This window comes from Dactylosporangium sp. CA-139066 (genome assembly GCF_050936175.1).
Lineage (GTDB): Bacteria > Actinomycetota > Actinomycetes > Mycobacteriales > Micromonosporaceae > Dactylosporangium.
In genome coordinates this window covers 6,467,730-6,580,340 of the sequence record NZ_JBNJNH010000001.1, presented here as the reverse complement: position 1 = coordinate 6,580,340, position 112,611 = coordinate 6,467,730, and the positions used below count along the sequence as shown (strand labels likewise).

Below are 112,611 nucleotides of genomic sequence, written 5' to 3'. Positions count from 1 at the left end.
GCGCGGTCTTCACGGCGGCGCAGCGGCCGGCGGCGAGCCGGGCCGACGTGGACGAGAGCGTGGAGCTGTGCCGGCAGCTCGTGACCGTCGCGCCGGGCGAGGACCGCGCCGCGGCGCGGCAGGCGCTGGCCGCCGCGCTGCGCAACCGGCACGAGCGCGCGGGCGCGGTCGCCGACCTTCGCGAGGCGACCACCCTGGCGCGGGCCGCCGCCGACGAGTCGCCCCGGCCGGAGATGCTGTCCACCCTGGCCGGCTGCCTGTACTCCGAGTACCGGCTCTCCGGCACGGTGCGCGACCTCGACGCCGCGATGGTCGCCGCGCGCCGCGCGCTCGAGCACCCGGAGGTGACCGGCGTGTCCCGGCTCGCGCTCGTCAAGAACCTGGCCCTCCTGCGGCAGGCGACGGGCGCACCGCGCGAGATGCGGGCGGCGATGCGGTCGTGGCGGGAGATCGCCACGTCCCCGCTCGCGTCCGACACCGACCGCATCGAGGCGGCGATGGCCTGGGGCGACCTCGCCGAACGCCACGGCAGCCCGCGCCGCGCGAACGAGGCCTTCGCGACGGCGCTGGACCTGCTGCCCCGGGCCGCCTGGCGGGCCGGCGGCGACCGCGAACGGGTCCTGGCGGACCACTCGGCCGTCGCGAGCCTCGCCGCCGCGCACACCGCCGGGGACGGGCGGCCCGGCCGGGCCGTGGAGCAGCTCGAGCACGGCCGCGCCGTGATGTGGTCGCAGCGGCTCCAGCTGCGCCGCGACCTCATCGCGATCTGGCGGGTCCGCCCCGACCTGGCCGCGCGGATGGAGGAGGCGCAGGCCGGCCTCGCCGACGCCTGACCGGCGCTCCACCGGCGCCGATCGGCCATGAGGCGCGGTCGGCACGGTGGCGCCGCTCGTCCCCGGGCCGACCCGGCCGTTTGCCATGCGGCCGGCGCGTGGCCCGGTCAGACGGTGGTGAGAGTCATCGCCCGGGCACACAGCTCGCGGGCCCACGTGATGCGGGGGAGCGCGACCTCGGGGTGATTGCCGAACTCTTCAGCGGCGCGGGCGTAGCACTCGTTCGGGCCGAGCAGTTCGAGGGTGCGCGCGACGACGTCGCGAATGGTGCAGTTGTCCAGGTCGTACGTCTGAGGGGCGTCGGAGACGAACAGTGCCATGCACAGCACCGGGTCAACCGTGTAGGTCGTCATGGCGGTTCACCTCTTCGCAGGGGGCTGGGGCGGTGTCTCCACGCTCTCTCGTACCGATGAGGGATGGCCTCGCCGCCACCTGCATTCTCCGGCTGCCGGTTTCCGCACCCGCGGATACCTGCTAACCGCCATGCCCGCCCCACCCCGCCTCACCCTCTGCGGAGCAGGCCGGGACTTTCGGCACTGGGCGCTGCCGCGCGGAAAGGAGATCGTGGACTGAAGGAGGGCAGACCCATGCCGGACAGCATCGCGGCCGACCAAGGTGGTCGCTCCGAGCCGCCACTTTCGCGGCTGTGGGCCGCCCGGGGCGTCATCCTGTTCGCTGTCGTGGCCCTGCTGCTGCTCGCCGGGATTGCGGCCGCTGCCGCGGGCGCGGCGCCGTGGGCCTCGGCGGTGTGGGCCGGGGCGACGCTGGTCGGGTTGGCGTACTCGACGGTCACCATCGCGATGGCGCTGCGCCGCCGCCAGCCGTCGGTGGACGTCATCGCGTGGCTCGCGCTGGCCGGTGCGCTGCTGGTCGGCGAGCCGCTCGCGGGGGCCGTGATCGCGGTGATGCTGTTCACGGGCAGCGTCCTGGAGGCGCGCGCGTCGGCGCGGGCCCGCCGGGAGCTCAGCCGCCTGGCCGCCGGCGCGCCGAGGACCGCCCGCCGCGAAGGGCCGGACGGCGTGGACGAGATCCCCGTGGACCGTGTCGCGGTCGGTGACCGGCTGCTGGTCGGCGCCGGTGAGCTGGTGCCGGTCGACGGGAGACTGCTCGCCGGCGGCGTGTTCGACGAGTCGGCGCTGTCGGGTGAGCCGTTGCCGGTCGAGCGTCGCGCCGGCGACGACATCCGCAGCGGTGTCATCAACGCCGGCCCGGTGACGCGGATGCTGGCCACCGAGACCGCCGCCGCGTCGACGTACGCGGGCGTCGTGCGCCTGGTCGAGCAGGCCCAGGCGAGCAGCGCGCCGTTCGTCCGCATCGCCGACCGGTTCGCGGTTGCTTTCGTCCCCCTCACGCTGCTGGTGGCCGGGTTGACGTGGGCGGCGTCGGGCCAGGCCGTACGCGCGGTGGCCGTGCTCGTCGTGGCGACCCCGTGCCCGCTGCTGCTCGCGGCCCCGATCGCGATCATGTCGGGGCTGTCCCGGGCGGCCCGGCACGGCGTGATCCTCAAGGGCGGCGCCGCCCTCGAGCGGCTGGCCGCCGGGCGGGTCCTGCTGTTCGACAAGACCGGGACGCTCACCCGCGGGCGGCCGATGCTGACCGGGGTGATCGCGGCCGGCGAGGTGCCGGCCGACGAGGTGCTGCGGTTGTCCGCCTCGCTCGACCAGTCCTCGGCGCACGTGCTCGCGGCGCCCCTCGTCACGGCCGCCCGCGACCGCCGGCTGCCGCTCTCGCCGGCGTCCGAGGTGCGCGAACGGCACGGCTTCGGCATCGAAGGGACGGTGGACGGCCGGCCGGTACGCCTGGGCAAAGCCGCCTGGATCGTCGACGGCTCGGCGCCGGACTGGGTGCGCCGGGCGCGCCGCCGAGCCGCGCTGGACGGATCGCTGACCGTGTTCGCGGCGGTGGACGGCCGGCCCGCCGGGGTACTGCTGCTCGCCGATCCGCTCCGGCCGGACGCACCGCGGATGATGCGGACCCTGCGGGACGCGGGCATCGAACGCGCGATCCTGGTCACGGGTGACCGGGCCGACATCGCGGAGACCGTGGGGCGCATCGTGGGGCTCGACGCGGTGTACGCCGACCGCGACCCCGCCGACAAGCTCGCCATCGTCCGCGCCGAACAGGACACCGCACCGACGATCATGGTCGGCGACGGGGTCAACGACGCCCCCGCTCTCGCCGCCGCCGGTGTCGGCGTGGCCCTGGCCGCACGCGGCGCCACCGCTTCGGCCGAGGCCGCCGACGTCGTGCTCACGGCGGATCGCGTCGACGGCCTCGCCGATGCGATGCTCATCGCCCGGCGCAGCCACCGCATCGCCCGCCGCGCGGCCGGGCTCGGCATGGCCCTGTCGCTGGCGGCGATGGTCCCGGCCGCGGCCGGGCTGCTGACGCCGGTGGCCGGGGCGATCCTGCAGGAGGTGATCGATGTCGCGGCCATCGGCCTCGCCCTGACGGTCCTGCTGCCAGGCCGCATGCACACCGTCACCCTGCCGGCCGCCGACCTCGAAGCCGCCCGGCAGCTGTACGCGCAGCACGCCGCCATCCGGCCACTCGTGGAGCAGATCCGCGCCGTCGCCGACGACCTCTCCGTCACCGCGGCTGATCTCGGGCCCCTGCGCGAACTGCTGGACCGGCTCGAAGGCGACCTGCTCCCGCACGAGCGGGCCGAGGAGGCCCAGCTGCTGCCGATCGTCGCCCGCGCCCTCGGCGGCCCGGACCCGACCGGGGCGCTCAGCCGGACCCACGCCGAGATCGAGCATCAGGTCCGCCGGCTGCGGCGCGCCGTACGGGATGTCGGCGACGGGCCGCAGCCCGAGGAGGTCAGCGACCTGCGCGCCGGGCTCTACGGCTTGTACGCCATCATGCGCCTGCACAACGCCCAGGAGGAGGAGAACGCATTCAGTCTCATGCCGCCGGCGGCGGTCGAGACCTGATCCGTCTCGGTCGCCGGCCCGGTAGGGCGAATCCGCATGGCGCGGCCAGGAGGTGTGTGGTGCGCCAGCTCAGTGCGTTGGACGCGCAGTTTCTGTCGTTGGAGACCGATGCCGGTGTCGCCAACATCGGGGGCCTTTCGGTGCTTGACGGGGAGTGTTCCCGCAACGACCTGGTGGCGCTGGTGGGGGAGCGCAGCGCACTGGTCGCGCCGCTGCGGCAGCGGATCATGCCGGTGCCGTTCGGCCTGGATCGCCCGTACTGGGTGGAGGCGGAAGCGGTCGACCTGGGCTATCACGTCCGGGAGACGCGGCTGCCCCATCCCGGAAGCGATCGGCAGCTGGCCGCGCAGGTCGCCCGGCTGCACGGGCGCCGGCTGGACCGGCGCCGTCCGCTCTGGGAGATGTACCTCATCCACGGGCTGCGCGGCGGGCGTAGCGCGGTGTACGTGAAGCTGCACCACGCGACGGTCGATGGCGTCGGCGGGGCGCAGATCCTGGCCGCGGTCCTGGACCGGGAGCCTCGTCCCCCGCGCCGGGCGCCCGCGCCGCCGGCGGCGCCCGACTACGCCCCTGGATCGGCTGAGGTGCTGGTGCGTGCTGGGGCCCGGTTGGTCGCCGGTCCAGTGCGTCTGGTGCGATGCCTGCTCGAGACGGTGCCGTACCTCGACGAGATTCCGCTGGTGTCCCGGTTGCCCGGCGCGGCCCGGGTGTCCGGGACGATCCGGTCGGCGACCCGTTGCCTGGCCAAGGGTGAGCAGGTGCCCGTGCTGCCGCGGCTGACTGCGCCTCGGACGCCCTTCAACGGCCCGGTCTCCTCGCGCCGCAGCTTCGCCTTCACCACGCTGCGGCTGGACGAGGTGAAGTGGATCAAAAACGCGTTCGGGGTGACGGTCAACGACGTGGTGATGACGTTGACCGCGGCGGCCGTACGGCGGTGGCTGCTCGACCGTGGCGCGCTGCCGGAGGAGCCGTTGGTGACCGCCGTACCGTTCTCGCTGCGGGAGGCGGACGGGGCCGGGGCCGGCAATCAGGTCACGCTGATGATCACCTCCCTGCCCACCCAGATCGCCGATCCGCGCGAGCGGTTGCAGGCGGTGCACGCCGCGATGCGCAGGATCAAGGACCGACGCAAGTTGGCCCCCGCCCCATGGCTGCAAACGTGGAGCGAAGGCATGCCCACCGCGCTGACCGGCCTGGGCGATCGTGCGGCGTTCAGCCTGATCGCGCACACCTCGCCGGTGATCAATCTTGTCGTCTCCAACGTGCCCGGCCCGCAGCACCCGCTGTACCTGTGCGGCCGGCGAGTCCTCGCGATGTATCCGGTGTCGGCAGTCACGGACGCCAGTGGCGGCCTCGGCATCACCGCGTTGTCCTACGACGGCGGGATCGCCATCGGCATCATCGCCGACCCGACGATGGTCCCGAATATCTGGCACCTCGCCGGTTACCTGCGGGAAGCGTCCCAAGAGCTGAAGTCCTGCGCCAGGGCCGGACTTCGCAGAGCCCCGGTTTGAACGGGAACGGCCTGGGCAAGGAGCGCGCGGTGCTGAGCAGCCCGTTGCAGGCGAGTTGGGGTGCTCGTCGGGATGCGTCGCTGGGGGGGCAATGGCAACGGACGGCACGGCCGAACTCCAGGGTACCGGGTGCGGCATCGCGGTTCCCGGGCCGGCGAGGCGGGCGCGGTTCCCGTCCGCCATGGGGGCGGGCGGTCTGTCGTTCATGGTGGCTCTGGCCGTTGTGGGCGTCGGCAACCTGACGTTCCACGTCGTGGTCAGCCGTATGCTCGGCCCGGCCGCGTACGGTGCGTTCGGCTCGCTGCTGGTGCTGATCACGTTGATGACGGTGCCGGCCGGCGGGTTCCAGGCGCTGGTGACCGCCCGCACCGCGCGGCTCGTTCAGTCGGGTCGTCCGGTCGACGGACGGGTACTGCTCGGCCGCGCCCTCACGATCGGGGCGCTCTGCACGGGTGCGATGCTCCTGGCCGCGCCGCTCGTCCAGCGGCTGCTCCGGCTCACGTCGGTCTGGCCGGCCCTGTGCCTGGCGCTGTACTGCGTGCCGCTGGCCGCGATGGTGGTGCCGTGGGGCCTGCTGTGCGGGCAGGGCCGCTTCGGTACCGTCGGGGCCGTCGCGGTCGCCTCGACGGTGGTACGTGTCGGCGTCGCCGTGCTGTTCATCGAGGCCGGGCTCGGGGTGTCCGGGGCGGTCGCCGCGTCGGTCGTCGCCGACTCGCTCCAGGCGTCCGCGCTGTACCGCGCGAGCCGTCGGCGAGCGGGTGAACGGGCCGGCGCGGTATCGCTGCGGCTGGGCGCCAGAACGGCGGTCGGCGGCGTGGCGGCGTACTCGGGGCTGTGGCTGCTGACCGGCGTGGACACGATCGCCGCCCGCCAACTGCTCGATCCGGTGGTCGCCGGCCGGTACTCGGCGGCGGCGACCGCGCTGCACGCGGCCCTGTACGGGCCGCACGCGATCTCGATGGCGGTGCTGCCCGCGTTCGCCGCCGCGGATGTGGCACGTGCGCGCCGCCTGCTGGGCCGGACGCTGCTCGGTTCGGCGGCCGTCCTCGTCCCCGCGATGATCGTGCTGACCGTGCTGAGCCCGTGGCTGGTGCCGCTGGTATTCGGCAGCACCTTCCAGGTGCCGGTGCACGTGATCGCGGTGATGGCGGGCGCGACGTGCGGCATCGGCCTGCTGTGGGTCCTGGTGCAGTACAACATCGCCCGATCGGGCTCGGGCGCCGGTGTCGCCTGGCTCGGCGTTGCGGTGGCGGCGGTCGGTGTCGCGGTGTGGCACACCGGCCCGCTGGCGCTGGCGATCGTGATGCTTCCCGCGGCAGCGCTGCCGCTTGCCGGCGCGGTCTGGTCGGTCGTGCGACGCACTCCGTCGGCCACGCCGGATCGCGGGCGCCGGCGACTGGCCGAACCGGAGGCTCCGGTCGACCTGACCGTGGTGGTGCCGTACTACAACCCGGGCCCCGCGCTGCGCGCCAACCTGCGGCATCTGCGGGAGGAGCTGAGCGGGTGCGGGGTCAGTTTCGAGATCATCGCGGTCGATGACGGCTCCACGGACGGCAGCGCGGGCAGCATCAGCGACCTGGGGCCGGCCGTGCGGCGCTTGGCGCTGCCCGAACACCAGGGCAAGGGCGCCGCGTTGCGGTGCGGGCTGCTGGCCGGCAACGGCCGCTACCTCGGGTTCATCGACGCCGACGGCGACCTGGATCCGGTGCTGTGGCGATCGTTCGTGCGGCTGATCGAGCTGTACGAACCGGACGGCGTCGTCGGCGACAAGCGCCATCCGCTCACGATGATCGACGCCGATGCCTCGTGGACCCGCAACGTGTGCTCGGCCGGGTACCGGCTCCTGGTCCGGTTGTTGTTCCCGTCCCTGCCGGTCCGCGACACGCAGGTCGGTCTGAAGGTCTTCCGCCGCCAGCTGATCGCCGACATCCTGCCGTACTGCGAGGAGCGGCGGTTCGTGCTGGACGTCGAGATCCTGGCACTGGCCAACCGGCTCGGGTACCGGCGCATCCTCGCCGCGCCGATCAGCCTGTACCGGGTGGACCGCTCGACGGTGACGGCACGCGCGGTGCTGCGGATGTTCGGCGACACCCTCCGGCTCGGCTGGCGGCTGCGGGTGCGCGCCGAGTACCAGTTGCCGGCCGCCGGAACGGCCGACGCACCGGCCGCCGCCCGGCCGGACGTGGTGTACCGCCCCGTGCTGACCGAGGTGCCCTGAGATGCGGATCCTGGTCTGCAACTGGAAGGACCTGCGCCACCCGCAGGCCGGCGGCGCCGAGGTGTACACGCACGAGATCGCCCGGCGCTGGGTCGCCGCCGGACACATGGTGACCCAGTTCTGCGCGGCCGTCGACGGCGCGCCGGCGGTCGAGGACATCGACGGGGTACGCGTGGTGCGGCACGGCGGGCGGCTGGGCGTGTATCCGGCCGCCCGCGACTACTACCGCAGCGCCGGCCGCGGCCGGTTCGACCTGGTGATGGACGAGGTGAACACCCGCCCCTTCGGCTGTCCGCGGTGGGCGGGCGACACCCCGGTGGTCGCCCTGATCCATCAGGTCTGCCGCGAGATCTGGCACTACGAGATGCCGCCGCCGGTGGCCCTGCTCGGCCGGTACGTGCTGGAGCCGGCCTGGCTGCGGCGGTACCGCAAGGTCCGGGTGCTGACCGTGTCACCGTCCAGTCAGGACTCCCTACGGCAGTACGGGCTGCGCGACGTGACCGTGGTGCCGGCGGGGATCGCCCGCCGGCCCCGGCCGGACGTGCCCCGCGAGCCTCACCCGACCGTCGTCTTCGTGGGCCGGCTGGCCAGCAACAAGGGGCCGCTGGCGGCCCTCGCCGCGTACCACCTGCTGCGAGAGCGGGTGCCCACGGCCCAGATGTGGTTCGTCGGAGACGGACCACAGCGGGCCGCTCTCGCCGCTCGCGCGGGGTCCGGGGTGACCCTGTTCGGCCGGGTCAGCCGCGCGGAGCGGGACGAACTGCTGGCCCGGGCGCACGTCCTGGTGGTGACGTCGGTACGGGAAGGGTGGGGGCTGGTCGTGGACGAGGCGGCCGCCATGGGCACCCCGGCGGTCGGCTACGACCGGCCGGGACTGCGGGACTCGATACCGCCGGCCGGCGGCGTACTGGTCGAGCCGACGCCCGCCGCCCTGGCGGCCGCGCTGGCGCACGGGCTGCCGAAATGGACGGCGGCGCCCGCGGCCCGCGGCTGGCGGGGCGGCGCGGCGGACTGGGACACCGTGGCGGACACGGTGCTGACCGAAGCGACCACCCGCAGCCGTCCACAACCCGACAGGGAGCTTCGATGACAACCGGTCCGCTGATCTCCGTGGTCGTCCCGACACTGAACACGCAACGCACGCTGGCGCGCTGCCTGACCAGCATCCGCGCCCAGTCGTATCCCCACGTCGAGCTGGTCGTGGTGGACAACCGTTCCACCGACGCGACGACGGCGATCGCTCGCGACCACGCGGACGTGGTTGCCACCTGCGGACCCGAGCGCAGCGCGCAGCGCAACCACGGCTGGCGGATCAGCTCCGGCGAGTACGTCATCTTCATCGACGCCGACATGGTGCTGGCCGGCGACATCGTCGCCGAGGTGGTCGACGCATTCCGGGCCGGCCCGGACCTCGGCGCGCTGGTCATCCCGGAACTCGCGTTCGGAGACGGCTTCCTGGCCCGGTGCCGGGCGCTGGAGAAGCGGCTGTATCTGGGCGACAGCCGGGTGGAGGCGGCCCGGGCGTTCCCCCGGCAGGTCCTGGACAAGGTCGGCGGCTACGACGAGGACATCACCGGGTTCGAGGACTGGGAGCTGCCCGACCGGGTCCTGGCGGCCGGCTACCGGCTCGGGCGCGTGTCGTCGTTCATCATGCACGACGAGGGCCGGATCAGCCTGCGCAGGGCGTTCCACAAGAAGCGGTACTACGGACGCTGGCTGCCCCGGTACCGCAAGGCACAGCAGGCTGTGCCGCGCCCCCTCGGCCGGCCGGCGCTGCTGTCGCACCCCGGGCTGGTCCTGCGTGCCCCGCACCGGTTCGCCGGACTCCTGCTCCTCAAGACGACGGAGTGGAGCGGCCTGGCGCTCGGCGCGCACGAGGGCAAATGGGCCGCCCGGTTGTGACCAACCAGACGCTCCTGCCCGCCCGTGCGGGCGACCGGCCGCCGCCGCCCGAGAGCGGCAACCGCCCGCTCCTGCGCTGGGCAGCCTGGCGTTTCCCGCTCGTCGCCTACGCGGCCCCGGTCGCGATCACGGCCCTGGCCACCCTGACCTGGTTCTCTTCGGGCCGGTTCGCGGCCGGCGGCGACGTCCCGCCGTTCGTCCGGGACAGCCTCGGCGGCGAGGTGACCGGCTCGTGGAGCCACCAGGCCACCGGCGCGGGCTCCACGTCCACGGCAATCCTCCAGCTCATCGAGGTCCTCCTGATCCGGAGCCTCGGGCTGATCGGCCTGGGCGCACCGGTCGCCCAGTGGCTGCTGTACGTGCTGTGCTTCGGCTTGTGCACCTTCGGCGCCGGCTACCTCGCTGGCGCGTGGGTGCGCCGGCCGGTGGCGGTGGCCGCGGCCGGGCTGCTCGGCAGCTTCAACGTGTATCTCCTGGTGTGGCTGCCGAATCCGCTGCCGCCACTGGCGATCGGGCTGACCGGCCTGCTGGCCGGAATGGCCGCCCGGGCGGCGGCGGGGCGGCCGATCAAGCCGATCGCGTTCGGCGCGGCGACGCTGCCGGCGGCCTACGTCGCGCTCAATCCGCCGTGGCTGCTGATGACGATCCTGACCGTGCTGTTCATCCCGGTCGCGGCCGGGCTGGTGGGCGGCCGGCGGGCGCTGCACCGGGTCTCGCTCCTGCTGATCCGGGCCCTGCCCTGGGTGGTGCTACTCAACCTGTGGTGGGTCGTACCGTTCGCGCAGCACCTGCTGTCCCCGGCCGGCGTGGCGTTCTCGGCGGTGACCGACATCCGGGACTGGGCGTGGACGCACGCCCGCAACAGCGCGGCCAACGTCGTGACGCTGAACGCGAGCTGGGCGTGGAACGTGCCCGGCCTGTTTCCCTTCGCCGCGTCGCTCAGCAGTGGCCTGCGGGCCACGCTGCACTGGCTGTTTCCATTGCTGGCGCTCGCCGGCGTGGTGCTCGCGGGCGGCGGCCGGCGACGGCGGGCCGCGTGGCTGGTCGCGGGCGTCGGGCTGGTGCTGCTGTTCCTGTCGACCGGCATCCGATCGTCCAAAGTGGGCGGGGTCAACCTGTGGCTGTACGACCACGTGCCCGGCATGTGGCTGATCCGCGACCCGGCCAGCAAGCTGGGCGTACCCACGGTGCTGATCTACACATCGCTGGCCGCGCTCGCGATCGACCGTGCGGTCGAACTGGCGCCCCGCCTGGCGACGGCATCCTGGTTGCGTCGGCACCGGACGTTCGGCGGGCTGCCACCGCGCCTGGTGGGAATGGTGCCGCAGGCCGTCGCCGCCGGGGCGGTACTGGGCGCGCTGGCCTTCCCCTCGCCGATGTGGACCGGCTCGGCGCTCCCGGACCGGACGCACGGCGAGACTCCGAGCTCCCGGGTAGCCGTTCCGGCCGGCTGGCACCGGCTGGCCGACGAGGTCAACGCGACTCCCGGCGCGGGCAAGGTCCTCACCCTCCCGGTCAACCTGAACCACTACATGGTGGCCACCGACTGGGGGTACCGCGGTGTCGACGTGATCCCCGCGCAGCTGCTCAAGCGGCCGACGCTGCACCTGCTGCCGGGCGGGTACTACGACGACCTGCCCGCCGTGAAAGATCTGATCATCGAGGCGCAGGAGGCCCTGCTGGACGGCGATCAGCAGTCCTGGCGCGGCGCGCTGCGGGCACTCGGGGTGGACACCGTGATCGTCCGGCACGACCTCATGCCGGCGTCCTTCGACGGTCCCCTCAGCGCTGACCCGGACCGGCTGGACGCCGCGCTGGCCGGCATCGTCGGCGGCGGCCAGGCCGGCCGGTTCGGGGTCGCCACGCTCTATCGCCTGACCGGTCCCGGCCCGGTGTCGGCGCGCGGCCGGCTGACCGGCATCCAGGCGCCCGACCCGGACACGCTGGCCCGGGTGGCGGCCGCGCTGCCCGACGGCGAGGCCGGCAGCGCCGATCCGGGCCAACCGGTCGACGCGTTCACCGGGGTGACTGCCGGCTCCGGCGACCTGAGCTTCACGCTCGCCACGGCCGGACGGTACCGGCTCGAGCGGCCCGGTCCGGACGCCAGCTACCGGGCCGCCCTGAACGACGGCCGGTTGACCTTCACCGACACCGACAGCGTGGCCGTCGACGGACACCCGCTGCCGAGCCGGCCGCCGGTGAGCATGGAGCTGGCCGACCCGAACGTGGTCGGCCTCGAGGTGGCCGGGACCGTGCGGGCGATGCCGGCCGGCGGCGACGTGGTCGCGGCGGGACCCGGCACGACCGTGACGGCTTATGCGACCGCGCGCGGCACCGGGTTGACCGGGCCGTTCCGCAGCGCCGCCGACTGTACCGGTGTTCCCGGCACCCCGGCCGGCGGGAACCCGCTGCGCCTGGCCGTACGCTCGGGACGCGTCTGTGCGGAGGCTGCGGTCCAGCTCACCGACGCGGGCACGTACCGGATCCGGTTCCAGGTCCGCAGCGCGGGCGCCGCCACGCCGGGCCTGTGCCTGTGGCAGGACGGGCCGGCGCGGTGCGCGCCGCTACCCGCCCCGCCGGCCGCGGCCGGATGGTCGCAGTACACCGCCGTCACCCGGCTGCTTCCGGACGTGGTCGCCGCGCGGCTGTACGTCTATGCCGAATCGGGTACCGGATCGGGCGCCGCCGAGTACCGCGACCTCGAGGTGACGCCGCTGCGCGAGGTGGGATCGGCCACGCTGCCGACGGTACCGGCGCCGCCGTCGACGCTCGCCCTGTCGGCCGGCCGGCACACGATGACCGTGCGCCGCCAGGTGTCCACGACCGCCGCCGGCGCTGCCGCATACGGGAACTGCTTCGCTGCCGGCGGCCGTTCGGGCTGGAGCCCGGGCGGCCCGCTTGTCACGCTCCAGCCGGATCGCACCCTGCTGCTGGACGCGCCGAGTCTCGGCCGGTGCGCCCAGCTTGACCCGGTGGCCGCCGTGCCGGGCGCGACGTACCGGTTCGTCGTCGACTACCGCACCGGCTTCGGCCAGACACCCAGAGTCTGCCTGGCGCTGGCCCCGGCCGGGCGGTGCGCCGGCACCACCGGCCTCACCCGCAGCGGTAGCTGGCAGACGATGACCGCCCTGATCCGGGCGCCGGCCGGGACCACCAGCATCACGCCGCAGGTGTTCGCGGACGCGACGAACATGGTGCCGACCAGGATCGCGTACCGCAACGTCAGCCTGACCCGGACCGCACTGGTCACAGTCCGGGCCGTCCCGATCGACGTCACGGCCGCGCGCGTACCGCAGATACAAGCGACCACGGTGTCGCCATCGCGCTACCGGGCCGACGTCCACGGCGCGGCCGGCCGGTTCACCCTGGTCCTGCCCGAGTCGTACGCCCACGGCTGGCAGCTGACCGGCCTCCCGCCCGGCTGGACGGCCCGGCATCTGACCGTGTCCGGGTACGCCAACGCCTGGCAGGTCAGCGGCACCGGCGATGCTGATCTCGCCCTCGTCTACGCGCCCAGCCGGTGGAGCTCGGTCGCGTTGGCGAGCTCGATCCTGACCGCCCTGGCGATGCTCGCGCTCGTCGCCGGCGCGGCGGTGGCGCGCGTCCGGCGACCGGGGGTGCCGGCGTGGCGGGCCTAGGTCTGCGGCACAAGGCACCGATCGCGGTGATCAAGCTGGCCCGCGGCGCACTGGCGAACACGCCGGCGCAGCGGCTGCCACTGGTGGGATGGGCGTACCGCAAGACCGTCCGGGCGGTCTGGGGCGGCCGGGAGCGCACGGTGGACTTCCGGGGCCTGCGGCTGACGCCACCGGCCGACGACCACGTCTTCACAGCGGGCCTGATCGGCGGGTTCTACGAGTCGATCGAGCTGGACCTGTTCGAACGCCTCGCCGCCGCCAGCCGGGACGTCATCGACGTCGGTGCCAACATCGGCATCTACGCCTGCGTGGGCGCCGCGCATCTGCCGCCCGGCGGGCGGCTGACCGCCTTCGAACCGGTACCCGCGAACCTCGCCCTGCTCCAGCGCAATCTCGCGCAGAACGGCCGGTCCGACCGGGTCACGGTGGAGCCCTGCGCGGTGGGCGAGGCACCCGGAGCGACGATGATCCACCTCGCGTCCGGCTCCGGCAACCACTCGCTCGCCGCCGCGGTGACCGGCGGCGGCCGCGGCGCGCTGCCGGTGCGCGTCACCAGCCTGTCCGACCACCTCGGGGCCGGGTCGCCGGTCGATCTGCTGAAGGTCGACGTCGAAGGCTACGACGGTTACGTCCTGCGCGGGGCGGCCCGGCCACTGCACGAGTACCGGCCCACGCTGCTGGTGGAGTTCGTACCGAGGCACCTGCGCAACGCGGGCTTCCCGCCGGGCGAGCTCCTCGACATCGTCTTCGCCGGCTACCGGCACGTCTTCGCGATCGACGAGCCGCGCGGACGGCTGTGGCGCTGCACGCGGGACCAGCTCGCACGGCACGCCGGCCGGAGGGTCAACCTCAACCTGGTCGCGGCGGCGAACCCGGCGCACGTCGAGGTCATCGAGGACTACCGGCGATCCGCCTGACCGTGGCCGCGAGCGGGTGAGCAGGAGAATCACGCGCCGTCCGCACCCGGCCGATGGCTACGCTTCTCGCCATGCTCAAGAGCCGAGCGCCCTGGGTTGTCCTGGCCGGTGCCTATGCGCTGCTCGTCCAGGAGCTGGTGCGCATCTCGCTCACCGGCCACATGCACAGCATGGACAACCGGTTCGTGGTCGACGCGGTGCGCCGGCTGCTCGACGGCGGCTCGCCGTACGAGTCGAACCGGTTCCTGTACCCGCCGTCGAGCGTGCCGTTCGCGCTGGCCCTCACCCCGCTGTCCGACACCCAGCTGGAGCGGCTGTTCCCGTGGGGGCTGGCGGCACTGCTGCTGGTCGGCTGGTGGGCGGCGCTGCGGCTGTTCGACGTCGGCCTGCGCTCCTGGCTCGGGGTCGCCGGCGTCGCCGCGTTCGCGCTGTTCAACCCGACCGTCAGCGTCGTCGAGCTGGGCAACTGGACCGCGCCGGTGGCGGCCCTGATGTCGGTCGCGCTGCTGCTCATGGGGCGCGGGCGATGGCTCGCCGCGGGCGTGGTGATCGGCGTGTCGATCGCGGTCAAGCCGATGCTGGTGCCGATCGGGCTGGTGTTCCTGCTCGCCCGCAAGTGGCGGGGGCTGGCCGCGGCGGCCGGCATCCCGATCGCCGTCTGCGCGGTGGTGACGCCGCTGCTGCCCGAGCCGGGCCTGTTCTTCACCCGGACGCTGCCGTTCCTGCTCGGCGGCCAGGACGAGTTCGCCCGGCCGTACGACTCGTCCCTGCCGGCCATGCTGCCCCGGATCGGCATTGACGGTGCGCTCCTGGCGATCGTGCGGATGGCGGTGCTCGGCCTCACCGTCGCCGCCGCGCTGCTGCGCTGGCGCAACGGCGGCGACCAGCGCCTGCGCCTCGTCGACACGTCGGCGATCCTGATGATCGGCACGTTCCTGGTCAGCACCCCCGCGTTCGGCTACTACCCGCTGGTGGTGCTCCCGCCGCTGGTCGCCGGCGTGGTGGTCCGCGGCTCGACGGCCCGCTCCGTGTGGTTCTGGATCGCCTTGGTACCCCTGGTGCGCTCGCTGCAGTTCATCGGCGTGGACTTCCTCGACGGCGGCCACACCGACTACCGGCAGGCGGCCAAGCCCTTCGCCTGGATGGTCGTCGCGGGCACCCTGCTGCTGGTGCGCACCTTGCGCCGTGAGGCGGCCCCGTCGTGGCTGGAACTGCCGGCCCAGCCGGCCGCGCCCGAGCCGGAGCGCCTCGCGGCTACGTCGTCCTCCGGCTGAGCGGGGCCCCGGCGGCGGTCCAGGCGGTTGCTCGCGCCGGTTCACGGTGCGGTGGACGTCTGCGACGACGTTGCGGTGGACGTCTGCGACGACGTTGTCCCGGCGAGTTCGTGCTCGGCCGCCGCAGTGCTGACCGAGCTGTCCGCCGGCGCCGAGCTGCTGGTCGTCGGCTCACGCGGTCGCGGCGGTTTCACCGGCCTGCTGCTGGGCTCGGTGAGCCAGGCGGCCATTCACTATGCGGCCTGCCCGGTCGTTGTCGTTCGGTGACAGCACGCCGGTAGGCGGCCGTTCCGGCATCAGGATGATCGGCGCGTGTGGATGTTCAGCGATGCCGGGCGACGAGGACCGGCACGGATGCGTGCTCCAGCACCTGCTGCGTCACCGAGCCGAGCCGGAGTCCCTCGAAGCCGCCCTGCCCGCGAGGGCCGAGCACGACCATGAGCGCGTCGATTGCCTCGGAGACCACCACGGGTGCCGCCGTGCCCTGTACGGCGCGCAGCTGGACCTCCACCGTGGGGTATTTGGCCCGCCACGGCTCCACCTGGGCGACCAGGACGTGCTGCGCCGCGCTGGCGAGCCGGGCCGGGTCCACACTGCGGCCCCAGCGGTGCGGCGGCTCCTGCCAGGCACGCACCGCGGTCAGTGCCACGCCGCGTGAGGCGGCCTCCGCGAAGGCCAGCTCCACCGCGAGTTCGGAGGGCGCCGAGCCGTCGGCACCGACGACGATGGGCCCGTGCTGCGGCAGCGGGCCTCCTGGTTCCGCCCAGCGTTCGGCGTGATGGACGACGAGCACCGGGCAGTGTGCGTGTGCGGCCAACTGCAGTCCGACCGAGCCGAGCAGCAGCGACTGGAAGCCGCCCGTTCCGCGGCTGCCCACGACGACGAGGCTCGCGTGCCGGGACTGTTCGACGAGCATCCGGGCCGGGCTGCCGTGCCAGGTGGAGGTGGTGACGTTGCGCAGACAGGGCTGCCAGTTGCGGGCCTCGGCGGCGGCTTGCAGGGCGAGCTCGTGCTCGTCCGCCGCCTGTTCGAAGGGGTCGGCAACGCCCAGGGCGTGCGTGATCTGTAGCGGCTGCCCATGGCGTATCGCCTCGTCGGCGGCCCAGCGAACCGCCCCGAGGCTGGCTGGCGAGCCGTCGACACCCACGATGACCGGGCGGTGGTCGGCGGTCATGACGCGCCCCCTCGTGTCGGCCGGAGTGCCGCCGGAGACGGCCTTCCACCTTCACCATGCCGCGGCGCAGCCGCCGACGGCAGGGCTTTCGGCCCGGCTTGGGACGGGTGGCACGGCCTGACCGGTCGCTGATGCTTGCGAGGCAGCCTCCGGATGAAGCCCCGGTCGGTGATGTTGCGCTCGCATATCGCCACTCGGTTCGGGAAGATGCCGGCCGGATGCCCGCGAGCGTGGGACAGGGCCAGATCCGGTTGCGGACCAGAGGGCATTTCCGGCGCCACGCGATCTGCGCGATATCGCCCGCGTTCGGGGTGGACCAGTCCCACACCGAGCCGAAAAGAGTCTGGTGGGCCATGAAGCACTCCATCCGGGGGCCGGCCGTGCTGGTCGGTGCCGCACTCACCGCCACCGTCACGCTCGCCGGCTGCAGCGACACGGCAAGCAGCGGTCAGGCTCCCGTCTCGCCCGGCAACGGCAGCGTGAGCGTCAACCCGACGTACAACAATGCCGACGCGCTGTTCGTGCAGATGATGATTCCGCACCATGAGCAAGCCGTGGAGATGTCCGCGCTCGCCGCGACGAAGGCGACCGATCCGGGCGTCAAGCAGGTCGCCACGAAGATCGGTACGGAGCAGAGGGCGGAGATCGCGACGATGAAGGGCTGGCTGGCCGCGTGGGGTCGGCCGACCACGATGCCGAGCTGCCCCGGCCCGCAGTGCATGCCGAGCGGCATGCCACATGGCATGAAGCCGAACGGGATGCCCAGTGGGGTGATGCCCAGTGGAATGCCGGCGATGCCGGGCATGATGTCCAGCGCCGACATGGCAAAGCTGAAGGCGGCGACCGGCAGCGACTTCAATCGGCTCTTCGTCCAGATGATGATCGCTCACCACCAGGGCGCGATCATGATGGCCCAGGCCGAGCTCGCCCACGGCACCAACCCGGACGCCAAGGCTCTCGCCGGCCGCATCGTGCAGACGCAGCAGGCCGAGATCGTCGCGATGCAGCCGCTGGCCGGGCAGGGGCACTCATGAGCAGCTGATCCCCGTCACGGCCTCTCATCTGGCCGTCTGGGGGTGGGAAGCGCGGGGTGGGGTCTGCTTGCTCCGGTTGCTGCCGGAAACCGGCCGAGCAACAGTTGGGTAGAAGCCCGGATGCCGACGGGGGTGATCGCGGTGGAGTTCGCCGTCTTCGTGATCGTCCTGGTGGCGTTGGCGTTGTTGTCGTCCTTCAGCGCATGGGTCGCCAGGCGCCGGAGCCGGGAGCCGCTCGGACTGCCCCCGGCTTCGCCGCGAGCCGAGCGGGCCGAGGCCGTGCTCACAGAGTGGCTGCTCGCCGGGTACCTGTCGGCCGAACAGTACCGGCGGGACATGGCCATCCTGGCCGAGCGGGAGGCGCATCGCCATCCTCCGCTCACACCGCTCGACCCGTGACCGCCGACCGTCCACATGGGACGATGTCCCGCGGCGCCGCCCGGTCAGGTCCGGCGGCCGGCCGTGGTCGGCGCTTGGCCCTGGGTCGCGTTGTGTGCGGGGTGCATCCGCCACCACACCGAGCGCCGCCGGTCGACGCGCCGGCGATCGGCGTGCCCGTCGAGCCGGCGGGTCGGGCGCCGCCCGGCAGCGGGCCCCGGCTGTGGGTCGACGCCGTGGTACACCTGGCTGGCGGGCGTGTAGCCGCCGGCGACCATCTGGGACAGGGTGCGTTCCATGCCGATGCAGGTGTCTTCGACGTAGTCCAGGCCGGCCTGCGCGGCGAGCGCCCGGGCGGGCGCGCTGGTGATGCCCAGCTGCAGCCAGACGGCGCTGGCGCCGATCGCCGCGGCCTCCCGCACGATCTCGGGCGCGTCCTGCGCCGGGCGGAAGACGTTCACCACGTCGACGCGGAACGGGATGTCGGCGACGCGGCCGTAGACGTGTTCGTCGAAGAGCCGGTCGGCGTGCAGGGTGACCGGGATGATCCGCCACCCCTGCTCCTGCAGCATCTTCGGCACCCAGAACCCGGCTTTGAGCGGGTCGTGGGACGCTCCCACCACGGCGATCGTCCGCGCATCCGCCAGAATCTCCCGTGCGGTGCGCATCGGACTCATCTCCCCTCGATGCTCGAGCCGGACGTTGCTTCGTACCTCTCCAGCCTTAGCTCGCCGCAGGCCCCCCGTGCAGGGCCGAAGGTCCCGCAACACGGTTGGGGCCGGATCACCGCGACCGGGGGCGTGCGACTCAGCCGCGGCGTAGCAGCCGGCCGACGGCGGCCATCATCTCGGTGGCCATCTCCTCGCCCTTGCCCTCTTCCGCGCCGTGGTGCATGCAGTGCCGCGCGTGGTCGTCGAGCAGGCCGAGCGCGACCTTGTCCAGGGCGGCCTGGATCGCGCTGATCTGGGTGAGGACGTCGATGCAGTACCGATCCTCGTCGACCATCTTCTCCACACCGCGGACCTGGCCCTCGATGCGGCGCAGGCGGCTCTGGAGCTGGTCCTTCGTCGCGGTGTACCCGCGCACGGGCGTCGTCATGGTCCGACTCTAGCGAACCCCTGGGGGGTATCGCCAACGATCGCGCCGGCGGTCGCCGAAGCGATGCACGCCACACGGACGTTGTCTACGCCACGCATGACTGGATACCCCTAGGGGGTAGCGGTATGGTACTAGTGGACGTTGGAACCCGAGAGTGAGGGAGATCGTCGTGACGACGCAGCAGACGTACACCGTGACCGGCATGACCTGCGGCCACTGCGTCCAGTCCGTCAGCGGTGAACTGGGTAAGCTCGACGGCGTCCGGGACATCCGCGTCGACCTGGCCGGCGGGCTCGTCACGCTGACCAGCGATGAGCCGCTCGACCACGCGGCGGTCCGCGCCGCGGTCGACGAGGCCGGATATCAGGTGGTGAGCTAGCCGTGCGCACCCCGCACAAGCTGGGCGCGTACGTGCTGGGTCTGGCGGCGCTGTTCGCCGCCGCGACCGGGGTCGGCAGGATTGCCGGCCCGGCCGCCGCCCCGCCCGCCCACACCGACACCCACGGCGCCGCCGCCGGGCACGCCGAGCACCCCGCCGGCCCGGCGGCGGACCTGCCGGGCGGCCTGCAGGTGACCGAGGACGGCTACCGCCTGCAGCCGCTGACCACCACCCTGAGCACCACGGCGGCGCCGTTCGTGTTCCGCATCCTCGGCCCCGACGCCCACCCGGTCACCGCCTACACGGTCAGCCACGACAAGGAACTGCACCTGATCGTGGTCCGCCGCGACCTGACCGGGTTCCAGCACCTGCACCCGCAGCGCCAGCCCGACGGCACCTGGACGGTTCCTCTCGCGGTGGCCGGCGCCGGGCAGTACCGGGTCTTCGCCGACTTCCGGCCGGCCGGACACGACCGGGGCCTGACCCTCGGCGTCGACGTGCCCGCGCCCGGCGACTACCGGCCGCAGGCGCTGCCGGCGGCCGGGCGGACCGCGGTCGTGGACGGGTACACCGTCACCCTCGACGGCGATCTCACGCCCGGCACCGCCTCGAAGCTGACCCTGACCGTCACGCGCGACGGCCGCCCGGTCACCGACCTGCAGCCGTACCTGGGCGCCTACGGCCACCTCGTCGCGCTGCGCGACGGCGACCTGGCCTACCTGCACGTGCACCCGGAGGGCACGCCCGGCGACGGCACCACCACCGCCGGGCCGCGGGTCACGTTCCTCGCCGAGGTGCCCAGCGCCGGCGCGTACCGCCTGTTCCTGGACTTCCAGCACGACGGCGTCGTCCGCACCGCCGCGTTCACCGCCGTCGCCGGCCCCGCGCACAGCTGAAGGAGGCATCGATGAGCACCCGGAGCCAGCCGCTGATCGCGGTACCGCAGCACCTCGAGCTCGCGATCGGCGGCATGACCTGCGCCTCCTGCGCCATGCGGATCGAGAAGAAGCTCAACCGTCTCGACGGGGTCACCGCCAGCGTCAACTACGCCACCGAGAAGGCCACCGTCACCTACACCGGCCCGGTCACCCCGGCCGACCTCATCGCCACCGTGGAGCAGACCGGCTACACCGCCGCCGTGCCCACCCCCGAACCGCCGGCGACCCCGGACCAGCCGCAGCATGATCCGCTGCGCACCCGGCTGCTGGTCGGCCTGGCGCTCGCCGTGCCCGTCATCGCCCTCGCCATGGTGCCGGCATGGCAGTTCACCTACTGGCAGTGGGCGTCGCTGACCCTGGCCGCGCCGGTCGTCGTCTACGGCGGGTGGCCGTTCCACAAGGCCGCGTGGACGAACCTGCGCCACGGCGCCGCCACCATGGACACCCTCGTCTCCCTCGGTACGCTCGCCGCGTTCGGCTGGTCGCTGTGGGCGCTGTTCCTCGGCACGGCCGGCACCCCCGGCATGACCCACCCGTTCGAACTGTCCATCCAGCGCACCGACGGCGCCGGCAACATCTACCTCGAGGCCGCCGCCGGCGTCACTCTCTTCATCCTCGCCGGTCGCTACTTCGAGTCCCGCGCCAAGCGCCGCGCCGGCGCCGCGCTACGCGCCCTGCTCGAACTCGGCGCCAAGGACGTCGCCATCCTGCGCGACGGCGCCGAGACCCGCATCCCCATCGACCAGCTGACGGTCGGTGACCGGTTCGTGGTGCGGCCGGGGGAGAAGGTCGCCACCGACGGCGTCGTCGAGGACGGCACCTCCGCCGTCGACGCCAGCATGCTCACCGGCGAACCGGTCCCGGTCGAGGTCGGACCCGGCGACGCGGTCGTCGGCGCGACCGTCAACGCCGGCGGCCGGCTCGTCGTGCGCGCCACCCGGATCGGCGCCGACACCCAACTGGCCCAGATGGCGAAGCTGGTCGAGCAGGCCCAGGCGGGCAAGGCCGCCGTGCAACGCCTGGCCGACCGGATCTCCGGCGTGTTCGTGCCGATCGTCATCGCACTCGCCGTGGTCACCCTCGGCTACTGGATCGGCACCGGCACCGGGACGACCGCCGCGTTCACCGCCGCCGTCGCCGTGCTCATCATCGCCTGCCCCTGCGCGCTGGGCCTGGCCACCCCGACCGCGCTGCTCGTCGGCACCGGCCGCGGCGCCCAGCTCGGCATCCTCATCAAGGGCCCCGAGGCCCTGGAGTCCACCCGGCGCGTCGACACCGTCGTGCTGGACAAGACCGGCACCGTCACCACCGGCCACATGACCCTGCACGACGTCATCCCCGCCCCCGGCACCGACCCCGCCGACCTGCTGCGCACCGCCGGAGCGCTCGAGGCCGCCTCCGAACACCCGATCGCGCGGGCCGTCACCGCCGCGGCGACCGACCGGCACGGCCCCCTGCCCGCCGTCACCGGGTTCGGCAACGTCGAAGGACTCGGGGTCCGTGGGGTCGTCGACGGCCGCACCGCCACCGTCGGCCGGGCCCGGCTCCTGCTCGACGACGGCCTGACGGTCCCCGCGGAGCTCCGCGACGCCCAGGCGGCCGCCGAGCAGCGCGGGCTCACCGCGATCCTGGCCGGCTGGGACGGGCAGGCCCGCGGGCTGCTCACCGTCGGCGACGCGGTCAAACCGACCAGCCCGGCCGCGATCGCCGCGCTGCGCCGGCTCGGCCTGACCCCGATCCTGCTCACCGGCGACAACGGCGCCGCCGCCCGCGCCGTCGCCGATCAGGTCGGCATCGACGACGTCATCGCCGAGGTCCTGCCGGCCGACAAGGTCGACGTCGTCAAACGCCTGCAGGCCGACGGCAAGGTCGTCGCCATGGTCGGCGACGGGGTCAACGACGCCGCCGCGCTCGCCCAGGCCGACCTCGGCCTGGCCATGGGCACCGGTACCGACGTGGCGATCGAGGCCGCCGACCTGACCCTCGTCCGCGGCGACCTGACCGCCGCCGCCGACGCGATCCGGCTCTCCCGCCGCACCCTGCGCACCATCCAGAGCAACCTGTTCTGGGCCTTCGCCTACAACGTCGCCGCCCTGCCCCTCGCCGCAGCCGGGCTGCTCAACCCGATGCTCGCCGGCGCGGCGATGGCGTTGTCGTCGGTGTTCGTCGTCACCAACAGCCTGCGGCTGCGCCGCTTCCGGCCCGCCCGCCCGGCGGACCAGGGCGCCGGCCCCGGCACCACCTGACCGCTGGGCCTGCTGTGGGAACCGATGCTCAGCTGAAACGGTGGGCACACGACGGGCAGCGGTGCCACCACACGCCGCCGAGCCGCTCCGCCTGCCAGCCGTCGGCCTGCGCCCGCGCCCACAGCGCCTCCGGTTCGACCCCGGCGAGCCGGAACACGGCGCCGCAGCGGTCACAGGAGACCTCCGCGGCGTCCTGGTCGTCCGTGACGAGCATCGTGCGATCACCTCCCGTGGGTCTGGGGTGGGTCAGCTGCCGGCGGCGACGGTGTAGATCGGCACGGTGCGCCGGCACGGGATGCCGTCCGGCTTGACGGCGGTCGGAAATCCGGCGTCGGGCCGGTCGAGGTCCCGCCGAGTTCGAGGCGGGCCGGGACATCCGGGCGGCCGACGGCGCGCCACACCTCGGCCATGCCACCCGCACCGGCCTCGCTCACCAGCCGGTACCGCCGGGCAACTGTCGACACCGCGGCAACCCTTCCGTGCAACGCCATCACCGGATTTTGCACGCTACTCATCCCCTTCCCCGGTGGCCAGGGTCGCTGACGGTGCGCGAGCGAATGACACACGACCGTCACACCCACGGCCGCCGCACACGCGAAATATTGCACTCGTGCAACATCCCTGGTAATGCCGTGCAGAGGGCCGTCCGGACGGCGATACTTGGATCACGGGTTCAACGACACACCCGGCGGACGAGAAGGGCGCGACGGCGCGATGGAGCTGGAAGGCCGGTACGGCCTGGAGCGGATCATCGGCGTCGGCGCCACGGCCGAGGTGTGGCGCGGTCACGACACGGTGCTGCGCCGGACGGTGGCGGTCCGGCTGCTCCGGGCCGACCGCGACGAACAGCGCACGCGGTTCCTCGCCGCGGGACGGACCGCCGCCGGCCTCAGCCACTCCAGTGTCGCCGCGGTGTACGACGTGGGCGTCACCGAGCTCCCCGGGCGCGGCGCCGTGCCGTTCATGGTGATGGAGTTCGCCGACGGGCTGTCACTGCAGGCCCGGCTCGAGGCTGGACGACTGTCCTGGCAGGAGACCGCGCGCATCGGCGCCGACATCGCCGCCGCCCTCTGCGAGGCACACGGCCGGTGGGTGAGCCACGGCCGGCTGGCCCCGAGCCACGTGATACTCACGGACGTCGGCGCCAAGGTGATCGGGTTCGGCGGCGACATGGCCGAGGACTTTGACGCCGCGGCGCGCGACATCCAAGCGCTGGGTGTGATGCTGACCCGCTGCCTGGCCGCCGGCGCCGCCCGGCGGGCCCCGCAGGCCCTGGTGGCGTTCGTCGACCGCTGCGCATCCGGCGACCCGGCCACCCTGCCCAGCAGTGACGAGGCCGCGGTGATCCTCGCCGGTCTGGCGGACGCGACGGCCGACCTCCCGGTCGCGGCCGGCCGCCGCCTTGCGCCGCGGCGGTCCGGTCGGACGCGATGGACGTTGGGCGCCGCGGTTGCCGTGGCCGGCGTGGCCGCTCTGCTGGTGGGCGGCGCAGCGGCCCTGGGCCAGGTCGGATCGGGCGGCCTGCCGTGGTTCGGCCACCCGCCCGGTGTCGCGGCCGTGCCGCCGGACGACCATCCCTGCGCCGACGCCGCGCTCGACCGGAGCGGCTGCGTGCCCGCCGAGGTTCCCGCGCGCCCGCCGGCGACCACCTCCGTGCCCAGGCCGGTGCCCAGCTCGCACACGGCCCGTCCGCCGGCGGCCGGTCCTTCCACTGCCCCGTCTGCTGCCCCGTCCGCGACACCGTCTGTGTCCAAGACGGCCGGCCCGTCGGCGTCCGGCTCGCCGTCGGCTTCGGCCGTGCCCTCGGCCTCCGCCGAGTCGAGCACCTCGCCCACGCCGTCGGCCTCCGCTGAGCCGAGCACCTCGCCTACGCCGGCGGCGTCCGGCTCGCCGGACACTCGCTGATCGTTCTCCTGGCCAGTTCGTCGTCGGCGAGGCCACGAAATCGATGGCGCAGGCGCCGCGTCCGCGTGGAGATCAGGCGCCCGCGGGTGAGGTCTGGAGGGCGGGCACGTCCAGCTGTGGGCGCGACTGCCACACCGCCCAGTCGGAGCTGATCGCGCTCGCCGCCCGCAGCAGGTGCGGCAGGTGCTGCTTGAGCAGCGTCTTGATGCTCGCCCGCCGCACCGCCCGCGCCGTGGCCTGACCCGGCTGTCCGCCACCTCTCCCCGCCACGCCGCATTCGCACCCACCTGCCCGCAACGGCGCCGGCGGCGGCCCGGGAGTCCCTGGCCGGCCTCTGAGCGTCGCCGACCCGGCCGCCACCGCAACCGCCCGGGCCGCGCGTCCGTCTCCGACGGCCGTGGAGTACTACTCGGCGTGCCGTGATACCGGGCTCGGGCCTTCCGCGGCCGCGTGGTCCAGGACGCGGGCGACGGTGTGCAGGAGCTGGTGCGCACTGACCGGTTTGGTGAGCAGGGTCGAGCCGGCCGGGATGGTACTGCGGGTGGCGAGGATCGTCTCGGTGTACCCGGACAGGTAGATGACGGGCAACCCGGGGTGGGTGCCGTGCAGGGCGGAGGCGAGAGCGGGTCCGTGCATGTCGGGCAGGATCACGTCGGTGAGCAGCAGCGCGAGGCCGGGGTGGGTCCGGGCGAGGTGCTGGGCATCGGCGACCGTCGCGGCGGACAGGACGGTGTAGCCGGCGTTGTGCAGGATGCGCTCGGTGATCGCCCGGAGGCTGTCGTCGTCCTCGACGAGCAGGATCGTCTCGCCGGCGCCGGGCCGGTGGCGCTGCACGGGCGCGGTGTCCGGTTCGGCGAGGTCGTCGGTGGCGGGCAGCAGCGCGGTGATGGTGGTGCCGTGGCCGAGCTCGGAGTAGATCTGCGCGTGCCCGCCGGCCTGGGTGATGATGCCGTAGATGGTCGCCAGGCCGAGGCCGGTGCCGTGACCCTTGGGTTTCGTGGTGAAGAAGGGTTCGAAGGCCCGTTCCAGGGTGGCCTTGTCCATGCCGGTGCCGCTGTCGCTGACCCTCAGCTGCATGTACCGGCCGGTGCGCACGCCGGGGTGCTGGGCCGCGTAGTGCTCGTCGACGGTGACCGGGGCGGTCTCGATGGTGAGGGTGCCGCCGCCGGGCATGGCGTCGCGGGCGTTGACCGCGAGGTTCACCAGCACCTGCTCGAGGCGGCCGGGGTCGGCCTTGATCCGCCACGGCTGGGCGGTGAGGTCGGTGATGAGGGCGATGTCCTCGCCGAGGGAGCGTCGCAGCAGCGTGTCGAGTTCGGTGACGACGGTGTTGAGGTCCAGGGGCCGGGTCTCGGGCGCGGGATCGGCGCGGGCGAAGGACAGCAGTTGCCGGGTGAGCGCGGTCGCGCGGTCGCCGGCGGCGACGATCTCGGTGAGGTCGGCGTGCAGGGTTCGCCAGGCGGGGTCCGCGGCGGCCACCGGTTCCAGGTCGGCGGCGGCCATGCCGGCGTAGCCGTTGATGATGCCGAGGAGGTTGTTGAAGTCGTGTGCGACACCGGCGGCGAGCTGGCCGAGGCTCTCCAGCCGGTCGGACTGGCGCAGCCGCCGTTGCAGGTGCTCGCGCTCGGTGACGTCGGTGATGACGGCGCAGCGGACCTTCCGCCCGGCGAACGACGTCGGGTAGGTGGTCACGCTCACCTCGGCGATCGTGCCGTCGTGCTTGATGTGGCGTTGCGGCCGGTCGCGCTCGACCGGCTCGGCGGCCGCGCCGGCGGCGTTCGCGCTGTCGCCGTCGTCCGGCGCGAGCAGGCCGGTGTAGGTCATGGTGAGGAGGGTGTCGCCGGGCCGGCCGTAGTACGCCACGGCGGCGGGGTTGACGGCGACGATGTCGAGCGTGTCGGCGTCGAAGAGGACGACCGGGTTCGGGCTGGCCTCGAACATCTGCCGGTAGTTGCGTTCGTGTTCCCGGGCGGCCTCCTCCGCCCGGCGCCGCTCCTGCAGTTCCCGGTCGACGGTGGCCAGCAGGGTCGTGAACTCCTCGCCGAGCTCGGCGACCTCCCGGGGGCCGGTGACCGAGACGGTCGTGTCCAGGTTGCCGGACGCGGTGGCGGCGCGCACGGCGGTGCGGAGGTTGCCGATCGGGGTGGTGACGCGCCGCTGCACGACCACCATGGCCAGCAGCCCCGCGAACAGGCCGAGCGCGGCGATCAGGGCCTGGCGCCGCGCGAGCCGGTCGGCGTCGGCCAGCGCCGCCGCCCGGTCCGCGCCGGCGAAGACCTGCCAGCCGGTGTCCTCGACGGCCGCCCGCCCGTACAGCCGGGGCAGCCCGGTCACGTCGACGCCGAGGCCGGTCGTTCTGAGCCGCGTGCCGCTGACCGCCGTGCCGGCCCAGCGCAGCCCGTCGGGCCACCGCGTCAGCACGGTGGCGTGGTCCTTGGTGGTGATGAGGAACTCGAGGTGGCGGGTCCCGCCGAACAGGTCTCCGGCCGCATTGCCCAGTGCGGTCAGGTCGACGAATGCCGCCACCAGTCCGAGCCCGGGGACGACGGCGGTGACCAGGAAGGCGGGTCGTCCGGTGCGGTCGTCGCGGACCGGAGCGACGGCCTGTGGTGTGCGCACCGCGCCGGGCAGCCAGGAGGCGCCGGCGTAGGTGTTCGCCGTCTGGCCGGCGGCCGCCGGCCGGGAGGAGCACGCGACGGTCCCGTCGGGGCGCAGGACGTCCAGGTGCCCGTCATCGGCACCGCCGAGCGAGAACGCCAGCTGGCAGGCGTCCGGATTGGCGAAAACCTGCGCCACGCCCGGGCTTGAAGCGACGGACTCGACGGTGCCGCGCACGGTGGCGAGGTTCTCGCCGATCTGCCGGGCCGCGAGGTCGGCCGCCATGGACGCGTCCGCCCGGGCGGCGGACACGGCATCGTTGCGGGCCTGTACCCAGCCCGCGTAGATGCCGGCCCCGGCGGTGACCACGAACAGCACCAGCAGCGCGACGAGGTATGACCGCAACGGCCACCGGCGGCGCCCGGTCCTCACCGGTCGCTGTGTGCTCACTGCCCTGCCGGGCTCCGGCGTGCTCATGTGGCGGCTACCTTCCCGGCAGGTGTGCCGGCCGCCGCCGAGTCCGGAACGGCAGAGGCACAGCGGAGGCCAGTTCGCGGGGCGGTCACCCACCGCGCCGAGGGTCCACCGACGCGTACTCCTTCAAGACGGTACGCCACCCGCCCCGCCGGCATGGCCCGAATCGGCGGCGGACAGGACGGCCACTGACCTGCGGCTGAACCGTGGCTATGACGCCGGCAATGCAACACGCCTGAGACCGGCACCACGCGTCACGGCATGCAACCAAGCACGGTTGCCCAGCGCCCGGACGGAGATCAAAAACGCGGTTCCCGAATTCGGGAACCGCGTCCTGACCTGCATTTCTTTGTAGCGGAGACAGGATTTGAACCTGTGACCTCTGGGTTATGAGCCCAGCGAGCTACCGAACTGCTCCACCCCGCGTCGCAGGCAGAAATCTAGCGCAGCCGGGCACAGATCCCCAAATCGGCTCCTCATTCGCCGCGCAGGGTGCCGGCCGGCTCGACCCGGCCGGCGGTCCACGCCGGATACATGCCGGCGACGGCTCCAACCAGCAGTCCGACCAGCGGACCGCTGATCAGGACCCGAGGGTCCAGCACCAGCAGCCAGTCCTCGGCGAGTGCCACACCGCTCACCACGTCGATGCCGGCCAGTGTGCCGGCCAGGCCGCCCGTGACGCCCAGGATGCTGGACTCGACGATGAACTGCATCATCACGGCCCGCCGGGATGCACCGACCGCCCGGCGGAGGCCGATCTCGGCGCGCCGCTCGAGCACGGCCACGAACGTCGTGTTCGACACGCTCAGCGCCGCGATGGTGAGTGACACGATCGACAGGCCGAGGAACAGCGCCGCGGTGTCCCGCTCCACGCCCTGCCGAAACGTCCTGAGGTCCGGCGGCACGAGCGCGGCCAGCCGGTCGGGCGCCTCGGGCGCGAGGACCAGGCGCGCCTCGGCGGCGACCTGGTCCGCGGCGCCCAGCCGCGTGCTGATCACCGCGCTCGCCGGGCCGAACCGGTCGAAGCGGTTCCGTTCGTCCAGGCAGGTCTCGTACGGCACCACCACCGCCGCGGTGAGCCGGATGTCGCCGACCGGGGCGGTGAAGACGCCCAGGACCAGCGTCGCCCGGCCGTCGAGGAAGATCATGCGACCGGGCGCCTCGACGTGCAGCCGCCGCGCCGCGACCGTGTCGAGCAGCAGCACCGGGTCGCGACGCACGCCGTGCCCGGCGTCGAACGCCCGGCCGGCGACCATGGTGACGTGCAGCGCCGCCAACGCGTCCGGCTGCGCCGCGATCACGTTGGCCGAACCGCCGCCGGCACCGTCGAGCGTGGCAACCCGGTGGCGGTCGCCGGTCGCCTCGCACAGCAGTCCGGCGCCGACGACGCCGTTCAGCCGCCGCAGGCCGGCGGCCCGGCCGGCCTCGGGTCGTGGCAGGTCCTCGGGCCAGCGGACCGAGACCTGCGTCGCCCGTACCGCGTCGAAGCGGTCGGAGATGGCGGCCGCCGCGGTCGCCGTGACCCCCAGCGTGGCGGTGGTCGCGGCCACCCCGAGGGCGACTCCGGCCGCAGTCAGCAGCGACCGGAACGGCCGGCCGGCCACGGCCAGCCACGCCTGATGCAGCACGTCCAGCACCGCGGTCCGTGGGCGCGGACCCGGCTCAGCCGACACGGCCGTCACGCACTTCCAGCGTCCGGTCGGCGACCTCGCGTACCGCCTGCTCGTGCGTCACCACGACGACGGCGCGCTCGGGCCCGACCGTCTCCCGCAGCAGCGCGAGGATCGCCAGCGTGGCGTTCTGGTCGAGGTTGCCGGTGGGCTCGTCGCAGAGCAGGAGCACCGGCTCGTGCACGATCGCCCGCGCGATGGCGACCCGCTGCCGCTCGCCGCCGGACAGGGTTGCGGGTCGCGCGGCGGTCCGATGGCCCAGACCCACCGACTCCAGCGCGGCCACCGCTCTGGCCCGGCGGCCGGGACGCGACTGCCCGGAGTGCACCATCGGCAGCATCACGTTCTGCACGCAGTCGAGGTGCCCGACCAGGTGAAATGCCTGGAAGACGAAGCCGATCCGGCGCGCCCGCAGCGCCGTGCGGGCGCGCTCCGGCAGTCCGTGCACGGCCCGCCCGGCCAGCCTGAGCTCACCGGCGGTCGGAGTGTCCAGCAGACCGAGCAGGTTGAGCAGCGTAGATTTGCCGGACCCCGAGGGCCCGACGATCGCGACCAGTTCCCCGCCGCGGACGTGCAGGTTGGCCTCGCGCAGGGCGGTGACCGGCGGCGGCCCGGCGAAGGTCCGCGCCACGCCCACGGCCTCCACCAGCGGCTCAGCCATCGCTGACCCGCACCCGATCGCCGGCCCGCAGCGCGCCCGGCGTGACCGGCACCACGGCGGATCGGCCGTTGGCCCGGACCGAGATCGTCACCGGCACCTGGACGCCTGACTCCAGCGTCAGGTTGACGGTCCCGTCGGCCGCGGTCCACAGCGCCGACAACGGCACGATCAGCGAACCGGCCGGGCTGTGCGCCCGCTCGGCGATCACCTGCTGGGCGTCGCCGACGTGCGCGGAGGCGGGCGCCGCGCCGCCCCCGATCGTCATCACGGCCGCCTGGGTCGGCGGCGACGCGGGGTCGCGTCCGGGTACATCGACGACGCCGTCCGGCGTCGCCGGGCGGCCCTCGAACGGCCCGGCGCCCAGCCGCAACGCAACCCCCGCTTCGGCGGGCGCCGGCCGGTCCCCGGCCAGCGGCACGCGCACCTGCCAGGCGCCGGTCACCACTGACAGCAGCGATCCGGTCGCGGTGCCGCCCAGCCGGACCCGTACCGTGCCGATCTCCGCCGGCAGGCCTGGCACGAACGCCAGCTCGCCCGCCGGCACCTGCACGTGCCGGGCGGCCGGGGCGGTGGCGGTCGCCGGGACGTCGATCATGACGGGGGCATATCCGGCCCGCCGGTACATGCGCTCGACGTCCGCCTCCGTCCTGGCCGTGAACGTGCCGGTGACCGGGCTGCCCAGCGCGGCCTGCAGCTGCCGCACGTCGCGCCCGGTGTCGCCGGCGGTCAGGTCGCGGTACGCCGGAAACGCCCCGGACAAGGCGATGACCGGCCGCCCGGACACCTCGACCAGAACCTGGCCGGACCGCACCGGCCCGCCGGCGACCATCGGCGTCGCGGTGACCACGAGGGCCGCCGCACCGGCCACCCGGGCCGGTGCCGGCACGTCGACCTCGAACTCCCGCTGCAGCTGCCCGTCGTAGGCGGTGGCGTCGATCAGCTCGCCCGCCTCGACGGCGACGGTCACCACCGACGGTGGGGGAGGCGCGGCCCGGGCCGCGCTCTGCGCCGGCGTTCTGGCCCGACCGGCCGACTGCACGGCGGCCACGCTGGCGAGCGCGAGGCAGGCGACAAAGCCGGCCAGCGCCCAGCCCCGGCCGCGTCCGGGCCCGTGGTTCCCGGCCCCGCTCATGCGCCGAGCAGCCGCTGGGCGGCGATCACCGCAGCGTGCAGCAGCTCCCGCAGCGCGACGAACTCGGTGTCGTGGTCGCGCAGGTACTGCTGAGCGTGCTCCGTCCACGCCGACCGCAGCACCCGGTCCACCTGCGAGGTCTCGGAACACTTCGCGTCGGCGACGGCCAGCGCGATCTCGTTGCGCTCGGCGTCCTCGAAGCTCGGCGCCGGCGCGTTGCGCGGCCAGTGATAGCTCACGGCGGTCGCTTCCGCGTCGTCGACGGACTCCAGGCCGGGGTAGCCGGCGGCCGCCATGCACGAGGTCCAGCGCTTCGTCGCCGCGACGACCCGCTCGTCGGCCTCGCCGGCCGACCGCAGCCGGCTGCTCATGTCCCCGGCGACGGCGACGAGCCGGAAGTACCGCTGGAGATCCCCGTACATGCTCGTCATGACCTCTTCGTCGCAGCCGCCGCGCCGCATCCGCAGCTTCGACCCGTCGGCGAGCGTGTACTGCGCCCAGGTGCCGAGCGCCGCCTGGTAGCGGTCGCGCTCGGCCTGCGGCAACCGGTCGTACGCCGAGGCCTGGGCCGGCGGAGGCGTTTCGTCCGATGGTTGTCGCTGCAGCCCGTACCCGTTGCGCTGGGCCTGCTCCAGCGTCGGCGCACCGTCGCGGTACGGGTAGGCGTCGGCGGCATGCTGGGTGCCCGCCTTGGCGGGCGAAGCCGGATGCACGGTGAAGCCGCGGAGCTCCATGCACCGCGTGACTGCCTTGCCCTTGGCCGCCTCCGCCTCGTCCAGCAGGGACCACACCTCGGGCAGGACCTTGGCGACAGGGCTCGCCGAGGCGCCCGGGCCGGCCGGGCCGCCGGCCGCCGGCGCACCCGGCGGTGCGGAGCAGGCGGCGGCGCAGCACAGCACGCCGAGCCATGCCGCGCACACCACCCGACCAATACGCATCGACGTCGACCTACGGCCAGACCACGAACTGTTCGCTGAACAGCGTGTACCCGCTGCAGGTACTCGTCCAGACATGCGCCGAAATCAGATCGTTCATGTCGGCTTGGCGCGAGACGCTGTAGCCCTTCTTGAGGCATTTGTTCCGCCCGCTGCCGCCGGCCGCGTCGAAGAAACGCACATTGCCGTACGTGCTCAGGCCGTGGTCCTCCCAGGAGCGGCTGTTGTTGTTGATGTACCGGTAGGCGCTCGGAATGGACGCATAGTCCCAGGCGTCGTTGTAGAAACCGATCGCGTATCCGCTGTAGTCCTCCCACACCCACGCGCATACGTAGCCGCCTTGGCAGTTCGCATTGCCGTAGTGCTCGTAGTACGCGTCGGCCGCCTGAGCGGGTTGCGCCGTGGCGACCAGCGTCGCCGCCGTGGCGACGGCGGTGATCAGGGCCGCCGATCTGTGTCGTTTCACCTGCTGCCTCCTGAGGACGGTCCACCGGCGGCGCGCAGATCGTCGCGCAGGCTCTGTGCCTTGCGCACCGCCTCGGTCTTGATCGCGCGGTACTCCTCGGCGTCGCCGGTCCGCGCACCGGCGAGGCGGGCGAGCTGCGCCTGGTGCAGCCGGTCGCCGGTCGCTCGCAGCCCGCTGCGCTGCGAGCAGCCCGCATCGGCGACGGCGAGTTGCCGTTCGTATTCCTGTGCGTCGCCCGGCGTCGCGGCGCGGTAGTGCGCCAGCGCGGCGGCCCGGGCCGCGTCCGGGTCGGCGAGGTCGAAGCCGTGCCCGGACATGCACCCGCGCCACACGTCGAGCGCCGCCCGGTACGCCGGGTCCGCTCGCACCACCGGCACGATCTGCGCGTCCAGGTCGGACGCCCAGACGTCGAGGGCGACCCAGCGGTCGAGGTCGCCGTAGAGGGCGCGGCGTGCGTCGGCCAGGCAGCCGGTGCGACTGGTCGTGTACCGCAGGCCGTCGGCGGTGTCGGCGCTGGTCGTGTCGTCGCCGGCGCCGAAGAACGTCTCGTCGTACCGCAGCCGGCGCTCGGGGCTCAGCGCCGAACGGTAGGAGCGGTTCGGGTCGTCCTTGTCCAGCCGCATCTCCGCCGTGATGCCGTACCCGTTCGCCGCGGCCGCGGTGGCGTCGTCGCTGCCGTACGGCCGCACGGCCGATACGCCGTCATCGACGGCGGGTGCGGTCCAGTCCACCGTGAACCGGAAGCCGTTGGCCGCCATGCACCGTCCCGCCAGGAGCAGTTCGGCCCACTCGAGGAGCTGATCGGCCGGGGCGCCGACGGCGGGCAACCGGCCGACCCGCAGCGCGACCGGCTCGGCGGTGGGCGGGTGGGCGCATCCCGCCGCCGCCAGCGCGGCCGCGACGAGCGGTACGGCGATCCATGGTCCTCATCACCGATGAACCTCGCCCAAACGAGCAGGGCCCGCCATCCGCCTCCGAGCGGACCGCGATCCATTGACGCCGATATTGCTGGGTCGTAAGCTTCGGCGCTCAAAAGCAGCATGCAGCCCGTCGCCACCGAATGCGTTCTATGGGGGAATCGCATGAAGTCGGGCCTTACAGTCATGACCACCGGAGCGGAAGAAATCGTCGATCTGCCACCCGGCCGGTCCGCCACGTTCGGATCATGCCGTTGTAACAGCTGCACCTTCGACGTCAGGGTGCATCCGGCCATCACCATCGCCGTGCGCATCATCGCGGAGGAGACGATGTGGCGGATCGGAAACCTGCATTCCGAGGTCAGCTGTACCGTTTCGAATTTGGAGGCACCGGCGGAGCACATCGCCGTCCCCAGCGGCCGGATGGCGATGCCCGTGCCGTTCGAGCTCGCCACGGTGATCAGCGGCGGCCGGCCGGCCCTCACCGTGTTCGGCCCCGAACCGCAGCTCGCTCCGGCCACCGTGTCGTGCCCGCAGGTCGCCTACGAACCGGTGCTCGACGAGGGCACGGCCTACTTCCGCGCACTCGTCGCGCTGTGCGCCTCTCGCATGCACGGCGGATCGGACGCCCGGCTGCCGAGCACCGCGACGATCGCCGGGATGCTGACCCGGGCCGGGGTGCCGACCACGCCGAGGGGCGCCCGCGACCATCTGGACCACGTGTTCGGCAAGCTCGCGCTGGCCGGCACCGCCGACCCGGACGGCGAGCGAAGCGGCCCGTGGCGACGCGAGCTGCTGGTGCGCACGACGCTGCGGCGCGGCATCGTGCGCCCCGAACACCTCGATCTGCTCGTCCCCCGCCTCGCCCGGTCCGCCTGACTCACATCTTGAAGTTCTGCTGCACGATCGGCCGCGCCATCTCCAGGCGGGCCGCCTCCGTCGCGCCGGTGACCGCGATGAACCACCGGTGGCCATCGGGCTGCCATGCCTTGAGGTAGAGCGTCGAGCCGTCGTCGGTCAGCAGGAACTGACCGCCCGTGTTCCAGGACGCGGGAAGGTCGAGCGGCACGCCGGGCAGGCCCTGATCCTGTGCGCCGTCCTCGACGACGACAACCCGCCACACGTCGGCCGTCGAACCGCCGGACCGCACGAACGCCGCTCGGCGACCGTCCCTGGGCAGCACCTTGAGCGCCGGCTCGCGCAGGGCCGCGCCGTCCACGTCGGCCACGCCGGTCAGCGCGTCCGCCACGCCGCGCAGCGCGAGCGGCGCCGCCGCCGTGGGCGCCGCCACGGAGCCGGTGGTCCGGGTGGCCGCCGGATCACCGGGCTGCGGCCGGGTGGATCCACCGGGCCGGGCGAGCAGACCGATCGTGACGATGATCGCGGCGGCGACGACCGCCGCGCCGAGCACCGCGCCGGTGCGTTGCATCAGGCGTCCGCGATGCAGTTCACGTTCCACATGCGATATCACCACCTCGGTCGACAACGGCAGCGCCTGGCGGTCGGCGGTGAGCTCGCGGCGCAACCGGCGCTCCAGGTCGTCAGAGCTGTTCACGAATCGCCTCCGCGGCTTCCGACGATGCCAGCGCGGCCCGCAGCCGGCCGAGGGCGCGATGCCGGAGGACCCGGACCGATCCAGGGCTGCGCCGCAGCATCCGTCCGATCGTGACGTCATCGTCGTCGTCGAAGTAGGTCAGCACGAGCACGGCCCGCTGCGACGGCGGCAGGTTGCGCAGCGCCGCCTGCAAGCCGTCCCGCTCGACGATCCGGTCGATCGCCGGGTCCGGGCCGTCCCGGCGCGAGGCGGCCTCGACCGGCATCCACCGTCGCCAGCGCTGGATTCGGCGCAGTCCGGTGACGTGCAGCCGCACCATGGTGGTCTTGGCGTACGCCTGCGGGTTGCTGGCCCGCTCGAGCGTCCGCCAGGCCCGGGCGAGCCGGACCAGCGTGTCCTGGACCAGGTCCTGCGCGTCGTCACGGTCGCCGGTCAGCGCACGGGCGAACGCACCCAGTGCCGGCAGCGTTGCCCGCACGAAGGCGGTGAAGCCGGCCCACTCGCTGTCGTCCACGCCTTCGGCACCTCCCCGGTCACCTGTTACGACGCCCCAGCCCGACACGGCGTTACACCGTCAACGGATCCAGTTCACCGCAATCAGGACCGCCACCGCGAGCGTCGCGGTGAACGCGACGATGAGCGCGGCCGTGATCTGCCGATGGTACGTCTGCCACTGCACGTCCCAGCCGCCTTCCCGGTCGTAGCCGAGGTTGGCCAGCAGCATCAGGGACCGGCCCAGCCCGAAGCCCAGCCCGGCCACGGCCGCGGCGACCGGCGAGGCGACCAGCGCGACGGTGACCGCCAGCGCGTACGGCAGGCCGGTCGGCAGGTACGTCCGGGCTCCGGTGCCCATCTCGAGCCCGAACTGGAACGGACCGATGAACCGGCCGAGGCGGAACACGGTCTCCGGAACCAACCGGCGATTCTCGGGCAGCCGGAACCGCAGCACACCGAGCTCACGCGCCAGCAGCACGAGGTACCACCCGGCCACGATCGCGACCCGGACCCACCCGGGCAGCGGCGCCCGCAGCAGCGAGCCCAGCACGAGCAGGAGCAGGCACATCGCCGTCCCGCCGGCGAGCAGGCCGGCGCAGAAGGCGTAGGTCGGTGCGCCCCGCCAGACCGGCGAGCCCAGCACCGAGGCGGAGTTGCGGCTTCAAGTGGATCCGCTGGCCGCGAAGCCGGCACTCGCCCCGGCCGCCAGCCAGCAGGCGAGCACGGTCCAGCCGGGGGCGAGCCCGGCTGTCCGCGCGATGACCGCCACCACGGCGGCGACGACGACGGCACCCGCGAGGACACGCGGGTGCCAGAACGGTCGCGCCCGGGAGCGGCCCCGCGCGGTGTCGGTCATCTCAGTACCGGCAGATCGTGAAGTAGGTGTAGCTGCTGCCGCCCGCGCTCACCGTCATGTGCCCGTCGGAGCAGCGCCACCAGAGTCCGTTCGACGGCGTGGTCCACCGCCAGGCGTTCTTGTACCGTCCGTTACTGCCGCAGTAGCTCGACGACGGCGCGTAGGTGTAGTGCACGGGCGCGTCGTACACGGTGTCGGACCGGTGCCAGCCCGACGCGCAGTAGGTGCTGCCGCGGTAGTCGCCGCCGAAGCAGGCCGCCTGGTACCCGGTGTAGGCCCCGACGTTGTCCGCCTGTTCACCGTACCCGCCCGGGTAGGCGTCCTGGCAGTCGTTGCGGTCCCAGCCGAGCAGACCGCCCGGGCCGGTCTCGGCGTGGGCCACGCCACCGCCTCCCGGCACGAGGCGGGAGCCGAGGTCGGCCACCACGGCGCCGACCGTCAGCGCGCCGAGCGTCAGCGCGCGCAGGACGACCCGCCGGTTCGAGGTGGCCGGCAGGCCGCTGAGGGCCCGCGTCCGCGGCGCGTCGGCCGGGACGACGTCAGCGAACGGAATCTGTTCCAGCGTGTACGGCATCGGCTTCCACTCCCCGGTTCATCGCTAGGGACCACTCGTTCAGGACCCGGTCGACGCCTGCGACGTCGACCGGGAGAAACAGCCGCTGCACCTCACCGTCGGCGGCGACCAGCAGCAGGACCGGCGGAGACAGATGGGCGATCTCCTGCCACGACACCGGGTCGCTGACCACGGGCAACCGGTCGGTGTCGACCCGGCCCGCCCACGCGTCGGCCTGCTCGTACGTCATGAGCGACAGCGGAGCCGGCAACCGGTCCGCCAGCCGCGACAGCCGTTCGGCGACTGCCCCGCACAGCGCGCAGCCGGAGTCGGCCGCCAGCACGATCCGGGCGGTGCCGGTGCCGGCGATCCGCATCGCGGTCCGCGTCGCGGCGAACTCGGTCGCGTGCCGGTCGACCCGGGCCTGCAGCAGCCGCAGGGAGCGCACGGTCGCGCCGAGCGCCAGGAACAGCAGGGCGATCGTCAGCCAGGTCAACACCAGCAGCGCGGTCGTCGCGGGCATCTGCCGGCCCTCACTTCCCGGCCGGCGCGGCGTCCGCCGCGTCCGTCCAGTCGACCTGGACCTCGTCCAGCCAGGCGAGCAGGGCGGCGTCGGTCACCCCGGCGCCGGGCGCGAAGTGCACCTCGCCGAATCCCCGGGGGAAGCCCATGAAGTAGGTGTAGTCGGTCAGGGCGGAGGGGCTCTGCACGCCCGGGCGCGCCCCCCGCCACACCTCGCCGTAGCGGGTGGCCTGGCCCTGGTGCACGGGGAGCACGGACCGCGCCTGCTGCGGGCTCATCGTGTTGACCGTGCCCCGCCCGGCGACCGAGACGACGATCTGCTCCAGCACCGAGTCGAGCAGCATGCTCGAGGTCGGGCGCACCAGCATGCCTTCCGGGTGATCCTCGATCTCCAGGGCCGAGAACAGGTTGATCACGACCTCACGACGCGGCGCCGGACCACCGAACACGGTCATGAGCTCGTGGTAGTCGCCCATCAGGGTGGCCACCGCCCCGGCGCCGTTCTCCTGCCGTGAGACCACGACCTCGCGGCCGTGCACGACGAAGCGGTCCACGGTCGTCGCCGGCACGACGTAGGTCCCGGCGAACTGGTGGTACCCGCGCGGGCCGATCTGAAATCCGCGGGCGAGCGATCCACCTGCGAAGCGGATGTGCGTCCCGACGGCGCCGACCTTCGGCCCGTCGGCCAGCCCGATGTCGACCTGCTGCCCGCTCGGGGCGAGCAACCGCAGCCGCTGTGCCATCCCTGCCTCCTGTCGCCGTAGCTCACCTGGGCCAGCCCGACAGTACAAGGAATAGCGCTTGCTCTATATCCGCGCCCGCGCGGATGCCGCAAGGTCCGGAGCAACCACAACCGTGATCGACCCCAATCGCGACAAGGCATTGAACCCAAAGGCGAGAGGCCCTCGCCGCGAAGCAGGGGCCTCTCAAGGTTGTAGCGGGGACAGGATTTGAACCTGCGACCTCTGGTCAGGATGACCTCCGAAACGGACTGCAACCATCCGACTCGGCGTCGATCTCCTGCTGGTCGGCCAGCCGCTCCCGGGCCTGGAGCTGTTGTTCCCAGGCGTCCAGCGATTGTTCGCGCCAGTCGAGCCCCGCCTCGCGGCGCTTCAGCCATCGTTCGCGCTCCGCGACGGCGGTTTCCCGCGGCCCAGGTGTCCGGCCCGGACGTCCTGGGCGTGGGCGCGCTGCTGCAGCGTCTCCTGGGTGGCGGCTGCGGCGGCCTCCAGCGCGGCGGCGGGGCGGGCGACCTCGTCCGTCAGGGCGGACTGCGGCTGGATGGAACCGGCGGCCTGGGTCTGTCCGGCGTCGACCGGGCTGTTGCATGGACCTTACCCGGCGGGTTCGCCGTGAACCATTCGATCCGGACGTGACAGCCGATGGCGCGGGTCTTGGGCCGGGCGACCTGCGACGTGCTGAGCGACGTGCGGGCGCGTGCTATGTTGAGCACGTTGAGCTGTGTCGATCGGCCGCTTTCTGGCTGGTTGACCGAGTCTCGACCGCGCGAACGGCGAACCGCCGCGTGCATGGTGTTCGCACCGAATGACCAGCGCCGTGAAGCTTTCTGCGCTCGCCGGCCGGCGCTGCACCCGCCAATGAGAGGTGGGGCATGTCCAACAAGTTCCGTGACGAGATCGTCCACGCCGCGCGCCGGCTGGGCGGTCTTCGCCGATGAGCATCTCCTACGGATTTCTGAGCACCTACCCGCCGACGCAGTGCGGCATCGCCACGTTCACGGCGTCGCTGCTGCACGCACTGGTGCCGCCCGGGGGCCGCGATCGGGCCGGCGTGGTGCGGGTGGTGGAGGCGCCGACGTTTGCCGAACGGCCCGAGGTAGTCGGGCATCTGCCGGTGAACGATCCGGCCGGCGTGGCCGCGGCCGCCGCCGTGCTGAATCGCTTCGACGTCGTGATCGTGCAGCACGAGTACGGCATCTACGGCGGGGTCGACGGCGAGGACCTGCTGCCGGTGCTGCGCCGGCTCTGCACGCCGGTGCTGGTGGTGCTGCACACGGTGATGAGCGAGCCGAGCCCGCACCAGAAGGCGGTGCTCGAGCAGGTGGTGGCCCTGGCCGGGGCGGCCGTCACGATGACGGAGTCGGCCCGGCGGCGGCTGATCGAGCGGTATGACGTCCCGGCGGCGAAGGTGAAGGTCATCCCGCACGGCGCGCCGGAGCGGCCACCGCTGCGGGTGATCGGATCGACCGGCGAGCCGACGGTGCTCACCTGGGGCCTGCTCGGCCCCGGCAAGGGCATCGAGTGGGCCCTCACCGGCCTGCGGATGGTCCGTCACCTGTACCCCAGGCCGCGGTACGTGATCGCCGGGCAGACGCACCCCAAGGTGCTCGCCGAGCAGGGTGAGGCCTACCGGCTCATGCTGTACTCGCGGGTCCGTGCCCTGGGCGTTGCCGGGATGGTCAGTTTCGAGCGGGCGTACCTGGACCAGGGCCGCCTCGACCGGTTGATCGGACGGGCGGATGTCGTGCTCCTGCCGTACGACTCCCCGGACCAGGCCGTCTCGGGCGTGCTAGCAGAGGCGGTGGCGGCGCACAAGCCCGTCATCGCCACCGCCTTCCCGCACGCCGTCGAGTTGCTCGGTGACGGCGCCGGCCTGCTCGTGCCGCACCGGGACGGCCCCGCCATCGGGGCGGCCCTGAGGCGGGTCCTCACCGAGCCGGATCTCGTCGACAGCATGCGCGACCAGGCCGCCCGCGTTGCCCAGGCCGGCCGCTGGAGCGTCGTCGCCGAGCGGTACCGCACCCTGGCCGCGGCGCTGCTGGACCGGGCGCCGGTACCGCTGTGAACGGGCGGTACCCGCCGCCGACCTACCAGCACCTGCTGCGGCTCAGCGACAGCGTCGGCCTGCTGGAACACGCCGACGGCATCGTGCCCCGCCGGGAGCACGGCTACTGCGTCGACGACGTCGCCCGCGGGCTCGTGGTGCTGTGCCGGGAACCGGACCCGCCGGCGGCGCTGCTGCGGCTGCAGGAGCGCTACCTCGCCTTTCTCATCGGCGCGCAGGCCCGCGACGGAGCGTTTCGCAACCGCCTCGGATACGACCGGCGCTGGCGCGACGAGGCCACCGTCGGTGACTGGTGGGGCCGGGCCGTGTGGGCCGCCGGCACCGCCGCGACCCTCAGCCCGCTGCTCGTAGTCCGGCAGCGGGCGGCGGTCATGTTCGCGGCGGCGGTCCGCCTTCGGTCCCGCTCGCGGCGGTCCATGGCCTACGCCGCGCTCGGCGCCGCCGAGATGCTCGCCACCCAACCGGATCACGCCGGGGCGCGCCTGCTGCTCATCGACGCGGCCACGACTATCGGCCGGCCCAGGCGGGATCCCCACTGGCCGTGGCCGGAACCGGCGCTCACGTACGCCAACGCCCTCCTCGCGGAGGCCCTGATCGCCGCGGGCCGGCGGCTCGAACGGCCCGACCTGATCGACGACGGCACCAGCCTGCTGCGCTGGCTGCTCGACACCGAGTCGCACGACGGGCACCTGTCCTGTACGCCTGTCGGCGGCCGCCGGCCCGGCGAGCGGCCACCGGCCTTCGACCAGCAACCGATCGAGGCGGCCGCGATCGGCGAGGCGTGCGCCCGCGCTCTCGACGCGACCGGCGACGAACGTTTCCGGGCCGGACTCACCTCGGCGGTGGACTGGTTCATGGGTGACAACGACGCCGGTGTGAGCCTGCGTGACCCCGACAGCGGCGGCGGCTACGACGGCCTCACCGCCGGCGGCTACAACACCAATCAGGGCGCCGAGTCCACCCTGGCGCTGCTCGCCACTCTGCAGCACGCCCGCCGGCTGGCGTGAGTCGTCCGTCCACGCCCATAGCCCAGGGAGGATGACGATGTTCCGACTACGGCACACGAACCGCGTCAGCAAAGGCGAGGTCGCGGCGCTTCTCCTGCGCATCTCGAGCGCCGACCAGGTCGCCTTCGCCAGCCTGCACGCACGACTCCGCCCGCGCCTGCTCGACCGCCTGGCCGCCGTACCGCTGGAGCCGGCCGACGTCCTGGCCGTCGCGAACGCGACGTTCGTCGAGGTCTGGTGGCTCGCGTCGCGCTGGCCCGGGCGCGAGACCGACGCCGTCGCGTGGGTCTTCGCGATCGCCGCCCGCCGGGGCGCCGAACGCCGCAGCGCCCGTCGCGCACACTCGACGGAGGGCGCCGAACCGGACGACATTTTCACGTCACTCGACCGGCAGGTCGGGATGGAGCTCGACGTGCTGCTGGCCCAGCCGCCGAGCGCCGGTCAAGCCGGGTAACGGCTCCGGGTGCACCGCGGCACCGAGGCGAACCCGCAGTGGGCGCACACGTCCGGGCGGGTCATGGATGGGTGCGAAGCCGGATCCAGACCTGCTTGCCGTCCACGCGTCGGATCGTTCCCCAGGCGGTGCCGAACGATGCGGCGAGGTGCAGTCCGCTGACGCCGTACAGACCGGGTTCGCGTCGCCGTGGTGGGAGCGGTGAGTGGTCGAACACGGCGACCGTGACGGCCGCGTCGATGTCGCTCACCACCACGGCGGTGCAGCCACCGGCGTGCTGCACCGCGTTGAGGACCAGTTCGGTCACGATGAGCGCCGCTTCGTCCAGCCAGTCCGGGTGCCGGAAGCCCCGCATCCGCAGCGCGGCGACGATCCGCTGCCGCGCCACCGCCGTGACACGCGAACCGTCCGGCAGGTTTAGGTGCACATCGATCCAGGTCATGAGTTCCCGACGTAGTGGGGATGTCTGCCGACAAGATGCGGCAGACGCCCTGGCACTACCACCGTGCGGGAACAAGCAAACATTATGACGTCGAGCGACAGCCGATCCCGCCGATGACTGGGAAATCTGTGGAACAGGAGCATGCTTTTGGGAGGTGCTCACAGCAATGCATCCGGCTGAACGTCACAGACCACGTCCGGCGGTGCGCGGCCCACGGCAACAGACGCTGCAGTACCGCATCGAAAATCGTGGCGACGCTGCGGTACTGGTGCTGGCTGGCGTGCTGGATCTGGCCGGACGAGAGCGGTTCGGCGCCGCCGTTGCCCAGCTGCTGCATCCGCCGAGGGCCAGCGGTATCGAGATCGATGTGGCTGAGCGGTGCCTGATGTCGGCCGATGGAATCGCTTTGCTGTACCAGGCGCGCAGCGAGGCCCACGACGTCGGCGTCACCCTGGCGGTGAGCAACGCGCAGGGATTGGTCCGCACGGTACTGCGCATCGTCAACGCGCTGCAGGATCTCACCACACCGTAGCGCTTACGTCACCCCTGCGGGCCGCCATTGCCGGGGACGGCGGGATGAGGCTGGCGATGTCCTCGCAGTCGACGGCACACGTCCGGCGATGAGGTCAGCCAGGTTGCCGCTGTGGGTTCAGGCTTCGGGGATCGGCCGGCCGAAGTTGGCCAGGGTGATGTCGGCCGGTTCTGGACCGCCGCGTTTGCCGGTGTCCAGGGCGTCTATCGCGGCCAGCTGCTCAGCGGTGAGCTCGAAGTCGAAGATGTCGAAGTTTTCGGCGATGCGCTGCGGGCGCACGGACTTCGGGATGGCCGAGCGTCCCTGCTGTGTGTGCCAGCGCAGCATGACCTGGGCCGGGGTCTTGCCGTGGGTGCGGGCGATCTCGCCGATGGCGGGGTCGTCGAGGGTGCTGCGGTGGCCGCTGTCGCGGTAGAAGGTGATGCGGCCGATCGGCGCCCATGCCTGGGTGAGGATGCCGTGCTCGGCGCCGAATTTCTGGTTGTCGAAGCCGTGCAGCGTCTGGTCGTAGCCGTGGTCGCTGATCCAGATCTTGGTTTCGACGAAGATGTCGGTCCGGCCGACGCCGGACGCGGCAATGGCCTCGCCGACTTGGCGTTCGTTGCCGTAGGCGGCGGCTGTGTCGATGTGCCGGTAGCCGGTCTCGAGGGCGGTGGCGACCGCGGCGCGGGTCTCGTCGGGCGGGGTCTGGAAGACGCCGAACCCGAGCGCGGGCATGGCGACGCCGTTGTTCAGCGCCAGCTGCGGGATCGTGGTCATCGCTGGTCTCCTTGCGGGTCGTATTGCTCGTCGGTGAAGTGTTCCAGCCATTGCACGGCCTGGCCGTCGCGGATGACGGTGAGGGCGAGGTGGGTCATGGGCGAGGTCGGGGATGCGCCGTGCCAGTGCTTGACGCCGGGCGGGCACCAGATGACGCGCTGACCCCGTCCAGCAGCGCGACTTCCTCCCGGCGCAGCCCGGCGACCCGGCGCTGTCCGCCCACGGCCGGCAGCGCGGTGCAGTCGGGCGTGATGCGGGCGCGGCGGGTGGTGAGGAAGTCACGGACCTCGGCTCGGCTGTCCATGTTTCCGACGGTACGACGCAGCCGGGGCCCGCGAGGCTGCGCGGACGCTGGGAGGGCTTTGGCAGTACGTGGAAGCACCGCCACTGCTACAACGACACGCGGCGCGGTCTCCTGGAAGCACCGGCTCACAACGTGGACCCGGCCTCGATCGTCACGCTCCGCGATTGCCGGCTCGACGTGCTCGTCAACAACGCCGCTGCCGTTGTCCGCGACGGTCTTGCCGCCTGCGCTACGTGCGTGTGCACGGACCTTGCCGCCACGCCGGCGCCGCCCTCAGCGGTGCGGGTCGCGGGAGCAGGACACTACGCGGGCCCGGCTCGGCCAGCCCGAGCCCGGTGCGGGGGACCTTACCCGGCGGCCCTGGCCCCGGCGCGGATCGCGAAGGGGACCTGGCTCGCGACCGATCGGCGGGATCAGGTTGCGGCTGGTCCCGGCAGGCGCACGGTCGAACCAGAACTGGTTGATCTGCCGGACCACGTCGACGAACTCCTGATAACCGGCCGGTTTCGTGACGTAGGCGTTGCTGTGCGCGTCGTAGCAGGCGGTGACGTCCTCGATCGCGGCGGAGGTGGTGAGGATGACGACGGGGATGCTGGCCACGGCGGGGTCGGCCTTGATGATGCGAAGGACCTGGCGTCCATCGACGCGGGCCAGGTTGAGGTCGAGCAGAATGAAGTCCGGCCGGGGTTCCTGGACGTAGGTGCCGCGCTGGTAGAGGAAGTCGAGGGCCTGCTCGCCGTCGCGGGCGACGTGGATTCGGCTGTCCTGGGCGTCGTCGCCGAACGCCTCCCGGGCCATGAGTTCGTCGCCGAGGTCGTCTTCGACGAGCAGGATCTGCGCGGTCCCTGCGTGACCGATGGTCATGAGTACGTTCCTTCTTCGAGCATGCCGCGGCGGGCGCGTCGGGGGCGCGTCGGACGATGAAGCAACCAGCGTTGTCGCGGCGCCCCCGCGGCGCAGCATGTCGGAATCGGCGCTGTACGCCCGCGGCCGGTCGGCAGCCAACGGCCGGAGCATGCGGCGGCCGCGCCTACCGGTCGGACGCTGGTCGTTGCATCTCCGGCCGTGCCGCGTGTTCGGCACGGGCGGGCGCGCCGACGTCGTGCAGATAGCGCAGGGCCTGACGGTACGACGCGATGAGGCCGGTCTGTTCGTAGGCCACGCCGATCTCGGCGCAGTATGCCTGGACGATCGGCTGCGCCTTGCGCAGATTGGGGGTCGGCATGCCCGGGAACAGGTGGTGCTCGATCTGGTAGTTCAGGCCGCCGAGTGCCGCGTCGGTGAGCCGGCCGCCGCGGACGTTGCGGGAGGTGAGGACCTGCTTGCGCAGGTAGTCCTCGTCGCCGGTCGGGTGCGGCATACCCTTGTGGTTGGGGGCGAAGGTCATGCCGAGGTAGACACCGAACAGCGCCTGGTGGACCAGCAGGAAGGTGAGCGCCTGGAGCGGCGACAGGACGATGAACAGCGCAGACAGGTAGCCGACGGCATGCAGGACCAGCAGGCTGCCTTCCAGGCGCGGCCGCTTCGCTGTGCCGTTGCGCAGCGCCTTCACGCTCGATACCTTGAGGTCGACGGCGAGCAGGGTCAGTAGCGGGAAGAACAGCGCGGCCTGGTGGCGGGTGATGAAGCCCTTCAACCCTCGCCGGCCGAGCGCCGACCGGGTGGCCCAGACGAGCACTTCCGGCGCGACGTCGGGGTCGAGGTCGTCGTGGTTGGGGTTGTTGTGGTGCCGGGTGTGCTTGTCCATCCACCAGCCGTAGCTCATCCCGATGACGAGGTTCCCGGCGATGCGTCCGGCGACCTCGCCGGGGCGTTTGGTGCGGAACACCTGCCGGTGCGCGAGGTCATGGGCGACGAGCGCGACCTGGGTGAACGTCACGGCGAGGAACGAGGCCGTGAGCAGCTGCCACCATGACGGTCCGACGAGGAAGAAGGCGCTCCAGCCGCCGAGCAGCATGAGCGTGACCACACTCAGCCGGACGAGGTAGTAGGCGGGCCGACGCTGCATCAGTCCCTCGGCGCTGATCCGGCGGGACAGGGCCGCGAAGTCACTGCCGGATGTCATCCGGGATCGCGCCGACGTGGTCGTCGGTACCGTGGTGCTCGTCATGCTTCCATCACACCGTCCGCGACGCGGATCGTCAGGAGCGCTAGGTCGTGCGGCCCGGTGGTGCTGGCACCACCATCCGACCGGGTGCCGGCGGGCACTATAGGAGCCGTGGACATGGCTGAGACCGGTGCGCGGGCGGGTGGATGGGCCCGCCGCGGCGTGCGTGGTGGGCTGGACGGCCTGGCCGCCGTCGGGCTGGCGTTCACCAACATTCCGCTGCTGCTCGTCTCGGTCGTCGTGCTGGCCTTGGCGCCCGTGCCGTTCCTCGGCCTGGCGCTGGTGCCGTGGACGATGACGCTGGTCCGGATGCGCACCGACCTGGAGCGCCGCCGCGCGTCCCGGACCGGCGTCCTGGTGACCCGCCCCTACCATCCGGCCCCCGAGGGGGCCGTCGCGGGTGGTTGGCAGCGCTTCCGCTGGACCGTGACCGACGCGGCCACCTGGCGCGACCTCGCGTGGCTCGCACCCGGCGCGATCGTCGGGTCCGCGCTCGGCGCGATCGGTGTGCTCGTGCCGCTGTACGGGCTCGCGGGTGTGTCGCTGACGCCGGTGTGGATCTGGCTCGGCACCGGCTGGTACGGCTACGGCGCCGCCTGGTCGATCGACACGTGGCCCACCGCAGTCCTCTGCCTGCCGCAGGGCGTCGTCATCCTCGCCGCCGGGCTGTTGGCTGCGCCGTGGCTGCGCCGGGTCGATGCCCATTTCGCCAAGCTCTTCCTCGCCCCGACCAGGGCCGCTGAGCTCCGGCTGCGCGTTACGCAGCTCACGGTGACGCGGGCCGACACGGTGGACGCCCAGGCGGCCGAGTTGCGGCGTATCGAACGTGACCTGCACGATGGCGTCCAGGCCCGGCTCGTCTCGCTGAGCATGATGATCGGGCTGGCCGACACCCTCATCGACCGCAAGCCGGCCGAGGCCCACAAGTTGCTGGCCGAAGCTCGGGAGTCCAGCGGTACGGCGCTGGACGAGTTGCGGCACCTCGTCCGCGGCATCCATCCACCGGTGCTCGCCGAACGCGGGCTCGGCGGCGCCGTCCGCGCGCTGGCGCTCAGCCTGCCCGTCCCGATCGCCGTCGATGTTGACCTGCCGGGCCGGCCCGACACTCCGGTGGAGTCCGCGGCGTACTTCGCCATCGCCGAGGCGCTGACCAACATGGTCCGGTACAGCCGCGCCCGCGCCGGATCGGTGTCGCTACATCATGCCGACGGCGCGTTGAGGATCGTGGTGGCCGACGACGGCGCCGGAGGCGCCGACCCCACCGCCGGGACCGGCCTGCGCGGTATCCAGCGCCGCCTCGCCGCGTTCGATGGCACGATCGTGCTGTCGAGCCCCGTCGGAGGGCCCACCGTCATCACCATGGAGGTGCCGTGCGCGTTGTCATCGCCGAGGACCACGCCCTCCTTCGGGACGGACTGACCAGGCTGCTGACGGCGTTCGACTTCGACGTCGTCGCGACGGTCGACAACGGCCCCGCCCTGCTGCCCGCCCTGCTGACGCACAATCCGCAGGTGGCGGTGATCGACGTCCGCCTACCACCGACGTTCACCGACGAGGGACTGCAAGCCGCGATCGCGGCCCGAAACCGCGTGCCGGGGCTGCCGGTCCTCATGCTCTCCCAGCACGTCGAGCCTCTCTACGCGCGCGAACTGCTCAGCACGCCCCACGGTGGCGTCGGCTACCTGCTCAAGGACCGGGTGTCCAACGTCGAGGAGTTCGTGGACGCGGTTCAGCGCGTCGCCGCGGGCGGTACCGCAATGGACCCTGCGGTGATCTCGCAACTCCTCGCCCGCCGAGAGCCACTGGCCGTACTCACCGCCCGGGAACGTGAGGTGCTCGGCCGGATGGCCGAAGGCCGTTCCAACGCCGCCATCGCGACCCAGCTACGCATCACGGAGAAGGCGGTGAGCAAGCACATCAACAACATTCTCGCCAAGCTGAACATGCGACCGTCCGACGACGACAACCGCCGCGTCCTCGCCGTCCTGGCGTACCTCAACGCCTGAGCCGCAGCCGGCGCGGCTCGGCCGGCGCACACGGCGGCCCGGAGATGACGGAGTAACAATCGGCGTGATCGGGGCTAGAATCGGCGCAGGACGGCACACCAGGTACCGCCCGGCACCGAAGATTTCTGCTGAGGCGGTATTGCGTGCGTTATCTCAGTGACGTCAACCTGCGCGCGGTGCTCAGCGTGCTCATCGCCCGCGCCGGCGGGACGATCGAGATCAGCAACCGAGAACTCTACGATGCCATGCTGCCCGACAACGGCCAGGCCGAAGGCTTTGAGATCGAGGAACTGCCCGACGCCCTGCGGCTGACAACGGTGCCGCGTCCGGGCCTGAACGGCGCTCAGCGCTGAACGGATCGGTCGACGGCCGCAGATCCACGTCCGTGCGTCGAGTCGGCACGCCGCAAGGCCGTGGGTGATGGCCGTCATGGGTGTCTCAGGGGAACTGGCGTAGACTCGCAGTGCGGCCCGTTCTCATGCGGCCGCACGTGGCCCGGGCGACTACTCCTTCTCGCCTCTACCCGCCGTGTTTCGGCGCCGGTCCGGAGGTTCGACCCGATGCAGGTCGCACAGTTCAAGCCCAGGCCAGATCGTCGACACGATGCAACCGGCCCGGCCAACGGGAAGCCGGTCGGTGCGATGCCGGTCGGTGCGACGATCCATCCGATCGGGGTCCAGGCGGTGGTGCACGCGCTCCTGGCCGCCGCCAATGCGGCCGGGTTCGCGCCTTCGGTCCTCGACAGCCAGCCGTGGCGGTGGCGGCTGACCGGAAACACCCTGGCCCTGTACCTGGAACGGGGCCGCATCGTCGACGACGTCGACATCGAGGGCCGTCTGGCGATCATCAGTTGCGGAGCGGCCCTGCACCACGCCCGGATCGCGCTCGAGGCCGAGGGCTGGCGGCTCACAACGGACCGCCGACCAGACCCGGCCGACCCGGACCGGCTCGCGTCGCTGCGGCTCGAGGAGCGCTCGACGGCCGAGACGGCTGAGGCACCGCTGATGGGCAGCATCCCCCTGCGCCGCACCGACCGGGCGCCGGTCACCGGCGCTCCGGTCGCGGTCGCGCAGCTCAGGGCCATCACCTCCGCGGTGCGGGCCGAGGAGATTTCGCTACACGTGCTCTACCCGGACGAGGTCCTCGAGCTCGCCCGGGTCGCCGCCGGCGTCAAGCTCCGGGAGGCCGGGGCCGGGGATCGTTCGGCCCCCGTCGGGCCGGTGGTCCTCGCCGAGCATCGGGCAGCTACGTTCGCGCTGCTCTACGGCCATGCCGACGAGCCGGAGGATTGGTTGCGGGCGGGCGAGGCACTCTCCGCCGGCTGGCTGACCGCAACCGCCGCCGGCGTCTCGGTCCTGCCCCTGAGCGCGGCCGTCGAGGTCGTCGCCACGCGGCAGGCGGTCCAGATCATGATCGGTTGCGTCGGCTATCCGTACCTGCTGCTGCGCCTCGGCCGCGCCGCCATGCGGCCGTCCGGCCCGCGCCGCGCACCGACCACCCAGCTTATCGATCGACGTTGATGCCGCCTCGCTCGACCTTTGCCGGAAGCATGGCGCGGATGGCGTGCCGTCCGTCAAAGCGTCTCGTTGTTGGGGTGGCCGGCGCCGGCCTCGGCGGCCCGCTGTCGCGGGGGCAGCGCCGTCGCGAGGATCGCCGTGGCGTGCAGGGCGTTGGTCGGATCGGCGGCCTTGTTAAGGGCCGCCCGAGCGGCGGTGGCGGGGGTGTCGGGCGGGACGATGAGCAGGTTGATCTGGTCACCGGCCTCAGTGATGATGGCGAGCAGCCCCGGGTCGGCGCTGCTGAACCACCGGATATGCACGGTGCCGGTTGCCACCAGGAACCGGTCGAAACACGGATCCCAGGTGTGGCTGCTGAGCATCAGCCGGCGGATGGGTCCGTAGCGTTCGACCACTTCGGCGACCAGCCCGGGAAGTTCGGTCGCCGGATCCCAGGAATGCGGCCACCATCCCCCGTTGAGCACGGCGCGGGGGGCGCGCCCGGGCGCCAGCGCCAGCCGCGGCTGAGCGGAGGGGCCGAACGCGGTGAATGTGTCGCGTCGATCGTTGGTGACCATGGTCGACCGTTCTGTCGGAACCCGGAAAGAATCCGGGTCGAGGCGCTGATGTCAGGGTGGTGCGGACCGGTTCCGTGCTCGAGCCTACGCCCATTCCTCGATCCGGCATCTGTGTCGAGCGGGCCGCGGATACCCGAATGCTGGCCGCGCACACCGGCACGAACGTCCGGAGCCGCGGCGTGAGATTGACGCCGATCTCGAATGCCGCGCCGACCGCAGCGATTCCCGGATGTCCATGCCCACCGCTGTCGGCACCCGGATCCGGAACGCTTCTTGAATCAGCTCCTCTGACCTGGGCTCAGCCCTTCAGCAGCTGCCTGGCCATGACGATGCGCTGGACCTGGTTCGTGCCCTCGTAGATCTGGGTGATCTTGGCGTCCCGCATCATTCGTTCGAGCGGGTAGTCCTTGACGTAGCCGTAACCGCCGAGCAGCTGGACCGCGTCGGTGGTGATCCGCATGGCGACGTCGGAGGCGTAGCACTTGGCGGCCGCACCGAAGAACGACAGGTCGGCGTCGGCCCGCTCGGACCTTGCGGCGGCGGCGTACACCATCAGCCGTGCCGCTTCGAGGGTCATGGCCATGTCCGCGAGCATGAACTGGATGCCCTGGAACTCCGCGATCGCCTTGCCGAACTGCCGGCGTTCCTTGACGTAGTTGACGGCGTAGTCCAGGGCGCCCTGGGCGATGCCGATCGCCTGCGCACCGATGGTGACGCGGGTGTGGTCGAGGGTCCGGAGCGCGATTTTCAGGCCGTCCCCGACCGCGCCGACGCGACGGTCGTCGCCGATGCGGACGTTGTCGAAGAACAGTTCCCGGGTGGGCGAACCCTTGATGCCCAGCTTGCGCTCCGGCTCGCCGCACGAGAAGCCGGCGTCCCCGTCCTCGACGACGAACGCGGTGACGTTGCGGCCGCGCTGCCCGTCCGGATCGGTGACGGCCAGCACCGTGTAGTACTTGGAGACCCCGGCGTTGGTGATCCAGCTCTTCTGGCCGGTCAGGACCCACTCGTCGCCGTCGGCGACCGCACGCGTGCGCATGCTCGCGGTGTCCGAGCCGGCCTCCCGCTCCGACAGGCCGTAGGAGAACAGCGCCTCGCCGCGGGCCACCGGCGGCAGGTAGCGGCGCTTGACCTCGTCCGAGCCGGCCAGGATCAGCGGCATCGTCCCGAGCTTGTTCACCGCCGGGATGAGCGAGGTGGACGCGCACGCCCGGGCGACCTCCTCGATGACGATGCAGGTCGCCAGCGCGTCGGCGCCGACGCCGTCGTACTCCTCGGCGATGTGCGGGGCGTGGAAGTCGGCCGCCCGCAAGGCGTCATAGGCCTCGATCGGGAACCGGGACCGCTCGTCCACGTCGGACGCGTACGGCGCGATCTTGTTCTCCGCCACCGCGCGGACCGCGGCGCGCAGGTCCTGGTGCTCCTCCGGCAGCTGGAACAGGCCGAAGCCGGGCGCGCTCACGCGCGGTTCCGCTCATAGCGGTAGAAGCCGCGGCCGGACTTGCGGCCCAGCAGGCCGGCCTCGACCATCCGGGACAGCAGCGGCGGCGGGGCGTACAGCGGCTCCTTGAACTCCTCGTACAGCGACTCGGCGACGGCCTTCGTGGTGTCCAGGCCGATGAGGTCGACCAGGGCCAGGGGGCCCTGCGGGTGGGCGCAGCCGCGCACCATTCCCTCGTCGATGTCCTCGGCGGTGGCGAAGCCGGACTCGACCATGCGGATCGCGGACAGCAGGAACGGGACCAGCAACGCGTTCACGACAAAACCGGACCGGTCCTTGGACTCGATGACGTGCTTGCCGAGGGTGTCACGCGCGAACGTGCGGGCGCGCTCGGCCACGTCCGGATCGGTGAGCAGGGTCGGTGCCAGCTCGACGAGCGAGAGCACCGGAACCGGGTTGAAGAAGTGCAGGCCGACGACGTGGCTGGGGCGCGAGGTGGCCACCGCGAGCCTGGTGACGGGGATCGAGGAGGTGTTGGAGGCGAAGATCGCGTCGGGGGACGTCACGATCGCGTCCAGCGCCGAGAAGAGCCGGACCTTCGCGCCCTCGTCCTCCACGATCGCCTCGATGACGATCTCCCGATCGGCCAGGGCGTCAAGCTCCGTGATGACGCGTACCCGGTCGAGCACCGCCGCGGCATCGGCGATCTTGCCCTTCGCTTCCGCGCGGCGCAATGACGCGGCCAGGCGCTCACGCCCGGCCGCGGCCGCTTCCGGGCTCGACTCGACGACGAGCACGTCCAGGTCCGCCCGTGCGGCCACCTCGGCTATGCCGGCGCCCATGAGGCCGCAGCCGACAACCCCTATGTTCTTCATGCCAATGCTCCCGATCGATATTGTGCGTAGCTGGGTTGTTGTCAGACGTTTCGCCGGTACTGGCCGCCGACCTCGAAGAACGCCGCGCTGATCTGGCCGAGCGAGCAGCAGCGCACGGCGTCCATGAGCGCGTCGAACACGTTGCCGCCGCCGGTGGCGGCCGCCTTGAGCCGTTCGAGGGCGGCGGGCGCGGCGTCGGCGTGCCGGGCGTGGAAGTCGGCCAGCCGGTCGAGCTGCGACTGCTTCTCGGCCTCGGTGCCGCGGGCCAGCTCGAGGGACTGGACGGGCTTGGCCGCGCCCTCGGCCAGGAACGTGTTGACCCCGATGATGGGCAGCGACCCGTCGTGCTTGCGGTGCTCGTACACCATCGACTCGTCCTGGATACGGCCGCGCTGGTAGCCGGTCTCCATCGCGCCGAGGACGCCGCCGCGATCGGCGAGGCGGTCGAACTCGGCGAGCACGGCCTCTTCGACCAGGTCGGTGAGCTGTTCGACGATGTACGAGCCCTGGAGCGGGTTCTCGTTGTCGGACAGTCCCCACTCGGCGTCGATGATCATCTGGATCGCGAGGGCCCGGCGGACCGACTGCGCGCTCGGGGTGGTGACCGCCTCGTCGTAGGCGTTGGTGTGCAGGCTGTTGGCGTTGTCGTAGATGGCGCACAGGGCCTGCAGCGTGGTGCGGATGTCGTTGAAGTCCATCTCCTGCGCGTGCAGCGACCGGCCCGAGGTCTGGACGTGGTACTTGAGCTTCTGGGCCCGCTCGCCGGCGCCGTACTTGTCGCGCATGGCGGTGGCCCAGATCCGGCGGGCGACCCGGCCGATGACGGTGTACTCGGCGTCCATGCCGTTGGAGAAGAAGAACGAGAGGTTGGGCGCGAAGTCGTCGATCTTCATGCCCCGCGCGAGGTACGCCTCGACGTAGGTGAACCCGTTGGCGAGGGTGAACGCGAGCTGGCTGATCGGGTTGGCCCCGGCCTCCGCGATGTGGTAGCCGCTGATGGACACCGAGTAGAAGTTGCGCACCTGCTGGGCGATGAACCACTCCTGGATGTCGGCCATGCAGCGCAGCGCGAACTCGGTGGAGAAGATGCAGGTGTTCTGGCCCTGGTCCTCCTTGAGGATGTCGGCCTGCACGGTGCCGCGCACCGTGGCCAGCGTCCGCGCCGCGATCTCGCGCCGCTCGGCGTCGCCGGGCTGCCGGCCCTGCTCGGCGGCGAACGCGTCGACCTGCTGGTCGATCGCGGCGTTGAAGAACATCGCCAGGATCGCCGGGGCGGGCCCGTTGATGGTCATCGAGACCGAGGTGGTGGGCGCGCACAGGTCGAATCCGCTGTAGAGCTCGCGCATGTCGTCGACGGTCGCGATCGACACCCCGGAGGTGCCGACCTTGCCGTAGATGTCCGGGCGGCGGTCCGGGTTGCGCCCGTACAGCGTCACCGAGTCGAACGCCGTGGACAGCCGGGTGGCCGGCTGTCCCTCGCTGAGCAGGTGGAAGCGGCGGTTGGTGCGGAACGCGTCGCCCTCGCCGGCGAACATCCGCGCCGGGGCCTCCTCGGTCCGCTTGAACGGGAAGACGCCGGCGGTGAACGGGAAGTACCCGGGCAGGTTCTCGCTGCGCAGGAAGCGCAGCATCTCGCCGTCGTCGGCGGAGCGGGGCAGGGCGACCCGGGGCAGCGTCGTGCCGGACAGGGTGGTGCGGGTCAGCGGCGTGCGGATCTCCTTGCCGCGCACGGTGTACACCTGCTCGTCGCCCTCGTACCGGGCCCGCGTCGCCGGCCACTGCGCCAGCAGCTCGCGGACGTCGCCGCGCAGGTCGGCTTCGGTGCGCTCCAGCAGCGCCTCGACCGCCTTCGCCGCCTCGGGCTCGTGCGTGGCCAGCAGGTCCCGGGTGGCGGCGAGGTGCTGGCGGCGGCGCGCGAGGTCCACCTGCTCGGCGGTGGTGGCGTGGTACTGGCGTACCGTCTCGGCGATCTCGGCCAGGTACCGCTCCCGGCCCGTCGGCAGCACCGACGACAGCCCGGTGGAGGTGCGGCCGGCGACGGCGGGCAGCACGCCCGGGAAGGCGGGCAGGCCGTGCGGGGCGAGCAGTCCCTTGAGGTACTGATACAGCGCGGTCACGCCGTCGTCGTCGAAGCGGGCCGCGCTGGTGCCGAAGACCGGCATGTCCTGCCACGGGGTGCCGAACGCCTCGCGGTTGCGCACGAGCTGGCGGGCCACGTCGCGGCGCGCGTCCTCGGCGCCCCGGCGCTCGAACTTGTTGATGGCCACCGCGTCGGTCAGGTCCAGCATGTCGATCTTTTCGAGCTGGCTGGGCGCGCCGAACTCGGGCGTCATCACGTACAGCGACACGTCGACGAACGGCACGATCGCCGCGTCGCCCTGCCCGATGCCGGGGGTCTCGACGACGACCAGGTCGTAGCCCGCGGCCTTGCAGGCGGCGATGACGTCGTCGAGGTGCTCGGGCAGCTCGGTGCCCGGCGTGCGGGTGGCCAGGGACCGGAAGAAGACCACGCCGGGGGCGATGCTGTTCATCCGGATGCGGTCGCCCAGCAGCGCGCCGCCGCGGCGGCGGGTGGGGTCGACCGCGAGGACGGCCACCCGCACCTTGTCCTCGCTGTCGCGGCGCAGCCGGCGGACCAGCTCGTCGGTCAGCGACGACTTGCCCGCCCCGCCGGTGCCCGTGATGCCCAGGACCGGCACGGTGCGCGCGGCCGCGGCGCGGCGCACCGCATCCGCCAGGGCGTCGTCGGCGCCGGCCGACAGTACGGTGATCGCCCGGGCGAGGGCCGCCTCGTCGCCGGACAGCAGCGCGTCGACGGCGGGCCCGTCGGCGGCCAGGTCGACGTCGCAGTCGCGGATCAGCTCGTTGATCATGCCGGGCAGGCCGAGGCGCTGGCCGTCCTGCGGGCTGAAGATCCGCACGTTGCGCGAGGCCAGCAGGTCGATCTCGGCGGGGACGATCGTCCCGCCGCCGCCGCCGAACACCTTCACGTGCCCGGCGCCGCGCTCGGCGAGCCGCTCGACGAGGTAGCTGAAGTACTCGACGTGGCCGCCCTGGTAGGAGGAGACGGCCACGCCGTTGGCGTCCTCCTGGAGGGCCGCGTTGACCACCTCGTCGACGCTGCGGTCATGGCCGAGGTGGACGACCTCCGCGCCCTGGCTCTGCAGCAGCCGCCGCATGATCGTGATCGCGGCGTCGTGCCCGTCGAACAGGCTGGCCGCGGTTACGAAGCGCACTGGGTGCACCGGCACGTGCAGCTTGGAGGAGGTGGCGGACGGCTTGGGCTGAGTCATGGCACTCCTGGACCGGTGTTCCGGTGATGCGGGCTGAAAAAATAGTAGGATGCCCAACTATGTGATGTCCACGGAATGTGACGACCTTTAGGATTGCTCCCGTGTCCACTCCCGACCGCCTGCCAATGGACCCCATTGCCGAGGCGCGCCGCCAATGGATCGCCCACGGCTGGATCGACGCCGCGGCCGGAATGGCGGCCGTCACCTCGCTCATGCGCGCCCAGCAGATCGTGCTCGCCCGCGTCGAGACGGTCCTCCGGCGCCACGGTGTCACCTTCGCCCGCTACGAAGCGCTCATGCTGCTGCACTTCAGCCGCACCGGCGCGCTGCCGATGGCCACCATCGGCGCGCGCCTGCAGGTGCACCCCACCAGCGTCACCAATGCCGTCGACCGCCTGGAGGCGGCCGGACTCGTCCGCCGGACCTCGCACCCGACCGACCGGCGCGCCACCCTCGTCGAACTCCTCGACCCCGGCCGCGAGCTCGCGGTCAAGGCGACCCAGGAACTCAACGAGGAGGTGTTCTCCGCGCCCGGGATCTCGCCGGCCGCGGTGACGCTGCTGGTTGCGGTGCTCACCGAGATGCGCCGGAGCGCGGGCGACTTCTGACGCGCGGGCCGACGTCCGCAGGCGCGGCGGGTCGCCGCGCCGCCCTTGCCGACCGGTCGACTTTGTCACGAAGTCCACGGCCCTGGCGATCGAAGGACGTAGGAAGTCCTAGCATCGGAGGCGCGAGATCCGGTGAAAGGGGTGGGCATGGACAATCAGGACAGAATCGTGCTGCTGGACGGTGCGCGGACGCCCGTCGGCAGCTTCGGCGGCGTCCTCAAGGACGTCCCGGCGCACGAGCTGGGCGCGGCGGCGGCGCGAGCCGCGCTGGAGCGCGCAGGCGTCGCGCCGGCGGACGTCGACGAGGTGGTGATGGGCTGCATCGGTCAGGTCGGCCCGGACGCGTACAACGCCCGCCGTGTCGCGATCGCGGCGGGACTGCCCAAGAGCACGCCGGCCTACACGGTGAACCGGCTCTGCGGGTCCGGGCTGCAGGCGATCTGGTCCGCGGCCATGCAGATGCGGTGGGGCGGCGTGGACTTCGCGCTCGCCGGCGGGGACGAGTCGATGTCCCGGATGCCGTTCTACGACTTCGGTGCCCGGTCGGGCTACAAGCTGGGTGACCGGACCCTCACCGACGGTACCGTGATGATGCTGACCGATCCGTTCCACGGCGTGCACATGGGCGTGACCGCCGAGAACGTCGCCCGCAAGTACGACGTGTCCCGGCAGGCGCAGGACGAGTTCGCGTTGCTGTCGCAGCAGCGGGCCGCCTCGGCCGCGGCCAGGGCGGCGTTCGCCGAGGAGATCGTCCCCGTCGAGGTGGGCGGCCGCCGGCCGGTCACGGTGCGCGAGGACGAGCACCCCCGGCCGGATACGACGCTGGAGGCGCTGGCGGGCCTGCGGCCGGCGTTCGAGAAGGACGGCACGGTGACGGCGGGGAACGCGTCGGGCATCAACGACGGCGGAGCGGCCGTGGTGCTGGCCCGGGAGTCGGTCGCGGCGCAGCGCGGGCTGACCGGCCTGGTCGCGCTCGAGGCGGTGGCCACCGCGGCGATGGAGCCCGAGCTGATGGGCTACGCCCCGGTGCAGGCGCTGCAGAAGCTGTTCGCCCAGACCGGGACCTCACCGGGCGACATCGGCACGGTCGAGCTGAACGAGGCGTTCGCCGCCCAGGCGGTGGCCGTGATCCGGGACGCGAAGCTGGACCCCGAGAAGACCAACCCCTACGGCGGGGCCATCGCGCTGGGCCACCCGGTCGGCGCCACCGGGGCCATCCTCTCGTTGCGGGTCGCGAAGGACCTGGTCCGCCGCGACCTCGAGCTCGGCGTGGTCACCATGTGCATCGGCGGGGGACAGGCCCTCGCCGCCCTCTTCCGGCGGATCTCGTGACCGCTCCCGGTGTGCTGTTCGAGGCCGCTGCCGGCGTCGGCCGGATCTGTCTGAACCGGCCCGAGGCGTCCAACTCGGTCGACCTCGACACGGCCCGGGCGCTGGGCCGGGCGGTGACCGCCGCGGCCGCGGACGACGTGAAGGCCGTCCTGCTCGTCGGCGCGGGCAAGCGGTTCTGCGCCGGTGGGGACGTGCGCTCGTTCGTTGACGCGGCGCAGCCGTCGGCCTACCTCCATGAGCTCGCGAGCGTCCTCGGGTCTGAGCTGGGGCGGCTGGCGGACCTGCCCAAGCCGGTGGTCGCCGGCGTCCACGGCGCAGTCGCCGGCGCCGGCCTGGCCTTCGTGCTGCATGCGGACATCGTGGTCGCCGGTCGCTCGACGAAGTTCCTGATGGCGTACGCCGGCGTCGGCCTGACACCCGACTGCGGCGTCTCCTACCTGCTGCCCCGTGCCGTCGGCCTGCAGCGGGCGCTGGACCTGGCGCTCACCGGTCGCGTGCTCACGGCCGAGGAGGCCTTGGACTGGGGACTGGTCACCGAGGTCGTCGACGACGACGTCGTACACGAACGGGCGGCCGAGCTGGCCGGCCGGCTCGCGAGCGGACCGGCCCACGCGCTGGGCCAGGCCAAGCGGCTGATCCGGTCGTCCTACGAGGTGACCCGTGAGCGCAGCGTCGCGGACGAGGCATCCACCATCGCGGCCGCGGTGAGCACCGAGGAAGCGCAGCGACTCGTGGGGCAGTTCATCAGCAAGTGATCTAGCAAGGGACGCCGGGGCCCGCCTGGGGCGGGCCGGCGTGGTTGCGGTTTCCGTGCGCCGGACGAGCCGCCCGGTCCGGCCAGGAGTGCCGGACCGGCCCCCGGTGCCACCGCCTCGGCGCCGCCGGCGCGCTCCGATGGCCCGTCGCCGGAGCCTGTTCAGCAGCCATTACGCCAGCTGGACGCCTGCCTGGTATCGGCTCTCAGCTTCCTGATTCCGCGGACGAGATGATTGCTAAACCAGAATCATAGTTGCTAGGGTTCGCAGAGTTTCCAGCAGGTTTCCGGCCGGTGACAGACGCTGCCGGCCCAGCTCCAGACGTTGTGTCCACGAGGATCGCGGAGGAACCGACTGTGGTCAGATCTGCGCGTTATTTGGCCATTGCAGGCATCGCAACGGCGGCACTCGTGCTCGCCGGTTGCGGAAAGGCAGCGGAGTCCGGCTCGTCGACGGGTCTGCCGTCGACGATCGAGCTGCACTCGATCAACGAACTCACCGGTCCGGCCGGCATCGCGGGCGTCGAGATCCAGAAGGGATACGACCTCGCGATCAAGAAGATCAACGAGACCAAGCTGCTCGGCAACACCACGCTGAAGATCAGCTACGACGACACCGGCGGCAAGCCGGCCGTGGGCGCGAGCTTCGCGTCGAAGGCCGTCGCGGCCTCGTACCCGATCGTCTTCGGCTCCCCGGTGGGCGCGGACGCGCTGGCCGAGGCGCCGATCCTCGCCAAGGCGAAGCAGCCCACGATCTTCAACGAGGCCGCCAGCAACGGCGTCATCGCGGGGCCGACGATCTACCGGATGACCCCGGTGCTCAGCGACTACTACAACCTGACGCTCGAGTACCTCAAGTCCAAGAACGTCAAGACGCTCGCCATCCTGACCAACTCGGACCAGCCGTCGCTGCAGCAGATGGCTCAGGAGGCGAAGGACGACGCGGCGAAGTACGGCTACACCGTCGTCTCGTCCGACGTCGTCGTCTCCACGCAGACCGACGTCGCGGCGACGGTCAGCAAGATCGCGGCCGCGAAGCCCGACGCCGTCGCCGCGCTGGTCCAGACCGGCCAGAACTCCACGGTCGTGAAGCAGCTGTCCGAGGCCGGCTACACCGGGCTCATCACCAGCTCGACCTCGGCCGGCGGTGGCGCGCTCAAGGCCGCGGGGGCCGCCGCGAACGGTGTGGTCTGGGCGACCAACTACACCTACCAGCAGACCGGCAACGGCAACGAGGACTTCGTCAAGGCGTTCAACGCCGCCTACGGCACCAACCCGACCAACTGGGCCGCGACCGCCTACGACGCCATGTTCTTCGCCGCGCGCAGCCTCGCGGAGGCGAAGTCGGTGGACAAGGCCGCGGTCGCCGCGGCCCTGCAGAAGGTCGGCACCGAGGGCTTCACCGGCATCCGGGGTGACGTGAAGGTCAAGGACGGCCAGCAGGTCGCGTCCGGCGTGATGGTCCGCTGGCAAGACGGCAACCAGGTTCCGGTCACCGGCTGAGAGGAGTGCGGCGGTGGCTGTACAGTTGGTCAACGCCCTGGTGCTGGGTGGTATCTACGTCCTCTTCGCGCTCGGGCTCAGTCTGACCTGGGGAACGCTGAACATCCTGAACCTGGCCCACGGCGCCGTGTTCATGTTCTCCGCGTTCGCCTGCTACCTGATCACCGAGCGGTGGCACCTCGCGTTCCCCCTGCTCGTGGTGATCGCGATGCTCGTCGGCGGGGCCATGTCGCTCCTGCTCGACGTGGTGGTGTTCCGGGCGATCAGAAGCCGGGTACAGGACGAGGCCAAGGCCGAGCTGGCGATGCTGATCGCCAGCCTCGGCGCGGCCACCATTCCGCTCAGCATCGCGCAGCGCATGACGTCCGACCAGCCCTTCTCGCTCGCGGAGGGCTCGTTCAAGACGCGCATCTTCAGGATCGGCGCCGTCCCGCTCACCAACGACGGACTGGCGATCTTCATCCTGGCGATCGTCCTGGTCGTCGGCCTGGCGGTGTGGGTGCGCAAGTCGCGTAACGGGCGGGCGCTGCGGGCCCTCGCGGCCGACCCCGAGACGTGCGGGCTGATGGGGATCAACCCCCGCGCGCTGACGGCGTTCACGCTGTTCTTCGCCGGGGCGACGGCCGGGCTCGGCGGAATCCTGCTGATGGCCCACCTGGGCAGCATCACCCCGATGACCGGCGAGACGCTGCTGCTCAAGGCGTTCGCCTGCGTGATCCTCGGCGGCGTCGGCAGCGTGTGGGGCACGCTCGCCGGGGCGTACGTCCTCGCGTTCTCCGAGGTGATCATGACGGTGACGACGTCGGGCACCTACACCGACGCCATCTCCTTCGCGATCATCATCGCCATCCTCCTGATCCGTCCGCAGGGGCTGTTCAGCCGGGCAAAGGTCGACAGGGTATGAGTCTCTGGTACGAAGCGAATACCACGGTCATCCAGCAGACCCTCATCTACCTGGTGCTGGCGGCGAGCTTCCAGGTCGTGCTGCGGGCCGGCGTCTCCTCCTTCGCCAGCATCGCGTTCTACGGCGTCGGCGGCTACCTGGCCGCCAACCTGGCGACCTCGGGCTGGCCGCTGCCGGCGACACTGGCGGTCGTCCTGGTCACCGCCGCGGCGATTGGCTGGGCGCTCGCGGTGCCGTTGACCCGGCTGCGCGGGCTCTACCTCGGCATGGCCACGTTCGCCGTCGATCAGATCGTGCTGATCTTCGCGGCCAACGGGGGTGACTTCACCGGGGGCACCGTCGGCCTGTTCGGCATCCCGAGCCAGTTCGACACGCCCCTGCTGGTCGGGCTCGTCGTCGTCGCGATGGTCCTGATCAGCCAGCTCGAACGCGGCTCGCTGGGGCGCGCCTTCGCGTCGCTGCGGGTGGACGAGAACCTCACCCGGGCGATGGGCCTGGAGGCCCGGCGCCTGCGCATCCTCATGATGGTGCTGAGCGCGGTGCTCGGCGCGGTGGCCGGCGCGGCCAACGTGCTCACCTTCACGGTGATCACGCCGGAGTCGTTCGGCTTCGACCTGCTCATCACGGCATTGACCATGGCCGTCGTCGGCGGGGTCCGTTCGTGGGTCGGTGCGGTCATCGGGGCGGTGCTGGTCACCTGGTTCCCGATGGTGTTCACCGTCCTGCAGGGCGGGTGGCGGCAGATCGTCTTCGGCATCGTCGTCGTCGCGGTGATGGTGTTCGAGCCGGACGGGCTGCTGGGGGTCGGACGCCGCATATGGCGCCGGCTGCAGCGCTCACGCCGTCAATCCGTCGAGCCGGACGCGGCGGCGCAGGCCGCCTCCGCGGCCGCCGAGCGTCAGAAGGTGCGGGCATGAAGGCGCTACTCGCGGTGCAGAAGGTCTCCGTCCACTTCGGAGGGACGAAGGCGGTGCACGAGGTCGACCTCGAGTTCGAGGCCGGCCGGCTGTACGGGCTGATCGGCCCCAACGGCTCGGGCAAGAGCACACTGCTGGGCGCGATGTCGCGGCTGACCCGGCTGACCGCCGGCGCGCTCGTGTTCCGCGGCGACGCATACACGCATCTCACCCCGGAGGCGGTCGCGCGCCTCGGCGTGCGCCGCACGTTCCAGACGGTGCGGCTGCTGCCGGAGATGACGGTCCTGGACAACGTCAAGCTCGGCGCCGACGCCCGCCTCGCCGGCCGTTCCATCGCCCGCAACTGGCTTTTCCCGGCGCACACCGCCCGGGTGGAGAAGCAGGGCGCGCGGGCGGCGGCGGAGGCGATCGAGCGACTCGGCCTGACCGCGGTCGCGCGGGAGTTCCCGCTCAACCTCTCGTACGGCACGCAGCGACGGGTGGAGATCGCCCGGGCGCTGGCGGCGCAGCCCAGTGTGCTGATGCTCGACGAGCCCACCGCCGGGATGACGCGCGAGGAGCGCGACGAGGTCGGCAGCCTGCTGCGCGAACTGAGCGCCGACGGGCTCACCCAGATCCTCGTCGAGCACGACGTCCCCCTCATCACCCGCGTCTGCGACCACCTCTACGTGATGAACGCGGGGCAGCTCATCGCCTCCGGTGACGATCCGGCGGCCGTGGTGCAACGCCCCGAGGTCCAGGAGGCCTATCTCGGAAGGCGAGCCCATGCCGTTTCTTGAAGTGCAGGAACTCGGCGTCCATTACGGCGGGATCATGGCGGTGCGGCGGGTGGACCTCGCCGTGGAAGAGGGACAGGTCTTCGTCGTGCTCGGGCCGAACGGCGCGGGCAAGACCTCGACCGTGCGCGCGATCTCCGGGCTCATCCGGGGCAGCGCGGGCCGCGTGGTCTTCAACGGCAAGGACATCTCCCGGGCCCCGTCGCACAGGATCGCCCGGGCCGGTCTGGTGATGGTGCCCGAGGGCCGGCGGATCTTCGCACCGCTCAGCGTCGAGGAGAACCTGCTCATCGGCGGCTATGCGAACAAGGACGCCCGCAACCGGGAGTCGACGCTGGCGAGCTGCTTCGAGATGTTCCCCGTCCTGCGGGAGCGCCGGAACGAGCGGGCCGGGCTGCTCAGCGGCGGCGAGCAGCAGATGCTCGCGTTCGGCCGGGCGCTCATGGCCGATCCGAAGATGATCCTCATGGACGAGCCGTCCATGGGCCTCTCGCCGGCCATGGTCGACCAGATCATGGCCTCGGTCGCCGCCATCGCGGCCCGGGGGATCGCGATCCTCATGGTCGAGCAGAATGCCGCGGCCGCGCTGCCGGTGGCGACCGACGCGGTCGTCCTGGAGCGGGGCGAGATCGTACTGCGCGGCTCGGCCCGCGAGCTGGCGTCGCATCCCGATGTGGTGACGGCCTTCCTCGGTGAGTCCGCGGGCAGCCGATCCGACCACGACCGGACGGAGGTAGCCGGATGACCACCCCGCAACCGGACCAGCTCGCGCTGCTGGTCGACCGGATGGCCGTGCAGGACGTGCTCGTCCGCTACGCGACGGCACTGGACAGCCGTGACTGGCAGCTGCTGCGCACGTGCTTCACCCCCGACGCGGTCGGGGTGTACGAGACGCTCGGCGAGCAGCACGGGTACGAGCGCATCGAAGCACTGTGCCGCGGCGCGCTCGAACCGCTTGCGGCGACGCAGCACATCATCACCAACATCGTGGTCGAGCTCGCCGGAGACCGGGCCCGGACGTCGTGCTACCTGCAGTCGATGCACGTGCGGGAGCGCCCGGACGGCGACAACTTCATCGTCGCCGGCCAGTACCGCGACGAACTCGTCCGCACCGCCGACGGCTGGCGGATCGCCCGCCGGAACCTGCGCCGCATCTGGACCCAGGGCCGGCTGGGTGATCACGGCAGATCCGCGGGCAGTGCCGGTCCGAGCAGCCCCAGCCCGAGCAACCAGGAGTAGACGTGCCGACACTCACCATGCAGGAGAGCTCCGCGCTGGTCGCGCTGGCTCGCGAGTTCGCCACCACGGAAATCGCTCCAAGGGTGGCCGAGTACGACGCGCAGGAGACGCTGCCCCGCGACATCCTGGCCAAGCTGGGCGAGCTCGGCTTCTTCGGCGGGGCCGTTTCCCCCGAGTACGGCGGCCTGGGGCTGGACTACGTGACCTTCGCCCAGGTCATCGAGGAGATCTCGAAGGTCTGCAACGCGATGGGCTGCCTGATCTCGATGCCCTCGGGACTCGTGGGGGCCAGCATCGAACGCTTCGGCACCCCGGAGCAGAAGGAGCGCTGGCTGCGCCCGCTCGCCGAAGGCAAGTTCTTCGGGGCCGCCGGCGTCACCGAGCCGCGCTCGGGAAGCGACGTCGCCGGCATGACGACGAGCTACGTCAAGGACGGCGACCAGTTTGTGATCAATGGCGCCAAGGCGTGGATCACCAACATCGACATCGCCGACTTCTTCGTCACGTTCGCGACCGGCGACCGGTCGAAGCGCCACCGCGGCGTGACCGCCTTCCTGCTCCCGCGCGACACCCCCGGGATCAGCGTCTCCCCGTACCACGGCAAGCTGGGATTCCGGCCGCTGTGCAGCGGGGACCTGGTCCTGCAGGACGTGCGGGTCGGACCGGACGCGGTGCTCGGCGAGGAGGGCGGCGGCTTCGCCGTCGCGATGACGGCGGTGGAGCGGGGGCGGCTGGGAGTCGCGGCGCGGGCGCTGGGCGTGGCCCAGTCCTGCCTGGACGACGCCCGGGCGTTCGCGACCGTGCGCGAGGCGTTCGGCCGTGAGATCGCGAACTTCCAGATCGTGCAGTCCAAGATCACCGACATGGCGGTGGGCGTCGAGACGGCCCGGCTGCTGGTGACCGCGGCGGCCGCGGCGCTCGACCGGGGCGAGCGGGCCCGCCGGCTCACGAGCATGGCGAAGATGTACGCCAGCGACGTCGCCTTCCGATCGGCCGCCGACGCGGTGCAGATCCACGGGGCGTCCGGGGTGTCGCCGGAGTACCGGGTGGGCCGGCTGTTCCGGGACGCCAAGGTGCTGCAGATCGTCGAGGGCAGCAACGACCTGCACCGGGCGCTGATCGCCGAGATGGAACTGGGCCTGCGGCCCGCCTCTTGAAATCTGGACAGGTACCCGAACCGAAGGGGATCGAGATGAGTGAAGCAGAGATCCGCAACGACGTCGTGCTCGCCTGCCGGGGCCTCGCCGCCTCCGGCATGGGCGACATGATCGGCGGCCACGTCAGCATCCGCGTGCCCGGCGAGGAAGCCTACTGGTGCAACGCCTTCGACCGCGCGCTCGCCGAGATCACCCACGACGACGTCGTCAAGGTGGCCTTCGACGGGACGGTCCTGTCGCCGGGGCGCTACGTCAGCGTCGGGCTGACGTTCCACAGTGGAATCTACCAGCTGCGCCCCGACGTCAACGCGATCGTGCACTCGCACGGGCACTGGATCACCGCGCAGACCGCGTTCGGGCGCCCGCCGCAGTGCTGGCACAACCTCGCGACGCTGTTCGAGGACGAGTGCGCGATGAGCCCGGACGACACGCTGGAGGCGATCGCGCCCGCGCTCGGCGACAAGTCGACGATCCTCATTCCGTGGCACGGGGCGATCACCGTGTCCGACACGATCGCGCGCGCCGCGGGCCTGCACCACACCCTGGAGTACGTCGCGCGCCTGGACGTCACGCTGACCCCGACGCCGGCGACCCCGATGCCCGAGGAGATGCGCACGGGCATGCGCGATCTGATCATGAAGGTGGGCTACCTGGAGGAGACCTGGCAGCTCATCCGCCGGCAGGGGCGCCGGGCGCTCGCGGCGGAGGGTGTCCAGCTTCCGGATCTCGCCACGGCGAGCTGATCTCATTCGTCGCCGGCGGTCGGCGACTCCCGCGGTCGAGGAGGGTGGACGATGTTCGAGGGATTTCAGCGAGGTACGGCCGACGTCGGCGACGTCGAGATCAACTATGTTTCGGGCGGAAGCGGGCCGGCGGTGATCCTGCTGCACGGCTACCCGCAGACGCTGACCCAGTGGGCGAAGCTGGCTCCGCTGCTGGCGGACGACTTCACGGTGGTGTGCGCGGACCTGCGGGGCTACGGGGACTCCTCGAAGCCCCGCGACGCCGCCGACCATTCGACCTACTCCTTCCGGGCCATGGCCGCCGACCAGGTCGCGCTCATGGACCACCTCGGCCATGACCGGTTTCATGTGGCGGGCCACGACCGTGGTGGCCGGGTCGCGCACCGCCTGACCCTGGACCGGCCGGACCGGGTCGCCTCGCTGTCGGTCCTCGACATCGTGCCGACCTACGCCATGTACATGGAGACCAATCGTGAGCTCGCCGCGCGGTACTGGCAGTGGTACTTCCTGCCGCTGCCGGCGCCGTTCCCGGAGCGGCTCATCGGCGGGGACCCGGACTACTACTTCGAGAACTGCCTGGTCAGCAACGGCGGGTCGGGCCTGGAGCAGTACGACGCGGAGATGGTCGCGGAGTACCGCCGCTGCTGGAACAACCCCGAGATGATCCACGCGTCGTGCTCGGACTACCGGGCCGGCGCCTCGATCGACCTGGAGCACGACCGCGAGGACCTGCACCTGAGCGTCGACTGCCCGACGCTGGCCCTGTGGGCCGGGGAAGGGCTGGTGCGCAAGCACTTCGACGTCGGCCAGGAGTGGCGGCGGCGCTGCTCGAACGTCCGCTCCGAGTCCGTCCCGGGCGGCCATTTCTTTCCCGAGCTGCAGCCCGGCGAGACCGCTCGGATCATGCGGAGCTTCCTCGGCGCGTGAACCGGCGGCCGCGGCCACCGGTTCAGGAAGGAGTCCAAAGTGGACGATGTAGTGATCGTAGATGCGGTTCGCACTCCGATGGGCAGGGGAAAGCCCGGAGGGGCGCTCAGCGGCGTGCACGCCGTCGACCTGCTCGCTCAGACCATCACCGGCCTGCTCCGGCGGGTCGACCTCGACCCGGCCGTCGTCGACGACGTCATCGTCGGGTGCGTCAGCCAGGCGGGCGAGCAGGCGGGCAACGTGGGACGGATGGCCTGGCTCGCGGCGGGCCTGCCGGAGCACGTGCCCGCGGTGACGGTCGAGCGCAAGTGCGGGTCCAGCCAGCAGTCGCTGCACTTCGCCGCCCAGGGTGTGCTCGCCGGCGCGTACGACGTCGTCGTCGTGGCCGGGGTGGAGTCGATGAGCCGGATCCCGATGGGCGCCGCCCGGCTGGGGATGGACACCGCCGGCCCGTCGGTCACCCGGCGGTACGAGCCGGGCCTGGTGTCGCAGGGCGTGTCCGCCGAGCTCGTGGCGGCGCGGTGGAAGCTCGGCCGTGACGAGCTCGACGAGTACTCGGTCCGCTCGCACCGGCTCGCGGCCGAGGCGGCCGACAGCGGCGCCTTCGCCGGCGAGATCATCCCGGTCCGGGTGCCCGCACCCGACGGGGAGGCCGAGGTCGCCGCCGACGAGACGATCCGCCGGGGTACCACCGTCGAGCGGCTGGCCACCCTGGCACCCGCGTTCGCCGACGACGCGGTGGCCCGCCGGTTCCCGGAGATCACGTGGTCGGTGACCGCGGGGAACTCCTCCCAGATCACCGACGGCGCGAGCGCGCTGCTGGTCATGAGCGCGAGCCGCGCCAAGGCGCTCGGGCTGCGCCCGCGGGCCCGCTTCCACGCGTTCTCCGTCGTCGGTGACGACCCCGTCCTCATGCTGACCGCGCCCATCCCCGCGACCCGCAAGGTGCTCGAGCGCGCCGGTCTGACGATCGGCGACATCGACCACTACGAGGTCAACGAGGCGTTCGCCTCGGTGCCGCTGGCCTGGCAGGCCGAGGTCGGGGCCGACCCCGCCCGGCTGAACCCGCGCGGCGGCGCGATCGCGCTCGGACATCCGCTCGGCGCGTCGGGGGCCCGGCTGATGACGACCATGCTCAACGCGCTCGAAGCCACCGGCGGCCGGTACGGGCTGCAGACGATGTGCGAGGCCGGTGGGATGGCCAACGCCACCGTGATCGAGCGGCTCTGATCCCCGGCATTTCTGAACTTGGAGGTTGTTTCGTGGACCTTGCTGGAATCTCGGCCCTGGTGACCGGGGGCGCATCCGGGCTCGGCCTGGCCACCGCCCGTCGGCTGGTCAAGCAGGGCGCCCGGGTGGTCATCCTCGACCTGCCCGGATCGGCCGGCGCTCAGGTGGCGGACGAGCTCGGTGCGGATGCCAGCTTCGTCGCCGGCGACGTCACCACGGAGGAAGGCGTGTCCGCCGCCCTCGACGCCGCGCAGGAACAGGGCACGCTGCGCGCGGTGGTGCACTGCGCCGGCCGCGGGCACACGATGCGCGTGCTGAACAAGGACGGCAGCCCGGGCTCGCTCGACGACTACTCCGCGATCGTCAAGCTCAACCTGATCGGGTCGTTCAACGTGCTGCGCCTCGCCGCGGCCCGGATCGCGACGACGGAACCGGTCGACGGCGAGCGGGGCGCCATCGTGCTGACCGCCTCGGTCGCGGCGTGGGAGGGGCAGATCGGCCAGATCCCGTACGCGTCGTCGAAGGCGGGCGTCGTGGGCATGACCCTCGTCGCGGCCCGGGATCTGGCATCCCGGTACATCAGGGTCGCCACCATCGCGCCCGGCATCTTCGACACGCCGCTGCTCGCCCGGCTCCCGCAGGCGGTGCGTGACTCGCTCGGCGCCTCGGTCCCGCACCCCAGCCGGCTGGGCGCGCCGGACGAGTTCGGCGCGCTCGCTGTGCACATCCTCGAGAATCCGATGATCAACGGCGAGACGATCCGGCTCGACGGGGCGATCCGGATGGCACCCCGATGACCCAGGTCGTCGACTCCGCCACCTCGCTGCGCGTCGAGTATCGAGGTGCGGTCGCCGTGCTCACGATCGACCGGGCGAGCCGGCGCAACGCCGTCGATCTGCCCACGGCCCGGGCGATCGCCCGCGCGCTCGACGACCTCGACGGGCGGGACGAGCTGCGGGCCGCGGTGCTGACCGGAAGCGGCGGCACGTTCTGCGCCGGCATGGACCTGAAGGCGCTCACCACGACCGGCGAACGCCCCATCGACGAGCAGCGCGGGCCGTTCGGCATCGTCGGCCGCCCGCCCCGCAAGCCCATCATCGCCGCCGTCGAGGGGGCCGCGGTGGGCGGCGGCTTCGAGATCGTGCTGTCGTGCGACCTCGTCGTCGCCGCCGAAGGTGCGACCTTCGGGCTGCCGGAGGTCCGGCGCGGCCTGCTCGCCGCGGGCGGCGGTCTCTTCCGGCTCCCCGCCCGGATCCCGCGCAACATCGCCATGGAGGCGATCCTGACCGGGCGGCCGCTGCCGGCCGCCCGCTGCGCGGAGCTCGGCCTGGTCAACCGGGTCGTCCCGGACGGCGAGGCGCTGGCGGCGGCGGTGGAGCTGGCCGAGGTGATCGCGTCGAACGCGCCGCTGGCGGTCCAGGGGTCGAAGGCGGTCGTCGGGGAGTCGGCCGACTGGCCGCTCGCCGAGCTGTTCGACCGCCAGGAGCCCTTCGCGGACGCCGTGCGGCGCTCGGCCGACGCCCGCGAAGGCGCCGCCGCGTTCCTGGAGAAGCGCGCGCCGCGGTGGCAGGCGCGATGACCGCGGTAACGTCCCCGACCCAGCTGGGAGCGCACCACATGACACCGATCGACATCGAGGACCTCGGCTTCGGCTTCGGCGCGGCGGAGCGCGCGATCCAGGCCGAGGCGCGCGACCTCGCCCGGTCCGTCGCGCACCTCGCCGCGGAGGCCGACGAGAGCAGCGAGATACACCCGGGCGTCCGCGAGGCGCTGCGGGCCAGCGGACTGGCCGCACTGATGGTCCCCGCCGAGTACGGCGGACGGTACCCGCACATCGACCCGGTGGCCGTGTGCCTGGTCCGCGAGGCGCTCATGCCGGCCTCGTCGCACCTGGACTCGATGTTCGCGCTGCAGGGCATCGGGAGCTACGCGATCACCATGGGCGGCAGTGACGAACAGCGCGCCCAGTGGCTGCCCCGGGTCGCCGCCCTGGACAGCCTGGCCGCGCTCGCGCTCACCGAGCCCGACGCGGGCTCGGACCTCAAGGGTGTCTCCACCGCGCTCACCGCCGACAACGGCCGCCTCGTGCTGAACGGCCGCAAGTCGTTCATCTCCAACGCCGGCGCCGCGGACTTCTACGTGACGCTCGCCCGTGAGGACGAGGGACTGTCGCTCGTCCTGGTACCGGCCACGGCGCCCGGCGTGCGGGTGAGCCCGAGCCCCGAGCTCATCGCCCCGCACGTGCTCGGCGAGGTCGACTTCGACGGCGTCGAGCTCGGGCCCGAGGCCAGGCTCGGCACGCCCGGCCGGGCCATGGACCTGGTGCTCGGAACGCTGACGATGTTCCGCGTCTCGGTCGCCGGCGCCGCGGTCGGGCTGGCGGAAGGCGCGCTGGTCGAGGCCGCCCGGCACGCCGGCACCCGCCGGCAGTTCGGCCGGACGCTGGTCCGCCACGGCCCGGTCGCCCAGCTGCTCGCCGACAGCTGGAACGACGTCGAGATGGCCCGGCTGATCACCTACCAGGCCGCGGCCGCGGCCCGGCGGGACCCCGCCGCGGCGCTGAACCGCTCGTCGATGGCCAAGGTCGCGGCCACCGAGGCGGCGTCCCGGGTGGTCGACCGGTGCGTGCAGGTCATGGGCCGCTGGGGTCTGGTGCACAACAGCCCGATCGAGCGGTACTACCGCCAGGCCCGTCCGATGCGGATCTACGAGGGCGCCTCCGAGGTGCTCAAGCTCGGCATCGCGCGGACGCTGTGCAACGACGTCGCGGAGCGCGCACATGGCTGAGACCGATCTGCAGACCGTGATGTACACCAGTCCCCGCGGCAGCGTCGTGGCGATCGACTCCGCCTACCATGTCGACGCGCGCAACAGCGGGCGCGACATCATGGTCAGCGCGTCGTACTCCGGGGTGCTCCCGGCCCGCTTCGTGGCCGACCACAAGCCCCGCGGGGCGATCGGGCTGGACTGCGCGATCGGCCCGGACGGCGCCGGCATCGCCGGCCTGTGGTACTACGAGGCGCTCGGTATCCCGGCGGCGGCCGTCGACGTGGCCACCGTGCTGCTCGGCGACGGCGTCGACGTCTACCGCAACGGGGTGATCAGCCGCTGCAACGCGGTCGCCGCCGACTGCGGCGTCCGGCCGGGGATGCCGGTTGCGCAGGCCGCCGAGCTGCTGCTCGCCATCGATCCGCAGACCCGCGCACCCGACGAGATCACCAACCGCACGGTGATGGAGACCGGCCCGGACGGGCGGCAGGTGATCTGCACGGACTCGATCGCGTTCGGCACCGGCGCGGACCGGGACCGCAACGTCCTGGTCACCGCCGGCCACACCGGGCGCAGCGCGGTGCCCTATCTGCGCTCCGTGCGGCCGTGGGGGTTCATCTGCTCCGACGGCGGCCGCGGGCGGGACGACTCCGGCGTGGCCGGACTGTCCATCGTGGATGCTGAGGGGCTCGCCGGTGCGACCGTCGATGCCCGCACGGCCCGGATGGGCGACGGCCTGTCCACCTATCACGACGGCGTGATCAGCGCGCGTAACGCGGCGGCCGCGAAACGAGGCGTGGAGGTCGGGATGTCGGCCCGGGAGGCAGCGCACCTGCTCCTCGGCGACGCCGGCGCCTGACCCGGAATCTACTCGACCAGGAGACGAACTCGTATGGACATCGATCTCGCCGGCCGCGTGGCCGTCGTCACGGGTGCGAGCCGGGGCCTCGGCCTGGCCGCGGCCGAGGCGCTGGCCCGGGAGGGCGCCTCGGTCCTCGCGGTGGCTCGTTCGGCCCCGGAGCTTGAGAAGCTGCGTGCGAGCGCGCCGGAGCGCATCGCCGTGCAGGTGGTCGACATGCGCTCGCTCGACGAGGTCACGGCGCTGGCGGACCTCGCGGTCGAGCGCTTCGGCCGGCTCGACATCGTGGTGAACAACGCCGGCATCGCGCCCGCCGGCCCCTTCGCCGAGCAGTCGCAGGAACAGTGGGACGAGGTGTTCGCGGTCAACGTCCGCGCCCCGGCGGCGCTGGCGCGCGCCGCCGGCCGGCACTTCCTCGCGCAGCGCTCCGGGAAGGTCATCAACGTCGCCAGCACCTCGGGGATCAACGGAAAGCCGATCCTGGTGTCGTACTCCGCGTCGAAGGGCGCGCTCGTGCAGTTCACCAAGGCGCTGGCCGCCGAGTGGGGCCGGTTCGGCGTGCAGGTCAACGCGATCGCCCCCGGGGCGTTCGAAACCGACGCCCAGGCCGCTGTCCTGGAGTCGCCGGAGACGCTCACCCGGCGGCTGCGCAAGATCCCGGCCGGGCGGATGGGGCACCCCGACGAGTTCGGCCCGCTGGTCTGCTACCTGGCCTCGCCGCTGTCGGACTTCGTCAACGGTGCCGTCGTGGTCATCGACGGGGGCGAGGTCAGCAAGCTGTGAGCGGTACGGAGCGCAGCGGAGTGGCCGCTCACCATGAGCACAGGGTTTCGTCGGCGCCGGAGCGGAGCGGAGGTGACGGCGGGCTGGTCATCGACGGGCACACGCACGTCTATCCGGATCGGGTCGCGAAGAAGGCGCTCGCCGGTTCGGTATCGGACCTGAAGCGCTTCGGCGACGGGACGGTCGCCGGCCTGGCCGAGGTCATGGCGGCGGCCGGCGTCGACCGGTCGGTCTGCCTCGGCGTGGCCAACACCCCGGACCGGGTGGACAACGCCAACCGCTTCGCCGGGTCGTTGGACCCCGGCCTGTTCATCGGATTCGGTTCGGTACACCCGGGGCTCAGTCCCGAGGAGAACGTCGCGAGCCTGCGGGCGCACGGACTGCGCGGCGCCAAGATCCATCCGATGTTCCAGAACGTCCGCCTCGACGACCCGCGGCTGCACGCCACGCTCGACGCGATGCAGGGGGAGTTCGCCGTCGTCATCCACGTCGGCGCCGCCGGGGACGACCCGGGCGAACGGTGCAGCCCGGTGATGCTGGCCGAGCTGGCGCGGTTGTTTCCCCGCCTGGACCTGATCGCCTGTCACTTCGGCGGGTACCGGCACTTCGAGCAGGCCGCCGAGGTCGTGTGCGGCCTGCCGGTGTACCTGGACACATCCTGGCCGCCGAGCCTGGCGGCGCTGCAGCCCGAGCGGGTGCGCGCCGTCGTCGAGCGGCACGGCCCCGACCGGGTCGTGTTCGCCTCGGACTGGCCGATGGCCGACCCGGCGGCCGAGATCGAGGCCATCCGGGCGCTGGGCCTGTCCGCCGACGACACCGCGGCCGTGCTGGGGGGCAACCTGGCCCGGCTGCTCAGCATCGAGGCCTGAACCGCGCCGTGCGCGCGGGTCACCGGGCCGACAGCAAGAGGGGATACACATGACAGACGTTGTCGCCGAACGCCGCGGAGACGTGGCCTGGATTCGGCTGAACCGGGCCGACCGGATGAACGCCTACGACAAGGCGATGGGGGAGGAGCTCAACCGAGCCATCCGCGACGCCGCGGACGCCGGGGTCATCGTCCTCACCGGCACCGGCCGGGCCTTCTGCGCCGGTGGCTACCTCGCGAACCTGGCCGACCCCGACCCGGTGCAGCTGCGCGGGATGTTCTACGCGTCGCTGGAGCTGTTCGAAACCATCCGGACGTCGCCGCGGCCGGTGATCGCCGCGGTCAACGGGGCCGCGGCGGGCGGCGGTAACGAGCTCGTGGTGGCCTGCGACCTTGCGATCGCCGCGCGCAGCGCGACGTTCGGCCAGACCGGGGTGCGGGTCGGCAGCGCACCGGTCCTCGGCGGCACGAACCTGCTGGCCATGTCGATCGGGGAGAAGCGGGCCAAGGAGGTGGCGATGCTCTGCCGCCGGTACACCGCCGAGCAGGCCCTCGAGCTGGGCTGGATCAACGCCGTCGTCGACGACGAGGACCTGGAGGCCGAGGTGGGGCGATGGGCGGATGACCTGCTGGGCATGAGCGCGCGCTACCTCGAGATCGCGAAGATCAGCTCCAACGTCTGGTGGAACGCCTGCCGGGACAACTACATAGCCGGCCTCGGCATGCTGGTGCAGGCCATCGGTTCGGAGGACATGCGAGAGGGCGCCACGGCGTTCATGGAGAAGCGCCGGCCACGGTTCCCGAGCCGCGCCCAGCGGAGGGTTGACGAGCAATGATGTACTACCGCGACCTCAAACTGACCTACCCCGACCGGCGTGACTGGACGCTGCCCGCGGTCCTGCGCGACCGGTCCCGCACCCACGGCGACCGCGTCTACGTCCAGGTGCCCGATCAGGGCGTGGAGCTGACGTACGCGCAGACCCTCGACGTCGCCGAGCGCATCGGCGGCGGCCTGCTGGCCGGCGGCTGCGTGCCGGGCGACCGCGTGCTGATCATGGCGCCGAACCGGCTGGAGTACCTCACGGCGTGGTTCGGGGCCAGTGTGGCCGGCCTCGTCGAGGTGCCGATCAACAACGCCTACAGCGGGTCATTCCTGGAGCACCAGGTGGGCACCGTCGACCCGCGGGCCGCGGTGGTGCACACGGACTTCGTCGACCGGTTCCTCGAGCTCGACGCCGCGCGGCGGTCGATCCGGACCTTCTACGTCGTCGGCGACGGGCCCTCGGTCGAGACCGCCGTCTCCGTGCTGCGCGACGCGGGCTGGCAGGCCGCGCCGTTCACCGCACTGGCGGACTCGCCCCGCCCGGCCACGCTGCCGGCCGTCGGCATGTCCGATCTGGCGGCCATCCTGTTCACGTCGGGCACGACGGGGCTGTCCAAGGGCGTGATGATGCCCCACGCCCACATGTACTTCTTCGCCGACGAGTGCGTCTCGCTGACGCGGCTGACCGAGACCGACGTCTACATGTCGGTCGGGCCGCTGTTCCACGGCAACGCCCAGTTCCTGGCGGCCTATCCGGCGCTGATCGCCGGTGCCCGGTTCGTGCTGCAGACGAAGTTCAGCGCCAGCCGGTGGGTCGACCAGCTGCGCGCCTCGCAGGCCACGGTGACCAACTTCGTCGGCGTGATGATGGACTGGGTGTACAAGCAGCCACGCCGCGCGGACGATGCCGACAACCAGCTGCGCTGCCTCTACGCCGTGCCCGCCGCCACGTCGATCCTCGCCGATTTCCGGGAGCGGTTCGCCATCGAGGCGTTCGTGGAGAACTTCGGGCTCACCGAGATCGCGATGCCGATCCTCACCCCGTACGGGCTGGAGCGCCCGCCCGGCGCGGCCGGCCTGCTCGTGGACGACTACTTCGACGTCCGGCTGGTCGATCCCGAGACCGACGAGGAGGTGCCGGTCGGCGAGGTCGGCGAGCTCGTCGTGCGCGCGAAACTGCCGTGGACCATGTGCTCCGGGTACTACAACATGCCGGACCGGACCCTCGAGGCGCAGCGCAACCTGTGGTTCCACACCGGAGACGGACTGCGCCGCGACGCCGACGGCTGGTACTACTTCGTCGACCGGCTCAAGGACTCACTGCGCCGGCGCGGCGAGAACATCAGCTCGTTCGAGGTCGAGCAGCCGATCCTGGCTCACCCCGCCGTCGCCGAGTGCACGGTGGTCGCCGTCCCCGCCGACGCCGAGGCGGGCGAGGACGAGCTCCTGCTCGTCGTGGTCCGCCAGGATGGTCTCGAGCTCACGGCCGAGGAGCTGTGGGATTGGTGCGCGCTGAAGCTGCCCGCGTTCACGGTGCCGCGTTACATCCGCTTCGCCGACGAGCTTCCGCTCACGCCGTCCGGCAAGGTTCGCAAGGGTGAGCTGCGCCGGGCCGGGGTTGACGCACTGACCGCGGACCGCGAGTCTCGTCCATGATCGACAGTCGGTGCTGGACAATCGTGCACGGTCCACCGATACTGCTGCACGAGCGTTATTCTGATAATAGTAAGCAGATAATGACGATGCTGCTGTTCGAGCGCGGCGGGACAGGGTGAGCCAGATGGCGGGACGGCTCTCGTCATCCGCGACCCTAGCAGCTCCGACGCCGCTTCGGCGGACATCTAGTGGCTGGGGGCCGGGCATATGCTTGACATGACGCCAAGATCGGTTGAGCCTGGTATGCCGCCGAAGCGGGCGACCGTCGTCGCCCAGCGAATCGTGCGCCAGATCCAGAAGCAGAAGCTGGCACCTGGCACGATGCTACCGGCCGAACACGAGATGATCGAGCAGTACGGCGTGGGGCGCAGCACCGTGCGCGAGGCCCTGCGGGTGCTGGAGCTGCAGGGCGTGGTCACCATCCGGCCCGGGCGAGGCGGCGGGCCGATCGTCTCGACACCGGACTCCCGGCACCTGGCGAGCACCCTCGCCCTGCTCATGCAGTTCGCGGAGACGCCCTTCCGCGCGGCGGTCGAGGCCCGCGCGTGGATGGAACCGATCACCGCCGCGCTCTGCGCCGAGCGGGCCGACGCGCAGCTGCGGGCCGAGCTGCAGGAGTCGATCAACCGGATGCGGGCAGGGCTGGCCGACAGCGACGTCTTCCTCGATGAGAACCACCGGTTCCACGAGCTCATCGCCCAGGGCGCGGCCAACCCGGTGTTCAGCTACTTCCTCAACTCGCTGCACTGGATCACCGACGGCACCCCGCTCGGCGTCGAGTACCCGCCACGCAGCCGCAAGGCCGTGCTGGCCGCGCACGAACGCGTGTGGAAGGCGGTCGAGGCGGGCGACGCCAGCGCCGCGCACGAGGCGATGCGTGAGCACATGGAGGAGACGCTGACGTACTTCGAGCGCAAGTACGGCTCGGTGATGGACGAAGTGCTGACCTGGGAGATGTACGGGACATGACGACGGCCTGCAGTCCGGCTACCCCGGCGGCGACGCGGTTCAGCGGCCGCGTCCTGCTCGTCACCGGCGGGGCGGGCGGTCTCGCCGCCGCGACCGCCCGCCGCTACGCGGGCGAGGGCGGGCGGGTGGTCGTCACCGACGTCGAGGCCGAGCGGGCGGAGGCGGTCGCGGCCGAGCTGCCCGGCTCGATCGGGATCGGCTGCGACGTGGCCGACGAGGACGCGGTCCGCGGCGCGGTCGCCATGGCACGCAACCGCATGGGGCGTATCGACGCAGTGCTCAACGCCGCCGGGTACGCCGAGCACTGCCCCATCGAGGACTTCTCGCTCGCCAGGTGGAACCGCATGCTCGCGGTGCACGTCACCGGCACGTTTCTGGTGTGCCGCGAGGCCCTGCCGCTGCTGCGGGAGGCCGGCGGCGGCTCGATCGTGAACCTGGCGTCCGTCGCCGCGCTCGTGGCCCGCCCGCACCTGGCGGCGTACTCCGCCGCGAAGGGCGCGATCGTGTCCTTCTCCCGGCAGCTCGCGCTCGACGTGGGCGCCGACGGCATCCGCGTCAACGTCCTGGCGCCCGGCACGGTGCGCACCCCCATGACCCAGCGGCTGATCGAGGCCGACGACGACGCCGAGGGACGCATGGCCGAGGTGACCATGCTCGGACGGATCGGCGAGGCCGACGAGGTATCCGCCGCGGCCTGCTTCCTGCTGTCCGGCGAGTCGAGCTTCTTCACGGGCTCGGTGCTGGTCCCGGACGGCGGCATGACCTCCCGCTGACGACGGATCGGATGGTCGTACGGCAGCAACCGCCGCGGTGCGGGGCCCAGTAGCCCTGCCCCGCGGCCGGCTGACCGCCTGATCACGCGTGCGGGCCCCGCCGGACGATGCCGGCGGGGCCCTGAAGGGTGTTGCCTACTGCTCCGGCGTGATGTTGCCGCTGGAGCCGAAGACCTGCACCTCGGCGATGCGGACCTCGTTGCGGTACGGGCTGTTGGTAGCACAGTCCGTGTTCGCCCGCGGGTCGTTGTCCTGCTCACCGGCGTAGAACGGGTTGCCGGTGCACTGGCTGGACAGCACGACCACGCGGACGTGCGTGGCCAGCGTCGGGTGGATGTTGAAGGTGCGCAGGTTCAGCTGCGGCGCCACCGGGCGCCAGGCGCCGCCCGGGAAGGCGTCGTCGGTGCTGCGGTAGGCCTCCTTGTAGCTCGAGTCCTGGCTGCAGTCGGCCTTCGTGGCGTCGCAGGTGAGGACCGCGAACGAGCGCAGGGCGCTGAACCGGTTCTGGTTCGCTGTCGGGGAGTCGACGTCGCCCTTGAGGGCCGGGCGCAGCAGGGCGCTGACGTTGAGCGACTGGACGTTGACCGGCTTGTTACCGGCCAGGGCGATCGTGACCGTCTTGCCGGCCACGCCGTTCTGCGACGCCCAGTTCGTGGCCTCGGTCTCGTCGTTGATCTTGTCGAGGTTGACGCCGTCACCCGTCGCCACGGCGCCCAGAGCCGAAGATGCCATGTTCTGCGGCAGCTTGAGCTTCAGGTCCTGCTTGCCGGGCTTGAAGGTGGCGGTGAACTTCTGGCTGCCCCAGCCCTTGCCGTTGACCACGAAGTGGAACTCGGTGTTGGGCAGGATCTGGAACGTGTCGGGCAGCGGGGTCGACGGGTCGGTGTCGGCCACGGGGGTCGCCCGGGCCTCGTAGTCGCCGACGTACAGCGTGACGTTCGCGCCGGCGGAACCGGCCATCGGCCGCAGGGTCACGGTCGCGTTGTTGGCGTACGGCGAGTGGAAGCTCGGCGTCGGGTCGGTGTCCGACGGCGCGCCCGTCGCACCCTCACCCAGGCCGGACTCGGCGAAGCCCTTCCAGATGATGTCCTGGTTGGCCCCGCCGAAGCGGACCAGGTCGGCGGCCAGCATGTTGTCGCGCATGCTGGTCATCGTGGCCCCGCTGGACGCCTGCAGCAGGAACGAGTCGAACATCAGCTGGATCCAGCGCCGGTTACCGGCGCAGGACGCGACGTCGACGAGGCCGTCGGCGCACTTCTGCTGCAGCTCCGGGGTGCCGAGGCCGTAGCGGCTGACGAACTCCTTGCGCACTCGCAGGTTCGTGGCGACCCAGATCTCGCCGTCTGCGTGGACCTCGGGGCCGACCAGGTCGAAGCCGAAGTCCGAGTAGTTCAGCGGGCTCTTGCTGGCGTCGTAGTCGCGGATGCCCTCGTGGACGTTGCCCGTGACGTAGGCGCCGGTGACGAACTCGGTGTCGCCCGGAGCGCGCAGGCCGTTCTCGTACAGGTACTCGGCGGCGACCAGGTCGCTCCACGCCTCGCCCATCGAGCCGCCCTGCGCGCCGGAGATGCCGCTGTTCGGGCCGGCGATCATGCGGTTGGTGATCGCATGGGTGTACTCGTGCCCGATGACGGTCATGTCGTAGTCGCCGTCCACGCACGGCGGGTACGCCGAGCCGGCAACCGGCTGCCAAAGGTACATGTTGGTGGTCGACGTCGCGCCGTCGCGGCCCGTGCTCTGGTTGGCGTTGTTCCGGCTGCCGCTCAGGGCGCCGGACTGCGCGCGACCCTGCTCGGGGTCGTTGCCCAGGCCGCCCGGGTGGTTGTTGACGACCTGCATGTTCCACGCGGCCTCGGTGAAGCCCAGGTGGTAGCTGAAGTCGTGCATCGCGTTGTGCATGCCGAAGAGGTTCGACACCGCCGCGTCCGCGTCGTTGCGCGTCGCCGAGGTGAACACGTCCGGGTTGCACTTGGACTCGTGCCACTGGTCGGTGAACGCGTAGTTGTAGTTGCGGTCCGTCTTGGTGGCCGCCGGGAAGGCCGCCACGCCACCGCCCCACGAGACCAGGTTGTTGGCCGAGTTGCCCGTCGAGGTGAGCGTCGGCTGACCGGTGAGCTGGTTGACGTCCCAGGCCTTGCCCGAGGAGGCGTCGCTCACGGTCTTCGCACAGTTGATCATCGGGGTGAAGCACCAGGTCACACGCGAGTCGGTGCCCGGGGTGACCTGCTGCGGCGCGGTCGTCGGGAAGACGGCCCAGCTCGGGTTGTCGGAGTCGAAGTCGACCATGTCCTCACGGATGAGGATGCCGCCGGTGCGCGCGTCGACGAACGTCGAGTACGCCGTGGGGTTGTCGGCGTCGGTCGAGACCAGGGTCACCTGGTAGGCGGCCCGCACCCCGTCCTCCGGGGTGGGCACGGCCACCTCGAGCACGTCGGGCGCGCTGATCTGACCGGCCGTGAGTCCGGCGTCGGCCAGGGCCGCGGCGACGGCATCGGCCGCCGACAGCGTCGCCGGCTCCGGCGCGGCGGTGTCACGGGTGAGCGACGACGTGACCCGAACGACGTTGCCGTTGTTGAGCAGGATCGACACGAGCCCGTCGTGGCCGGCCGGCAGGTCGCCGAAGCGCTGCTGCAGCTGCACGACGGTGCCGGTGCCGAGCGGCTGGACGAAAATCGGCTGCATCGCGTCGACCGCCGGGGCGTCCAGCGCGTACAGATCCTGGTTGTCCAGCAGGTACTTGCGGGCGGCGGCGACCGGGTCGCCGGTCAGGCCGGTGGCCAGGGCCTTGTCCGGGCCGACGGCCTCGGGCTCGCCGAGGGAGTTCCAGCGGACCTTCGCGGCACCGACACGGTCGGCGGCCGCCTTCTGCTTCGCGGTCGGCGCCTTGCCGCCGCGACGGTTGTCGACGTCATTCGGGCCGTGCCCGTCGACGTCATGGGCCTTTCCGGGGTTCGGCTTGGGATCGGCAGCGGCGGGCGCGGCGGTCACCGCGCTCGTCGCCACGACGGCGGCGGCTGTGAACGCGGCTAGCGTCCTGCCCCGCCAGCGCCTGGGGTTCAACCCAGATGTGCGCACGATCGGTTCTCCTCTGGTTGATGGGGGCGCGTGTTGCTTCATGGGGGCGCCAAGTGGATCTCATAGGGCCTATCACGGCCCGGCGCAGGGACACCAGGTTTCGCAGTTTGTGGTCCACAATGGACAGCAAGGCGACGGTTCGGCCCGGCCCGGGCGGCGTAACGGCGCTTCGGGTGACAACGGGCAAATCGATCAAGGTGCCTGCCCGGCGATGTACCGGCACTTCCGGACACGCCGCGATTTGCGCGAATGTTCACCAACTGCGATGACGGACATTCGGCCCACAGACCCGATGGTGGACCCGCGCCGGCGTCTCAGTTCATGTTGCCAGATGGCTGATCGACAGCTGTCGTCCGACGGGCGTCGGCCCGTCGCAGTCGGCACCTTCCAGGGGTGCGCTGACCGTTGACATGACTCCGATCACATAGTTACGGTGGCATACCGACTGGATGGAATGTAATCCGCAATCTTCCGTCCGTGGGCCCCTGGCCTGCGGAAAGCGCGTACTCCCACCCCCCACCCCGCCGCCTCTGTTCACCGGGAGCGTCATGCAATCTCTTCGACCTCGTATTTGGAAGGTCCGGCTCGTTGCCGCGTTGGCCGTGGGCTTAGCGTTCCTCTCAGGCTGTTCCGGCGCCGATCCCGCCGCATCGAGCTCGGGCGAGCTGTCAACCAAGCCGCTCCGGGTGGTGTTGCCGGCGGAGCCGCCCACCTTCAATCCGGTCTACAGCAACTACAGCAATCTCCGCATCGTCGGCGGACTGTTCGATCCGCTGGTCGGCTTCAACAAGCAGACCCTCGAGCCCAACGACACCGGGCTCTTCGTGTCGTGGGAGCGCAAAAGCCCGACGGAGTGGAGGTTCAAGCTGCGTTCCGGCGTGAAGTTCCACAACGGTGAGCCGTGGAACCCGGCCGCGGCGATCTTCACGCTCGAGAAGTACCGGGACGAGCCGAAGTCCGGCTTCCGGCCGTACCACACCCGGGTCGTCGGGTTGAAGGCCGACGGCGACGACGCGATCATCGTGACGACGAAGCTGCCGTACATCGCGCTCCCCAAGGTCTTCACCAATGTCATGGGCGTCGATCCGAAGGCGTACGGCACCGACGGCGACGCCTTCGGGCGGGCGCCGGTGGGCACCGGTCCCTTCAAGTTCGCCGAGCTGCGCTCCGGTCAGAGCTTCTCGATCGTCGCGAATCCGGACTACTGGGGCGGCAAGCCGAAGCTGGCCGGCATCACCTACAGCTGGGCGGCCGACGCGGCGACCCGCACGGCCCTGCTGCGCAGCGGCGGTGCGGACATGGCCTTCGACCTGCCGAACGAGCTGGTCAAGGAGGTCGACGCAACGCCCAGCCTGAAGGTGGTCTCCATGCCCACCCTCTACAAGATGATGGTCAGCATGAACGCGAACGCCGCGCCGCTGCAGGACGTCCGGCTGCGGGAGGCGATCCAGGCGGCCATCGACTACGACGGCATCGCGAAGGCGATCTTCGGGGGCACCGGAGCCCGGGTGAACCCGCTGTTCGCCGGCGACATCATGGGCAAGAAGCCGGACCTGACGTACCAGAAGTTCGACCTGGCCAAGGCGAAGGCGCTGGTGGCCGAGGTGGGCGGCAAGCCGAAGCTGCGCTACCTGTACACCACCGGCTTCTACCCCAAGGACAAGCAGGTCGGTGAGGCCGTGTCGGCGATGCTGGAGGCCGCGGGCTTCGAGGTGCAGCAGGTGCCGCTGGAGAACGCCGAACTGCGCAAGGAGCGCAGCACCGGCAACTACGCGATCTTCTCGGTCCAGAACTTCCCGGTGTTCGCGCACCCGGACTCGTTCTACGCGTACTTCTCCGGCAGCGCCGCGGCGGTGAAGTACTGCAACGACCCGCAGGGGTACGACAAGCTGCAGAACGAGGCGCTGTCGACCACCGACCAGGCGCGCAGCGACGAGCTGTACGTGCAGATCGAGAAGAAGTTCATGGACGAGGACCGGTGCAGCGCGGTGCTCTACGACCAGGTCGCGTTCTATGGCATGACCAAGAAGGTCGAGGGCTTCCAGACCGCTCTGGACGCCGTGCCGGACGTCCGGCTCTGGTCCCTGAAGGCGTAGCGCGCCGGGCCGGGGCCCGCCGAACGGCGGGCCCCGGCCGGGCCGTGCGAGGTCTTGACCTCGTGTTCAGCGCCCGGTTACGGTACAACATACCGACCGGCCGTTATCTAAATGCACAACACTCGCCCCGTCCGGGGACCGAGAGCCTAGCGGCGTCGACCACTTCCCGAAAGACGCCCGGCTCGGCTCCGCCATCTTGTTCCGTCGCCCAGGGATCGCCGATCCGTCAGGGGAGGTTTGCATGTCCCAGCACCACCGGGTCCTGGAGGTGGATCGCCTCTCGGTGATCCATCGGGCCAGGGGCCGCCGCGGTTTGCCGGTCGTCGCCTGCGACGAGGTCTCCCTGTCCATCGCCCAGGGCGAGATCGTCGGCGTCGTGGGGGAGTCCGGTTCCGGGAAGACTTCACTGGCGATGGCCGTCGCCGGGCTCGGCCGGATCACCAGCGGCACCGCGACCGTGTCTGGCGTCCAGATCGGACGGCGTCTGCCCCGGGAGTCGCGGGCCGAGATCCAGGTCGTCTTCCAGGACCCGCACGGCAGCCTCGATCCGCGGCAGACCGTCCAGCGTGGCCTCAAGGAGCTGCGCCGGATCCATCCCCGCCGTACCTCGTGGATCGGCGACGAGGAACTGCTCGCCAAGGTGGGCCTGGACCCGCTGCTGCTCGGCCGTCTCCCGCATCAGATGAGCGGCGGGCAGGCCCAGCGGATCTCCATTGCCCGGGCGCTGCTGCTGCGGCCGAGCCTGCTGCTCGCCGACGAGCCGACCTCCGCCCTGGACGTCTCGGTCCAGGCACAGATCCTCCGGCTGCTGCTCAGCCTGCGCGAAGAGGAAGGGCTCACGATCTTGTTCATCAGCCACGACCTTGCCGTGGTACGGGCGATCTGCGACCGGGTGCACGTCATGTTGCGCGGCAAGGTCGTCGAGGAGGGAGTCACCTCCGAAGTGTTCGACCGGCCCCAGCATGAGTACACGAAGCGGTTGCTGGCCGCCATTCCGGGCCATTCGACCCCCGACTCGACGGGCGACAAAGCCGGCGCGAGTGCATCGGTCGGCGCGACGGTCGCGAGGGAGGCGTCGTGATCAGGTTCCTGCTCGGGAAGGTCGCCAACGCACTGGCGACACTGCTCATCGCCGTGTCCATCGCCTTCTTCCTCGCCCGCAGCACCGGCGATCCCGTCCGGCAGATGCTGGGCGACTTCGCCACCGACGACCAGGTCGCGCAGCTGAAGGCCCAGCTCGGGCTGGACCGGCCGCTGGGCGTGCAGTACCTCAGCTTCCTCGGTCACCTCGTGACCGGCAACCTGGGCGACTCGCTGCGCTACGGCGCGAGCAATCTCGAGCTCATTCTGGGCCGCCTGCCCGCCTCGCTGGAGCTGGTCGCCGGCGCAATGGTGATCGCCGTACTGTTCGGTGTGCCGCTCGGCATCTGGGCGGCGATGCGCGAGGGCCGCCTGGTCGACCGGCTGGCCTCGACGGTGGCCCTGGCCGGGCAGTCCGTTCCGCTCTTCTGGCTCGGCCTGATGCTCATCCTGATCTTCGCCGTGAGCCTCGGCTGGCTGCCGGCCGGCCAGGCCACCGGCTTCAGCTCGCTGGTCCTGCCGGCGCTCACCCTGTCGATGCTCCCGATGGCCCAGATAGCGCGGCTGACCCGCTCGGGCATGTCCGAGGTCCTCGGCGAGACGTTCATCTCCGCCACGCACGCCCGGGGCATCAAGCCCTGGCGGACCAATCTCATCCACGGGTTCCGCAACGCCTCCCTGCCGGTCATCACCATTGTCGGGCTGCAGGCCGGCGCGCTGCTGTCCAGCGCCGTCACGGTGGAGTTCGTCTTCGCCTGGCCGGGCCTCGGCTCCCTGGCCACGCAGGCCGTCCAGACCCGGGACTTCCCGCTCATCCAGGCGATCGTCGTCGTCGGCGCCGTCGTCTTCGTCGTGATCAACCTGATCGTGGACGTGCTCTACGGCGCCCTCGATCCACGCATCCGGGACGGTGCCGCGTGACCATGCTGTCGAAGGCTCCCCGGCTGAGCAGGTCGACGGGCGCCGTCCGGGCCCGCGGAATCGGCTCCGTCCTGGCGTTCGGCATCCCGCTGGCCGTGATCGGCCTGCTCTGCCTCTTCGCGCCCCTGCTGCCGCTGCACGACCCCGGCCGGCAGGTGATCTCCGACGCGCTCCAGCCGCCCGCCTGGATGGCCGGTGGCGCCTGGTCGCATCCGCTGGGTACCGACCATCTCGGCCGGGACGTCCTGGCCAGGGTCGCCTACGGCGGACAGCTGACGTTCATCATCGCCCTGGCCGGCATGCTGACCGGCGCGATTCCGGGTACGGCGCTCGGCCTGATCAGCGGCTTCTACCGGGGCTGGCCGGACGCCGTCATCTCGCGCCTCGTCGAGGCCCAGCTGGCCCTGCCGTTCATCCTGCTGGCCATCGCCGTCATCGCCAGCCGCGGGCGGTCGCTCGGCGTACTCATCGCCGTCCTGGCCCTCATCGGCTGGGCGCAGTACGCGCGGGTCGTGCGGGCGGAGACCCTCTCGCTGCGCGAGCGCCCCTTCGTCCTCGGACTGCGCTGCGCCGGCGTGCCGACCTGGCGGATCCTGACCAACCACATGGTCCCCAACCTGGTCGGAACCGTGCTGGTCCTCACCACCCTGCAGATGGGCATGGTGATCCTGGCGGAGAGCGCGCTGAGCTTCCTCGGGCTGGGTGTGGTGGCACCGCAGATCAGCTGGGGGGCCATGCTCGCCGACGGCCGGGACCAGCTCACCACCGCCTGGTGGATCGCCGCCTTCCCCGGCCTGGCCATCACCGTTGTCGTGCTGCTGGTAAATCTGCTCGGGGACGCGATGCGTTCCTGGCTCGACCCGCGGAAGCGCAGGTACTGATATGGAGCCAGTTCTGCGGATGTCCGACCTCACGATCGAGGCGGCCACCTCCGCCGGCACCCTCACGCTGGTCGACGGGGTCGAGCTCACGGTCGGGCCGGGCGAGATCCTCGGACTCATCGGCGAGTCGGGCAGCGGGAAGACCACCACGGTGCGCGCGGTCCTCGGGCTGCTGGACCGCAACGTGTCCGTGGTCCGCGGCGAGGTATCGGTGCTCGGCGACGTGGTCTGCGCGCCCGGCAAGGCGGACTTCAAGCGCATCCGGGGCCGGCATGCCGGGATGGTCTTCCAAGGGGCCTCGTCCTCCCTCGACCCGCTGATGAAGGTCCGCGGCCAGCTGCGGGAGGTCGTGGCCACCCATCTGCCCGCGCTGTCGAGGAAGGAGCGGGACGCGCGGATCGCCCAGGTGATCCGGCGGATGGGCTTCGCCGACGTCGAGCGCGTCCTCGACGCCTATCCTCACCAGCTCTCCGGCGGCATGCGGCAACGGGTGGCGATCGCCCTGGCGGTGGTCACCGGGCCGGAGCTGCTGATCGCCGACGAGTGCACCTCCGCGCTCGACGTGACCACGCAGGCCGAGGTGGTCGACCTTCTCCGCTCGCTCACCCAGGGCGACAGCAGGATGGCGATGGTCTTCGTCACTCATGACCTGATGCTCGCCAAGGAGCTCTGCACCCGCATCGCCGTGATGTACAAGGGCGAGATCGTCGAGCAGGGGCCGGCGGCCGAGGTGGTCGGGGAGCCGAAGCACGGCTACACGAAGGCCCTGCTGGACGCCATTCCCCGGTGGGAAGGGGGGATCGGCACCGGCGAGTACCGCGCGGAGGACCCGGCCCCGCAACCGGCGGCGACCGGCGGCCCGGCCGTGTCACCGGGCCGGCGGTGAACATGCCTGTCTCGGACGAGGACGGGGTCCGGCTCTGCGCCGACGGCCCGGTCGCCACCCTCCGCTGGTCGCGGCCGGAGCGCCGCAACGCCATCGGCCGCCGGGTCTGCGACGCGCTGAGCGCGGCGCTGGAGTCGCTCGCGGCCCGCGACGATGTCCGGGTCGTCGTGCTGTCGTCGGACGCCCCGCCGTTCTGCGCCGGCTGGGACGTGAACGACTTCACGGAGCTCGCCGGAGCGGACCGCGACGTCCTGCGGGAGTTCTTCCGGCACGGCCGGCGCATGCTGGCCGCCCTCGCCGCGCTGCCACAGGTGACGCTGGCCGCGCCGAAGGGCCTGGTGCTGGGCTTCGGCTGCGCGCTGGCGGCCCGCGCGGATCTGGTGTACGCCGCCGACGACGCCGTGTTCGGCATCCCGGAGATCCGCCTGGGGATACCGCCGGCCACCGTGCTGCCCGAGCTGCTGGCCGTCATGCCCGACCGGACGGTGACCGCGTGGGCGCTCGACGGCGCCCGCCGCCCGGCGAGCGAGGCGAAGGCCGCCGGGCTCGTCACCCACGTGGTCCCGGCGGATCGACTCGACGACGAGGTCCGCGCCGCCGCGGAGCTTCTGGCCGGATACCCGGACGACGTCCTGCGCCGCACCAAGGCCCTGCTGCGGCGGGTGATCCAGACCCCGCCCGCCGAGCGGACGGCCGTGGCGGTGGACGCGGCGATCGAGCGGTTTGCCACGAGGTGAGGCCGTGATGCGAGAGGAGCCCAGCTTGACCGAACCGAACACCCCCCGCCGGCTGCGGGTCGGGATGTCCCTGTCCGCTCACTACAACCCGGGTGAGTCCGTCTCCGACGGGCTGCGGGACACGATGGAGCAGGTGGCGGTCGCCGAGGAGGAGGGCCTGGACAGCATCCTGCTCGGGCACCACTACCTCACCCGCTCGCAGTTCCTGCAGCCGATGTCCACGGTCGGCTATCTGGCGGCGCGGACCGAGCGGATCCGGCTCGGGTTCGGCGTCTATCTCGTGCCGTTGCACAACCCGCTGGCCCTGGCCGAGGAGTTCCTCACGCTCGACCAGCTGTCCGGCGGCCGGCTGATCCTCGGCCTGGGCTCGGGGTATCGAAGCGTCGAGTTCAGGGCCTTCGGGATCCCGGTGGAGGAGCGTTTCAAGCGCTTCGAGGAGCACGTGCGGGTGCTGCGCGACCTGCTCCGCGGGCGCGAGGTGACCGCGTCGGGTGCCTTCGGCGAGCTGGACGGGGCCCGGATCCTGCTGCCGCCGGTCGATCCGGCCGGCCCGCCCATCTGGCTCGGCGCCTTCGGTGCCGTCGGCGTGCGGCGGGTGGCCCGGCTGGACGCTTCGTGGGCGGTGGCGCCGAACGGCGATCTCGCCGAGGTCGGCAACCGGATGGCCCTGATGCGGTCGTTGCTCGCGGAGTACGGCCGGTCGCCGGTGCGCGACTACCCCCTGCTGCGCGAGGGCTGCGTCGCCCCCACCCGTCAGGAGGCGGTGGACGCCGCCGCGCCGTACCTGGCCGAGCAGTACGAGAACTACCGGGGATGGAAGCACGGTGCATCCGTGGCGGACATGGTGGCCGGGCAGATGGTGATCGGCTCGCCGCAGGACGCGATCGAGCGGCTGAGCGCCTACGCCCGGATGGGCTACACCGACGTGGTCATGCGCCTGCAGTGGAGCAACATGCCGCAGAAGGACGTGCTGCGCTCGCTCCGGCTGCTCGGGCGGGAGGTGCTGCCGGCGCTGGCCGAGGTTGAGGTGCCCGAGGCGCAGGTGGGCGTGGATCTCGGCGAGATGAGGGAGGAACTGGCCTGATGGGCGCACAGAACTACGGCAGGGTCGTCGACGTCCAGCGGGTACGGCGTGAGCAGGAACCGGCTCTGATCACCGAGGGCGAGGTCTGGACCTACGGACGGCTCGCCGACTCGGTCGGTTCCTTCGCCGCGTATCTCGCCGAACACGGCGTCGGCAAGGGCGATCGGGTCGCCATCGAGGGCATGAACTCACCGGAGTTCGTCTGCGCGGTCCTGGCGATCTACCGGCTCGGTGCGGTCGCGGTCCCGTTGAACTACCGCCTGCAGGAAGAGGAGCTCGGCTACCTGCTGAAGAACTCCGGGTCGGTGGCGCTGTTGGCCGACCGCGAGTTCGTCGCGGTGCTGGCCCGGGCGACGGACGGTTTCCCGCTGCGGGCGAAGGTGAGCCTCGACGGCGAGGAGGCCGGCTGGGACTCTTTCGCCGACATCATGGTGCGCTACGAGGGCCGCAGCACGCCGGTCGCCGAGGTGGCCGCCGGCGATCCGCAACGGATCATGTACACCAGCGGGACCACGAGCCGGCCCAAGGGCGTGACCGTGACCCACGGCATGGCCGCCCTCAACGCCCTCGTGCAGCTGAGCGAGCTGGGGCTGACCTCCGCCGACCGGGTGCTGGTCTCCTCGCCGCTCTACCACGTGGCGGCCTGGGACGCTCCCGGCGTCGCCGTGCTCTTCGCCGGTGGCGCGATGGTGCTGATGCGCAAGTTCGAACCCGCCACCGCCCTGGACATGATGGAGCGCCACGGGGTCACCGGCGGGATCTTCGTCCAGGCGATGCTGCACGGCCTGCGTTCGGCGTCCGGGGACGGCCGCGATCTGTCCAGGCTTCGCTGGGTGATCTTCGGCGCGGCGGCCGGCGAGCTGTACCGCGAGATCCGCGAGATGCTGCCCACGACCAGGCTGGTCCAGGCGTACGGCATGACCGAGGCGTGCAGTGCCATCGCCTACATGGACGAGGCGCACGCGGTGAGCAAGCTCGGCTCGGCCGGCAGCGCGGTGCCGTTCGTGGAGTACCGGGTCGTCGACGAGAACGACGACGAGGTCCCGGCCGGCGTCGTCGGCGAGATCGTCATGCGCGGCCCGAAGGTGACACCGGGGTACTGGGCCGACGAGGAGCTGACGGCCCAGGCGTGGCGCGGCGGCTGGTTCCACACCGGCGACGTGGGCATGGTGGACGCCGACGGATTCGTCACCATCACCGACCGCCTCAAGGACATGATCCGATCGGGCGGGGAGAACGTGGCCGGGCAGGAGATCGAGCGGGTCCTCTACAGCCATCCCGCGATCTCCGAGGCGGCGGTCATCGGCGTCCCCGATCCGCGGTGGCAGGAAGTGCCGAAGGCGTTCGTCGTGCGCAAGGCGGGCTCGGCGATCACCGAGGCGGAGGTCATCGCCCATTGCCGGGCGAGTCTGGCCTCGTTCAAGACGCCGAAGTACGTCGAATTTCGTGAGTCGTTGCCGAGGAATCCGTCCGGCAAGGTGCTGAAGCGCGTGCTCCGGGAAGAGGGCTGAGGGATGCCAGGCTCGCCGTGGTGGCAAATGGGTATGCTGCGATCATCGTATTCGCCGCGGTGTGCGGGATCAGGGGGCTGAAATGGCACGGGCCGCTCGTGAAGGCACCACTCGGGGGACCTACGCCCCGGCGGAGACGCGTAAGGCACTGCTGGACAGCGCGCTGCGCCTCTTCGACGTCCGTGGATACCACGAGACGTCGGTCGAGGACATCGTGTCTGAGGCCGGCGTCACGAAGGGTGCGCTGTACCACCACTTCTCCGGCAAGGAAGAGATCCTTCAGCAGCTGCAAGAGGACTACATCAACAACCGCCTGAACAACTGCCTGCGGATTCTCGAGAACCACTCCTCGGCGAAAGACCGGCTCTACCATCTCATCCTCGAGTCCCTGGTCGCCATCGACCAGTTCCGGTCGTACGTCACGGTCTACGTGCAGGAGAAGCGGTTCCTCGCCGAGGAGCGGTTCGCCACCATCAAGGAGAAGCGGGACCAGGTCGACGCCATCTATGAGTCGGTGATCCGGCAGGGGATGGACAATGGCGAGTTCGACCCGTCCCTGGAACCGAGGATCACCAGCTTCGCCATCCTGGGCATGCTGGCCTGGGCGTACAACTGGTACAGCTCGTCCGGGCGGCTGCGGGTGGAGGAGATCGCCGGTCTGCTGACCGATCTGGTGCTGCGCGGTGTCGGGGCGCCGCCGAATCCTGGGTTGTTGCCGGGGTGAGCCGCCGCGCCGACCCGCCGGACCACGCCGGGCTTCCGGTCGTCCCCGGCGCCCCGGACGGATCCTCGTGGGGCGTCTGGGGCGCCGACGACGTACACGGGGCGCTGAACCGGCTGAGCCCCGACGCGGTCCTGGGCGGGGTCGCCGAGGTTCGGCGAGGGCTGGTGTTCCCGCTCGACGTGCCCCTGTCTGAGTTCTCGCCGCCCCTGTTCTCCCGGGCCGCCGTCGAGCACCGGGTGCTCGGCGACGACAACAGCCTGGGCCGCGACGACCTGATCTCGAACTGGAACACCCAGGCCTCGAGCCAATGGGACGGCTTCCGGCACGTCCGGGATCCCGAGCACGGGTACTACAACGGCCTGCCCGGCGACCGCCACGAGATCGCGGCCTGGGCGCGCCGCGGCCTCGCGGGCCGCGCACTGCTGCTGGACGTGCCGCGGTCGCGGGAACGGGCCGGCCTGCCGTGGGATGCCGGCGCTGCCACGCCCATCGACGTCGACGAGCTGCAACGGGTCGTCCTGTCCCAGGGCACGCCGCCCCGCGCGGGTGACGTACTCCTGGTGCGCACCGGCTGGCTGGCCCACTACCGCGGCCTCGACGAGCCCGGCCGGCGAGCCGCCGCCGAGCGGAAGTCGCTGCGCGCCCCGGGGCTGCTGGCCGATCGTTCGGTCGCCGAATGGCTGTGGGACCACCGCATCGCGGCGGTGGCGGCGGACAACCCGTCGCTGGAGACCTATCCCCTGGGGACCGGGGCGGCGCCCGGCGAGCCGATCCTGCATGTACGGCTGCTGGCCCGGCTCGGCATACCGATCGGCGAGCTGTGGGACTTGGAGGCGCTGGCGGCCGACTGCGCCGCCGAGCGCACGTACTGCTCCCTGTTGGTGTCGGCGCCGCTCGCGCTCGCGGGCGGATGTGGCTCCCCGGCCAACGCCGTCGCCCTCAGGTAACTCCTGCTCAGCTCGGTCGCTGATCCAGGTCAATCGTTCCTTGACTGTCGGTGTCGCAGGCCGGTAACGTACCTACCGGTCGGAATGTTTGAAGGGTTGAGACATGAAGTTCGGTGTGATGAACCTGTTCCCGGCCGAGGGCGGCGACGACGCCGACGTCCTGCGGGACACTCTCCAGGAGATCCAGCTCGCCGACGAACTCGGCTTCGACTCCTGCTGGCTGGCCGAGCACCACTTCTCCCGCTACGGCATCCTCGGCAATCCACTCATGCTCGGCACCGCGCTGGCGGAGCGGACGAAGAACATCACCATCGGCACCGCCGTGCTGGTGCTTCCTCTGCACGACCCGCTCCGGGTCGCCGAGGACGCGGCATTGCTGGACATCCTGTCCGGCGGCCGGCTGGTGCTCGGAGTGGGCCGCGGCTACCAGCCGCAGGAGTTCAGCGGTTTCAAGAAGGACCGCAATGCCAACAAGGAGCTCTACAAGGAAACCGTCGACATCCTGAAGCTGGCGTGGAACGACAGCGACTGGTCGTACGAGGGCAAGCACTTCCAGTACTCGAACATGAACATCTACCCCAAGCCGGTCACTCCCGGCGGGCCGCCGATCCTGCACGGCACCTCCTCGCCCGACACGTTCCGCCAGCGCGGCCTCGCCGGCGACCGGATCATCGTGTCGTCGAGCTTCACGCCGATGCAGCGCATCAAGGAGAACTACGACTCCTACCGCAGCGCGCTCGCCGAGGGTGGGCACAGCGCCGAGGGCTTCGACCTGCCGTTCATGCAGCAGATCTGGGTCGGTGAGAGCGCGGCCGGCCTCAACGCGGCCGCGGAGTCGGCGCTGAACTACTACCGCAGCGTCGGCAAAGTGATCCCCGGTTCGGACGAGGCGATCGAGTCCGAGCGCGAGTACTACGAGAAGGTCAAGCGGAACATCAACCTGCTGACCGTCGAGAAGACCCTCACCCACGGCGGGAACTTCGGCTCTGTCGATCGCGTGGTCGACACGATCGGCCGGATCGGCCAGGAGCTCGGCGTCACCCACTACATCGGTTGGTTCCACATCCCGTCCCTGGACCGCAAGATCGCGATGGACTCGATGGAGACCTTCGCCACGAAGGTGATCCCGCAGCTCCAGTCGAGCTGACGCCACGAACTGGAGAGTGTCGATGAAGAAGAACGAGTACGAACTCCTCGCCTCGCAGTGGGACGCCGCCGGCATGACCGTCGACGACGATGCGTTGGAAAGCGCGGTCCTGTACGAGACGGACAAGGAGAAGTCCGTCGCGTACATCACCTTCAACGTTCCCGAGAAGCTCAACGCGATCCCGGTGGCGGCCTTCGAGCGCGTCGGTGACCTGGTGCGGGAGGCCGAGTACGACGACGAGGTCAAGACCATCGTCTTCAGGGGCAACGGCGACGCGTTCGGCACCGGGGCCGACGCCGCCGAACTCGGCCACTACATCGGCTACCAGCGCAACAAGAGCGGCGACCGCAGCCGCCCCTCGCAGCGCCAGCGCATCCTGCCCGACCGCAACCTGCTGTCCGAGAGCCTCGGCAACCGCATCTCCAACTGCCTCAAGGCGACCATCTGCCAGGTCCAGGGCTACTGCTACGGCGGGCACATCAAGATCGCGCTGGGCGCGGACATCGTGATCGCGTCACCGGACGCGCAGTTCACCCACCCGGCCTTTCGCTATCTGGGCTGCGCCCCGCAGGACATGTACCTGTGGATCGAGAACCTCGGCATGAAGAAGATGCGCGAGATCATGCTGACCATGCGCCCGCTCACCGCCGAGGAGGGGGAGAAGGCCGGCTTCATCAACCAGGTCGTCCCCAAGGAGGAGCTCGCCGCCACGGTCGACGAATTTGTCACAGCGATCTCGTTCATGCCGCTGGACGGCCTCATGATGGGCAAGTCGATGATGCGCATCGCGATGGAGGCGCGCGGCAAGGGCGTCGGCGAGGTCGGCAACTGGATCGGGCACGCCTGGGCCACGAACCTTTCGCTGCGCGAGGGTGAGTACAACTTCGTCAAGGAGCGCCGGGACAAGGGCCTGGCCCAGGCGCTCAAGGACCGGGACGCCGCGGTTGCGCCGCGCTTCCGGCTCGGCGGAAAGCTCGGCTGAGACCGTGCCGGGCCGGGCTGTGGCCATGGAACCGAAAGGTGTGCTGCGATGGTGAGCGAGATCCACCACGTCGCTGTGAGCGTCACCGACCTCGAGAAGTCCATCCCCTTCTACCGGGACGGGCTGGGTCTGCGGATGACGCTGGACATGCGGGTGGGCAACGAGACGATGCCGGCACGGCTGCGGGTTCCGCCCGGCACCACCGGCCGGGCCGTGTACTTCCAGGGGCCGAGCCGGATCGGTCAGCTGGAGCTGATCCAGTGGGACGTTCCGGCCGCCCCGGCGCAATGGCGGCCGAAGCGCCCGGGTGAGCCGGGCGTGTTCTCCCTGTCGTTCCAGGTCGGCCAGGACGAGATCCACGAGGTGTACGACCGGCTGATGGGCATGGGCGTCGACTGCTACCAGCCGCCCGCCGCCAGCGTCCTCGACAACTACGGCGAGATCACCATGTTCATGTGTGAAGATCCCGACCAGATCATGATCGAGTTCGTCAGCCTGCCGACGGTCGAGCAGGTACGGGCCTTCCGAGCCGCCGCCCGCGAGAACGCGGGCGACTCGAGCCAAGCACAGGAGTACAAGCCAAGCATCAGGAGTAACGGATGAAGTTCGGCATCCTGGCGTCGCACCAGTATCTGCCCGAGGACGACCTGCGGCAGCGGCTCAACGAGCTCTGGGACCTGACCGAGGTCGCCGCGGGCCTGGGCTTCAAGTCCATCTTCGCCATCAACCACTTCATGGCGAACCTGACCACACCACAGCCGATCTCCGTGGTGGCCAAGCTGATCCAGCACTCGGGCGACATGCTCGTCGGCACCTCGCTGGTCATCCTTCCGGCCTTCCACGCCGTGCACATCGCCGAAGAGTTCGCCACGCTGGACCACATGGCCAACGGCCGCCTCGTGCTCGGCATCGGCGCCGGCTACCGCAACAACGAGTTCGTGGCGATGAACATCGACAAGCCCAACCGGTTCCGCAAGATGCACGAGCAGATCCACGTCATCCGCTCGCTGTGGAGCGGCGAGCGGGTGGACTTCGACGGCGAGTTCCACAGCGTCCACGGCGAGATCTGCGTCAAGCCGCTGCAGAAGGACGGCCCGCCGATCTGGATCGGCGCCGGGGGCCAGGTATCGGTCCGCAAGGCGGCCCAGCTCGGCGACGCCTGGATCATCCCGGGCAACTCCCCGATCCCCGACTGGCACGTCAACGCCATGAAGAACCACGACGACGCGCTGGCCAAGGCCGGAAAGCCCAAAGAGGGCCGCGAGTACCCGATGGTCGTCAACGTCTACGTCGCGCCCTCGCTGGAGCAGGCGCGCGAGACGGTCCGGCCGAACGTCGAGCGCGAGTACTTCAACTACGCCGAGTACCCGCAGCTGGCCTTTCAGAAGGACAGGTTCGAGTACATGTGGGAGAACCTGTTCATCGTCGGCGATCCCGACTTCGCCGCCGCCCGGATCCAGCGGTTGCGGGACATGGGCGTCAACCACCTCATCATGAGGCCGTACTGGCTCGGCATGGACCACCGCAAGACGCTCGAGTCGGTGCAGCTCTTCGCCCGCGAGGTCATGCCGCGCTTCGCCTGAGATCGACCCCGGGAGTCGGCATGAACTATGCGATGCTGCTCGATCAGCAGGCGGCGCGACGGCCGGCGGACGAGGCGCTGGTGTGCGACGGCCGCCGGTGGAATTTCGCCGAGGCCGCGGCGGAGACCCGTGCTCTGGCCGGTGCCCTGGCCGCACGGGGCGTACGGACGGGTGACCGGGTCGCCGTGATCGCGCCCAACCGGGCCGAGTACGTGCTCCTGGCCTTCGCCGTCTACCGGCTGGGCGCCGTGCTGGTGCCGCTCAACTTCCGGTTGGGCGGCGCCGAGCTCGCCGAGCTGCTGGCCCGCACCCGTCCGGTCGTGCTCGCCAGCGGCCCCGCCTTCGTCGAGCGCGCCGCGACGGCCGCGGCGGGGGTCGCTTCGGTGACCACCCGCATCGTGCTGGACGCCTCGCCGGCGAGCGTGCCGGCGCAGGCCGCCGGGGCCTGGCTGGCGTACGCGGATCTGCTCGAGGCGACGGGCGCGGATGCCGATCCGGTCGCCCTGCCGTCCGGGGCGCTGCAACGCATCATGTTCACCTCGGGGACCTCCGGTCGCCCCAAGGGGGTGATGATCTCCCACGGCATGGCGATGACGAACGCGATGACCCAGGTCATGACCCTGGATGTCCGGGCCGGGGACCGGATCCTGATCACCGCGCCGCTGCATCACGTCGGCGGCGCCGATCTTCCGGGTCTGGGCGCGTGGTGCCGCGGCGCCGCGCTCGTCCTGCAGCCGCGGTTCGATCCCGACGAGGCGCTGGAGATCATCCGGCGGGAGCGGATCACCGGGACGACCATGGTCGCGACGATGCTGCACGCGCTGCGCGCCCGGGCGGGCGGCCGGCCGTGGTCGGGCCTCGCGCTGCGCTGGGTGCTGTTCGGCGTGCTGCCGGTCGAGGTCTGCCGGGAGCTGGCGACCGTGCTCCCCGGCGTCCGGCTCGTCCGCGGTTACGGCATGACCGAGACCATGGGCGGTGTGTCCTATCTGGACGACGTCGCGGCGGATCCGCAGCGTGCGGCGACCGTGGGCTGGCGGGTGCCCTTCGTGGAGGTGCGCACCGTCGACGCGGACGGCCGGGCGACACCGGCCGGCGTCCAGGGCGAGATCGTGGTGCGGGGCGACAAGGTCACCGCCGGGTACTGGGAGTCGCCGGACGACACCGCGGCGACCATTCGCGACGGGTGGCTGCACACCGGCGACGTCGGGGTGATCGCCGCCGACGGCACGCTGTGCATCACCGATCGGATCAAGGACCTGATCCGCAGCGGCGGGGAGAGCATCTCCTCCGCGGAGATCGAGGAGGTGCTGTACCGGCACCCGGCGGTCGCCGAGGCCGCGGTGGTGGCGATGCCGCACGAGCGCTGGGTCGAGGTACCGAAGGCCTTCGTCGTGCGCAAGGAGTTGCCGGTGAGCGGCGACGACCTGATCGCGCACTGCCGGTCGGCGCTGGCCGGCTTCAAGGTGCCCGCGGTCGTCGAGTTCATCGACGCCATACCGCGCAACTCGACCGGGAAGATCGACAAGGCGTCGCTGCGAAGGAGGGCCGGTTCACACCAGCCGATCTGGACATCGTCGCGAGCGGGCTCGAGGTTCCGGAGGGGCCGGTCGTCTGCCCGGACGGCGGCGTGCTGTTCACACAGCTCAAGTCCGGCCTGCTGTCCAAGTGGGAGCCGGCGACCGGGGTCCGGACCATCGCCGACTGCGGCGGCGGTCCCAACGGTGCCGCGTTCGGCCCGGACGGCAGGGTCTACGTCTGCAACAACGGGGGAGCCGAGTGGGAGCACCTGGGCGGCGCCCTGTACCTGCCGCGGGTACACGAGCCGTCCGCGCCGACGGGGTGCATCCAGGTGGTGGAGCCGGCCGGCGGCTCGCTTTCGGTGCTGTACACCGAGTGCGACGGCCGGCCGCTGATCGCCCCCAACGATCTGGTCTTCGACGCCTCGGGCGGGTTCTACTTCACCGACTTCGGCCGGGTCGGGGAGCGGGCGATCCTGCGCGGCGCCCTGTACTACGCCCGCATCGACGGTTCCCGGATCGAGCGCGTGGTCGCCGGGCTGGATCGGCCGAATGGCGTGGGTCTGTCGCCCGACGGCGGCCGGGTCTACGTGAGTGAGACCGCCACCGGGCGGATCTGGTGGTGGGAGGTCCGCTCCGAGGGGCGGTTGTCGGGCGGTCGGACCTACCGGGGATCGGGTGGGGGCAACCTGCTCTACGCCGCGCCGGGGGCCGACCGGTTCGACTCGCTCGCCATCGAAGAGGACGGGAACGTCTGCGTTGCGACGTATTTCGATCGCGGCGTCACCGTTGTCTCGCCCTCCGGCGAACTGGTGGAAGTGGTGGAGTTTCCCGGCGACCGGTTGCTGACGAATCTCTGCTTCGCCGGCGGTGGGGAACGAACTGCCTTCGTGACCTCTCCGGGCCTCGGCGTCCTCTACCGCTGCACGTGGCCCCGGCCGGGCCTGCGCACGATCTTCTGAGGCCGCCGTTCATACACCCTGTAAATGCACGTTGACAATCTTGACCATATACCAACCGGATGGTACGAATGTGCCGATCCGGTCCCGGGTCCAGGAATCACACCCCACCTGACCGCGGGCCGGATCGCGCGTACAGGAGGAATTCGATGAGGATGCGACTCGTCGCCGCTCTCGTGGGAGCGGCTCTCACTGTTACGGCCTGTTCACAACCCAGCGGCTCCGGAGGCGGCGGCGCGGGAGGCGACGCGACGACCTTCAAGGTGGGCGCGCTGGTCGACCTCTCCGGCAGCTTCGCGACCGTTGGCAAGCAGGGCGAGGCCGGCATCCAGCTGGCGGTCGACGAGATCAACGAGACCGGGTTCCTGGGCCAGGGCAAGAAGATCGAGGTCGACATCCAGGACACCGGGGGCGACCCGGCCCGGTCGATCGGCGTGGCCACCCGCTGGGTGCAGCAGCCGGACATCCTCGGGGCCTCGTGCTGCATCTTCTCCAACTCCGCGGTGGCCGTGGCGCCGATCCTGCCCAAGGCGGGCATGCCCATGGTGCTGAACGGTTCCATCAGCACCGCGCTGGTGAAGACCGAGAACGTCTACCGCGGTTTCCCGCTGGTGCAGGCTGGTGACACCGAGGTCACCGAGGCGGCCATCAAGGCGATCGCGCCGAAGACCGCGGACGTGGTCTTCGCCCAGGACAACGAGGGCATGGTCGACGCCAAGACCAACATCGTCAACGTGCTCAACGCCGGCGGGGTCAAGACCAAAGTCGTGGGCACGATGCTCGCCGACACCAGCTACTCCGGGCCCGCCAGCCAGATCGCCAACGAGAAGCCCGACATGGTCGTCGTCCTGGTCGTCGGCAACGCCAACGGGCAGGTGGTCAAGGAGCTGCGCGACCGGGGCTACCAGGGCACCATCATCGCGGACACCGTCGCCTCCGCCAAGGACGTCTACAAGGTGGGTGGCAAGGCGCTGGACGGCTCGCTCATGGCGGTCGCGTTCGACGTCAACGGGACCGACGAGCGGACGAAGAACTTCGTCGACCGCTGGCGCAAGAAGTTCCCGGACCGCGAGCCGGACCAGGTCGGCGCGATCAACTACCAGTCCATCTGGCTGCTGGCGCGAGCGATCAAGCAGGGCGGCGGCAAGGCGGACCGGGCCGCGGTGCTGCAGGGGATGAAGGCGCTCACGGAGGTGCCGACGCCGATGGGGCAGCTGCAGTACGGAGGCTCCCAGGAACCGAAGAAGACCGACAAGTTCGCGCTGGTCCAGTGGTCCGGCGACAACGGTGGCACCGTCGTGGCCTGGGACGGGACCAAGGCCGGGATGCTCCGGCAGCCGGTCGTCGGCTGATGTCGCTCTTCCTCCAGCAACTGGCCAACGGCGTCGCGCTCGGTTCGGCGTACGCGATCTTCGCGGTGGGGTTCGGTCTCCTCTTCGCGAACCTGGGGCTGTTGAACGTGGCGATGGGATCCTTCGCCACGATCGGCGCCGTGGCCGGCCACTGGGTCGTCGAGAGCTGGGGCGTCCCGTGGCCGGTCGCGATCCCGGCGGCCTGCCTCGCGGGCGCCGTGGTCGGCCTGGTCGTGGACCGGGTCGCCTTCGAGCCGCTGCGCCGCCGGCGCGAGGCGTCGGCGCTGAGCCCGATCATCTCCAGCATCGCCGTGTGGATCATTCTCGACGGGCTGGTCGTGCTGCTGACGGACGCGCAGCCGGTGTACTTCCGGCTCGACGAGCTCCCCACCGGGGCGGTACGGCTGGGCTCGGTCACCGTTGCGCAGATCGAGCTCCTCACGATCGTGCTGGCCGCGCTGCTGACCGCCGGGCTCTACGTCTTCCTGCACCGTAACGCGTTCGGCATGGCGATCCGGGCGGTGAGCTACCGGCCGCGCTCGGCGGTCCTGTCCGGTGTCCGCCCGCAGTCGGTCATCATCGCAACCACGCTCGTGGCCGGCGCCATGGTGGGCCTGTCCGGAGCGCTGGTCGGCTTGACCAGCAACAACATCACCCTCGGCCTGGGCCAGGGCCTGTTCCTCAAGGGCTTCGTGGCGGTGATCGTCGGTGGATACGGCGACGTGCGGGGCGCGGCCCTCGGCGGCCTGCTGATCGGGGTTACCGAGGTGCTGGCCGCACAGTACGTCTCGAACAGCTTCCGGGACGTCATCAGCATGGGACTGCTGATCGTCATCCTGGTGCTCCGGCCGCAGGGGATCCTCGGTAGCCGTGAAGCGATTGTGAGGGCTTGAACGTGCAGTTCTGGAACCTGTACGCGACGACCATCCAGTTCGGACTGATCGCCGGGCTGTTCGCCCTCTCCGCGCACGTGACGCTGTGGCGGGGGATTCTCAGCCTGGCCAGCGCCCCGGTGGCCGCCGTCGCCGGGTACAGCAGCCTCGCGTTCGTCGAACGGACCTCGGCCCCGTACGAGCTGGCCGTCGTGCTCGGCGGCGTGGTCGGCGCGGCCTGCGGCGTCGCCGTCGGCGTGGTCCTCATGCGGCTGGACAGCCACTGGTTCGCGCTCGGCACGGTGGCGCTCATCATCATCGTCCGCGTGCTCGCCGTGAACCTCGGCGACGTGACCGGCGGTACGGCCGGAAAGCTCGTCCCGGAGGGTGTGCTGCCCTGGCACGTGTTCCTCTGCTTCGGCCTGGCCTGCCTCGTCTTCGCCCGGATCCGGCGCTCGTCGTACGGGCTGGCCGCGGAGGCCATCCGGCGCGACCCGGACGTCGCCGCCGGCCTGGGCGTGCCGCTGCGCCGGCACGGCCTGCAGGCGCTCGCGCTGGCCGGGGCCATCGCCGGGGTGGCCGGCGTGCTGTTCGCCGGCCTGACCCGCTTCCTGTCGCCGGACACCTTCTCCGTCAACATCGGGTTCACGATGCTCGCGGGGGTGGTGCTCGGCGGGGCGTACTACTGGCTGGGCTCCGTCGTCGGCGGCTTCGTCTTCGCGGTCCTGCCCGAGCTGCTGCAGAGCGCGTTCCCGCACGGCGTCCAGCTCGTCAACGGCGCGTTGCTGCTGCTGGTCGTGCTCTTCATGCCCAACGGGCTGGTCGACCCGGTGCGATGGCGCCGCTGGCGGCAGCGGGGCACCGGGTCGCGGCCGTCGCCCGGCGACGGCGGCGTTCCGGCGGTCGAATCATGACCGGGGTCGAGGCGGGGACCGGGACCGCTCCGACGGCCGCGGCGCTCTCGCTCGCCGCGGTCACCAAGCGGTTCGGTGGCGTCCTCGCGCTGGACGACCTGTCGTTCGACATCGAGCCGCAGACGGTGTTCGGCATCATCGGTCCCAACGGCGCCGGCAAGACCACCCTGCTCAACGTCATCTCGGGATTCGGCGTCGCGGACTCGGGATCGGTGACGGTGTTCGGCGAGCGGCTGGCCGGGGGGTCACCCCGCGAGGCGGCCCGGGCCGGCATCGCCCGGACCTACCAGAACGTCCGGCTCTTCGCCGGACTGACCGTGGTCGAGAACATCATCGCGGGCATGTATCTGCGGCGTCGCCGGGGCGCCTGGGCCGCTCTGCGCTTCTCGCCGGCCGAGCGCCGCGACCGGCGGGAGTGCCTGGAGCGGGCGCACGCCCTGATGCGGCGGGCCGGTCTCGCCGACGACCTCGCCGAGCGACCGGCCGAGATGCTCTCGTACGGCGACCAGCGCCGCTGCGAGCTGGCACGGGCGCTGGCGACCGATCCGCGGGTCCTGCTCCTGGACGAGCCGACGGCGGGCATGAACGCCGCCGAGTCCCGGGCCATGGGCGATCTGGTCCTCCGGCTGCGAGAGGAGGGCATCACCGTCGTCCTGGTCGAGCACAACATGGAGATGGTGCTGCGCTACTGCCGTGCGGCAGTGGTGGTCAACTTCGGAAAACTGCTGGCCGCCGGGCCTCCGGTGGAGTGCCTGCAGCGCGACGACGTCCGGGAGGCCTACTTTGGAAAGCGCAACGACGCTGAGCGTGTCCGGACTCTGCTCGGGCTACGGTAGCGTCCAGGTCCTGCACGGGATCGATCTCACCGTCGCGCGGGGCGGGCTCGTCGCCGTGATCGGCGCCAACGGCGCGGGCAAGACGACGCTGATGAACACGGTCGCCGGACACCACCGGCCGTCGGCCGGCCGGATCGTGTTCCGCGAGCGCGACATCACCGGCCTGCCCGGCCACCGCGCGGTGCGCGCCGGCATCGCGCTCGTCCCGGAGGGCCGGCACGTCGCCGCGCCGCTGACGGTGCTGGAGAACCTCACGATCAGCCGATACGCGCGGCGCGGACGCATCGCCGAGCTGCGCGCGTGGGTCTTCGAGCTCTTCCCGCGCCTGGCCGAGCGGCAGGGCCAGCAGGCCGGGCTGCTCAGCGGTGGCGAACAGCAGATGCTGGCCATGGGCCGGGCGCTGATGACGAACCCCGACCTGCTCCTGCTGGACGAGCCGACGATGGGGCTCGCCCCGTCCGTGGCCGACCAGGTCTACGAGGCACTGGTGCAGGTGCACAAGGACAGCGGGATGTCGATCCTGCTGGTCGAGCAGAACGCCGAGCTCGCGCTGACCCTCGCCGACTACGCCTACGTCATCCGCCGGGGCGAGGTGGCGGTGGCCGGAGCGCCGGCCGAGGTCCGCGCCACGCGGGAGTTCGAGCAGGCGTACCTCGGCTGAGGTGCGCCCGCTCGCGACGTCCCGCGGATTCAGCATACCAACTAGACGGTACGTTAGGAGCTGGATGGACGCCGTGACGATGGTCCTCGATGGGTTCTTCGCTCCCCGCAGCGTGGCGCTGATCGGGGCGAGCGAGTCCTCGGGGTGGACGAAGATGGTGCTCGACGGCATCGACCTGTCCGCCGGGCTGCGAGACGTCCATCTGGTCAACCCGCGGCGCAGCGCGGTCCACGGCCGTAGGACGGTCCCGGAGCTGTCCGCGCTGGACGAGGCGCCGGACCTCGCCTTCGTGATGGTCGGCCCGGACCGGGTGCCGGAAGTCGTCGACGAGGCGCTCGCGCTCGGCACGCGCGACTTCGTCGTCCTGTCGGCCGGGCTCGGCGAGGCCGGGCACGAGGGCGCGGCGCTGCAGCGGCAGGTGGCCGAGCTCTGCGCCCGGCGCGGCGCCCGCCTGCTGGGGCCGAACGTGAGCGGCTACGTCAACGCCGCCGGCGGGGTACGCCTGTTCGGGCTTCCCGTGCCCGCGGATCTTCCCGGCGGCCGGGTCGGCGTGGTCCTGCAGTCCGGCGGCCTGGCCACGCATGTCCTGGCGCTGGCCCGGTCGTGGGGCGTCGGGCTGAGTCTGCTGGCGACCACCGGCAACGAGGCGATGCTCACGGCCACCGACGTGCTCGGCCACCTCGTCGACGACCCGGGCACCGACGTGCTCGCGGTGTTCCTCGAGTCCGTGCGGGACACCGCCGCGTTCCGCGAGGTCGCGTTGCGGGCGGCGCGGGCCGCAAAGCCCGTCGTCGCGCTGCATGTCGGGCGCTCGTCGCTCGGCCGGGCCGCGGCCCTGTCGCACACCGGTGCCCTGGTCGGCGACCACCGCTCCGCGATGGCGGCGCTCGCCGACCTCGGCGTCGTCACCGTCAACACGCTCGAGGACCTGGTGGCGACCGCGGCGCTGCTGTCCCGGCAGCGCCGCGGCCTGCGCGGGCGGCGGGTGGCCGTGGTGGCCGCCTCCGGTGGCGCCTGCGAGCTGATCGCCGACGCCGCGGAGCCGCTGGGCTTCACGCTCCCACCGTTCTCGCCGGCGCTGACGCAGAGCATGGCCGCCGCGATGCCCGAGTTCGCCGACGTGCGCAATCCCCTGGACGTGACCGGGTTCGTCGTCAAGACCGCCGATCTGCCGTTCATCGCCACGCAACGGGTCGGCGCGGACGCGGCCGACGACTACGACGTGCTGATCCTGCAGTCCGTGGTGCTTCCCGCCGCGCCGGGACCGGACGAGGCGGCGGTGCGCGCCCGCTTCGCCCGGCTGGCCGCCGCCGTGCGGGAGTGCCCCATCCCGGTGGTCCTGCAGACCGGGGCGACGTTCGCGCTGAGCCCCTTCGGCCTCGAGCTGGTCCGCGACAACGACCTGACCGTGCTGCCCGGTATCGCGGCCGGCATGCGCGCGCTCGACGGCGCGGCCCGGTACGCCGAGCTGCGGCCCCGCGCCCTGCGCGACCGGACCGCGGCGCTCGCTCAGGTGCGGGACATCGGCACCGCCACCGGCCTGCCGGAGCTGGCCCCGCTGCTCGTCGAGTGCGGTGTCCCGGTGCCGCCGAGCCGGTTGGTCCGGTCGGCGCCGGAGGCGGTCGGCGCCGCGGCGGAGATCGGGTACCCGGTCGTGCTGAAGATCGTCGCGGACGACATCGCGCACAAGTCGGATGTGGGCGGCGTGATCCTGGACCTGCACGACGCGGACCAGGTCGCCGCCGCGTACGGGCGCATCCTGGCCGACGTCGCGGCCGCGGTTCCCCGGGCCCGCGTCGACGGGGTGCTGGTGGCGGCCATGCGGCCGTCCGACGTCGAGCTCCTGGTCGGGGTGGTCGTCGATCCGAGCTGGGGCCCGATGCTGACCGTCGGCTCCGGCGGGGTGCTCGCCGAACTGCTCGGCGAGGTCGCCGTACGGCCGCTGCCGGTGCTCGAGCAGGACGTGGCCGGGATGCTCGCCGAGCTGCGCGTCTCGCGCCTGCTCGACGGCTACCGGGGTGGCGCGCCGGCGGACCGGGCCGCGGTGGCGCGGGCCGTCGTCGGCGTGGCCCGGGTGGCCGAGGCGATCGGGCCCAGCCTGCGGGCGATCGAGGTGAACCCGCTGGGGGTGTCGGGCCACCGGGTGGAGGCCCTGGACCTGCTCGTGGTGCGAGCGGAGGGGTAGGGGGACGTGGACCTGCGACTGAACGGCACGCGCGCCGTCCTCACGGGCGCGAGCGAGGGCATCGGCCGGGAGACGGCGAAGTGGCTGGCCCGGGAGGGCGTCCGGCTGCTGCTCGTGGCGCGCGGCGCCGAGCGCCTGCACGAGCTGGTCGCCGAGCTCGCGGAGGAAGGCCTGACCGACGTGCGCGTCGCCGCGCTGGACGTGACGCGGCCGGAGGCGCCCGAGGCGGTACGGCGCGCCGTGCTGGACGCGTTCGGCGGGGTCGAGGTGTTGATCAACAATGCCGGCATGAGCGACCCGCCCGGGATGGCGCTCGACGACGCGTACTGGGACCTCTCGATGAACCTGAACTTCCACGCCAAGCGCCGGTTGACCGAGGCGCTGCTGCCGGAGCTGAAAGCCTCGGGGCGGGGACGGGTGGTGACCTTCATCGGCTCGTTCGAACCCCTCGGCGTCTCGGCGGGGTTTCCGGCCGTCGCCGCGGCCCGGGTGTGGTCGAAGGGGCTGTCCCGGGTGGTCGCGGCCGACGGCGTCACGGTGAACTGCGTCTCGCCCGGGCGGGTCTTCAGCCGCCAGACCACGGCGAACTACTCGCCGGAGGCCCGGGCGCGGTTCGTCGGGCAGAACGTCCCGGCGGGGCGGTTCGGGGAGCCGGCCGAGGTCGCGGCCCTGGTGACGTTCCTCGTGTCGCCGCTGGCCGGCTACATCACGGGCGAGGTCGTGCACGTCGACGGCGGCCTGCACCGGCATGCCTGAGCCCGGGGCGGGCGAGCGGGGGAACGGCCCCGCCGCGGCCCCAGGGATAGACGGGCGGCCAGCGGGCGGGTAATATTCCGACCAGTCGGTATCTTTGGAGGTGAGTCGCATGACACGACTGCACGTGAGCTGGGACGCTCAGGCGCGACGGGTGGCCGAGGCGGTCGAGGCGCTGCGCAGCGGTCGGTTCGTGGTCGTCCTGGACGACCCGGCGCGCGAGGGCGAGGGCGATCTGATCATGGCCGCCGAGCACGTGACCCCCGAGCGCATGGCCTACCTGCTGCGGCACTCCTCGGGCATCGTCTGCGTGGCGGCCGACGGCGAGCTGCTGGACCGGCTGGGTCTGCCGCCCATGACCACCCACTCCCAGGACCGGCACGGCACGGCGTTCACCGTGTCCGTCGACGCGGCGGTCGGCGTGACCACCGGCATCTCGGCCACCGACCGGGCGCGCACGGTGCGGCTGCTCGCCTCGCCCGACGCGACGCCGGCCGACCTCGCCCGTCCCGGGCACGTCTTCCCGCTGCGGGCCCGGCCCGGCGGCGTCCTCGCCCGGCGCGGGCACACCGAGGCCGGGGTCGACCTCATGCGCCTGGCCGGCCTGCGCCACGCCGCGGTGCTCTGCGAGCTGACCGAGGACGACGGCAGCGTCGCCAACCGCGAGGGCGTGCTGGCCCTCGCCGAACGGGACGGACTGCCCGTGGTCACCGTCGAGGACCTGGTGGCCGTCCGGCGCCGGTCCGGGCGGCTGGTCGAGCGCCGTTGCGAGGCGCGCCTGCCCACCGCGCACGGCCCCTTCCGCGCGGTCAGCTACGTCTCGACGCTCACCGGCATCGAGCACCTCGCGCTGGTGCTGGGCGACGTCGAGGCCGGTGACGGCGTCCTGGCGCGGCTGCACTCCGAGTGCCTGACCGGCGACGTGCTCGGCTCCAGCCGCTGCGACTGCGGCTCACAGCTGGACGCGGCCCTGCAACGGATCCAGGCGGCGGGCCGCGGGGTCCTGGTGTACCAGCGCGGGCACGAGGGCCGGGGGATCGGCCTCGCCGGCAAGATCGCCGCCTACGCGCTGCAGGACGGGGGCATGGACACCGTCGAGGCCAACATCGCGCTGGGCCACCCGGCCGACGTGCGCGACTTCGCCGAGGGGGTGCAGATCCTGGCCGACCTCGGTGTCCGTTCGGTACGCCTGATGACCAACAGCCCGGACAAGATCGCCGCGTTCGAAGGGCATCCGGTCGCCGTCGAGGAGCGGGTGCCGCTGACCGTGGGCGTCAACCCCGACAACCTCGCCTACCTGCTGACCAAGCAGACCCGGATGGGGCACCTCGGCGAGGTCCGGGCCGACGGGACGGCGCCCCTGCAGTGGGTCGCCGTCGGCGCCGCCGGTTGAGGAGGACGCGTGGGACGCAATCTTGTCAGGGATCTCGAGCAGCGGGCGGCGTCGTCGCCGGACCGCCTCGCACTGATCCACGAGGACGGCCGGCAGTGGACGTACGCCGAACTGGACCGCGCGGCGGCGCTGGTCGGCGAGCGACTGACGGACGCCGGAATCCCGGCCGGTGCGCGGGTTGGCATCCACCTCGCGAACGGGCCTGAGCTCGTCCTCGGCCTCGCCGGCTGCTGGAAGGCGGGCCTGGTCCCGGTCGCCATGAGCGGCCTCTACAACGCCGACGAGGTGCGCGGCTGCATCGAGAAGACGCGGCCGGCCGCGCTGATCGCCGATCCGGCGGCGCTCGCCCGCCTCGACGGCGAAGTACAGCCGCTGCCCGTGTCGATCCTGACCCACGCCGGCGAGCAGGCCCGGCGCATCGCGCCGCCCGGCGGCGCCCGGCCCGCTCCCGTCCCGGCCGACGACGACGAGGGACTGGTCCTGTTCACCGGCGGCTCGACCGGGCGGCCGAAGGCGGTCGCGGTGACCCATGACGGCACCTACCGGTCGATGGCGAACCTCGCCCGGGCCCAGAAGACCCGGGGCGAGCCCGTCGACGGCCTGTACGAGATCGTCGCCGAGGACGTCCCGCCCAACCTGGTCCTCCTCCCGCTGTTCCACGGCGGTGGCATCCAGTCGCTGCTGTTCGGCTGGCACGTCGGGCGCACCATCCTGCTGGTGGAGAGGTTCTCGGTGGACCGGGTCGCCCGGCTGGTTCCGCGGTACGCGGTCGACAACCTGTTCCTGCTGCCGACGATGGTGTACGACCTGGCGTACGCCCCGGACCGCCCCGACCTGACGCCGGTGCGGAAGGTCCTGGTGGCCGGGCAGCGCCTCGATCCCGGTCTCAAGGCGCTCTTCGAGCAGCGCTTCGGCGTCATCATCATGTCCAACTACGGTTCGGCCGAGCTCGGGCACGTGGCCGGCTGGAACTCCCGCGACGTCCGCGAGGGGCGATGGCGCCCCGGTTCGGTCGGCCGGGTGTACGACGGCGTCGAGGTGGAGATCCGCGACCCGGGCGGAGCCGCGCTGCCGGTCGGCGAGCCCGGCGAAATCTGGGTGAAGTCGAGCCGCACCAAGGGATACGTGGACTCCGGGGTGGGCGACCAGGCCGACCTGGTCCGCGACGGCTGGGTGCGCTCCGGCGACATGGGATACCTGGACGCCGATCGCGTGCTCTTCCTGGTCGGCCGGCTCCGCGAACTGATCAAGACCGGCGGCTTCCAGGTCTGGCCGGGCGAGATCGAGGAGGCCCTCCGCCAGCACCCGGCGGTGGCCGACGTCGCGGTCGTCGGCGTCGCGGACGAGCGGCTGGGGGAGATCCCCAAGGCGTTCGTGGTGGTGGCGCCGGACCGGGCCGTCACGGCCGAGGAGCTGATCGCCTGGTGCCGCGACCGGCTCGCCCACTTCAAGGCGGTTCGCCAGGTCGAGTTCCGTGACCACCTGCCCCGCAGTGAGGCCGGCAAGGTCCAGCGGGGGGTCCTGACCGGCCACCCCGCCGCATCTGACGACGAGGGGAGAATCTCGTGATGGTCGGAGCCGAGGCGGAGGAGACGCCGATCTCCGGAACCGAGCTCCGGTCGGTGCTCGGCCGGGTGCCGACGAGCGTCGGCGTGGTGGCCGGCACCGGCCCCGACGGCACACCGGTCGGCCTGACGATCGGGACCTTCACGTCGGTGTCGCTCAGCCCGCCGCTGATCGCGTTCTGCCCCGGCGGGAACTCGACGAGCTGGCCGAAGATCCGGCCGATGGGCCGCTTCTGCGTGAGCCTGCTCGCGGCCGACCAGGACGGCGTCTGCGCCGTGTTCGCGAGCAAGCAGCCGGACAAGTTCGCCGGGCTGAGGTGGGACCTCGGCCGCAACGGCGCCCCCCGCCTCGACGGCGCGGTGGCCTGGGTGGAGTGCGACATCCAGCACGAGTACGACGCCGGCGATCACACGCTGGTCATCGGCCGGGTCACGGCCCTGGAGGCCGGGACGGGCTGTGCGCCCATGGTGTTCCTCGGCGGGCGGTATCTCGGTGTCCACTGACCGCGGTCGTTGCGCGCACGGCACCGGCCCGGCGGGCCGTCCCGCGCCGGCCATGTCCGACTGGGAGGTCGCCGACCTCGCGTCGGCCGCCCGCCGGGCGATCGACGAGGCACCGGTCGAGGTCCGCCCCGGGCTCTGGTCCATCCCGGTGGACATCCCGATCGCCTCGCTGAAGATCGTGAACGTCTACGTCTTCGAGCACCCGGGCGGCGGGGTGACGCTGCTCGACGCGGGCTGGGACGACCACCGGTCGCTGACGTCGCTGACCGAGGGCCTGGAGCGGACCGGGCACGACCTCGACGACGTACGGTCGGTGATCGTCACGCACGCCCACCCGGACCACCTGGGACTGGCCCACGTCATCCGGGCGCGCACCGGCGCCACGGTCGTGGTGCAGCAGCGGGAGGCCGAGCGGCTGGGCGGCCCGCGGTCGATGCCCGTCCGGTTCCGCAGGGCGGTGGCGGATCGGTTCCCGCACTGGGGCGTGCCGCACGCGAAGATCGCGGACATGGTCGATCCGTCGGCGCCCGTGTCCGAGGAGTCCTGGCAGGTCCCGGTGACCGGCGTCGCCGACGGGGAGCTGCTCGACATCCCCGGCTGGTCGGTGCGGGCGGTCTGGACGCCGGGACACACCGGCGGCCACCTGTGCCTGCACGACCCGCAGCACCGCCTGCTCTTCACCGGCGACCACGTCCTGCCCCGGATCACGCCGGGCGTCGGCAGTCACCCGGACGAGGCGAACGATGCGCTGGGCGAGTTCCTGGCGTCGCTGCGCAAGGTCGCGGCCCTGGACGTGGAGTGGGTGATGCCCGGCCACGAGTACCGGTTCACCGACCTGCCGGGGCGTGTGGCGGACCTGCTCGCGCACCACGACCGGCGGCTGGACGAGGTCGAGTCCGTGGTGCGGGCCGAGCCGGGCGCGACCGGCTGGCGGGTGACCGAGCGCATCTCCTGGTCCCGGCCGCTCGAGCGGTTCGGCGCCCAGATGGTGCGGGCGGCGGTGGCCGAGACGGTCGCGCATCTGGTGCACCTGGAGCTGCTGGGCCGGGTGCGGCACACGGCCGCGGCCGGCGTCGAGCGGTGGGTCCCCGCCTGAGGCGGGGTGGCCCCCTACGCGGCCGGCACCGACCGGTAGACCGACAGCGCCACGCAACCGCCCAGGAGCACGGCCGCGCGCTCCTCGTGCGGGCCGAGCGCCGGTGCGCTGAGCGACTGCGCGCCGGCGGCGAGCAGCGTCTCGTAGGCGGCGGCGACGTCGGCGACCCGGACGTTGATGCTCACGGACGCCCCGGCGGGCAGCTCCGCCGCGGTCGTGAGCGCGAGGGTGAGGCCGCCGGCGTCGAGGGCGGTCCAGCGGTGCCCGTCCCGCACGGTCACGGGAAGGTCGACCAGCGTCGCCAGGAGCTGTTCGGCGGCGGCCGTGTCGTCGACCGCGACGGCGATGCTGCGCAGCGCGGCGGTGGGGGCGTGGGTGTCGGTCAAGGTGTCCTCCGTTGACGGCTGTCTCGGCAGATCATACCATCCAGTCGGTATCTTAGGAGTGTGGTGACCATCATCGAGCGACCGCCGTACGACGAGTTCCGCGGCTGGATGCACCAGATCGGGCGGGAGGCGGTCGAGCCGCGGGCCGCCGAGATCGACAGGACCGGCGAATACCCGCACGACGTCTTCGACCGCTTCGCCGCCGAGGGACTGCTGGCCCTGACCCTGCCGCCCGACCTCGGCGGCCCGCCCGACGCCGCGGCGCCAAAAGGCGTCATGGCGCTCACGCTGGCGACCGAGGTCCTCTCGCAGTACTCCAGCGCCGCCGGCCTGATGCTGCTGCTGTCCCGCCTTCCCGCGGCGCCGCTGCTGCTCGCCGGCACCACCGAGCAGCGGCGCGAGCGGCTGATCCCACTGGGCAAGGGCGAGACGCGCGGGGCCTTCTGCATGTCCGAGCCCCAGGCCGGCAGCGACGTCCTGGCCCTGACGACCCACGCCGAGCGGATCGGCGACTCCTGGCGCATCAACGGCCGCAAGAGCTGGATCTCCGGCGCCGGCGAGGCGGACTGGTTCGTGGTCGTGGCCACCACCGCCCCCGGCGAGCGCCGCTCGGACGGCCTGCGGGCCTTCGTCGTGGACCGCGACGCCCCGGGAGTCCGGCTCGCCACCCTCCACGACCGCCCGGCCGTGCGCGGCATGAGCCTCGGCGATCTCGAGCTCGCCGACGTGGTCGTGCCCGAGGAGGCGCGGCTGCCCGGCATCACCGGCCTGGGACCGCTGCTGCGCGGCCTGTCCACCATGCGGCCGATCGTCGCGGCCCGCGGCCTCGGCCTGGCCGAGGCGGCCCTGATGGCGGCCGTCGAGTACGCCGAGACCCGGTCGGTCGGCGACGCACCGGTGTTCCGGCAGCAGGGCGTCCAGTGGCGGCTGGCCCAGGCCGCCGCCGACATCGAGGCGGCGCGGCTGCTCGTGTACCGGGCCGCCCGGCTCGTCGAGGCCGGCCGGTCCGGCGCCGAGTCCGCCGGGCTGCTCGCGATGGCGAAACTCCAGGCCACCGAGTGCGCCGTGCGGGTGTCCGGGCTGGCCACCCAGGTCTTCGGCGCGGTCGGCAGCGTGGCCGGTCATCCGGTCGAGCGCATGTACCGCGACGCCCGGACCCTCACCGTCGTCGAGGGCACCTCGGAGATCCAGCTCGGCATCGTCGCCCGCGCGCTCGCCGACCGGACCGTCTGGTGGCGGCCGCGCCCGGGAGGCGACGGGTGACCGGCGGGGCGCAGCGGTGGTCATCGGACACGCCGCTGCCGATCACCGACTTCGAGACCGTCCTGACGACCACGCGGGCCGTACGCCGGCGGCTCGACCTCGACCGCCCGGTACCGCGCGGCGAGGTCCTGGACTGCCTCCGCCTGGCGCTGCAGGCACCCACCGGGGCCGACGCGGAGGACTGGCGGTTCATCCTCATCGGCGATCCCGGGGTCAAGCTGGCGGTCGGCGACGAGTACCGCCGGGCCTTCGACCGTGAGGTGCGGCCCCGCCTTCCCGGGCTGCTCGCCGGCGCCGGCCCGGCGGACGCGGCCGGGGCGGGACCGGAGGCGGCCGAGCGCCGCCGGAAGGCCAGGGTCTACGGCGGCGCGGAGTACCTCGCCGACAACATCCACCGCGTGCCGTGGCTCGTCCTGGCCTGCGCGACCCGGCCGTACCCCGGGCCGCACATGGCCCCCTCGGTCTTCGGCTCCGTCTTCCCGGCGGTGTGGTCGTTCCAGCTGGCCCTGCGCTCGCGGGGCCTGGGCTCGCTCATCACCACGCTGCACCTGCGCCGGCCGGAGGGTCTCGCCGCGCTCCTCGGCATCCCGGCCGGGGTCACCCAGTGCGCGCTGCTGCCGGTGGCGTACACGCTGGGCACCGACTTCCGCCCGGCGGCCCGGCGCCCCGTGGCCGACGTGGTCTTCGCCGACGTGTGGGGCCGCCCGCTCGACGGCACCGGGGAGGAGGACGACCGATGAGAGTGATGCTGACCCTCGCGCCGGACCGCCTCGACGTGCTGCGCGACCGCGTGGCGGCGTGCGAGGCGGCCGGCATCGACGCGATCGGCATCGGCGACTCGCCGGGCTACCACGACCCGTACGTGGCGCTGACCGTCGCGGCCCAGGCCCCCGGCCGGGCGCGGCTGGGTCCGATGGTGACGAACGTGGTGACCAGGGCGCCCCAGGTCACCGCCCGGGCGCTGCGGTCGGTCGAGGAACTCGCCCCGGGCCGGGTCTTCGCGGGAATGGGCGCCGGGGACAGCGCGCTCGCCGGCGCCCGGGCCGCGCCGGCCGGGCTGGCGGGGTTCCGGGCCGGCCTGCGGGACCTGCGGGAGGCGTGGCCGGCGGCGGCTGCCCCGGCGGTGCAGCCCTGGCGGGTGGTGGTCGTCGCGAACGGCCCGCGCACCCTGGCCCTCGGCGGCGCCGAGGCCGACCTGGTCGTGTCGGGGGCCGGCATCGCGCCCGACGCGGTCCACCGCGCGCGGCAGGCGGTCGCGACCGGCGCGGCGGCCGCGGGCCGCGCCGCGGACTCCGTACCCGTGTGGGTGGTCGCCCGAGTGTCGATCGCCGACGATGCGCGGGCGGCGGTCGACGAACTGCTGCCCCTCCTGGCGTCCGGGGCGAACCACGTGTTCGCGGTCCGGGCCGAGCGGGACGCACTGGCGCCGGACGTCGCCGAGCGGGTCGACCGGCTTCGCCGCGGCTACGACTACGGCACCCACGGCCGCCGGACCGGCAACCCCAACGCCGGGCTGGTGGACGACCTGGGCCTGCGCGATGTCCTCGCCGCGCGGTTCGCGCTGGCCGGCCCGGCCGACCGGGTCGCCGACGGTCTGCGTGGCCTGGCCGCCGAAGGGGTGGCGGGGGTGGTGATCCCGGCCGTCGGGCTCGACGTGGACCGGCTGATCGGGCGCCTCGGCGACGAGGTGCTGCCGCGGCTGCGTGGGCGTATCGCCCCATGACCGGGGTCCAACCGCCGCCGGGGCGCCGTTCGCCGCTGGCGGCGCTGGCCGTCCGGGACTACCGGTACTTCATG

The 112,611-nt window shown here is 72.0% G+C and carries 108 protein-coding genes, 1 tRNA gene and 3 pseudogenes (2 of these 112 running past the window's edge); 80 read left to right on the top strand and 32 right to left on the bottom strand.

The features are described 5' to 3' along the window. Positions 1–833, top strand: partial view of a hypothetical protein gene (locus ACQEVU_RS30240; protein WP_433329437.1) — the final stretch only. It extends 2,161 nt beyond the left edge of the window; the window shows 833 of its 2,994 coding nt (coding positions 2,162–2,994); its start codon lies beyond the left edge, outside the window; its stop codon occupies positions 831–833. A gap of 107 nt (positions 834–940) precedes the next feature. Here ACQEVU_RS30240 and ACQEVU_RS30235 read toward each other — a convergent pair whose 3' ends face one another. Further along, a complete protein-coding gene (locus ACQEVU_RS30235) occupies positions 941–1,186 on the bottom strand; it encodes a hypothetical protein (protein WP_433329435.1) in 246 nt (81 codons plus the stop codon). A gap of 234 nt (positions 1,187–1,420) precedes the next feature. Between ACQEVU_RS30235 and ACQEVU_RS30230 the strand changes: the two genes are divergently transcribed. The 9 genes and pseudogenes from ACQEVU_RS30230 to ACQEVU_RS30190 all read left to right on the top strand — a co-directional run. Next, positions 1,421–3,766: a heavy metal translocating P-type ATPase gene (locus tag ACQEVU_RS30230; protein ID WP_433329433.1), complete on the top strand. Its 2,346-nt coding sequence runs from the start codon at positions 1,421–1,423 to the stop codon at positions 3,764–3,766. 59 nt (positions 3,767–3,825) lie between these two features. Further along, complete coding sequence (locus ACQEVU_RS30225; RefSeq protein WP_433329431.1) at positions 3,826–5,280, top strand: WS/DGAT/MGAT family O-acyltransferase; 1,455 nt, start codon at positions 3,826–3,828, stop codon at positions 5,278–5,280. Between the two features lie 205 nt (positions 5,281–5,485). Next, complete coding sequence (locus ACQEVU_RS30220) at positions 5,486–7,498, top strand: glycosyltransferase (protein ID WP_433329429.1); 2,013 nt, start codon at positions 5,486–5,488, stop codon at positions 7,496–7,498. A 1-nt stretch (position 7,499) separates the two neighbouring features. Continuing rightward, positions 7,500–8,588, top strand: a complete 1,089-nt coding sequence (locus tag ACQEVU_RS30215; protein WP_433329427.1) for a glycosyltransferase family 4 protein — start codon at positions 7,500–7,502, stop codon at positions 8,586–8,588. Continuing rightward, a complete protein-coding gene (locus ACQEVU_RS30210; protein WP_433329425.1) occupies positions 8,585–9,400 on the top strand; it encodes a glycosyltransferase family 2 protein in 816 nt (271 codons plus the stop codon). The genes ACQEVU_RS30215 and ACQEVU_RS30210 overlap by 4 nt, the downstream gene beginning before the upstream one ends. Further along, positions 9,382–13,038, top strand: coding sequence for a hypothetical protein (locus tag ACQEVU_RS30205; protein WP_433329423.1), 3,657 nt, complete (start codon positions 9,382–9,384; stop codon positions 13,036–13,038). Before ACQEVU_RS30210 ends, ACQEVU_RS30205 begins: the two co-directional genes overlap by 19 nt. Next, positions 13,026–13,955, top strand: coding sequence for an FkbM family methyltransferase (locus ACQEVU_RS30200; protein ID WP_433329421.1), 930 nt, complete (start codon positions 13,026–13,028; stop codon positions 13,953–13,955). Before ACQEVU_RS30205 ends, ACQEVU_RS30200 begins: the two co-directional genes overlap by 13 nt. Before the next feature lie 71 nt (positions 13,956–14,026). Next, complete coding sequence (locus ACQEVU_RS30195; RefSeq protein WP_433329419.1) at positions 14,027–15,229, top strand: glycosyltransferase family 87 protein; 1,203 nt, start codon at positions 14,027–14,029, stop codon at positions 15,227–15,229. Positions 15,230–15,376: 147 nt separating this feature from the next. Next, positions 15,377–15,496: pseudogene (locus ACQEVU_RS30190) on the top strand (universal stress protein); the annotation flags it as partial. Positions 15,497–15,551: 55 nt separating this feature from the next. Here ACQEVU_RS30190 and ACQEVU_RS30185 read toward each other — a convergent pair. Next, complete coding sequence (locus ACQEVU_RS30185; protein ID WP_433329417.1) at positions 15,552–16,403, bottom strand: universal stress protein; 852 nt, start codon at positions 16,401–16,403, stop codon at positions 15,552–15,554. 218 nt (positions 16,404–16,621) lie between these two features. Between ACQEVU_RS30185 and ACQEVU_RS30180 the strand changes: the two genes are divergently transcribed. Beyond that, complete coding sequence (locus tag ACQEVU_RS30180) at positions 16,622–17,437, top strand: DUF305 domain-containing protein (protein WP_433329415.1); 816 nt, start codon at positions 16,622–16,624, stop codon at positions 17,435–17,437. 120 nt (positions 17,438–17,557) lie between these two features. Next, entirely contained in the window at positions 17,558–17,836 is a 279-nt protein-coding gene (locus tag ACQEVU_RS30175; protein WP_433329413.1) for a hypothetical protein, read from the top strand. 242 nt (positions 17,837–18,078) lie between these two features. Here ACQEVU_RS30175 and ACQEVU_RS30170 read toward each other — a convergent pair. Together ACQEVU_RS30170 and ACQEVU_RS30165 are read right to left on the bottom strand one after the other, a co-directional pair. Further along, positions 18,079–18,483: pseudogene (locus tag ACQEVU_RS30170) on the bottom strand (CoA-binding protein); the annotation flags it as partial. A gap of 139 nt (positions 18,484–18,622) precedes the next feature. Beyond that, complete coding sequence (locus ACQEVU_RS30165; protein ID WP_433329411.1) at positions 18,623–18,913, bottom strand: metal-sensitive transcriptional regulator; 291 nt, start codon at positions 18,911–18,913, stop codon at positions 18,623–18,625. 202 nt (positions 18,914–19,115) lie between these two features. Between ACQEVU_RS30165 and ACQEVU_RS30160 the strand changes: the two genes are divergently transcribed. Genes ACQEVU_RS30160 through ACQEVU_RS30150 form a run of 3 tightly spaced genes read left to right on the top strand, consistent with a single transcriptional unit; the run spans position 19,116 to position 22,476 of the window. After that, entirely contained in the window at positions 19,116–19,292 is a 177-nt protein-coding gene (locus ACQEVU_RS30160; protein ID WP_433335136.1) for a heavy-metal-associated domain-containing protein, read from the top strand. Positions 19,293–19,294: 2 nt separating this feature from the next. Continuing rightward, positions 19,295–20,188 carry a hypothetical protein gene (locus ACQEVU_RS30155; RefSeq protein WP_433329409.1) on the top strand — a complete coding sequence of 298 codons (894 nt, stop codon included), beginning with the start codon at positions 19,295–19,297 and terminating at the stop codon, positions 20,186–20,188. An 11-nt stretch (positions 20,189–20,199) separates the two neighbouring features. Continuing rightward, positions 20,200–22,476: a heavy metal translocating P-type ATPase gene (locus ACQEVU_RS30150; RefSeq protein WP_433329407.1), complete on the top strand. Its 2,277-nt coding sequence runs from the start codon at positions 20,200–20,202 to the stop codon at positions 22,474–22,476. Positions 22,477–22,504: 28 nt separating this feature from the next. Here the strand turns inward: ACQEVU_RS30150 and ACQEVU_RS30145 are convergent, their stop codons facing one another. Then, entirely contained in the window at positions 22,505–22,690 is a 186-nt protein-coding gene (locus ACQEVU_RS30145; protein ID WP_433329405.1) for a hypothetical protein, read from the bottom strand. 500 nt (positions 22,691–23,190) lie between these two features. Here ACQEVU_RS30145 and ACQEVU_RS30140 point away from each other — a divergent pair, with 500 nt between their 5' ends. Next, positions 23,191–24,381 carry a serine/threonine-protein kinase gene (locus ACQEVU_RS30140; protein ID WP_433329403.1) on the top strand — a complete coding sequence of 397 codons (1,191 nt, stop codon included), beginning with the start codon at positions 23,191–23,193 and terminating at the stop codon, positions 24,379–24,381. 72 nt (positions 24,382–24,453) lie between these two features. Here the strand turns inward: ACQEVU_RS30140 and ACQEVU_RS30135 are convergent, their stop codons facing one another. From ACQEVU_RS30135 to ACQEVU_RS30095, 9 genes are all read right to left on the bottom strand, one after another. Beyond that, the gene (locus ACQEVU_RS30135) at positions 24,454–24,603 is read right to left on the bottom strand and encodes a hypothetical protein (protein WP_433329401.1); all 150 of its coding nucleotides are present in this window, start codon (positions 24,601–24,603) and stop codon (positions 24,454–24,456) included. 183 nt (positions 24,604–24,786) lie between these two features. Then, positions 24,787–27,411, bottom strand: coding sequence for an ATP-binding protein (locus tag ACQEVU_RS30130; protein WP_433329399.1), 2,625 nt, complete (start codon positions 27,409–27,411; stop codon positions 24,787–24,789). A 394-nt stretch (positions 27,412–27,805) separates the two neighbouring features. Further along, positions 27,806–27,879 (bottom strand) — tRNA-Met (locus tag ACQEVU_RS30125). A 50-nt stretch (positions 27,880–27,929) separates the two neighbouring features. Beyond that, positions 27,930–29,135: an ABC transporter permease gene (locus tag ACQEVU_RS30120; RefSeq protein WP_433329397.1), complete on the bottom strand. Its 1,206-nt coding sequence runs from the start codon at positions 29,133–29,135 to the stop codon at positions 27,930–27,932. Further along, positions 29,116–29,784, bottom strand: coding sequence for an ABC transporter ATP-binding protein (locus tag ACQEVU_RS30115; RefSeq protein ID WP_433329395.1), 669 nt, complete (start codon positions 29,782–29,784; stop codon positions 29,116–29,118). The genes ACQEVU_RS30120 and ACQEVU_RS30115 overlap by 20 nt, the downstream gene beginning before the upstream one ends. Beyond that, entirely contained in the window at positions 29,777–30,916 is a 1,140-nt protein-coding gene (locus ACQEVU_RS30110; protein ID WP_433329393.1) for a peptidoglycan-binding domain-containing protein, read from the bottom strand. The genes ACQEVU_RS30115 and ACQEVU_RS30110 overlap by 8 nt, the downstream gene beginning before the upstream one ends. Then, positions 30,913–31,854, bottom strand: coding sequence for a hypothetical protein (locus ACQEVU_RS30105; RefSeq protein ID WP_433329391.1), 942 nt, complete (start codon positions 31,852–31,854; stop codon positions 30,913–30,915). The genes ACQEVU_RS30110 and ACQEVU_RS30105 overlap by 4 nt, the downstream gene beginning before the upstream one ends. A 10-nt stretch (positions 31,855–31,864) precedes the next feature. Beyond that, positions 31,865–32,317 carry a hypothetical protein gene (locus ACQEVU_RS30100; protein WP_433329389.1) on the bottom strand — a complete coding sequence of 151 codons (453 nt, stop codon included), beginning with the start codon at positions 32,315–32,317 and terminating at the stop codon, positions 31,865–31,867. Then, entirely contained in the window at positions 32,314–33,144 is an 831-nt protein-coding gene (locus ACQEVU_RS30095; RefSeq protein ID WP_433329387.1) for a hypothetical protein, read from the bottom strand. The genes ACQEVU_RS30100 and ACQEVU_RS30095 overlap by 4 nt, the downstream gene beginning before the upstream one ends. A 276-nt stretch (positions 33,145–33,420) precedes the next feature. Between ACQEVU_RS30095 and ACQEVU_RS30090 the strand changes: the two genes are divergently transcribed. Then, positions 33,421–34,113 (top strand): hypothetical protein, encoded by a 693-nt coding sequence (locus tag ACQEVU_RS30090; RefSeq protein ID WP_433329385.1) that lies wholly within the window; start codon positions 33,421–33,423, stop codon positions 34,111–34,113. A gap of 1 nt (position 34,114) precedes the next feature. Here the strand turns inward: ACQEVU_RS30090 and ACQEVU_RS30085 are convergent, their stop codons facing one another. The 7 genes from ACQEVU_RS30085 to ACQEVU_RS30055 are packed head-to-tail and all read right to left on the bottom strand — an operon-like array spanning position 34,115 to position 37,958. Then, on the bottom strand, positions 34,115–34,789 hold the full coding sequence (locus tag ACQEVU_RS30085) for a hypothetical protein (protein WP_433329383.1): 675 nt from the start codon (positions 34,787–34,789) through the stop codon (positions 34,115–34,117). After that, entirely contained in the window at positions 34,776–35,303 is a 528-nt protein-coding gene (locus ACQEVU_RS30080) for an RNA polymerase sigma factor (protein ID WP_433329382.1), read from the bottom strand. The genes ACQEVU_RS30085 and ACQEVU_RS30080 overlap by 14 nt, the downstream gene beginning before the upstream one ends. Positions 35,304–35,363: 60 nt before the next feature. Then, positions 35,364–35,927, bottom strand: a complete 564-nt coding sequence (locus ACQEVU_RS30075; RefSeq protein ID WP_433329380.1) for a hypothetical protein — start codon at positions 35,925–35,927, stop codon at positions 35,364–35,366. Between the two features lie 18 nt (positions 35,928–35,945). Then, positions 35,946–36,140 (bottom strand): hypothetical protein, encoded by a 195-nt coding sequence (locus ACQEVU_RS30070; protein WP_433329378.1) that lies wholly within the window; start codon positions 36,138–36,140, stop codon positions 35,946–35,948. Between the two features lies 1 nt (position 36,141). Then, positions 36,142–36,714, bottom strand: a complete 573-nt coding sequence (locus ACQEVU_RS30065) for a hypothetical protein (protein ID WP_433329376.1) — start codon at positions 36,712–36,714, stop codon at positions 36,142–36,144. Then, positions 36,680–37,216 carry a hypothetical protein gene (locus tag ACQEVU_RS30060; protein ID WP_433329374.1) on the bottom strand — a complete coding sequence of 179 codons (537 nt, stop codon included), beginning with the start codon at positions 37,214–37,216 and terminating at the stop codon, positions 36,680–36,682. Before ACQEVU_RS30060 ends, ACQEVU_RS30065 begins: the two co-directional genes overlap by 35 nt. Positions 37,217–37,226: 10 nt before the next feature. Continuing rightward, positions 37,227–37,958, bottom strand: a complete 732-nt coding sequence (locus ACQEVU_RS30055; RefSeq protein ID WP_433329372.1) for a hypothetical protein — start codon at positions 37,956–37,958, stop codon at positions 37,227–37,229. Between the two features lie 438 nt (positions 37,959–38,396). Between ACQEVU_RS30055 and ACQEVU_RS30050 the strand changes: the two genes are divergently transcribed. The 4 genes from ACQEVU_RS30050 (at position 38,397) to ACQEVU_RS30035 (ending at position 41,481) form a co-directional block, all read left to right on the top strand. Beyond that, positions 38,397–38,591, top strand: coding sequence for a hypothetical protein (locus ACQEVU_RS30050; protein WP_433329370.1), 195 nt, complete (start codon positions 38,397–38,399; stop codon positions 38,589–38,591). 298 nt (positions 38,592–38,889) lie between these two features. Next, positions 38,890–40,020: a glycosyltransferase gene (locus tag ACQEVU_RS30045; protein ID WP_433329368.1), complete on the top strand. Its 1,131-nt coding sequence runs from the start codon at positions 38,890–38,892 to the stop codon at positions 40,018–40,020. Then, positions 40,017–41,027, top strand: coding sequence for a glycosyltransferase (locus ACQEVU_RS30040; RefSeq protein ID WP_433329366.1), 1,011 nt, complete (start codon positions 40,017–40,019; stop codon positions 41,025–41,027). Before ACQEVU_RS30045 ends, ACQEVU_RS30040 begins: the two co-directional genes overlap by 4 nt. Before the next feature lie 37 nt (positions 41,028–41,064). Beyond that, positions 41,065–41,481 carry a hypothetical protein gene (locus tag ACQEVU_RS30035; protein WP_433329364.1) on the top strand — a complete coding sequence of 139 codons (417 nt, stop codon included), beginning with the start codon at positions 41,065–41,067 and terminating at the stop codon, positions 41,479–41,481. Positions 41,482–41,542: 61 nt separating this feature from the next. On the opposite strand, the gene ACQEVU_RS30030 is transcribed toward ACQEVU_RS30035, so the two are convergent. Continuing rightward, positions 41,543–41,923, bottom strand: a complete 381-nt coding sequence (locus ACQEVU_RS30030) for an ATP-binding protein (protein ID WP_433329362.1) — start codon at positions 41,921–41,923, stop codon at positions 41,543–41,545. A gap of 166 nt (positions 41,924–42,089) precedes the next feature. Between ACQEVU_RS30030 and ACQEVU_RS30025 the strand changes: the two genes are divergently transcribed. After that, positions 42,090–42,455 carry an STAS domain-containing protein gene (locus ACQEVU_RS30025; protein WP_433329360.1) on the top strand — a complete coding sequence of 122 codons (366 nt, stop codon included), beginning with the start codon at positions 42,090–42,092 and terminating at the stop codon, positions 42,453–42,455. A 117-nt stretch (positions 42,456–42,572) separates the two neighbouring features. Here the strand turns inward: ACQEVU_RS30025 and ACQEVU_RS30020 are convergent, their stop codons facing one another. The 4 genes from ACQEVU_RS30020 to ACQEVU_RS30005 all read right to left on the bottom strand — a co-directional run bounded on the left by ACQEVU_RS30020 (position 42,573) and on the right by ACQEVU_RS30005 (position 45,628). After that, a complete protein-coding gene (locus ACQEVU_RS30020; protein WP_433329358.1) occupies positions 42,573–43,214 on the bottom strand; it encodes an aldo/keto reductase in 642 nt (213 codons plus the stop codon). 94 nt (positions 43,215–43,308) lie between these two features. Further along, on the bottom strand, positions 43,309–43,518 hold the full coding sequence (locus ACQEVU_RS30015; protein WP_433329356.1) for a hypothetical protein: 210 nt from the start codon (positions 43,516–43,518) through the stop codon (positions 43,309–43,311). Between the two features lie 273 nt (positions 43,519–43,791). Then, positions 43,792–44,382, bottom strand: coding sequence for a response regulator (locus ACQEVU_RS30010; protein WP_433329355.1), 591 nt, complete (start codon positions 44,380–44,382; stop codon positions 43,792–43,794). A gap of 166 nt (positions 44,383–44,548) precedes the next feature. Beyond that, positions 44,549–45,628, bottom strand: a complete 1,080-nt coding sequence (locus tag ACQEVU_RS30005; RefSeq protein ID WP_433329353.1) for a fatty acid desaturase family protein — start codon at positions 45,626–45,628, stop codon at positions 44,549–44,551. Positions 45,629–45,742: 114 nt separating this feature from the next. On the opposite strand from ACQEVU_RS30005, the gene ACQEVU_RS30000 reads away from it, so the two are divergent. The 4 genes from ACQEVU_RS30000 (at position 45,743) to ACQEVU_RS29985 (ending at position 49,151) form a co-directional block, all read left to right on the top strand. Then, a complete protein-coding gene (locus ACQEVU_RS30000) occupies positions 45,743–47,044 on the top strand; it encodes a sensor histidine kinase (RefSeq protein ID WP_433329351.1) in 1,302 nt (433 codons plus the stop codon). Continuing rightward, positions 46,996–47,631 carry a LuxR C-terminal-related transcriptional regulator gene (locus tag ACQEVU_RS29995; RefSeq protein WP_433329349.1) on the top strand — a complete coding sequence of 212 codons (636 nt, stop codon included), beginning with the start codon at positions 46,996–46,998 and terminating at the stop codon, positions 47,629–47,631. Before ACQEVU_RS30000 ends, ACQEVU_RS29995 begins: the two co-directional genes overlap by 49 nt. Positions 47,632–47,774: 143 nt before the next feature. Next, entirely contained in the window at positions 47,775–47,984 is a 210-nt protein-coding gene (locus tag ACQEVU_RS29990) for a hypothetical protein (protein WP_433329347.1), read from the top strand. 288 nt (positions 47,985–48,272) lie between these two features. Further along, positions 48,273–49,151, top strand: coding sequence for a nitroreductase (locus ACQEVU_RS29985; protein WP_433329345.1), 879 nt, complete (start codon positions 48,273–48,275; stop codon positions 49,149–49,151). A gap of 53 nt (positions 49,152–49,204) precedes the next feature. On the opposite strand, the gene ACQEVU_RS29980 is transcribed toward ACQEVU_RS29985, so the two are convergent. The 4 genes from ACQEVU_RS29980 to icmF form a co-directional block, all read right to left on the bottom strand. Continuing rightward, complete coding sequence (locus tag ACQEVU_RS29980) at positions 49,205–49,705, bottom strand: DUF5994 family protein (RefSeq protein ID WP_433329343.1); 501 nt, start codon at positions 49,703–49,705, stop codon at positions 49,205–49,207. 298 nt (positions 49,706–50,003) lie between these two features. After that, positions 50,004–51,167, bottom strand: a complete 1,164-nt coding sequence (locus ACQEVU_RS29975) for an acyl-CoA dehydrogenase family protein (protein ID WP_433329341.1) — start codon at positions 51,165–51,167, stop codon at positions 50,004–50,006. Continuing rightward, a complete protein-coding gene (locus ACQEVU_RS29970) occupies positions 51,164–52,021 on the bottom strand; it encodes a 3-hydroxybutyryl-CoA dehydrogenase (protein ID WP_433329339.1) in 858 nt (285 codons plus the stop codon). The genes ACQEVU_RS29975 and ACQEVU_RS29970 overlap by 4 nt, the downstream gene beginning before the upstream one ends. 41 nt (positions 52,022–52,062) lie before the next feature. Beyond that, the gene (icmF, locus tag ACQEVU_RS29965) at positions 52,063–55,314 is read right to left on the bottom strand and encodes a fused isobutyryl-CoA mutase/GTPase IcmF (protein WP_433329337.1); all 3,252 of its coding nucleotides are present in this window, start codon (positions 55,312–55,314) and stop codon (positions 52,063–52,065) included. Between the two features lie 101 nt (positions 55,315–55,415). On the opposite strand from icmF, the gene ACQEVU_RS29960 reads away from it, so the two are divergent. The 23 genes from ACQEVU_RS29960 (at position 55,416) to ACQEVU_RS29850 (ending at position 76,904) form a co-directional block, all read left to right on the top strand. After that, entirely contained in the window at positions 55,416–55,922 is a 507-nt protein-coding gene (locus tag ACQEVU_RS29960) for a MarR family winged helix-turn-helix transcriptional regulator (RefSeq protein WP_433329335.1), read from the top strand. Positions 55,923–56,069: 147 nt separating this feature from the next. Next, a complete protein-coding gene (locus ACQEVU_RS29955) occupies positions 56,070–57,254 on the top strand; it encodes a thiolase family protein (RefSeq protein WP_433329333.1) in 1,185 nt (394 codons plus the stop codon). Further along, on the top strand, positions 57,251–58,009 hold the full coding sequence (locus tag ACQEVU_RS29950) for an enoyl-CoA hydratase/isomerase family protein (RefSeq protein WP_433329332.1): 759 nt from the start codon (positions 57,251–57,253) through the stop codon (positions 58,007–58,009). The genes ACQEVU_RS29955 and ACQEVU_RS29950 overlap by 4 nt, the downstream gene beginning before the upstream one ends. Before the next feature lie 410 nt (positions 58,010–58,419). Beyond that, positions 58,420–59,511 (top strand): ABC transporter substrate-binding protein, encoded by a 1,092-nt coding sequence (locus ACQEVU_RS29945; RefSeq protein ID WP_433329330.1) that lies wholly within the window; start codon positions 58,420–58,422, stop codon positions 59,509–59,511. Between the two features lie 13 nt (positions 59,512–59,524). Continuing rightward, on the top strand, positions 59,525–60,415 hold the full coding sequence (locus ACQEVU_RS29940; protein WP_433329328.1) for a branched-chain amino acid ABC transporter permease: 891 nt from the start codon (positions 59,525–59,527) through the stop codon (positions 60,413–60,415). Then, positions 60,412–61,332 (top strand): branched-chain amino acid ABC transporter permease, encoded by a 921-nt coding sequence (locus ACQEVU_RS29935; RefSeq protein WP_433329326.1) that lies wholly within the window; start codon positions 60,412–60,414, stop codon positions 61,330–61,332. Before ACQEVU_RS29940 ends, ACQEVU_RS29935 begins: the two co-directional genes overlap by 4 nt. Further along, a complete protein-coding gene (locus tag ACQEVU_RS29930; RefSeq protein WP_433329324.1) occupies positions 61,329–62,111 on the top strand; it encodes an ABC transporter ATP-binding protein in 783 nt (260 codons plus the stop codon). The genes ACQEVU_RS29935 and ACQEVU_RS29930 overlap by 4 nt, the downstream gene beginning before the upstream one ends. Next, entirely contained in the window at positions 62,098–62,853 is a 756-nt protein-coding gene (locus ACQEVU_RS29925) for an ABC transporter ATP-binding protein (RefSeq protein ID WP_433329322.1), read from the top strand. The genes ACQEVU_RS29930 and ACQEVU_RS29925 overlap by 14 nt, the downstream gene beginning before the upstream one ends. Then, positions 62,850–63,347: a nuclear transport factor 2 family protein gene (locus ACQEVU_RS29920; protein WP_433329320.1), complete on the top strand. Its 498-nt coding sequence runs from the start codon at positions 62,850–62,852 to the stop codon at positions 63,345–63,347. Before ACQEVU_RS29925 ends, ACQEVU_RS29920 begins: the two co-directional genes overlap by 4 nt. 2 nt (positions 63,348–63,349) lie before the next feature. Beyond that, complete coding sequence (locus ACQEVU_RS29915; protein ID WP_433329318.1) at positions 63,350–64,504, top strand: acyl-CoA dehydrogenase family protein; 1,155 nt, start codon at positions 63,350–63,352, stop codon at positions 64,502–64,504. 35 nt (positions 64,505–64,539) lie between these two features. Beyond that, positions 64,540–65,247 (top strand): class II aldolase/adducin family protein, encoded by a 708-nt coding sequence (locus ACQEVU_RS29910; RefSeq protein WP_433329316.1) that lies wholly within the window; start codon positions 64,540–64,542, stop codon positions 65,245–65,247. Between the two features lie 51 nt (positions 65,248–65,298). Further along, a complete protein-coding gene (locus tag ACQEVU_RS29905) occupies positions 65,299–66,174 on the top strand; it encodes an alpha/beta fold hydrolase (RefSeq protein WP_433329314.1) in 876 nt (291 codons plus the stop codon). A gap of 39 nt (positions 66,175–66,213) precedes the next feature. Then, positions 66,214–67,404 carry a thiolase family protein gene (locus ACQEVU_RS29900; RefSeq protein WP_433329312.1) on the top strand — a complete coding sequence of 397 codons (1,191 nt, stop codon included), beginning with the start codon at positions 66,214–66,216 and terminating at the stop codon, positions 67,402–67,404. Positions 67,405–67,436: 32 nt separating this feature from the next. Continuing rightward, positions 67,437–68,201: an SDR family NAD(P)-dependent oxidoreductase gene (locus ACQEVU_RS29895; RefSeq protein WP_433329310.1), complete on the top strand. Its 765-nt coding sequence runs from the start codon at positions 67,437–67,439 to the stop codon at positions 68,199–68,201. After that, positions 68,198–68,983, top strand: coding sequence for a crotonase/enoyl-CoA hydratase family protein (locus ACQEVU_RS29890; protein ID WP_433329308.1), 786 nt, complete (start codon positions 68,198–68,200; stop codon positions 68,981–68,983). The genes ACQEVU_RS29895 and ACQEVU_RS29890 overlap by 4 nt, the downstream gene beginning before the upstream one ends. A gap of 38 nt (positions 68,984–69,021) precedes the next feature. After that, a complete protein-coding gene (locus ACQEVU_RS29885) occupies positions 69,022–70,191 on the top strand; it encodes an acyl-CoA dehydrogenase family protein (protein WP_433329306.1) in 1,170 nt (389 codons plus the stop codon). Continuing rightward, the gene (locus tag ACQEVU_RS29880) at positions 70,184–71,032 is read left to right on the top strand and encodes a hypothetical protein (protein WP_433329304.1); all 849 of its coding nucleotides are present in this window, start codon (positions 70,184–70,186) and stop codon (positions 71,030–71,032) included. Before ACQEVU_RS29885 ends, ACQEVU_RS29880 begins: the two co-directional genes overlap by 8 nt. A gap of 33 nt (positions 71,033–71,065) precedes the next feature. Continuing rightward, positions 71,066–71,815: an SDR family NAD(P)-dependent oxidoreductase gene (locus ACQEVU_RS29875; protein ID WP_433329302.1), complete on the top strand. Its 750-nt coding sequence runs from the start codon at positions 71,066–71,068 to the stop codon at positions 71,813–71,815. Further along, positions 71,812–72,684: an amidohydrolase family protein gene (locus ACQEVU_RS29870; RefSeq protein ID WP_433329300.1), complete on the top strand. Its 873-nt coding sequence runs from the start codon at positions 71,812–71,814 to the stop codon at positions 72,682–72,684. Before ACQEVU_RS29875 ends, ACQEVU_RS29870 begins: the two co-directional genes overlap by 4 nt. A 49-nt stretch (positions 72,685–72,733) precedes the next feature. Then, complete coding sequence (locus tag ACQEVU_RS29865; RefSeq protein WP_433329298.1) at positions 72,734–73,519, top strand: enoyl-CoA hydratase/isomerase family protein; 786 nt, start codon at positions 72,734–72,736, stop codon at positions 73,517–73,519. Next, positions 73,516–75,162 (top strand): AMP-binding protein, encoded by a 1,647-nt coding sequence (locus ACQEVU_RS29860; protein ID WP_433329296.1) that lies wholly within the window; start codon positions 73,516–73,518, stop codon positions 75,160–75,162. The genes ACQEVU_RS29865 and ACQEVU_RS29860 overlap by 4 nt, the downstream gene beginning before the upstream one ends. A gap of 243 nt (positions 75,163–75,405) precedes the next feature. Beyond that, entirely contained in the window at positions 75,406–76,131 is a 726-nt protein-coding gene (locus ACQEVU_RS29855) for a FadR/GntR family transcriptional regulator (protein WP_433329294.1), read from the top strand. Beyond that, positions 76,128–76,904 carry an SDR family NAD(P)-dependent oxidoreductase gene (locus ACQEVU_RS29850; RefSeq protein WP_433329292.1) on the top strand — a complete coding sequence of 259 codons (777 nt, stop codon included), beginning with the start codon at positions 76,128–76,130 and terminating at the stop codon, positions 76,902–76,904. Before ACQEVU_RS29855 ends, ACQEVU_RS29850 begins: the two co-directional genes overlap by 4 nt. A 135-nt stretch (positions 76,905–77,039) precedes the next feature. Here ACQEVU_RS29850 and ACQEVU_RS29845 read toward each other — a convergent pair whose 3' ends face one another. Then, a complete protein-coding gene (locus ACQEVU_RS29845) occupies positions 77,040–79,979 on the bottom strand; it encodes a M36 family metallopeptidase (RefSeq protein WP_433329290.1) in 2,940 nt (979 codons plus the stop codon). Positions 79,980–80,665: 686 nt separating this feature from the next. On the opposite strand from ACQEVU_RS29845, the gene ACQEVU_RS29840 reads away from it, so the two are divergent. The 27 genes and pseudogenes from ACQEVU_RS29840 to ACQEVU_RS29710 all read left to right on the top strand — a co-directional run bounded on the left by ACQEVU_RS29840 (position 80,666) and on the right by ACQEVU_RS29710 (position 109,165). Then, positions 80,666–82,075: an ABC transporter substrate-binding protein gene (locus tag ACQEVU_RS29840; protein WP_433329288.1), complete on the top strand. Its 1,410-nt coding sequence runs from the start codon at positions 80,666–80,668 to the stop codon at positions 82,073–82,075. Between the two features lie 241 nt (positions 82,076–82,316). Next, the gene (locus ACQEVU_RS29835; protein ID WP_433329286.1) at positions 82,317–83,156 is read left to right on the top strand and encodes an ABC transporter ATP-binding protein; all 840 of its coding nucleotides are present in this window, start codon (positions 82,317–82,319) and stop codon (positions 83,154–83,156) included. Beyond that, entirely contained in the window at positions 83,153–84,076 is a 924-nt protein-coding gene (locus ACQEVU_RS29830; protein WP_433329284.1) for an ABC transporter permease, read from the top strand. Before ACQEVU_RS29835 ends, ACQEVU_RS29830 begins: the two co-directional genes overlap by 4 nt. Positions 84,077–84,078: 2 nt before the next feature. Then, on the top strand, positions 84,079–84,957 hold the full coding sequence (locus tag ACQEVU_RS29825) for an ABC transporter permease (protein WP_433335134.1): 879 nt from the start codon (positions 84,079–84,081) through the stop codon (positions 84,955–84,957). A 1-nt stretch (position 84,958) separates the two neighbouring features. After that, positions 84,959–85,843, top strand: a complete 885-nt coding sequence (locus ACQEVU_RS29820; RefSeq protein ID WP_433329282.1) for an ABC transporter ATP-binding protein — start codon at positions 84,959–84,961, stop codon at positions 85,841–85,843. A gap of 2 nt (positions 85,844–85,845) precedes the next feature. Next, positions 85,846–86,580, top strand: coding sequence for an enoyl-CoA hydratase/isomerase family protein (locus ACQEVU_RS29815; protein WP_433329280.1), 735 nt, complete (start codon positions 85,846–85,848; stop codon positions 86,578–86,580). 25 nt (positions 86,581–86,605) lie between these two features. After that, positions 86,606–87,664, top strand: a complete 1,059-nt coding sequence (locus tag ACQEVU_RS29810; protein ID WP_433329278.1) for an LLM class flavin-dependent oxidoreductase — start codon at positions 86,606–86,608, stop codon at positions 87,662–87,664. Then, positions 87,664–89,175 (top strand): long-chain-fatty-acid--CoA ligase, encoded by a 1,512-nt coding sequence (locus tag ACQEVU_RS29805; RefSeq protein WP_433329276.1) that lies wholly within the window; start codon positions 87,664–87,666, stop codon positions 89,173–89,175. The genes ACQEVU_RS29810 and ACQEVU_RS29805 overlap by 1 nt, the downstream gene beginning before the upstream one ends. A gap of 82 nt (positions 89,176–89,257) precedes the next feature. Further along, the gene (locus ACQEVU_RS29800; protein WP_433329274.1) at positions 89,258–89,899 is read left to right on the top strand and encodes a TetR/AcrR family transcriptional regulator; all 642 of its coding nucleotides are present in this window, start codon (positions 89,258–89,260) and stop codon (positions 89,897–89,899) included. Next, entirely contained in the window at positions 89,896–90,846 is a 951-nt protein-coding gene (locus ACQEVU_RS29795; protein WP_433329272.1) for a cyclase family protein, read from the top strand. Before ACQEVU_RS29800 ends, ACQEVU_RS29795 begins: the two co-directional genes overlap by 4 nt. 103 nt (positions 90,847–90,949) lie before the next feature. Beyond that, positions 90,950–91,993, top strand: coding sequence for an LLM class flavin-dependent oxidoreductase (locus tag ACQEVU_RS29790; protein WP_433329270.1), 1,044 nt, complete (start codon positions 90,950–90,952; stop codon positions 91,991–91,993). A gap of 22 nt (positions 91,994–92,015) precedes the next feature. Next, a complete protein-coding gene (locus ACQEVU_RS29785; protein ID WP_433329268.1) occupies positions 92,016–92,975 on the top strand; it encodes an enoyl-CoA hydratase/isomerase family protein in 960 nt (319 codons plus the stop codon). Between the two features lie 48 nt (positions 92,976–93,023). After that, a complete protein-coding gene (locus tag ACQEVU_RS29780; RefSeq protein WP_433329266.1) occupies positions 93,024–93,578 on the top strand; it encodes a VOC family protein in 555 nt (184 codons plus the stop codon). Continuing rightward, a complete protein-coding gene (locus ACQEVU_RS29775) occupies positions 93,575–94,558 on the top strand; it encodes an LLM class flavin-dependent oxidoreductase (RefSeq protein WP_433329264.1) in 984 nt (327 codons plus the stop codon). The genes ACQEVU_RS29780 and ACQEVU_RS29775 overlap by 4 nt, the downstream gene beginning before the upstream one ends. Positions 94,559–94,578: 20 nt before the next feature. Beyond that, positions 94,579–96,063, top strand: a pseudogene (locus tag ACQEVU_RS29770) (class I adenylate-forming enzyme family protein); the annotation flags it as partial. 122 nt (positions 96,064–96,185) lie between these two features. Then, positions 96,186–97,037 (top strand): SMP-30/gluconolactonase/LRE family protein, encoded by an 852-nt coding sequence (locus ACQEVU_RS29765; RefSeq protein WP_433329262.1) that lies wholly within the window; start codon positions 96,186–96,188, stop codon positions 97,035–97,037. Between the two features lie 260 nt (positions 97,038–97,297). Next, positions 97,298–98,386, top strand: coding sequence for an ABC transporter substrate-binding protein (locus ACQEVU_RS29760; protein WP_433329260.1), 1,089 nt, complete (start codon positions 97,298–97,300; stop codon positions 98,384–98,386). Then, positions 98,386–99,279, top strand: coding sequence for a branched-chain amino acid ABC transporter permease (locus tag ACQEVU_RS29755; RefSeq protein WP_433329258.1), 894 nt, complete (start codon positions 98,386–98,388; stop codon positions 99,277–99,279). Before ACQEVU_RS29760 ends, ACQEVU_RS29755 begins: the two co-directional genes overlap by 1 nt. A 2-nt stretch (positions 99,280–99,281) precedes the next feature. Beyond that, entirely contained in the window at positions 99,282–100,172 is an 891-nt protein-coding gene (locus tag ACQEVU_RS29750; RefSeq protein WP_433335132.1) for a branched-chain amino acid ABC transporter permease, read from the top strand. Then, positions 100,169–101,008: an ABC transporter ATP-binding protein gene (locus tag ACQEVU_RS29745; RefSeq protein ID WP_433329256.1), complete on the top strand. Its 840-nt coding sequence runs from the start codon at positions 100,169–100,171 to the stop codon at positions 101,006–101,008. The genes ACQEVU_RS29750 and ACQEVU_RS29745 overlap by 4 nt, the downstream gene beginning before the upstream one ends. Next, positions 100,980–101,669, top strand: coding sequence for an ABC transporter ATP-binding protein (locus tag ACQEVU_RS29740; RefSeq protein ID WP_433329254.1), 690 nt, complete (start codon positions 100,980–100,982; stop codon positions 101,667–101,669). Before ACQEVU_RS29745 ends, ACQEVU_RS29740 begins: the two co-directional genes overlap by 29 nt. Before the next feature lie 64 nt (positions 101,670–101,733). Then, positions 101,734–103,854 (top strand): acetate--CoA ligase family protein, encoded by a 2,121-nt coding sequence (locus tag ACQEVU_RS29735; protein WP_433329252.1) that lies wholly within the window; start codon positions 101,734–101,736, stop codon positions 103,852–103,854. A 6-nt stretch (positions 103,855–103,860) separates the two neighbouring features. Next, the gene (locus tag ACQEVU_RS29730) at positions 103,861–104,610 is read left to right on the top strand and encodes an SDR family NAD(P)-dependent oxidoreductase (RefSeq protein ID WP_433329250.1); all 750 of its coding nucleotides are present in this window, start codon (positions 103,861–103,863) and stop codon (positions 104,608–104,610) included. A 109-nt stretch (positions 104,611–104,719) separates the two neighbouring features. Further along, complete coding sequence (locus tag ACQEVU_RS29725; RefSeq protein WP_433329248.1) at positions 104,720–106,000, top strand: bifunctional 3,4-dihydroxy-2-butanone-4-phosphate synthase/GTP cyclohydrolase II; 1,281 nt, start codon at positions 104,720–104,722, stop codon at positions 105,998–106,000. A gap of 9 nt (positions 106,001–106,009) precedes the next feature. Then, complete coding sequence (locus tag ACQEVU_RS29720; protein WP_433329246.1) at positions 106,010–107,569, top strand: class I adenylate-forming enzyme family protein; 1,560 nt, start codon at positions 106,010–106,012, stop codon at positions 107,567–107,569. Further along, positions 107,569–108,069 carry a flavin reductase family protein gene (locus tag ACQEVU_RS29715; RefSeq protein WP_433335130.1) on the top strand — a complete coding sequence of 167 codons (501 nt, stop codon included), beginning with the start codon at positions 107,569–107,571 and terminating at the stop codon, positions 108,067–108,069. The genes ACQEVU_RS29720 and ACQEVU_RS29715 overlap by 1 nt, the downstream gene beginning before the upstream one ends. Positions 108,070–108,121: 52 nt before the next feature. After that, on the top strand, positions 108,122–109,165 hold the full coding sequence (locus tag ACQEVU_RS29710) for an MBL fold metallo-hydrolase (RefSeq protein WP_433329244.1): 1,044 nt from the start codon (positions 108,122–108,124) through the stop codon (positions 109,163–109,165). A 14-nt stretch (positions 109,166–109,179) separates the two neighbouring features. On the opposite strand, the gene ACQEVU_RS29705 is transcribed toward ACQEVU_RS29710, so the two are convergent. Continuing rightward, the gene (locus ACQEVU_RS29705; protein WP_433329242.1) at positions 109,180–109,551 is read right to left on the bottom strand and encodes a VOC family protein; all 372 of its coding nucleotides are present in this window, start codon (positions 109,549–109,551) and stop codon (positions 109,180–109,182) included. A 60-nt stretch (positions 109,552–109,611) separates the two neighbouring features. On the opposite strand from ACQEVU_RS29705, the gene ACQEVU_RS29700 reads away from it, so the two are divergent. The 4 genes in view from ACQEVU_RS29700 to ACQEVU_RS29685 are tightly spaced (each overlapping or abutting the next) and all read left to right on the top strand, a layout consistent with a single transcriptional unit that may run on beyond the window. Then, positions 109,612–110,814: an acyl-CoA dehydrogenase family protein gene (locus tag ACQEVU_RS29700; protein WP_433329240.1), complete on the top strand. Its 1,203-nt coding sequence runs from the start codon at positions 109,612–109,614 to the stop codon at positions 110,812–110,814. Then, positions 110,811–111,554, top strand: coding sequence for a nitroreductase family protein (locus ACQEVU_RS29695; protein WP_433329238.1), 744 nt, complete (start codon positions 110,811–110,813; stop codon positions 111,552–111,554). Before ACQEVU_RS29700 ends, ACQEVU_RS29695 begins: the two co-directional genes overlap by 4 nt. Beyond that, positions 111,551–112,537, top strand: coding sequence for an LLM class flavin-dependent oxidoreductase (locus ACQEVU_RS29690; RefSeq protein WP_433329236.1), 987 nt, complete (start codon positions 111,551–111,553; stop codon positions 112,535–112,537). The genes ACQEVU_RS29695 and ACQEVU_RS29690 overlap by 4 nt, the downstream gene beginning before the upstream one ends. Beyond that, positions 112,534–112,611: the 5' portion of an MFS transporter gene (locus ACQEVU_RS29685; protein WP_433329234.1), read on the top strand. The gene runs 1,158 nt beyond the window's last position; 78 of the gene's 1,236 nt are visible here — the first part of the coding sequence; its start codon is at positions 112,534–112,536; its stop codon lies off the right edge, out of view. Before ACQEVU_RS29690 ends, ACQEVU_RS29685 begins: the two co-directional genes overlap by 4 nt.

Bases quoted from the DNA above. Each gene is read 5' to 3' on its own strand.
- ACQEVU_RS30235 (WP_433329435.1), bottom strand. From the start codon at position 1,186: ATGACGACCTACACGGTTGACCCGGTGCTGTGCATGGCACTGTTCGTC.
- ACQEVU_RS30230 (WP_433329433.1), top strand. From the start codon at position 1,421: ATGCCGGACAGCATCGCGGCCGACCAAGGTGGTCGCTCCGAGCCGCCA.
- ACQEVU_RS30220 (WP_433329429.1), top strand. From the start codon at position 5,486: ATGGTGGCTCTGGCCGTTGTGGGCGTCGGCAACCTGACGTTCCACGTC.
- ACQEVU_RS30215 (WP_433329427.1), top strand. From the start codon at position 7,500: ATGCGGATCCTGGTCTGCAACTGGAAGGACCTGCGCCACCCGCAGGCC.
- ACQEVU_RS30210 (WP_433329425.1), top strand. From the start codon at position 8,585: ATGACAACCGGTCCGCTGATCTCCGTGGTCGTCCCGACACTGAACACG.
- ACQEVU_RS30205 (WP_433329423.1), top strand. From the start codon at position 9,382: ATGGGCCGCCCGGTTGTGACCAACCAGACGCTCCTGCCCGCCCGTGCG.
- ACQEVU_RS30195 (WP_433329419.1), top strand. From the start codon at position 14,027: ATGCTCAAGAGCCGAGCGCCCTGGGTTGTCCTGGCCGGTGCCTATGCG.
- ACQEVU_RS30185 (WP_433329417.1), bottom strand. From the start codon at position 16,403: ATGACCGCCGACCACCGCCCGGTCATCGTGGGTGTCGACGGCTCGCCA.
- ACQEVU_RS30180 (WP_433329415.1), top strand. From the start codon at position 16,622: ATGCCCGCGAGCGTGGGACAGGGCCAGATCCGGTTGCGGACCAGAGGG.
- ACQEVU_RS30175 (WP_433329413.1), top strand. From the start codon at position 17,558: ATGCCGACGGGGGTGATCGCGGTGGAGTTCGCCGTCTTCGTGATCGTC.
- ACQEVU_RS30165 (WP_433329411.1), bottom strand. From the start codon at position 18,913: ATGACGACGCCCGTGCGCGGGTACACCGCGACGAAGGACCAGCTCCAG.
- ACQEVU_RS30160 (WP_433335136.1), top strand. From the start codon at position 19,116: ATGACCTGCGGCCACTGCGTCCAGTCCGTCAGCGGTGAACTGGGTAAG.
- ACQEVU_RS30150 (WP_433329407.1), top strand. From the start codon at position 20,200: ATGAGCACCCGGAGCCAGCCGCTGATCGCGGTACCGCAGCACCTCGAG.
- ACQEVU_RS30145 (WP_433329405.1), bottom strand. From the start codon at position 22,690: ATGCTCGTCACGGACGACCAGGACGCCGCGGAGGTCTCCTGTGACCGC.
- ACQEVU_RS30140 (WP_433329403.1), top strand. From the start codon at position 23,191: ATGGAGCTGGAAGGCCGGTACGGCCTGGAGCGGATCATCGGCGTCGGC.
- ACQEVU_RS30115 (WP_433329395.1), bottom strand. From the start codon at position 29,784: ATGGCTGAGCCGCTGGTGGAGGCCGTGGGCGTGGCGCGGACCTTCGCC.
- ACQEVU_RS30110 (WP_433329393.1), bottom strand. From the start codon at position 30,916: ATGAGCGGGGCCGGGAACCACGGGCCCGGACGCGGCCGGGGCTGGGCG.
- ACQEVU_RS30105 (WP_433329391.1), bottom strand. From the start codon at position 31,854: ATGCGTATTGGTCGGGTGGTGTGCGCGGCATGGCTCGGCGTGCTGTGC.
- ACQEVU_RS30090 (WP_433329385.1), top strand. From the start codon at position 33,421: ATGACCACCGGAGCGGAAGAAATCGTCGATCTGCCACCCGGCCGGTCC.
- ACQEVU_RS30070 (WP_433329378.1), bottom strand. From the start codon at position 36,140: ATGACCGACACCGCGCGGGGCCGCTCCCGGGCGCGACCGTTCTGGCAC.
- ACQEVU_RS30065 (WP_433329376.1), bottom strand. From the start codon at position 36,714: ATGCCGTACACGCTGGAACAGATTCCGTTCGCTGACGTCGTCCCGGCC.
- ACQEVU_RS30060 (WP_433329374.1), bottom strand. From the start codon at position 37,216: ATGCCCGCGACGACCGCGCTGCTGGTGTTGACCTGGCTGACGATCGCC.
- ACQEVU_RS30055 (WP_433329372.1), bottom strand. From the start codon at position 37,958: ATGGCACAGCGGCTGCGGTTGCTCGCCCCGAGCGGGCAGCAGGTCGAC.
- ACQEVU_RS30045 (WP_433329368.1), top strand. From the start codon at position 38,890: ATGAGCATCTCCTACGGATTTCTGAGCACCTACCCGCCGACGCAGTGC.
- ACQEVU_RS30035 (WP_433329364.1), top strand. From the start codon at position 41,065: ATGTTCCGACTACGGCACACGAACCGCGTCAGCAAAGGCGAGGTCGCG.
- ACQEVU_RS30030 (WP_433329362.1), bottom strand. From the start codon at position 41,923: ATGACCTGGATCGATGTGCACCTAAACCTGCCGGACGGTTCGCGTGTC.
- ACQEVU_RS30025 (WP_433329360.1), top strand. From the start codon at position 42,090: ATGCATCCGGCTGAACGTCACAGACCACGTCCGGCGGTGCGCGGCCCA.
- ACQEVU_RS30020 (WP_433329358.1), bottom strand. From the start codon at position 43,214: ATGACCACGATCCCGCAGCTGGCGCTGAACAACGGCGTCGCCATGCCC.
- ACQEVU_RS30015 (WP_433329356.1), bottom strand. From the start codon at position 43,518: ATGGACAGCCGAGCCGAGGTCCGTGACTTCCTCACCACCCGCCGCGCC.
- ACQEVU_RS30010 (WP_433329355.1), bottom strand. From the start codon at position 44,382: ATGACCATCGGTCACGCAGGGACCGCGCAGATCCTGCTCGTCGAAGAC.
- ACQEVU_RS30005 (WP_433329353.1), bottom strand. From the start codon at position 45,628: ATGACGAGCACCACGGTACCGACGACCACGTCGGCGCGATCCCGGATG.
- ACQEVU_RS30000 (WP_433329351.1), top strand. From the start codon at position 45,743: ATGGCTGAGACCGGTGCGCGGGCGGGTGGATGGGCCCGCCGCGGCGTG.
- ACQEVU_RS29985 (WP_433329345.1), top strand. From the start codon at position 48,273: ATGCCGGTCGGTGCGACGATCCATCCGATCGGGGTCCAGGCGGTGGTG.
- ACQEVU_RS29980 (WP_433329343.1), bottom strand. From the start codon at position 49,705: ATGGTCACCAACGATCGACGCGACACATTCACCGCGTTCGGCCCCTCC.
- ACQEVU_RS29970 (WP_433329339.1), bottom strand. From the start codon at position 52,021: ATGAAGAACATAGGGGTTGTCGGCTGCGGCCTCATGGGCGCCGGCATA.
- icmF (WP_433329337.1), bottom strand. From the start codon at position 55,314: ATGACTCAGCCCAAGCCGTCCGCCACCTCCTCCAAGCTGCACGTGCCG.
- ACQEVU_RS29955 (WP_433329333.1), top strand. From the start codon at position 56,070: ATGGACAATCAGGACAGAATCGTGCTGCTGGACGGTGCGCGGACGCCC.
- ACQEVU_RS29935 (WP_433329326.1), top strand. From the start codon at position 60,412: ATGAGTCTCTGGTACGAAGCGAATACCACGGTCATCCAGCAGACCCTC.
- ACQEVU_RS29930 (WP_433329324.1), top strand. From the start codon at position 61,329: ATGAAGGCGCTACTCGCGGTGCAGAAGGTCTCCGTCCACTTCGGAGGG.
- ACQEVU_RS29925 (WP_433329322.1), top strand. From the start codon at position 62,098: ATGCCGTTTCTTGAAGTGCAGGAACTCGGCGTCCATTACGGCGGGATC.
- ACQEVU_RS29920 (WP_433329320.1), top strand. From the start codon at position 62,850: ATGACCACCCCGCAACCGGACCAGCTCGCGCTGCTGGTCGACCGGATG.
- ACQEVU_RS29910 (WP_433329316.1), top strand. From the start codon at position 64,540: ATGAGTGAAGCAGAGATCCGCAACGACGTCGTGCTCGCCTGCCGGGGC.
- ACQEVU_RS29905 (WP_433329314.1), top strand. From the start codon at position 65,299: ATGTTCGAGGGATTTCAGCGAGGTACGGCCGACGTCGGCGACGTCGAG.
- ACQEVU_RS29890 (WP_433329308.1), top strand. From the start codon at position 68,198: ATGACCCAGGTCGTCGACTCCGCCACCTCGCTGCGCGTCGAGTATCGA.
- ACQEVU_RS29885 (WP_433329306.1), top strand. From the start codon at position 69,022: ATGACACCGATCGACATCGAGGACCTCGGCTTCGGCTTCGGCGCGGCG.
- ACQEVU_RS29880 (WP_433329304.1), top strand. From the start codon at position 70,184: ATGGCTGAGACCGATCTGCAGACCGTGATGTACACCAGTCCCCGCGGC.
- ACQEVU_RS29875 (WP_433329302.1), top strand. From the start codon at position 71,066: ATGGACATCGATCTCGCCGGCCGCGTGGCCGTCGTCACGGGTGCGAGC.
- ACQEVU_RS29865 (WP_433329298.1), top strand. From the start codon at position 72,734: ATGACAGACGTTGTCGCCGAACGCCGCGGAGACGTGGCCTGGATTCGG.
- ACQEVU_RS29860 (WP_433329296.1), top strand. From the start codon at position 73,516: ATGATGTACTACCGCGACCTCAAACTGACCTACCCCGACCGGCGTGAC.
- ACQEVU_RS29855 (WP_433329294.1), top strand. From the start codon at position 75,406: ATGCCGCCGAAGCGGGCGACCGTCGTCGCCCAGCGAATCGTGCGCCAG.
- ACQEVU_RS29850 (WP_433329292.1), top strand. From the start codon at position 76,128: ATGACGACGGCCTGCAGTCCGGCTACCCCGGCGGCGACGCGGTTCAGC.
- ACQEVU_RS29835 (WP_433329286.1), top strand. From the start codon at position 82,317: ATGTCCCAGCACCACCGGGTCCTGGAGGTGGATCGCCTCTCGGTGATC.
- ACQEVU_RS29825 (WP_433335134.1), top strand. From the start codon at position 84,079: ATGCTGTCGAAGGCTCCCCGGCTGAGCAGGTCGACGGGCGCCGTCCGG.
- ACQEVU_RS29820 (WP_433329282.1), top strand. From the start codon at position 84,959: ATGGAGCCAGTTCTGCGGATGTCCGACCTCACGATCGAGGCGGCCACC.
- ACQEVU_RS29815 (WP_433329280.1), top strand. From the start codon at position 85,846: ATGCCTGTCTCGGACGAGGACGGGGTCCGGCTCTGCGCCGACGGCCCG.
- ACQEVU_RS29805 (WP_433329276.1), top strand. From the start codon at position 87,664: ATGGGCGCACAGAACTACGGCAGGGTCGTCGACGTCCAGCGGGTACGG.
- ACQEVU_RS29800 (WP_433329274.1), top strand. From the start codon at position 89,258: ATGGCACGGGCCGCTCGTGAAGGCACCACTCGGGGGACCTACGCCCCG.
- ACQEVU_RS29790 (WP_433329270.1), top strand. From the start codon at position 90,950: ATGAAGTTCGGTGTGATGAACCTGTTCCCGGCCGAGGGCGGCGACGAC.
- ACQEVU_RS29785 (WP_433329268.1), top strand. From the start codon at position 92,016: ATGAAGAAGAACGAGTACGAACTCCTCGCCTCGCAGTGGGACGCCGCC.
- ACQEVU_RS29780 (WP_433329266.1), top strand. From the start codon at position 93,024: ATGGTGAGCGAGATCCACCACGTCGCTGTGAGCGTCACCGACCTCGAG.
- ACQEVU_RS29775 (WP_433329264.1), top strand. From the start codon at position 93,575: ATGAAGTTCGGCATCCTGGCGTCGCACCAGTATCTGCCCGAGGACGAC.
- ACQEVU_RS29755 (WP_433329258.1), top strand. From the start codon at position 98,386: ATGTCGCTCTTCCTCCAGCAACTGGCCAACGGCGTCGCGCTCGGTTCG.
- ACQEVU_RS29745 (WP_433329256.1), top strand. From the start codon at position 100,169: ATGACCGGGGTCGAGGCGGGGACCGGGACCGCTCCGACGGCCGCGGCG.
- ACQEVU_RS29735 (WP_433329252.1), top strand. From the start codon at position 101,734: ATGGACGCCGTGACGATGGTCCTCGATGGGTTCTTCGCTCCCCGCAGC.
- ACQEVU_RS29725 (WP_433329248.1), top strand. From the start codon at position 104,720: ATGACACGACTGCACGTGAGCTGGGACGCTCAGGCGCGACGGGTGGCC.
- ACQEVU_RS29715 (WP_433335130.1), top strand. From the start codon at position 107,569: ATGGTCGGAGCCGAGGCGGAGGAGACGCCGATCTCCGGAACCGAGCTC.
- ACQEVU_RS29710 (WP_433329244.1), top strand. From the start codon at position 108,122: ATGTCCGACTGGGAGGTCGCCGACCTCGCGTCGGCCGCCCGCCGGGCG.
- ACQEVU_RS29690 (WP_433329236.1), top strand. From the start codon at position 111,551: ATGAGAGTGATGCTGACCCTCGCGCCGGACCGCCTCGACGTGCTGCGC.